The organism is Arcicella sp. GW822-FHT02H01 (assembly GCF_058802005.1).
Genome location: NZ_JBXANT010000001.1, coordinates 4078086 through 4193428 on the forward strand (window position 1 = coordinate 4078086; position 115343 = coordinate 4193428).

Annotated in this window: 91 protein-coding genes and 3 tRNA genes (2 of these 94 cut by a window edge); 54 read left to right on the plus strand and 40 right to left on the minus strand. The window is 34.5% G+C overall.

From position 1 onward, the window contains the following. From AC1RNE_RS17020 to AC1RNE_RS17035, 4 genes are all read left to right on the plus strand, one after another. Positions 1-971, plus strand: partial view of a TonB-dependent receptor gene (locus AC1RNE_RS17020; RefSeq protein WP_492802482.1) — the 3' portion only. Its footprint begins 2476 nt before the window's first position; 971 of the gene's 3447 nt are visible here — the last part of the coding sequence; its start codon lies off the left edge, out of view; its stop codon occupies positions 969-971. Positions 972-1043: 72 nt separating this feature from the next. Next, positions 1044-2852, plus strand: coding sequence for a RagB/SusD family nutrient uptake outer membrane protein (locus tag AC1RNE_RS17025; protein ID WP_492802484.1), 1809 nt, complete (start codon positions 1044-1046; stop codon positions 2850-2852). Positions 2853-3316: 464 nt separating this feature from the next. After that, positions 3317-4771 (plus strand): vanadium-dependent haloperoxidase, encoded by a 1455-nt coding sequence (locus AC1RNE_RS17030; protein ID WP_492802486.1) that lies wholly within the window; start codon positions 3317-3319, stop codon positions 4769-4771. A gap of 48 nt (positions 4772-4819) precedes the next feature. Continuing rightward, complete coding sequence (locus tag AC1RNE_RS17035) at positions 4820-7399, plus strand: Ig-like domain-containing protein (RefSeq protein WP_492802488.1); 2580 nt, start codon at positions 4820-4822, stop codon at positions 7397-7399. Positions 7400-7459: 60 nt separating this feature from the next. On the opposite strand, the gene AC1RNE_RS17040 is transcribed toward AC1RNE_RS17035, so the two are convergent. The 3 genes from AC1RNE_RS17040 to AC1RNE_RS17050 form a co-directional block, all read right to left on the minus strand. Beyond that, on the minus strand, positions 7460-8320 hold the full coding sequence (locus AC1RNE_RS17040; RefSeq protein WP_492802490.1) for a UbiA family prenyltransferase: 861 nt from the start codon (positions 8318-8320) through the stop codon (positions 7460-7462). Between the two features lie 34 nt (positions 8321-8354). Further along, positions 8355-10556 (minus strand): B12-binding domain-containing radical SAM protein, encoded by a 2202-nt coding sequence (locus AC1RNE_RS17045; protein ID WP_492802492.1) that lies wholly within the window; start codon positions 10554-10556, stop codon positions 8355-8357. Between the two features lie 192 nt (positions 10557-10748). Further along, positions 10749-12071: a DEAD/DEAH box helicase gene (locus AC1RNE_RS17050; protein ID WP_492802493.1), complete on the minus strand. Its 1323-nt coding sequence runs from the start codon at positions 12069-12071 to the stop codon at positions 10749-10751. A 245-nt stretch (positions 12072-12316) separates the two neighbouring features. Between AC1RNE_RS17050 and AC1RNE_RS17055 the strand changes: the two genes are divergently transcribed. Beyond that, on the plus strand, positions 12317-13138 hold the full coding sequence (locus AC1RNE_RS17055; RefSeq protein ID WP_492802495.1) for a glycine-rich domain-containing protein: 822 nt from the start codon (positions 12317-12319) through the stop codon (positions 13136-13138). A 42-nt stretch (positions 13139-13180) separates the two neighbouring features. Here the strand turns inward: AC1RNE_RS17055 and AC1RNE_RS17060 are convergent, their stop codons facing one another. Further along, a complete protein-coding gene (locus tag AC1RNE_RS17060) occupies positions 13181-14206 on the minus strand; it encodes an ATP-grasp domain-containing protein (protein WP_492802497.1) in 1026 nt (341 codons plus the stop codon). A gap of 270 nt (positions 14207-14476) precedes the next feature. Further along, positions 14477-15835, minus strand: coding sequence for a M24 family metallopeptidase (locus tag AC1RNE_RS17065; RefSeq protein WP_492802499.1), 1359 nt, complete (start codon positions 15833-15835; stop codon positions 14477-14479). A 126-nt stretch (positions 15836-15961) separates the two neighbouring features. On the opposite strand from AC1RNE_RS17065, the gene AC1RNE_RS17070 reads away from it, so the two are divergent. After that, positions 15962-16486: an ADP-ribosyltransferase gene (locus AC1RNE_RS17070; RefSeq protein ID WP_492802500.1), complete on the plus strand. Its 525-nt coding sequence runs from the start codon at positions 15962-15964 to the stop codon at positions 16484-16486. Position 16487: 1 nt separating this feature from the next. After that, positions 16488-16832 carry a hypothetical protein gene (locus AC1RNE_RS17075; RefSeq protein WP_492802502.1) on the plus strand — a complete coding sequence of 115 codons (345 nt, stop codon included), beginning with the start codon at positions 16488-16490 and terminating at the stop codon, positions 16830-16832. Positions 16833-16847: 15 nt separating this feature from the next. On the opposite strand, the gene AC1RNE_RS17080 is transcribed toward AC1RNE_RS17075, so the two are convergent. The 3 genes from AC1RNE_RS17080 to AC1RNE_RS17090 all read right to left on the minus strand — a co-directional run bounded on the left by AC1RNE_RS17080 (position 16848) and on the right by AC1RNE_RS17090 (position 18952). Then, entirely contained in the window at positions 16848-17360 is a 513-nt protein-coding gene (locus tag AC1RNE_RS17080; RefSeq protein WP_492802503.1) for a hypothetical protein, read from the minus strand. Positions 17361-17480: 120 nt separating this feature from the next. Then, positions 17481-17954 carry a VOC family protein gene (locus AC1RNE_RS17085; protein WP_492802505.1) on the minus strand — a complete coding sequence of 158 codons (474 nt, stop codon included), beginning with the start codon at positions 17952-17954 and terminating at the stop codon, positions 17481-17483. An 83-nt stretch (positions 17955-18037) separates the two neighbouring features. Continuing rightward, entirely contained in the window at positions 18038-18952 is a 915-nt protein-coding gene (locus AC1RNE_RS17090; RefSeq protein ID WP_492802507.1) for an SRPBCC family protein, read from the minus strand. Positions 18953-19076: 124 nt separating this feature from the next. Between AC1RNE_RS17090 and AC1RNE_RS17095 the strand changes: the two genes are divergently transcribed. The 4 genes from AC1RNE_RS17095 to AC1RNE_RS17110 all read left to right on the plus strand — a co-directional run bounded on the left by AC1RNE_RS17095 (position 19077) and on the right by AC1RNE_RS17110 (position 23937). Further along, positions 19077-20063, plus strand: a complete 987-nt coding sequence (locus AC1RNE_RS17095) for a GlxA family transcriptional regulator (RefSeq protein WP_492802509.1) — start codon at positions 19077-19079, stop codon at positions 20061-20063. A gap of 175 nt (positions 20064-20238) precedes the next feature. After that, positions 20239-21015: a LuxR C-terminal-related transcriptional regulator gene (locus tag AC1RNE_RS17100; protein WP_492802511.1), complete on the plus strand. Its 777-nt coding sequence runs from the start codon at positions 20239-20241 to the stop codon at positions 21013-21015. A gap of 300 nt (positions 21016-21315) precedes the next feature. Further along, the gene (locus AC1RNE_RS17105; RefSeq protein ID WP_492802513.1) at positions 21316-23127 is read left to right on the plus strand and encodes a hypothetical protein; all 1812 of its coding nucleotides are present in this window, start codon (positions 21316-21318) and stop codon (positions 23125-23127) included. A gap of 537 nt (positions 23128-23664) precedes the next feature. Beyond that, the gene (locus AC1RNE_RS17110) at positions 23665-23937 is read left to right on the plus strand and encodes a hypothetical protein (protein ID WP_492802515.1); all 273 of its coding nucleotides are present in this window, start codon (positions 23665-23667) and stop codon (positions 23935-23937) included. A 353-nt stretch (positions 23938-24290) separates the two neighbouring features. Here AC1RNE_RS17110 and AC1RNE_RS17115 read toward each other — a convergent pair whose 3' ends face one another. After that, positions 24291-25205, minus strand: a complete 915-nt coding sequence (locus AC1RNE_RS17115) for an SRPBCC domain-containing protein (RefSeq protein ID WP_492802517.1) — start codon at positions 25203-25205, stop codon at positions 24291-24293. Positions 25206-25329: 124 nt separating this feature from the next. Here AC1RNE_RS17115 and AC1RNE_RS17120 point away from each other — a divergent pair, with 124 nt between their 5' ends. Then, the gene (locus AC1RNE_RS17120) at positions 25330-26316 is read left to right on the plus strand and encodes a GlxA family transcriptional regulator (RefSeq protein WP_492802519.1); all 987 of its coding nucleotides are present in this window, start codon (positions 25330-25332) and stop codon (positions 26314-26316) included. 562 nt (positions 26317-26878) lie between these two features. On the opposite strand, the gene priA is transcribed toward AC1RNE_RS17120, so the two are convergent. Next, complete coding sequence (gene priA / locus AC1RNE_RS17125) at positions 26879-29389, minus strand: replication restart helicase PriA (RefSeq protein ID WP_492802520.1); 2511 nt, start codon at positions 29387-29389, stop codon at positions 26879-26881. A gap of 191 nt (positions 29390-29580) precedes the next feature. Here priA and AC1RNE_RS17130 point away from each other — a divergent pair, with 191 nt between their 5' ends. The 4 genes from AC1RNE_RS17130 (at position 29581) to AC1RNE_RS17145 (ending at position 36279) form a co-directional block, all read left to right on the plus strand. Next, positions 29581-30234: a LysE family translocator gene (locus AC1RNE_RS17130; RefSeq protein WP_492802522.1), complete on the plus strand. Its 654-nt coding sequence runs from the start codon at positions 29581-29583 to the stop codon at positions 30232-30234. 222 nt (positions 30235-30456) lie between these two features. Continuing rightward, complete coding sequence (locus AC1RNE_RS17135) at positions 30457-32322, plus strand: DUF3858 domain-containing protein (RefSeq protein WP_492802524.1); 1866 nt, start codon at positions 30457-30459, stop codon at positions 32320-32322. 48 nt (positions 32323-32370) lie between these two features. Further along, a complete protein-coding gene (locus AC1RNE_RS17140) occupies positions 32371-34368 on the plus strand; it encodes a DUF3858 domain-containing protein (RefSeq protein ID WP_492802526.1) in 1998 nt (665 codons plus the stop codon). After that, complete coding sequence (locus AC1RNE_RS17145; protein ID WP_492802528.1) at positions 34369-36279, plus strand: DUF3857 domain-containing protein; 1911 nt, start codon at positions 34369-34371, stop codon at positions 36277-36279. Between the two features lie 240 nt (positions 36280-36519). On the opposite strand, the gene AC1RNE_RS17150 is transcribed toward AC1RNE_RS17145, so the two are convergent. Continuing rightward, positions 36520-37686, minus strand: a complete 1167-nt coding sequence (locus AC1RNE_RS17150) for an outer membrane beta-barrel protein (RefSeq protein ID WP_492802530.1) — start codon at positions 37684-37686, stop codon at positions 36520-36522. 232 nt (positions 37687-37918) lie between these two features. On the opposite strand from AC1RNE_RS17150, the gene pheT reads away from it, so the two are divergent. The 4 genes from pheT to ffh all read left to right on the plus strand — a co-directional run bounded on the left by pheT (position 37919) and on the right by ffh (position 42391). Continuing rightward, positions 37919-40345 carry a phenylalanine--tRNA ligase subunit beta gene (gene pheT / locus AC1RNE_RS17155; RefSeq protein ID WP_492802532.1) on the plus strand — a complete coding sequence of 809 codons (2427 nt, stop codon included), beginning with the start codon at positions 37919-37921 and terminating at the stop codon, positions 40343-40345. 178 nt (positions 40346-40523) lie between these two features. Continuing rightward, positions 40524-40724 (plus strand): hypothetical protein, encoded by a 201-nt coding sequence (locus AC1RNE_RS17160; RefSeq protein WP_492802534.1) that lies wholly within the window; start codon positions 40524-40526, stop codon positions 40722-40724. Beyond that, entirely contained in the window at positions 40721-40987 is a 267-nt protein-coding gene (locus AC1RNE_RS17165; protein WP_492802536.1) for a type II toxin-antitoxin system RelE family toxin, read from the plus strand. Before AC1RNE_RS17160 ends, AC1RNE_RS17165 begins: the two co-directional genes overlap by 4 nt. A 69-nt stretch (positions 40988-41056) precedes the next feature. After that, the gene (gene ffh, locus AC1RNE_RS17170) at positions 41057-42391 is read left to right on the plus strand and encodes a signal recognition particle protein (RefSeq protein ID WP_492802538.1); all 1335 of its coding nucleotides are present in this window, start codon (positions 41057-41059) and stop codon (positions 42389-42391) included. Positions 42392-42540: 149 nt separating this feature from the next. Here the strand turns inward: ffh and AC1RNE_RS17175 are convergent. Then, positions 42541-42618, minus strand: a tRNA-Val gene (locus AC1RNE_RS17175). Positions 42619-42636: 18 nt separating this feature from the next. Continuing rightward, positions 42637-42714 (minus strand) — tRNA-Val (locus tag AC1RNE_RS17180). Between the two features lie 346 nt (positions 42715-43060). On the opposite strand from AC1RNE_RS17180, the gene AC1RNE_RS17185 reads away from it, so the two are divergent. Continuing rightward, positions 43061-43834, plus strand: coding sequence for a TerC family protein (locus AC1RNE_RS17185; RefSeq protein WP_492802540.1), 774 nt, complete (start codon positions 43061-43063; stop codon positions 43832-43834). 120 nt (positions 43835-43954) lie between these two features. On the opposite strand, the gene AC1RNE_RS17190 is transcribed toward AC1RNE_RS17185, so the two are convergent. From AC1RNE_RS17190 to gldG, 3 genes are all read right to left on the minus strand, one after another. Next, a complete protein-coding gene (locus tag AC1RNE_RS17190) occupies positions 43955-44410 on the minus strand; it encodes a thioredoxin family protein (RefSeq protein WP_492802542.1) in 456 nt (151 codons plus the stop codon). 180 nt (positions 44411-44590) lie between these two features. Then, positions 44591-45715 (minus strand): DNA polymerase III subunit beta, encoded by a 1125-nt coding sequence (dnaN, locus tag AC1RNE_RS17195; protein ID WP_492802544.1) that lies wholly within the window; start codon positions 45713-45715, stop codon positions 44591-44593. Positions 45716-45892: 177 nt separating this feature from the next. Further along, complete coding sequence (gene gldG, locus AC1RNE_RS17200) at positions 45893-47557, minus strand: gliding motility-associated ABC transporter substrate-binding protein GldG (protein ID WP_492802546.1); 1665 nt, start codon at positions 47555-47557, stop codon at positions 45893-45895. A 214-nt stretch (positions 47558-47771) separates the two neighbouring features. Here gldG and AC1RNE_RS17205 point away from each other — a divergent pair, with 214 nt between their 5' ends. From AC1RNE_RS17205 to AC1RNE_RS17225, 5 genes are all read left to right on the plus strand, one after another. Beyond that, positions 47772-48137: a LytR/AlgR family response regulator transcription factor gene (locus tag AC1RNE_RS17205; RefSeq protein WP_492802547.1), complete on the plus strand. Its 366-nt coding sequence runs from the start codon at positions 47772-47774 to the stop codon at positions 48135-48137. Positions 48138-48576: 439 nt separating this feature from the next. After that, positions 48577-48975, plus strand: coding sequence for a sugar 3,4-ketoisomerase (locus tag AC1RNE_RS17210; protein WP_492802549.1), 399 nt, complete (start codon positions 48577-48579; stop codon positions 48973-48975). Next, positions 48956-50044, plus strand: coding sequence for a DegT/DnrJ/EryC1/StrS family aminotransferase (locus tag AC1RNE_RS17215; RefSeq protein ID WP_492802551.1), 1089 nt, complete (start codon positions 48956-48958; stop codon positions 50042-50044). Before AC1RNE_RS17210 ends, AC1RNE_RS17215 begins: the two co-directional genes overlap by 20 nt. 13 nt (positions 50045-50057) lie before the next feature. Next, positions 50058-50960: a glycosyltransferase family 2 protein gene (locus AC1RNE_RS17220; protein ID WP_492802552.1), complete on the plus strand. Its 903-nt coding sequence runs from the start codon at positions 50058-50060 to the stop codon at positions 50958-50960. Then, positions 50950-51720 (plus strand): class I SAM-dependent DNA methyltransferase, encoded by a 771-nt coding sequence (locus AC1RNE_RS17225; RefSeq protein WP_492802554.1) that lies wholly within the window; start codon positions 50950-50952, stop codon positions 51718-51720. The genes AC1RNE_RS17220 and AC1RNE_RS17225 overlap by 11 nt, the downstream gene beginning before the upstream one ends. 117 nt (positions 51721-51837) lie before the next feature. Here AC1RNE_RS17225 and AC1RNE_RS17230 read toward each other — a convergent pair whose 3' ends face one another. Together AC1RNE_RS17230 and AC1RNE_RS17235 are read right to left on the minus strand one after the other, a co-directional pair. Further along, on the minus strand, positions 51838-52734 hold the full coding sequence (locus tag AC1RNE_RS17230) for a YitT family protein (RefSeq protein WP_492802555.1): 897 nt from the start codon (positions 52732-52734) through the stop codon (positions 51838-51840). Between the two features lie 289 nt (positions 52735-53023). Next, positions 53024-54520, minus strand: coding sequence for a glycine--tRNA ligase (locus AC1RNE_RS17235; protein ID WP_492802557.1), 1497 nt, complete (start codon positions 54518-54520; stop codon positions 53024-53026). Between the two features lie 303 nt (positions 54521-54823). Between AC1RNE_RS17235 and AC1RNE_RS17240 the strand changes: the two genes are divergently transcribed. The 7 genes from AC1RNE_RS17240 to AC1RNE_RS17270 all read left to right on the plus strand — a co-directional run bounded on the left by AC1RNE_RS17240 (position 54824) and on the right by AC1RNE_RS17270 (position 62516). Then, a complete protein-coding gene (locus AC1RNE_RS17240; RefSeq protein ID WP_492802559.1) occupies positions 54824-56716 on the plus strand; it encodes an outer membrane protein assembly factor BamB family protein in 1893 nt (630 codons plus the stop codon). A gap of 55 nt (positions 56717-56771) precedes the next feature. Continuing rightward, positions 56772-58673: a hypothetical protein gene (locus AC1RNE_RS17245; protein ID WP_492802561.1), complete on the plus strand. Its 1902-nt coding sequence runs from the start codon at positions 56772-56774 to the stop codon at positions 58671-58673. A gap of 110 nt (positions 58674-58783) precedes the next feature. Further along, on the plus strand, positions 58784-58978 hold the full coding sequence (locus AC1RNE_RS17250; RefSeq protein ID WP_492802563.1) for a type II toxin-antitoxin system VapB family antitoxin: 195 nt from the start codon (positions 58784-58786) through the stop codon (positions 58976-58978). After that, entirely contained in the window at positions 58975-59385 is a 411-nt protein-coding gene (gene vapC, locus AC1RNE_RS17255) for a type II toxin-antitoxin system VapC family toxin (protein WP_492802565.1), read from the plus strand. The genes AC1RNE_RS17250 and vapC overlap by 4 nt, the downstream gene beginning before the upstream one ends. After that, on the plus strand, positions 59382-60338 hold the full coding sequence (locus AC1RNE_RS17260; protein WP_492802567.1) for a glycosyltransferase family 9 protein: 957 nt from the start codon (positions 59382-59384) through the stop codon (positions 60336-60338). Before vapC ends, AC1RNE_RS17260 begins: the two co-directional genes overlap by 4 nt. Before the next feature lie 152 nt (positions 60339-60490). Then, on the plus strand, positions 60491-61375 hold the full coding sequence (locus tag AC1RNE_RS17265) for a carbon-nitrogen hydrolase (protein ID WP_492802568.1): 885 nt from the start codon (positions 60491-60493) through the stop codon (positions 61373-61375). Between the two features lie 163 nt (positions 61376-61538). After that, a complete protein-coding gene (locus AC1RNE_RS17270) occupies positions 61539-62516 on the plus strand; it encodes an acyl-ACP desaturase (RefSeq protein ID WP_492802569.1) in 978 nt (325 codons plus the stop codon). 366 nt (positions 62517-62882) lie between these two features. On the opposite strand, the gene AC1RNE_RS17275 is transcribed toward AC1RNE_RS17270, so the two are convergent. Further along, positions 62883-64253: a M20/M25/M40 family metallo-hydrolase gene (locus tag AC1RNE_RS17275; RefSeq protein ID WP_492802570.1), complete on the minus strand. Its 1371-nt coding sequence runs from the start codon at positions 64251-64253 to the stop codon at positions 62883-62885. A gap of 37 nt (positions 64254-64290) precedes the next feature. After that, a complete protein-coding gene (locus tag AC1RNE_RS17280) occupies positions 64291-65076 on the minus strand; it encodes a polysaccharide deacetylase family protein (protein WP_492802572.1) in 786 nt (261 codons plus the stop codon). Positions 65077-65214: 138 nt separating this feature from the next. Here AC1RNE_RS17280 and pgeF point away from each other — a divergent pair, with 138 nt between their 5' ends. Continuing rightward, positions 65215-65964, plus strand: a complete 750-nt coding sequence (pgeF, locus tag AC1RNE_RS17285; protein ID WP_492802574.1) for a peptidoglycan editing factor PgeF — start codon at positions 65215-65217, stop codon at positions 65962-65964. Between the two features lie 198 nt (positions 65965-66162). Further along, a complete protein-coding gene (locus AC1RNE_RS17290; protein WP_492802575.1) occupies positions 66163-66327 on the plus strand; it encodes a hypothetical protein in 165 nt (54 codons plus the stop codon). 104 nt (positions 66328-66431) lie between these two features. Here the strand turns inward: AC1RNE_RS17290 and AC1RNE_RS17295 are convergent, their stop codons facing one another. The 9 genes from AC1RNE_RS17295 to AC1RNE_RS17335 all read right to left on the minus strand — a co-directional run bounded on the left by AC1RNE_RS17295 (position 66432) and on the right by AC1RNE_RS17335 (position 78598). After that, on the minus strand, positions 66432-68918 hold the full coding sequence (locus tag AC1RNE_RS17295) for a TonB-dependent receptor (protein ID WP_492802576.1): 2487 nt from the start codon (positions 68916-68918) through the stop codon (positions 66432-66434). 327 nt (positions 68919-69245) lie between these two features. Further along, positions 69246-70010: a type III pantothenate kinase gene (locus AC1RNE_RS17300; protein ID WP_492802577.1), complete on the minus strand. Its 765-nt coding sequence runs from the start codon at positions 70008-70010 to the stop codon at positions 69246-69248. Between the two features lie 64 nt (positions 70011-70074). Next, positions 70075-70698: an HAD family hydrolase gene (locus tag AC1RNE_RS17305; protein WP_492802578.1), complete on the minus strand. Its 624-nt coding sequence runs from the start codon at positions 70696-70698 to the stop codon at positions 70075-70077. 55 nt (positions 70699-70753) lie between these two features. Continuing rightward, on the minus strand, positions 70754-72766 hold the full coding sequence (gene nadE / locus AC1RNE_RS17310) for an NAD(+) synthase (protein WP_492802580.1): 2013 nt from the start codon (positions 72764-72766) through the stop codon (positions 70754-70756). Positions 72767-72790: 24 nt separating this feature from the next. Continuing rightward, positions 72791-73123 (minus strand): hypothetical protein, encoded by a 333-nt coding sequence (locus AC1RNE_RS17315; RefSeq protein ID WP_492802581.1) that lies wholly within the window; start codon positions 73121-73123, stop codon positions 72791-72793. Between the two features lie 130 nt (positions 73124-73253). Next, positions 73254-73329, minus strand: a tRNA-Thr gene (locus tag AC1RNE_RS17320). Between the two features lie 204 nt (positions 73330-73533). Further along, positions 73534-75525, minus strand: coding sequence for a DUF349 domain-containing protein (locus AC1RNE_RS17325; protein WP_492802582.1), 1992 nt, complete (start codon positions 75523-75525; stop codon positions 73534-73536). Between the two features lie 310 nt (positions 75526-75835). Further along, a complete protein-coding gene (locus tag AC1RNE_RS17330) occupies positions 75836-77185 on the minus strand; it encodes a methyltransferase RsmF C-terminal domain-like protein (RefSeq protein WP_492802583.1) in 1350 nt (449 codons plus the stop codon). 93 nt (positions 77186-77278) lie between these two features. Then, positions 77279-78598, minus strand: a complete 1320-nt coding sequence (locus AC1RNE_RS17335) for a vanadium-dependent haloperoxidase (RefSeq protein WP_492802585.1) — start codon at positions 78596-78598, stop codon at positions 77279-77281. An 832-nt stretch (positions 78599-79430) separates the two neighbouring features. Between AC1RNE_RS17335 and AC1RNE_RS17340 the strand changes: the two genes are divergently transcribed. The 9 genes from AC1RNE_RS17340 to AC1RNE_RS17380 all read left to right on the plus strand — a co-directional run bounded on the left by AC1RNE_RS17340 (position 79431) and on the right by AC1RNE_RS17380 (position 89186). After that, positions 79431-80210: an alpha/beta fold hydrolase gene (locus AC1RNE_RS17340; RefSeq protein ID WP_492802586.1), complete on the plus strand. Its 780-nt coding sequence runs from the start codon at positions 79431-79433 to the stop codon at positions 80208-80210. Between the two features lie 72 nt (positions 80211-80282). Next, positions 80283-80948, plus strand: coding sequence for a CBS domain-containing protein (locus tag AC1RNE_RS17345; protein ID WP_309912013.1), 666 nt, complete (start codon positions 80283-80285; stop codon positions 80946-80948). 242 nt (positions 80949-81190) lie between these two features. Beyond that, positions 81191-82081 (plus strand): NAD kinase, encoded by an 891-nt coding sequence (locus AC1RNE_RS17350; RefSeq protein ID WP_492802588.1) that lies wholly within the window; start codon positions 81191-81193, stop codon positions 82079-82081. 190 nt (positions 82082-82271) lie between these two features. Further along, on the plus strand, positions 82272-83315 hold the full coding sequence (locus AC1RNE_RS17355; protein WP_492802589.1) for a DUF6089 family protein: 1044 nt from the start codon (positions 82272-82274) through the stop codon (positions 83313-83315). Positions 83316-83378: 63 nt separating this feature from the next. After that, the gene (gene porG, locus AC1RNE_RS17360) at positions 83379-84050 is read left to right on the plus strand and encodes a type IX secretion system protein PorG (protein WP_492802591.1); all 672 of its coding nucleotides are present in this window, start codon (positions 83379-83381) and stop codon (positions 84048-84050) included. Between the two features lie 307 nt (positions 84051-84357). After that, the gene (gene uppS / locus AC1RNE_RS17365; protein WP_492803666.1) at positions 84358-85134 is read left to right on the plus strand and encodes an undecaprenyl pyrophosphate synthase; all 777 of its coding nucleotides are present in this window, start codon (positions 84358-84360) and stop codon (positions 85132-85134) included. 46 nt (positions 85135-85180) lie between these two features. Then, the gene (gene bamA / locus AC1RNE_RS17370; RefSeq protein WP_492803668.1) at positions 85181-87793 is read left to right on the plus strand and encodes an outer membrane protein assembly factor BamA; all 2613 of its coding nucleotides are present in this window, start codon (positions 85181-85183) and stop codon (positions 87791-87793) included. A 145-nt stretch (positions 87794-87938) separates the two neighbouring features. Continuing rightward, positions 87939-88583, plus strand: coding sequence for an OmpH/Skp family outer membrane protein (locus AC1RNE_RS17375; protein ID WP_309912007.1), 645 nt, complete (start codon positions 87939-87941; stop codon positions 88581-88583). 24 nt (positions 88584-88607) lie between these two features. After that, positions 88608-89186 carry an OmpH/Skp family outer membrane protein gene (locus tag AC1RNE_RS17380; protein WP_492802593.1) on the plus strand — a complete coding sequence of 193 codons (579 nt, stop codon included), beginning with the start codon at positions 88608-88610 and terminating at the stop codon, positions 89184-89186. Positions 89187-89265: 79 nt separating this feature from the next. Here the strand turns inward: AC1RNE_RS17380 and AC1RNE_RS17385 are convergent, their stop codons facing one another. The 4 genes from AC1RNE_RS17385 to AC1RNE_RS17400 all read right to left on the minus strand — a co-directional run bounded on the left by AC1RNE_RS17385 (position 89266) and on the right by AC1RNE_RS17400 (position 95199). Further along, positions 89266-90231: an AAA family ATPase gene (locus AC1RNE_RS17385; protein WP_492802595.1), complete on the minus strand. Its 966-nt coding sequence runs from the start codon at positions 90229-90231 to the stop codon at positions 89266-89268. A 163-nt stretch (positions 90232-90394) separates the two neighbouring features. Beyond that, positions 90395-91744, minus strand: coding sequence for a peptidylprolyl isomerase (locus AC1RNE_RS17390; RefSeq protein ID WP_492802597.1), 1350 nt, complete (start codon positions 91742-91744; stop codon positions 90395-90397). Between the two features lie 209 nt (positions 91745-91953). Further along, positions 91954-94218, minus strand: coding sequence for a peptidylprolyl isomerase (locus tag AC1RNE_RS17395; protein WP_492802599.1), 2265 nt, complete (start codon positions 94216-94218; stop codon positions 91954-91956). A 252-nt stretch (positions 94219-94470) separates the two neighbouring features. Further along, positions 94471-95199 carry a hypothetical protein gene (locus AC1RNE_RS17400; RefSeq protein WP_492802601.1) on the minus strand — a complete coding sequence of 243 codons (729 nt, stop codon included), beginning with the start codon at positions 95197-95199 and terminating at the stop codon, positions 94471-94473. A gap of 292 nt (positions 95200-95491) precedes the next feature. On the opposite strand from AC1RNE_RS17400, the gene AC1RNE_RS17405 reads away from it, so the two are divergent. Continuing rightward, complete coding sequence (locus AC1RNE_RS17405) at positions 95492-96070, plus strand: DinB family protein (protein ID WP_492802603.1); 579 nt, start codon at positions 95492-95494, stop codon at positions 96068-96070. 123 nt (positions 96071-96193) lie between these two features. Here the strand turns inward: AC1RNE_RS17405 and AC1RNE_RS17410 are convergent, their stop codons facing one another. Then, complete coding sequence (locus tag AC1RNE_RS17410) at positions 96194-97957, minus strand: ABC transporter ATP-binding protein (RefSeq protein WP_492802604.1); 1764 nt, start codon at positions 97955-97957, stop codon at positions 96194-96196. Between the two features lie 317 nt (positions 97958-98274). Here AC1RNE_RS17410 and AC1RNE_RS17415 point away from each other — a divergent pair, with 317 nt between their 5' ends. The 6 genes from AC1RNE_RS17415 to AC1RNE_RS17440 all read left to right on the plus strand — a co-directional run bounded on the left by AC1RNE_RS17415 (position 98275) and on the right by AC1RNE_RS17440 (position 104354). Further along, a complete protein-coding gene (locus AC1RNE_RS17415) occupies positions 98275-98904 on the plus strand; it encodes a hypothetical protein (RefSeq protein ID WP_492802605.1) in 630 nt (209 codons plus the stop codon). Positions 98905-99607: 703 nt separating this feature from the next. Then, positions 99608-100396 carry a sensor histidine kinase gene (locus AC1RNE_RS17420; RefSeq protein ID WP_492802607.1) on the plus strand — a complete coding sequence of 263 codons (789 nt, stop codon included), beginning with the start codon at positions 99608-99610 and terminating at the stop codon, positions 100394-100396. 10 nt (positions 100397-100406) lie between these two features. Next, positions 100407-101054 carry a response regulator gene (locus AC1RNE_RS17425; RefSeq protein ID WP_492802609.1) on the plus strand — a complete coding sequence of 216 codons (648 nt, stop codon included), beginning with the start codon at positions 100407-100409 and terminating at the stop codon, positions 101052-101054. A 233-nt stretch (positions 101055-101287) separates the two neighbouring features. Then, complete coding sequence (locus AC1RNE_RS17430; protein ID WP_492802611.1) at positions 101288-102640, plus strand: MATE family efflux transporter; 1353 nt, start codon at positions 101288-101290, stop codon at positions 102638-102640. A gap of 115 nt (positions 102641-102755) precedes the next feature. Beyond that, positions 102756-103838: an aminotransferase class I/II-fold pyridoxal phosphate-dependent enzyme gene (locus tag AC1RNE_RS17435; RefSeq protein WP_492802612.1), complete on the plus strand. Its 1083-nt coding sequence runs from the start codon at positions 102756-102758 to the stop codon at positions 103836-103838. A 162-nt stretch (positions 103839-104000) separates the two neighbouring features. Then, a complete protein-coding gene (locus tag AC1RNE_RS17440) occupies positions 104001-104354 on the plus strand; it encodes a helix-turn-helix domain-containing protein (RefSeq protein ID WP_492802614.1) in 354 nt (117 codons plus the stop codon). Between the two features lie 2 nt (positions 104355-104356). On the opposite strand, the gene AC1RNE_RS17445 is transcribed toward AC1RNE_RS17440, so the two are convergent. From AC1RNE_RS17445 to AC1RNE_RS17455, 3 genes are all read right to left on the minus strand, one after another. Then, positions 104357-104884 carry a YfiT family bacillithiol transferase gene (locus AC1RNE_RS17445; protein ID WP_492802616.1) on the minus strand — a complete coding sequence of 176 codons (528 nt, stop codon included), beginning with the start codon at positions 104882-104884 and terminating at the stop codon, positions 104357-104359. A gap of 142 nt (positions 104885-105026) precedes the next feature. Next, positions 105027-107834, minus strand: coding sequence for a leucine--tRNA ligase (gene leuS, locus AC1RNE_RS17450; RefSeq protein WP_492802618.1), 2808 nt, complete (start codon positions 107832-107834; stop codon positions 105027-105029). A gap of 196 nt (positions 107835-108030) precedes the next feature. After that, the gene (locus tag AC1RNE_RS17455) at positions 108031-109059 is read right to left on the minus strand and encodes a GntR family transcriptional regulator (RefSeq protein WP_492802619.1); all 1029 of its coding nucleotides are present in this window, start codon (positions 109057-109059) and stop codon (positions 108031-108033) included. 411 nt (positions 109060-109470) lie between these two features. On the opposite strand from AC1RNE_RS17455, the gene AC1RNE_RS17460 reads away from it, so the two are divergent. After that, entirely contained in the window at positions 109471-110286 is an 816-nt protein-coding gene (locus AC1RNE_RS17460) for a hypothetical protein (protein WP_492802621.1), read from the plus strand. An 83-nt stretch (positions 110287-110369) separates the two neighbouring features. On the opposite strand, the gene AC1RNE_RS17465 is transcribed toward AC1RNE_RS17460, so the two are convergent. Next, a complete protein-coding gene (locus tag AC1RNE_RS17465; RefSeq protein WP_492802623.1) occupies positions 110370-110987 on the minus strand; it encodes a hypothetical protein in 618 nt (205 codons plus the stop codon). A gap of 70 nt (positions 110988-111057) precedes the next feature. Between AC1RNE_RS17465 and AC1RNE_RS17470 the strand changes: the two genes are divergently transcribed. Further along, positions 111058-111522, plus strand: a complete 465-nt coding sequence (locus AC1RNE_RS17470; RefSeq protein WP_492802625.1) for a GNAT family N-acetyltransferase — start codon at positions 111058-111060, stop codon at positions 111520-111522. Positions 111523-111676: 154 nt separating this feature from the next. Beyond that, positions 111677-112678 (plus strand): zinc dependent phospholipase C family protein, encoded by a 1002-nt coding sequence (locus tag AC1RNE_RS17475; protein WP_492802627.1) that lies wholly within the window; start codon positions 111677-111679, stop codon positions 112676-112678. Positions 112679-112736: 58 nt separating this feature from the next. Here the strand turns inward: AC1RNE_RS17475 and AC1RNE_RS17480 are convergent, their stop codons facing one another. Beyond that, positions 112737-115013, minus strand: a complete 2277-nt coding sequence (locus tag AC1RNE_RS17480; protein WP_492802628.1) for a tetratricopeptide repeat protein — start codon at positions 115011-115013, stop codon at positions 112737-112739. Next, a protein-coding gene (locus tag AC1RNE_RS17485) for a hypothetical protein (protein ID WP_492802630.1) crosses the window boundary here: on the minus strand, positions 114997-115343 show its 3' portion. The gene runs 1003 nt beyond the window's last position; only the last 347 of its 1350 coding nucleotides appear in the window; the start codon falls outside the window, past its right edge; its stop codon occupies positions 114997-114999. Before AC1RNE_RS17485 ends, AC1RNE_RS17480 begins: the two co-directional genes overlap by 17 nt.

Consider the following 115343-nt stretch of genomic DNA (forward strand, 5'->3'; position numbering starts at 1 on the left):
CCAATGTTGGGTTTGATATGCAATTGTTAAAAGATAAACTATCGTTTTCTGCTGATTACTTCTACAATACTCGTTCGCAAATTTTGTGGCCAAGAAATGCCTCTGTACCAACATCAACGGGACTAACATTGCCAAGCGAAAATATTGGTAAGGTAGCCAATACGGGTTTTGAGTTTGATATTAATTATCATAACAAATCAAGAGATTTCAGTTACCAGATTGGTTTTAACGGAGGGTATTCAAAAAATAAAATTGTATTCTGGGATGAAGCTCCAGGTGCGCCAGACTATCAAAAAACTACAGGATATCCTATCCCGACTGACCCAAAAAATCCTACGGCAGATTTGTATTATAATGCTATTGGTATTTTTAAAGATCAAGCATCGGTGGATGCTTACCCGCATTGGGATAATGCTAGACCGGGCGATGTGATTTTTGAAGATGTGAATAAAGATGGTAAAATTGATGGAAACGACCGTATAAGAAATACCAAAAGCAATATTCCTCGCTTTACAACAGGCTTTTCGGCTAATCTTCGCTATAAACAATTTGACTTGAGTATTTTGTTTCAAGGGGCTTTCGGGGCGGTCAATTATATCTCTACAGAATCGGGTGAAATTGGTAATTTCTTGAAAAGTTTTTATGACGAACGTTGGACGCCCGAGAATCCAAATGCTAGTGGCCCAAGAACTTTCAACCGTAGTAATGAATATTGGGTAAGTAATAGAAATACCTATTTCTTGAAAAACACTGATTATATCCGTTTGAAAAATATTCAATTTGGATATTCTCTTCCTAAAAAACTAAGTCAGAAACTAGGTTTAGAAGGAGCGAGAATTTATGTGAGTGGTCTTAATTTATGGACATATAGTCCAGACTATAAAGACTTTGACCCAGAAATGGGAAGCGGAAGCGGACAAGGGTATCCACTTCAAAAAGTGCTTAATACTGGGCTTTCGTTTACATTCTAAATTATCAAATAATTCTTGGTGAGTGCTGATTAATCAACACTCATTGCAGGAATTACATAAACATTTAATCAGATGAAAAAAACAATATATATTTTACTTACAACTGCCTTAGTGCTTCTTAACACTATTTCGTGTAAAACTGACCTTGACCTTCAACCTTTAGATCAGTTTTCAGAAGATGCCGTTTGGAAAGACCAAGCCTTGGTAACTACTTTCGTCAACAATATTTATTTAGGCATTCCGCATGGTTTCAGCAATATGATGATGGCATCATTAAGTGATGAATCAATGTATAATGCTGATTTTGGAAGTAGCAACGTTACTAAATGTTTAGTCACAGCCAGCGACTATTCTGTTTGGGATTTCTGGTCGGGCAATCGCTACAAAGGAATGATTTGGGCAAACGTTTATAAGTATATACGTGCGTGTAATCTTTTTCTTGAAAAAATAGAAAGTACTCCTTTTGATAATGCAGATACTAAGAAAAGATTGTTAGGAGAAGTGTATTTCCTGAGAGCTTATTTATATCACAACCTTGTGTCAGTATACGGTGGTGTACCTATTATTACAAAAGCCTACAAGTTGTCAGACGATTTTACCCCTGCTAGAGATAGCTATGAAAATTGTATCAAATTCATTGTTGATGATTGCGATAAAGCTTCGCAAAACTTATTATTGGCCAATACTGGAGCCGATAAAGGAAGGGCTACCAAAGGAGCTGCTTTGGCACTAAAAGCCAGAGTATTATTACATGCAGCAAGTGATTTGTACAATAAAACACCTACTTGGGCAGGAAGTTATGCACATCCAGAACTGATTGGTTATGTTGGTGGTGACCGCAATGCAAGATGGTTAGCAGCTAAGAACGCAGCGAAAGCTGTAATTGATTTAGGGGCTTATAGTATTTATAAAGGTAGTCCCGTTGCAGGTGACTCTACTGCAAAAAACTATGGAGAAATGTTTTTGGTGAAAGAAAACGTAGAAGATATTTTCGTGAGATTCTTTTTACCTAAAACGGAAGATAGTTGGGATGGGTACAACCCGGGATTATTTAACAATCCAAATGGTTATCATGGTTGGGGAAGCAATACGCCATTACAGCAATTGGTAGATGCCTACGAGATGAAAGATGGTTCGAAGTTTAGTTGGTTAAATACAACACAAGCTAAAAACCCATACAAAAATCGTGACCCACGTTTTTATGCTACTATCCTTTATGAAGGCGTGCAATGGAGAAAACGTCCGTCAGATGTAACAGCATCAGACCCTAAAGGCGTAATACAGGTAGGTTTTTGGGAAAAATGGAACGCAACGTCTAATGCGGTGGATGTAGTGGCTGGTCTGGATACGCGTAAAGGCCCTATTGAAGACTGGAATGGTACCTATTCTGGATATTATCTTCGAAAGTTTATTGATCAGACGATTGATGCTCAATATGTAAAACAAGATTTTCCTTGGCGATATATCAGATATACAGAAGTGATTTTGAATTATGTAGAAGCTTGTATCGGTTTGGGGCAAGATGCCGAAGCTCGTCAGTACCTCAATATGATTCGTAAAAGAGCAGGTATGCCTGACGTAACAGAAAGCGGACAGGCCTTATCAGAGCGTTACCGAAACGAAAGAAGGGTAGAGTTGGCTTTTGAAGACCATCGTTTCTTTGATGTTCGCCGATGGATGATAGCGCCTACCACTTTTGATAATGCCAAAGGGATAGAGATTAGGTATCCGTTAAATCCAGATAAAACAACATCAAGTAGTCCTAACTATAAAGTAATAGATGTACAAGATAGGAACTGGAAAGATAGGGCTTACTTTTTACCCATAAAGTTAGAAGAGCTGAATAAAAATAGTAGTCTAATACAAAATCCATTATACTAACATAGCAAATCCCTTTACTCAATAAGTAAGGGGATTTTTTTATTAACTGGTCTTAGTATTGAAGCTGTTTAAACTTTCCCTTTCGGGTTAAACTAAGTCTTTTAGAATAGCTTGTTCCAAAATTTACTCAACGTAGCGATGCTATGCTTCGCAAATTTTGAAAAAATCAATTCAAAAATACAATACTTTCACCTCAGAAACGGAAAGTTTAAACAGCTTCATTATAAAATTCTATCGACAGTACAAGAAATGGGTACGCCATTTTCATAATAAAACATTAAAACGAGTCATTTACTGGATTTTAATGCGAATTTCACCATAATTTGGCATGGTTTTGGTTGCTTTTTATCGATTGAAGAATAAATTCTACGTTATTTTAATAACTTTTGATGCCTTAAATGAGTTTGTATTAGCAGTTAGCTAATGCTGTTTTGCTGAAAATTCTTCTGTTAATAATTTAAAATATGATTTTTTACATAATTAATAAGCATATAAACGTTAATACTAATTCATTGTGCTTGCCTATTAAGCAAGAAAAGTTCTATAACAAAGGGCTAGCTTTTATATTTGTCTCGATTCTTTGTTTGTCTTATTGGAGTGCTCAAGGGCAAGCAATAAAAAATAAGGTGCAACCAAGCGAGCCTATCAAAAATGCTGTTTCGTCTGAGGTAGCGCTATTATGGGGAAAAATGGCTTTAAGGACGATGAAAAATACCCCTGGGGGTACGCCTACTTATGGCTCTCGGTCTTTGGGATATTTAGGATTAACCATGTATGAATGTGTAGTGGCGGGAGCAGTGAAGAAAAATTCATTAGCAGGAAAATTACAAGGATTAAATAACTTACCTAAACCTGAAAGTGGACAAACTTACAATTGGGCACTTTCATTAAATGCAGGACAAGCCTTTCTTTTAAAACAATTATATCAACAATCCGCCAAGAAAAACATTGATGCAATAGATTCTTTAGAGATTACTATTTATAACAATGAGCTTAAAACTACTGATGAAAAAGTAGCAGAACGTTCAAAAGCTTTTGGCTTATCTGTGGCTCAGGCAATTTTTGAATGGTCAAAATCAGACGGAGGACATGAAGGATATAAAAGAAATTTTGATACAGCTTATAAAGTGCCCGTAGGTAAAGGCTTATGGAAAGCACCTGTTAAAGGGCAATCAAAGGTTCCGCTTCCTTTACATCCATATTGGGGAAAAAACAGAACATTTGCACCATTGAATGGCGTATTGCCTATCCCGACAATGATTGGTTATGACTATAGACCCGAATCAAAATACTATGCTTACATGTATGAGGTTTATATGAAACGTAAGACATTGACGCAGGAAGAAAAAGAAATTGCCAATTGGTGGGGAGACGACCCTTCAGAAACATTTTCACCACCTGGGCATTCATATAACATTGCCAATTTTGCTGTAAAAGGAGCAAATCCAGATTTATTTAAAGCGGCCGAAACGTATGCTAAAGTTGGAATGGGAGTAGCAGATTCATTTATTAATTGTTGGAAAACAAAATATATTTATAATGCTCAACGGCCGTATTCTTTTATTTATTTCAACATTGATACCCTTTGGGATTTATATTGGCCTGAACCGCCCTTCCCAGCTTATTATTCGGGGCATGCTGTTCAAAGTGCATCAACTGCCACTATTTTGACAGATTTGTATGGACCAAATTTTAGTTTCGTTGATGATTCACACGTAGGAAGACCTAGAGATAAAGAGAGAAATACAGACTATAAAGTAAGAAGTTTTAATTCGTTTTGGGCTGCTGCCGAAGAATCAGCCATGTCGCGTTTATATGGAGGAATTCATACTCGACAAGATAATGAAGTCGGTTTAGCAGAGGGAAAAAAAGTAGGAAAGAATATCAATTCATTGCCTTGGAATAAAGTTCAAAAATAAGCTTAATCTAATTTGATAAATATATTACTGAAAAAATACAAATATAAAATGATGAACAATTTTAAATCATGGGTAAGTAAAGTCAATCAGGCTTTATTCAACCTTTTCTTACCGATAACCAAGGTAGGCGTATTTTTCCGACAAAACATCCATCATAATATTGTGACAAAACCTTTACTTTCTTATGAGAGAATACAACCCTCTCGTTTTCCAAAGAACATCACGCCATTTTTAATATTGTTGTGTTCCATGTTTTCTTCTTTTTATTTGAAAGCTCAGAATGCCCCTCTTGGATGCGATAAATACTACATGATTGTAAGTGAACTGCCAAATGCTACGCAAGGTAGTCGTTCGGAGATATACCCTTTTGGTGGTGCGGGAGCAGGTCCTGTGGGTTGTTCGATTAGTGGAGGTGGAGAGGGTATTGTAGTAGACCCGACTAAAAACGTAGCCTATATCGCTACCTGTTGTTTTAAATCAGAAATTTTAGTGTATGATTTAGCCAAAGGAGCTTACTTGACACCTATATCAGTGCCAGGACAAGATTTACTAGATGTGGTATTGTCTACAGATAGAAATTTTTTGTATGTAACTAGTTATCAAGGAGTAACAAAGATTAGTACAACTACTAATACCGTAATAGATATTTATAGAACTAACCGCTTAACAAATAAAGATGTTGGATTATGGGGCGTTGCTGTTAATCCTTCTAACGGAAGAGTATTTGTAGCTACAAACTATTTTTCTGGAGGTGGGGTAAGTACCATAGAATCTGTAGATTCAAGCTATGTGGGTGCTTCAACATTGTTTGCTACAGCTCCAAGTGGATACAATTACCGTGGATTAAACTTTGCCGCTGATGGTACTCTTTGGGCTGTTGCCGCTGGTACTACTGGTCCTGATAGACTATTTCATTATAATGCATCAACTGGCGTTTTAATTGGTTCATTCGATTTTATCACTCCTTCTATCACAGGAACAGTTGGCGATGTAGAGGCATACGATTTAGCTTTTGGTCCTGATGGTAATTTATACATTACTACTTATTATGGTGACTGCGTATCAAAATTTAATGTTACCACCAATACTTTTACGACTGAAATCGCTTATCAACCTGGGGAACAAGGTAAATCTATTGCCTTTGTATGTGGTAACTTAAAGTGTGCTGGCTGTGATGCACCCACTGTACTTGCAAGCGATATTAGCTTTACCCTCGGAACTTGTACAGGGTTTGTGCCTAACAACAATGGTACTGCTACGATTGCTAACCTTGTTTATAATGCATCAAAAGTTATTGAAGCTAGTATTAAAGAAGGCGAAACTTTTGGTACATCGCCAATTTTTGGTGCAGGTGCTAACCAAACGCTAGGTGCTGGACAAACATCATTCACTTTTACTGGTTTAAAGCCAGGAACTAAATATACTGTTCGTATCTGGTCAGGTAGTGATGCTTGTTATAACGACGTAACTTTTACAACATTAAATTTTAGCTCGAAGGTAATAACCTCAAGTGGGTCGATTCTGTGTAATCCTGGTATTGCTACACTGAATGCTACCTGTCCTGTAGGTTTAATCCCACAATGGTATAACTCAGCAACTTCAACCACTGTGTTGGGTACAGGAAATACCTTTATCTTTAATGCAACCTCAACCATTTCATTCTTTGTTGGTTGTAAAGCAAATGATAATCATTGTGGCGTGGCAACGGCTAATAGAACACAATTGACAATTTCTGTGAGTAGCACTCCAGCTCCTCCATTACCAGCGACGGTGGCAGGAGGATTAATATGTGGTGCTGGAAGCCTTGATTTAAAAGCTACTTGCGCACCTAGTTTTACTCCTATTTGGTATGATTCACAAAGTTCAGTAGTTATTTTAGGAGGAGGTAGTCCTTTCACAGTACCAGTAACTGCTACCAAAACATATTTTGTAGCTTGTAAAGATTTAGTGAGTGGTTGTGAATCGCCAGCAGGTAGTAGAACGCCAGTTGTGGCTACATTTAGCCCAATTCCTGACCCTGTCATATCAACTTCTACTTCACCAGTTTGTGCAGGTACAAATGTTATTCTTTCGGTTACACCAGCTACTTCTACGTATGCTTGGACGGGTCCAAATGGTTTTACTTCATCTGTTCAAAGTCCACAGCTTAATAATATTCAAGTTAGCCAAGGTGGAATTTATAGTGTAGAAGTAAGCAATGGACTATGTTCTAATACTACGATGATTAATTTAATTGTTTTTGATAGGGCACTGGGTATAACTGCCACGTCTACCAATTCAACTTGTGACCAAGACCTTGCAAAAAATGATGGTACGATAAAGCTTGCAGGATTTAGCACAAATTTGAGATATGATATTAGTGCAGGAGGAACTTATACGGGAGGAAAACTATACGCTACTTCAACGGCTATTCCAACTGACGGAGTGTTAAGGTCTGATGTACCTAATCCAACAACAGTTGTTCAGCAATATACAGTGCGTGTATTTAATGCAAATGATTGTTTTTCAGACCATACCGTGACCATCCAACAAGTAACTTGTGATTGCGGTGTTGCTAGATGTATTCCTTATACCATCAGCAAAACGAAAACCGCTGTTAAAAAAGACTTGATTCGTACAGTTGACTAATCATAAAATAATATTTTCGAAAAAGGCTAGATTCAATCATCTGAATCTAGCCTTTTTGTTTTAAACAAGTATTGTATGGGCGAGCCAAACTAAAATACCTTGCAAAAGCATGGTTCCATCTAAAATACCGTAATGATAAAAAGGAAGATTTTGGATAGACTTAATATTTAAAAAAAATATAGTACTGATTCCAGAAATAATAAAGGCAGGAAGGATAAAGTGAAAAGGAGCATTTGAATAATGAAAACAACTAATCAACAAGAATAAGACCATTAAGCAATTGGCTATTCCTAATGATTTTTTTCTACCAATAAAATTTGGAATAGTAGTTAATCCCGACTGAATATCAGCGTGCATATCTCTAATATCAAATGGAATGGTGATGGCAAAAACAAACAAAAAACGCTCGATAAGCATAATGCTAACGTGCTCTGAATCAAAATGCCTTCCTGATTGAATGATGGGCAATAATATAGTAGTTGCTGCCCAAACTATGGAAATAAGAAATATTTTTAGGAAGGGTATTTCTCTTAATCGAAAAAGATATTTTTGTTTTTTGAAGACGGGTAATGAATAAAAAAATGTAATTAAAGCAAAAGGAGCTAAGGTGATTAAAACTTCTTTTTTAGCAAGCAATACAGCGATTAAGAACCCTATTACAGAAAAAATTACTAAGACATAAAAGAGGTTTAAGTATTCTTTTAGCCACTTATGTTTATCATCATTTAAAGCCTCTTTATTGGTCAGTAGTGTAACAAGACGGTGTAAATTGTAATCAAACAAGGTAGCAAAAAAGATAATAAACAAATAAGGGTGCCACTGGGGAGCCATCCCCAATTGCAATTGGGTTTCTACCGTTAGTGCCACTGCCGCCAACGAAATGTAAATATTGGAGTTTATTAAAAAATTAAAAACCTTCAATGTTTTGAAAATTATCGGCGTTTTAAGAAAACGATTATAAAGTTAATAAACCAAAATTTTGGAGATTATTGACAGGCTTATTGAACCAAAACAATTCAAAATCTTCTAGTCCATACGTTTCGTAATGTGTTTTTACTTCTTGAAACGTATAAACTTTTGAACTTGAAGCTGAAATCAATTTAAGTATTTCAACCAGCCATTCGCCTTGCTTTTGTTCCACAGCAATATTAAAGCTTTCCTTTTTATCATGAAAGGATAGACTAGCAAGATTTAAGAGCCTACCTTTTTGGTTTTTGGTAATATACTTAACCGTTGGTTTTGTGCCTAACCAAACAATTTTGCTACTAGGCTTTAGGGAAACATCCTCCTCTTGATTGACGGCTTGCTCAATATAATTTTTGGGTATTTTTGTTTTAGGTATTTTAAAATCAAACCATTGATTCAAGTTTAAATCAAAACCAATACCATGCATAAAGTTGAATAGAGACTTTTTCAATCCGTCGCTAAATAACCCATGGTCTGTACCAGTTGGATCAATATGGAAAATGTCATTATTGGCAAAAGTGCCAATTTTAGCGCTTTCTTTTTGAACCTTAAATTGTTCAGGATACATTCCGACAGGGCTATGAGCCGTCATTGCGAATTGATGCCAAAAACCAGATTGTAAAATGCCCAATTCAAACATCTGGCGTACCATTTCTAGTGAATCAATTGTTTCCTGTGCCGTTTGGGTCGGGAAACCGTACATCAAGTACGAATGTACCATGATACCGGCTTCTGTAAAATTACGCGTTACTCTGGCTACCTGAGCTACCGTTACTCCTTTTTGAATTAATTCTAAGAGTCTATCAGATGCCACTTCCAACCCTCCAGAAACCGCAATACATCCAGAGGCTTTCAATAATAAGCATAGGTCTGCTGTAAAGCTTTTCTCAAAACGAATATTTGTCCACCAAGTAACGGTTAATTTTCGCCTGATAATCTCTAAAGCCAATGAACGCATTAGGGCAGGAGGGGCGGCTTCATCAACAAAGTGAAACCCATTTTGCCCTGTCTGAGTCATCATTTCCTCCATTCTATCACAGAGTATTTTGGCAGAGATAGGTTCATAAAGCTTGATGTAATCCAATGAAATATCGCAGAAAGTACATTTACCCCAATAGCAACCATGCGCCATCGTAAGTTTATTCCATCTGCCATCGCTCCACATTCGGTGCATAGGATTTACAATTTCTATGACAGAAATATATTTATCCAAAGGTAAATCAGCATAGTCTGGCGTACCCACAGCCGACTGTTTGTAATCATGTGTATGGCTATTATTGATGTATTTTACCTCGCCGTCTACTAACGTAAAAGTCCTTTTTAAATCTTCTTGTTTTCGCTTGCCTGCTAAATGTTCAATTAAATTATCCAAAGGTGCTTCACCGTCGTCTAAGGTAATAAAATCAAAAAACTCGAAAACTCTTTTATCAGAAAGCGAACGTAGTTCTGTATTCGGGAAACCTCCACCCATGGCAATTTTCACGGAAGGAAAATGTTTTTTAATCCATTGACCACAACGAAAAGCACTGTATAAATTACCCGGAAAAGGTACTGTGATCGCTACCAAGTTAGGATTGAAATCAACCATTTTAGTTGCTAAAATCTTGATGAGTAATTCATCTATATAAGTGTATTCTTGCGATAATGCTTCATACAGTTCATCAAAACTGTTGGCCGAGCGACCTAACCGTTCGGCATAACGGCTAAAGCCAAAATGTGCATCAACGCATTCAACAATAATATCCGAAATATCTTCAAGGTAAAGTGTAGCAAAGTGCTTGGCTTTATCTTGTGTTCCCATGGTTCCAAAAGCCCAATCTAGTTCTTCTAATTGAGTAAAGCGACTGGCTTCTGGCAAAAAATCTTCTTGACAAATTAAATGTGATAAAGTTGGGTTTTTCCCTTGTAAAAAAAGTATTACAGCATCAATCGTGTGGATATAGTGGTCTTTAAGGGCTATAATGCGTTGAGCGTTGTCTGATAATGGTAGTGCTTGACTTTCAATTTGAGCAAACAGATTCAACAGACCTTCTTTTGAAAAAAGGCTTAATATTACTTCAATTCCTAAATCAGCTTGATTAGAAATAATATGTTTCGTATTCAAAAAACCCTTTATATAGGCAGTAGCTGGATACGGTGTATTCAGTTGCGTAAAAGGAGGGGTTATTAAAAAAACTTTAGGATTGTTCAATGCCTGTTGTTTTTAATATGATAATATATAAATATGTAGGGACGTATTGCATACGTCTTGATGAATTAATAAACGTATTGTATTGCGATAATGGAATTCTATAATGCGTTTTAGGTTAATTGTGTTATTCGACGTATATACTATACTTATAAATTAATGGGAGCGTATGCAATACGCCCCTACGTTTATGTTTTATCGTGCCACTTCAATCTTATACTTCTTACCTTTCATCTTTTCATCACGAATGGTTTGTAGCAATTCTTTTACTTTTTCTTTTTTCACGGCAGCGAAAGAAGTGAAATCTTTTACCTCGATAAGTCCTAAATCACCTTTTTCTAATTTGCCTTTTTGAGAGAAAAAACCGACGATGTCAACCTTGTTGAGTTTGTTCTTCTTGCCTCCACTAATATAAATTGTCAGGAACTCAGGTGCTTGGGGCAAAGGATTATTTTCTGGCAATTCTAATTCCTCTAAAGAATCATCTACATAGCTCGGACGATGCTCATTACGAGAGAAAATTAAATAGGCCGTGCCTTCCGCATTCATACGAGCCGTTCTTCCGTTTCTATGAATAAACTCATGAGCCTGTAAAGGCAGGTGATAATGAATTACGTGTTTCATCTCAGGAATATCTAACCCTCTAGCCGCTAAGTCGGTCGTAACTAAATAACGAACACTGCCATTTCTAAATTGAATCAAAGCACGCTCACGGTCGTCTTGGTCCATTCCGCCATGATAAAAAATAGCATAAATACCCATATCTTGTAGTAGCTCGCAAGTACGTTCAGCGGCATCTCTATGATTTAAAAAAATCAAGGCAGATTCAGAATTAATTGAGCAAAGCAGATTGAACAATGCATCAATTTTATCTTTTTGTTCTGAAATAACCACTTTCATTAACAAACCCTCGGCTACTTTATCTTCTGGAATAAAATTCAATAAAGTAGGAAAAGAAACACCTGTAAATTCAGGAATTTTGATGCCTTTAGTAGCCGACACCAATACTCTTTTATTGAGTTTTCGTAAACCACCAATGATGAAAGACATTTGCTCATGAAAACCAAGGTCTAGCGATTTATCAAATTCATCTAATACCAAAGTTTTGATACCATCCAGATTAAAAGACCTACGTGTTATATGGTCGGCAATTCGCCCAGGAGTACCGATTAATACCGCTGGCGGATTACTTAAATTTTTAATTTCAGTACCAACATCATGTCCGCCATAGCAAACATTTACTTTATAGCCAGTTGACATTTTCTTCCAAACCTGTTCGATTTGTAAAGCTAATTCACGCGATGGAGTAAGAATTAAACACTGTACAGAAGGAACATCAGGCTTTAATAATTGCAAAATAGGCATTAAAAAACCAAGGGTTTTTCCAGAACCAGTAGGTGATATTAAAAGTATATTATTGTCTTCAACGATAGCTTTTTGAGCCGCTTCTTGCATCGGATTCAAAGCTTCAATCCCCAAGTTTTGAAGAATTTGTTGTGTTGTCTGATTGGTTTCCATACCACAAAGGTAAAACAAAATATCTGTTTAATTGGAGTAGAAAGAATATTGAGAATAGGGAGGTGAAAGAAGAAAACGAAAACATGAAATTTAGTATAAAATTCTTTAATGCTATTAGTTTAATAGACTTAATTATTTAAATTTATGACGACTTAATAACACCGTTATCATATAATAGAAAAAATATCAAATAGTCACTAGAACAATTACCTGTGTTAATTAAACAACAATAAATCTTCTACAAAATGACGACACAACAAGCTGAATTATGGCAAAAAATCAGAAATTTCTCACTTGATGATAACTCCGTTGTATTTAAGTTCTCTGACCGTGTTGCTCGTGAAAATGGATGGACAAAAGCTTATTCTCTTCGTGTGATTGAAGAGTATAAAAAATTTATTTTTCTTTGTTGTATTGCTGATACAGGCATAACACCTTCAGACTCTGTTGACCAAGTATGGCACCTACATCTTACGTTCACTAAATCTTATTGGGTTGATTTTTGTAGAAATACCCTAGAGAAGGAGATTCATCATAATCCTACAAAAGGAGGGGAGAAAGAAGCTTTGAAATTTAATGATTTTTATACGCATTCGCATCAATTGTATTTTGAAACATTTGGAGCAATACCACCAGAAGATATTTGGCAGGATAATCATACTCGATTCTCGGAAATAGACTTTCAAAGAGTGAACTTAAAAAAGTTCTGGTTAGTAAAGAAACCTAATATTTCGTTTATTCAAGTAATAGTCTTGCCAATTGCGGTTTTTATTTTGGGTTTGTTTGTCCAAGCATCTGGCAATATTCTCATGCCCATTATTCTAACTACCGTAATTATGACAGGCGTGCTTTATGCTGTTGTGAAAGCTGCGAATAACAATAATTTGGATAGAAAACGTTTTCCCAAAAATAACAATAATACAAATGCAGATACCACTAGTGGATGTTCTATTTCCAGTAGCTTTGATAGTGATAGTCATGAACATACTAATGATAGTGGTTGTAGCAGTGGTTGTTCTGGATGCGCAGCTTCTGGCTGTAGTGGTTGCGGAGGAGGTGGGGATTGAGGTTTTAAATTTTATTAAAAGTGATATAATATAAATATCTATTCATCCAAAATGCTTACGAGCTACTTGCCAAATAATTTTAGTTGGAACAGGCATAATTCCATTAGCTTGCTGTTGAATAGAAATATCTGCTATAATTTTCCAGTGCTTGGCTAAATCACGGTAGGCATTCCAAACTGTATTACTGGGGTCATAGATATGTCCAGGTTCTGAGCTGACACCATTTAACTCCATAATTTTGATATTTTTACCTTCGTATAAGTCTTCAATGGATTTTACTTTCATATCAAAACGGCCGTAATGAAAACCATCAATAGGTAAGGCGATTTTATCAAAAACTTGGTTGATTTTTTCATTAATCAAGAAGTTGTTATCTAAAAACTTTGTACCTCTGCAATGGTTGCCAATGGGCTCTAGTAAACGTTTTTCTCCTATAGGTATTACTTCTTTTATTTTTTCACCCAAACGTATATACATATTTTCTAATTGAAATCTGGCACGTGTATTTGCTTGCATCAATTCTTCAATGCTTGATTCTCCATCACCTATTACAGATAAAAACTCTTTACGGGTAATAGAGCTAACTTGTCCTGTTGACTGATTTGGATAGCGATAATAAAGCACCCCCAATTCAATATCAAAAGGAATAAACTCTTGAATAATGAAATCTTCTTGAACAGATTGTAGGTATTTTTCCAGAGATGTAACATCAGCAATTTTTTCTACCTGCGACCCTCTTTCTCCTATATTTGGCTTGCAAATGATGGGGAAATCAAGCTGATTTGCTATTAATTGTTGTTGAATACTGTTTAATGAAGTCCCTTTCGATACAAAGAAATAAGTTGGCAGAAATTCCGCAGGAATTTGTTTAAGAATCTCAATTTTACTTTCTCCAAAGAAACCCCCATAGTCAATACAAGGGTCGGCATTGGTAAAAAAAGTAAGTGAGCGAGTACGAGTAGCTTGATAAAGCCAATAGGGGAGTAGGGGAATATAAAACACCCACCATGTCCAATATTCAAAATTCGTAAGTTTAATGAGCCAAAGGGGTAATTGTATTTTATTCATATCACAAACTTACGCATATTGTGGAAATGGTAGATGTCGGTAATCAGACAGTTTTGGTTTTTATGCTGCTATATGCTTTATGCTGTAAGCTGTAGGCTTTTTTTGCTTTTGGACTTCGGCTTTTAGCTTTCAGTTAAAGCTTAGCTATCTATTTTTAAGAGCAATTACTAACGTCCTAATAAACAATTGGAAATAATTACTAATTCACAACTCGCTAACTAACAATTGAAAATAATCACTAATTCACAACTCGCTCAATCACTAACTAATCTACTGTCCTAAGTGTTGAATTTTATCCCTTCGAGGGATGGTCAGAATTTGTTTTTGTCGCCCGTCGATATAATGCACCTTTCCATTGATAAAAATCCCTTGTTCCTCTAGCATTACTCTTACTTCTTTACCGCCCCATTCTGGAATTTTTACTTTCGCATTTAGCTCTATCGCATAAGCCGTGTTTTCATTCAAAGGATATTCACCATTACCCGGTACGCCTCCTTGCATATCCCACATACCAATGGTTGTTCCTGCTGCATGACCGTGATAGCCTACTGGGTGCGAATATATTTGAGCCACCAGACCATCTTGTTCTGCTTTGCGGAGGGATAATGCTAAAATTTGATTGCCTGTCATGCCCACTTTAAAGAAACCCGTCATAATATCTTGTAGATGATTTCCCGCTACCAACGCCTTTCGTAAATATTCTGGAAGTTCTGCCTCTTCAGGACGTAATACATAAGCTAATTCTTGTACATCTGTATTCAACCGAAGATAAGTAATGCCAAAATCACAATGCAATAAATCACCTGGCAGTATTATATCCTCCGCTGGGCGACGGTCGTAAGGCCAATTAGTTTTGTCTGGGTCGGGTCGTTGAATATCCACCGTTGGATGAAACCAAGTATCTAGTTTTAATTCGGCTACTCTTTCACGGAGATACCAAACTACATCTTCAGTAGTAGTTACACCTGGAACAATTACTTTCTCAGAGAATGCCTCGGCTATAATTTGATGCGTAATACGGTCAAGGGTTTCGTAAAGTGCTATCTCACGAGGCGTTCTACTTTCTAGCCAACCAACAGCCAATTTTTCACTAGAGATTAGTTTCTCTTGGCTTTTCTTGGATAGACTTTGTACCAAACCCTCATGTTCAGAGTGTGATAAACCATCAGAATGTGCATATTGCTCTGAAACATCAATCGCAATTTTCTTAGGGTTTCGCTCCTCAATCAACGCAGAAAGACGTTTCCATTGATTAGGTTCTTCATCTGGTTTCCAAGCAGATTTAAAAATTGTTCCTACATTATAGCGAGCAACGGCCAAACATTCTAAGCCTTCTTTTTCACCCTTATCGTAAATCAATAAAATCGTTCTTCGACGAGCATTCAGCCAAGTAGATGGCAACATCGTTTTAATAATAGGGTCTTCGTTATATTCACGGGCAATTATTAACCACATATCAATACCTTGTTTTCGCATTAATGAAGGTAACAAGGTTTTAAAACGTTCTTCCAACAATTGGTCTTGCAAAACGGCTCTATCTTTTAATGCTAAAATTTTAGGAATATCCTGTGCATTAATGGAGTATGAGAAAATAAATAGGCTAATAAAGAGAAAGAATAGTTTGTTCATGATGAAGGAATTTGATTCTTATAAAAATAAGGGAATTTATCTAGATTCCTTCTTAAAAGTATGTATTCGTCTATGTAAATATTATTTCTGTTTTGATTATATTTGTTTTACAAACTTCGACACCCAATGACACCAGAAGAATATGCTAATGCTTATTTAGTAAATGAAATAACTGTCATTCAAAACTCATATAGAAAAAATGCTCTTTCTAAACTAAATGATTTTGAAAAGGCAATAATTTATAAATATACAGACGATGGTTTTGAAGAGGTGAATGAAAAGTTAAGATTAAATAAAGGTATAAATGATACGTATTTTGGTAAGCTTGTTTATAATAGTCTTAACAAAATAGATATTTTTATTGGGAATGTTTATAGAGGAGTTAATTTATCTACTGCTGATAGAAAACGCTATGAATTATCATTTTTAAATAATACTCCAGTTATTGAATATTCTTTTATTTCAACAAGTAGAAGTCAATTGATTGGGAATCAATTTGGTGATATTCGTTTTGAAATATTCACTACTACAGGTAGAAATATTGAAAATATCTCAAAATATCCTGATGAAAAAGAGGTTATTATTCCATGTAATGCTAAATTTAGGGTAATCAAAATTGATATTAATTTTATACAACTAATTGAAATATGATATGGGAGAGATAACAAAAGTTTCAGATAAAATTGAATTAATTCATACGCCTACTTTTTTTGAAGTAGAAGCTAGTTATTCTTTTGATGAAAAAGATGGAAAGCTAGAGTTGGAATGGATTGAAATGGAATTAGCTTTTGCCAAACAAAAATTAATTGAAGGAGCTTCAACGTTGCAGAGAAATACAATTTCACAATTGATGGATTTGATTGGAAAACTGACGCTAAAAAAAGAAAAATTAACTGAAAAACCTTTAGAATTATTCTCTAACGAATTTGATAATACAGAAGAAAATACTGCTTGGCATTTACATAAAAAAGCTCAATCTGGGTTTGAAACTAAGTAGTACCTTTCCCAAGCATTACTCACCTTGATGAATCCAAATATATTTTTTGTCATTCCAATAAATGATACCTCCAGCTAAAAATCCACTATCTTCATAAGCTTCAATTAGTATTGCTTCGTGTGATAATTTGATTTCTTTACCACCAATTATATCACCACTCTCTTTATCAAATTGTGTTTCTTTTGCCGTTTTCTCATTATAGACAGACCATTTGTCAATCCAGTTGAAATTATCTGAATCGCCTAATTTTTTACCTGCCCCAAATAAATGATACTCATTGGTTTTACCATGAATCAATAACACGCCTTTTTTCTTACTGAGTTTTTCAGTGGCAAGAACAGCAATATCCTGTGCTTTATCTGCATTAAAATCTGCTTGTAGAAATGCAGGTTTTAAAGATTGAATTATTATATATTTTTTATCTAATCCCTTTTCAATAAATGCTTTTTTAAACCAAGATGGTAATGCTTGAGCATTTGTCTTTAAAGAAGAAAGTAATATGAATAACAATAGTGAGAAATATTTCATGTTATAAAAAGAAGTTCGTTATATACGGATTTCTGTAAAAGTCTTGATATTACCAACCGATGTTGGTGAGTAATGCTGATATACAATCGTCATTTCAGTTGTTGTTTTTCAGTTTTCGTTTTAATCAATAGGTTCCCATAATTCAATTTTATTGCCTTCTGCATCAAGAATATGAACAAATTTACCATAGTCGTATGTTTCAATTTTATCAACAATGATTACCCCTTCTTTTTTCAATTCTTCAACAAGTGTTTCCAAGTTTTCAACGCGGTAATTTATCATAAAATCTTTCGTAGAAGGTTCAAAGTATTTTGTGGTTTCAGCAAAAGGCGTCCATTGGGTCTGTGCTTTCGTAGTGCTGTCTGGACTTTCATACCACTCAAAGGTTGCTCCGTATGGATTTGTCTCTAAGCCAAGGTGCTTTTTATACCATTCTGTCATTTTCTTTGGGTCTTTGCATTTGAAAAATATGCCCCCAATTCCTGTTACTTTTTTTATTTTATTACTGCTATTTGTTGTTGTGATTGTTTTAAAAGCAAAACCAAGACAAAAGGTTGTCACGAGAGTAAAAATTACAAGTATTGTTTTTTTCATAACTATCAAGTTTTTGTTTTGTTGCGATAGACTTTTATACCTATCATCAACGAAAAGTGCTTTTCTAAGCAAGATAGCCTTTATTATCCAAAAACCTTAGTCCCTTTTCCTGTAGTTATCAAACTAAATAAACTTGCTTGAACTAGCTGTTCCCAAGCCCCTGAACAAGCATCATAACACGCTATTGTCGGTATTAAACCAACGTGTGTAAAACGTACTTGTGTTTTGTTGTTTATTTCATTAATCTCAATAATTATCTTTGTACCTGTCCATTCAGATTTGTCGGTAAAAGAATTCAATTTACTATCGGTTACAAGCCAAACAATTTTTTCGTTCGGAATAAATTCTACTATTTTCTGTTTTGAAAAATGATGCTCCTTCATTCGATAATCAAACTCATCAGCCAGTTGATTGGTGTTGCCTTCAATTTCTCCTTGGCACCAGCCACGAACATTATTGATGGCACTAAATACTTCCTCTGGAGTTTGGCTTACAAAAAAGGTAGTGGTATAGTTGGATGTCGCCATTTTCTTTTCGTCTTCAGTTTGTGGGTTTTCTTGGCTGTTGGGCTGTCCAGTACCTGTTGTAATAAGGCTATACAAACTTTTTTTGATATAGGTGTTCCAAGCATTTTCACAAATATCATAACACTCATAATCAGGCACTAAGCCTACTTGTGTGAATTGTAGTTGTGTTTTGTCGTCTTTTTCGGTTATTTCAAAAACCATTGTATTGCCTTTCCATTCGTCTTTGTTTTGGGTGAAACTAAAATAGTTGTCTAGTACCTGCCAAATTACTTTTTTGTTAGGAATAAGTTCTATCGTTAGCATCTTGCAACGATGAACATCTTGATAATGATAGTTCCATTCGCTATACAGTTTGTCTGTAGTGCCTTCAATCTCTTCACTCCACCACCCACGAACATTGTTAATGGCTTTGTAAACTTCTTCCGCAGTATTATCAACTAAGATAGTTGTTGTAAAATTAGATGCTTTCATGTTTCTTTCTTTAGTATTATAATACAAATATATTGTCTAATATTTACTTTAAGGAGGTGTTAAATAGACTTTATAATGGGTTGATTTGGACAAAATAAATTGTTATTTTTACTCAAAAAAAGCAATGAAACATCTCACTATTATCGTTCCTAATGGCGAAAATAACCTTAGTAGTATTTCAGGTGCGTATGAAATATTTAATAAGGCAAATAACTATTGGAAAGAAAACTTCAAGAAAGAATTGTTTACCATTCAACTAGCTGGAATTGCTGAAAAAGTAGATTTCAATGGGGGATTATTTACAGTGAAACCACATTTGAATATTTCGGCTATTGAAAAAACAAATCTTATCGTTATCCCTTCCTTAAATCATAATTATAAACTTGCGTTGAAAGACAACGAGTTGTTAATACCATGGCTGGAAAAACAATATAAAAATGGAGCAGAAATTGCGACTATTTGTACTGGGGCGTTTATGCTTGCAGCATCTGGAATGCTTAACGGAAGAAGTTGTTCCACCCATTGGTCGGTTACTGAAAACTTTAGAATGATGTTTCCAAAAGTTAACTTGCAAATTGATAAATTAATTACTGATGAAAACGGCATTTATACCAATGGCGGAGCGTATTCATTTCTTAATTTAATGCTATACCTGATTGAAAAATATTATGACAGGCAAACGGCTATTTATTGTTCAAAAGTGTTTCAGATAGAAATGGATAGAAATACGCAGTCTGAATTTGTCATTTTCACAGGGCAAAAAAAACATGATGACGAAGTGGTTCTTCAAGCACAGGAATACATTGAAAAGAATATCGCCGAAAAAATCACTATTGAAGATTTATCTACCAAGTATAATATTAGTAGAAGAAATTTTGACCGAAGGTTTATTAAAGCAACGGGTAATACTCCTATTGAATATTCGCAAAGAGTGAAAATTGAGACCGCAAAAAGATCATTTGAAACCAACCGTAAAACGATTAATGAGGTAATGTATGAAGTAGGTTACACTGATGTAAAAGCATTTCGAGAAGTCTTTAGAAAAATTACAGGTATGTCTCCGTTGGAATATAAAGGGAAATATTACAAAGAGGCTGTATTGAATGTATAAATTTTGATAGCTACAAAGTCGTTTAGGAGCTCTGCTGACATTTTGGGCTTAGCAATGTAAGGGATGATATTCTTTAGAAAAATAGATGTTATAAACCAAAAAATATTTGGTTCATAGCATTGCTTTGTTTCTTAAAAAGTTTAATTTAGTAATTGCTATTTATTTTTATTTTATTATGTCAAATCAGCATTCACAACTTTATGTCAAAGCTAAACAAATATGGAGTACGGTAGTAAAAGAAGGCCCTGGTTATCCCTTAGAATTAAAATTACAACTGGAGATACACAAGCAACTTCTTAATCTCTTTCAGCCTGGTACTTATTACTATTATGTATTCAATATTTTTCAGGCAGATTTTGACTTTGTAAGTCCTGGAGTTACCAATCTATTAGGCTATCTGCCCGAAGAAATGGATATTCATAAATTCTTGGAAATAATACATCCTGAGGATAAACCCTACTTTATGCAATTTGAACAACGGATTGCTGAGTTTTTCAAAGATTTGCCGTTTGAGAAGATATCAAAATATAAAATGCAGTACGATTTGAGGATGCGTACAAAGGACAACCGTTATGTACGAATACTACATCAAGCATTGCAAATAGATTTTGACGAAACAAACTACTATCGTACTTTGGATGTAGACACAGATATATCACACATAAAAAAAGACGGAACACCTTCTTTTTCAATTATTGGACTTGACGGAGAACCATCATATTATAATATTACCGAGACCAATACCCTCACCTTATCAGAAGACTTGTTTACACAAAGAGAGCGGGTAATTTTAAAGATGATTGTAGAGACTAAAAGCAGTAAAGAAATAGCTAATACGCTTTTTATAAGTCCACATACGGTAAATGCTCATCGTAAAAACATATTGAAAAAAGCTAAAGTTACAACGCCTGTAGAACTAGTGTGCAAAGCATTACATGAAGGTTGGGTATAAATTATCAATTACACAGTTTAATGCTGCGAAAGCATCTATTTTCTCCGATTTCAACTGTATTATCTTGCTATTGATGAAAAAAAAATAGCTAGTACTAGCTATTTTTTTTTCATCAATAGCAAGATAATTTGCATTAGTTTTTATAAAACTGATTCACCTATAAATAATTCTTCTGAGTCTTTATACCTCTATTCTACCATGTGGTAAGCTAGAGGTGATTCAGATTTAGTTAAGCAAGTATCAAGTGGTTTCTGGAAGTCTTCATATATTATATAATCACTATAAATTAAAATTACTAAGATGAAAATTAAAGTTTTACTAATAACTTTTTTTTTAAGTGCAGTATTTGCTGACACAACATTAGGACAAGAAAAAGGCGAAATGACATATTCGCATCAATGTTTTAAACAATTGGAAATTACCGTAAAAAATTATGGTTACTTGAAGGATAATAAAGCTTATGGGTGGGGCGTCAAAATAAAAAACAATTATAAAACAGCGGTTAAATTCACCTACAAACTTTCAGTTGGCGATGAGAAGTCTGGAGGTGGTCAGCCAACGTATTATATAGAACCAGGAAAAACTTGGTCAGTTGACTGGGGAAGACTTGCTTTGTTACTTAAAAGTAGCAGTTCTGATGAATATAAAGTTGATATTTGGGGACTATGTTTTGAAGGATATGATTGTTCAGATAATAACTATTTTGATTGTGAAGGAAGACAGATAAAGGAGAAATTATTTGGTAGTAACTGGAAGAACTCAAACAGTACTGGTCAAAATGCTAATAAGAGCAATGATCAAAATAATTTTACAAATGATAATCAAAAAACAAACCAAGCTACTTCTCAAGCCAACATAATGGAGCTCATCAGTAAAAAAAATAACCTCTGTCAGGAAATGTTTAATCTAGTAAAAAAGAATGGAACTACCAACCCAGTATATGAAGAGCTATGTGCAGGTACCTCCTCTAATTATTCAATTAATGATTATGCCCGCTTAAACAATGATATTACCAGATTGGAAAATGCAATAGGTATGGTATCTAAACAAGCACAACAAGCACAAGAAAAAATAAAAGCCCAAGAAGTAGAACAACAACGAATAAGAAAAGCACAGGAAACAAAAAGAGCACAATTTGATGGCGCTATCCAAAATGGTGATAATGCCTTGAGCAGTAAACAATATGATAATGCAATGAGTTATTACAGTCTTGCAAAAAACTATGCTCAAAACTCTAATGAAAGTACTTTTGCTCAAAACAAATACAATCAAGCCTTTGAAGGGAAAAAAACAGCTGAACGCCAGGTAAGGGTTGAAAAACAGAAAGAAAAAGATAGACAAGAGAATTTAGAATATGCTGGTTTGGCAACAGGTATGGGCGGTATGATGGCTATGCTAAACGATAGCTATAGTTATAAATGGTATGCAATGAAATTTCAAGCTGGCTTAGGCTATGAGAATTTGCCAATATATAGTAATAATGCAAGCCAATATCATGTAAATAAATCGTATATAGAATCGTTTACACTTCCAACTTTTCATATGGGTTTTAAAGCTGGCTTTTTTAATAACAAAGCAGTATCTTTTGTGCTTAACCCTGGGCTGAATGTTGGGTTTAGTGCATTTAGCCCAGGGACAAGTGGTGGTTATGTTGAATATGGGTCAACAGCATCATTATATTTGAGCCATAAAGCTCACTCAAGATTTAAAGTTTTTGCTGAAGGTGGCTATTTCAAAAAAGAAGGTAATTATTCTTATGATGAAGATGCGGCTCGTGGGGGTAACTCTGCTACTGATGATGTTAGGAAAGGCACTTTAAAGTATGATATTATAAAATATGGGGGTGGATTTATGTTTCATTGGGTATCCGACGGAAAAGAAACCTATCTTCGCCCTGCTGTATTTTATGAAAAACCTTCTTTCTTTGCAAAAGATGCAAAACCCGTTTTAAGTTATAATTTTCAAGTAAATATCTTAAGCGAAATAATGTTTGATTTTAGTTATGCAACGGATTATTTCATTGGTGGAGAGGTTGCATATCCAACAACTTTGCAACCAGAAAAGATGGATTATTTCAGCATAAAAATTATTAAACAAGGTAAGTTGTTTTAGAAGCTGTTTAAACTTTCCCTTTCGGGTTAAACTAAGTCTTTTAGAATAGCTTGTTCCAAAATTTACTCAACATAGCGATGCTATGCTTCGCAAATTTTGAAAAAATCAATTCAAAAATACAATACTTTCACCTAAGAAACGGAAAGTTTAAACAGCTTCTTAAGCAAAGCATCACTTTTCTACTTTAAATTTTTAAAATAATTGGTATTTACAGTAAATTGTGTCACGTAATCACCCCACAAGTAGATTTACTGACTATATAAATAAGTAAGTTGTTTCAATTGTTTGTATTACTATTATGTTTAAAAAAAGATGCTCTTGTGGTTTTCTTATGCTCTGTAAAATAAGGTTTTTAGGATTGATTATGAAAACTTCATTACTGAAATCTCTCTTTGGAATGGCAGTAGTCTGCATAATTGTTGTTTGCTGTAAGAAAGACGAAGACCTGCTTATGGTGAATTTACTTTTGGTAGCACTACATATTCAGGAAGTTGCTATACAACGCCTTCCTCATCTTGTTCTGGTTCAACAGATGTAATGATTGTATCGACGAATAAGGTTAATTCTTATATTATTTATAATATGCCAGCCAGTAGTTCTGGCAATTTTACTATTACTAATGGTTGGAGTGGTAGCATCTCTTGTGGAGATATTTATGTATTAGCCGTAAAAGAAGCAGGAGCATTATCTGCCAGCATTAATGGAACGCTTACCAAAACAGGAGCGAAGTCGTTCACGCTGACAACAAACATGACCGATAGCCCTTCTATGTCAACTACTACTACAAGTAAGGCAAATGGTAATTATTAAGAAGCTAGAATACGGTAAAATAAGTAAACTTAAAATCGACAGTATTACAATAATATTTTATATAGTAGCTACACCTATTTTTGAAAAAACTATCTTCTCATTGATTCAAGTGTTGAGCAAAGCGTTATTGACACTAAAATCAGAAGAAGTCGCACTCAAACTTAAGTAACTAATGTGTTATATTTCAGCAAAATGTATTACTCTTATTTGTTGTAATTTTACAAGCAAAGCTAAAAGATTGAAAGTTAAAATTAAAGATATTAAATTTTCATAATAGTTAAATTTGTGTTGTTTGAGTAGGCTTTTATACCTATCATCAACGAAAAGTGCTTTTCTAAACAAGATAGCCTTTATTATCCAAAAACCTTCGTTCCTTTTCCTGTAGTAATCAAGCTGAATAAACTTGCTTGCACTAGCTGTTCCCAAGCCCCTGAACAAGCATCATAACACTCGATTGTTGGCACTAAACCAACGTGTGTAAAACGTACTTGTGTTTTGTTGTTTATTTCATTAATCTCTATAATTATTTTTGTGCCAGTCCATTCAGATTTGTCGGTAAAAGAATTCAATTTACTATCGGTTACAAGCCAAACAATTTTTTCGTTGGGAATAAATTCCACTATTTTCTGTTTTGAAAAATGATGTTCCTTCATTCGATAATCAAACTCATCATCTAGTTGATTGGTGTTGCCTTCAATTTCTCCTTGCCACCAGCCACGAACATTATTAATGGCACTAAATACTTCCTCTGGAGTTTGATTTACAAAAAAGGTAGTAGTATAGTTTGATGTCGCCATTTTCTTTTCGTCTTCAGTTTGTGGATTTTCTTTGCTGTTGGGCTGTCCAATACCTGTTGTAATAAGGCTATACAAACTTTTTTGGATGTAAGTGTTCCAAGCATTTTCACAAATATCATAACACTCATAATCGGGCACTAAGCCTACTTGAGTGAATTGTAGTTGTGTTTTGCCGTCTTTTTCGGTTATTTCAAAAACCATTGTATTGCTTTTCCATTCGTCTTTGTTTTGGGTGAAACTAAAGTAGTTGTCTAGTACCTGCCAAATTACTTTTTGGTTGGGAATTAATTCTATCGTTAGCATCTTGCAACGATGTACATCTTGATAATGATAGTTCCATTCGCAGTAAAGTTTGTCTGTAGTGCCTTCAATCTCTTCACTCCACCAACCTCGAACATTATTAATGGCTTTGTAAACTTCTTCCGCAGTATTATCAACTAAGATAATTGTTGTAAAATTAGATGCTTTCATGTTTTTTTCTTTAATATTATAATACAAATATATTGTCTAAACTTTACTTTAAGGAGGTGTTAAATAGACTTTATAATGGGTTGATTTGGACAAAATAAATTGTTACTTTTACTCAAAAAAAGCAATGAAACATCTCACTATTATCGTTCCTAATGGCGAAAATAACCTTAGCAGTATTTCAGGTGCGTATGAAATATTTAATAAGGCAAATAACTATTGGAAAGAAAACTTCAAGAAAGAATTGTTTATCATTCAACTAGCTGGAATTTCTGAAAAAGTAGATTTCAATGGGGGATTATTTACAGTGAAACCACATTTGAATATTTCGGCTATTGAAAAAACAAATCTTATCGTTATCCCTTCCTTAAATCATAATTATAAACTTACGTTGAAAGACAACGAGTTGTTAATACCATGGCTGGAAAAACAATATAAAAACGGAGCGGAAATTGCCACTATTTGCACAGGGGCGTTTATGCTTGCAGCATCTGGAATGCTTAATGGGAGAAGTTGTTCCACACATTGGTCGGTTACTGAAAACTTTAGAATGATGTTTCCAAAAGTTAATTTGCAAATTGATAAATTAATTACCGATGAAAACGGCATTTATACCAATGGCGGAGCGTATTCATTTCTTAATTTAATGCTATACCTGATTGAAAAATATTACGACAGACAAACGGCTATTTATTGTTCAAAAGTGTTTCAGATAGAAATGGACAGAAATACGCAGTCTGAATTTGCCATTTTCACAGGGCAAAAAAAACATGATGACGACGTGGTTCTTCAAGCACAGGAATACATTGAAAAGAATATCGCCGAAAAAATCACTATTGAAGATTTATCTACCAAGTATAATATTAGTAGAAGAAATTTTGACCGAAGGTTTATTAAAGCAACGGGAAATACTCCTATTGAATATTCGCAAAGAGTGAAAATTGAAACTGCAAAAAAATCATTTGAAACCAATCGTAAAACGATTAATGAGGTAATGTATGAAGTAGGTTATTCTGATGTAAAAGCATTTCGCGAAGTCTTTAGAAAAATTACAGGTATGTCTCCATTGGAATATAAAGGAAAATATTACAAAGAGGCTGGTTTGAATGTGTAACTTTTGATAGTTACAAAGGTTGTTTTAGGTTTGGAGGGAAATGTAGGTGTACTAAAGCCCCCTAATTCAAGCGTTAAGTAATGCGTTACTTGGGGTAGAATTAAATCTTTGCAGTCGGAGACTGCAATTTTATTTGTCGTTCTAAGTCGAACAAAGACTTAGAACAGCAAGAGGCACACAGAACACAATGAGATAGGCGTTCTGTGTGCCACAGACCACGGAAGAGGAAACTATTCACTCTGTATTAAAAATACTTAAACTATATAATTATTATGAAAGTCTATATGAAGTATTTACTTTGGGGGTTTGCTATTTGTGTATTTTTAAGAATTACTTTGGGATTATATTTTAATAATCCTCAAATAGATATAATCCTAAATCAATTGAGCTGGGTATATGTAATTCTTTTTTTTGTTGGAGTAGTGTCTATACGTGGATATTTTTATTTCCTTAAGAAGAAAAACATTAAATAGTTGGTTTTTTTGTGAATAATAAAGTTGTCCTTTTCCGCGGTCTGTCTGCCAAAGACCACGGAAAAGGATTGTATCTGAAGTGTATTACCCTACCCACAATCTACATCCACCACAATCCCAACTCCTTTAAAGTCTTTAGACAATTCTATATTTTGTACTTGCTCAGCAATAAATGTTTTGGCTCCTTTTAGGTTGATAGCCTTTTCTAATTTTATCAAAATCTCATACAAATACTGATTGCGTACTCTTTCAACTAATGGTTTTTCGGGGCCTAAAACTCTTTGTGTACCTAGCTTTTCGATTAGCTGTAACGCTAATGCTTTGGCTGCTTTTTCAGCATTTGGTTGGTCGATATGCTTTAATGTAATCTTGATGATGCGGGTAAAAGGGGGATATTGAAAATCTTCCCGCTCTTTGATTTCATCTTGATACAAGCCTTCATAATCATTTTCGATGATTTGTTTGAGTATCTTTTGTGTTGGGTTATTCGTCTGAATCAATACTTTTCCTTGCGTTCCTCTTCGTCCTGCTCGCCCTGCTACTTGTGTTAACATTTGGAAGGCTCTTTCAGATGAACGGAAGTCGGGGAAATGAATCATTCGGTCGGCATCAAAAACACAGACAAGACTAACCTTTTCAAAATCAAGTCCTTTAGATACCATTTGTGTACCTACCAATATATCTACTTCTCCACTTTCTACTTCATTAATTAACGTCTGGAATGCCGTTTTTGTGCGGGTCGTATCCAAATCCATGCGGGCAATCTTAGCAGTTGGAAAAAATAGTTGTAATTCCTCCTCTAGCTTTTCCGTACCATAACCTCTGGTTTTCAATTTAGCAGAACCACAAGCTTGACAAGTCTTCGATATTGGTTCGTGGTGTCCACAATAATGGCAACGTAATTCTTGATTACTGTAATGATATGTCAAGCTAACATCACAATTAGGACAAGCTACAATAGTATCACAATCTTCGCATTGAATATAAGGCGAATATCCACGACGGTTCTGGAATAATATGGTTTGTTGTTTCTTTTCAAAATTCAACCCCATCGTATCCAACATCATGTTAGAAAAATCGCCTTTCGTCAGCTTTTGCTTACGGGCTGTCTTGATGTCAATCAGTTCAATATTGGGCAACTGAGTGTTACCAAAACGCTCTTTCATTTCCACAAAACCATATCGCGCTATTTTAGCATTATAAAAACTTTCGATAGAGGGAGTAGCAGAACCCAACAACACTTTGGCTTTTTGTCGGTGAGCTATCACCACCGCCACATCTCTGGCATGATAGCGAGGGGCAGGGTCAAATTGTTTATAAGAAGTCTCATGCTCTTCATCTACGATGATAAGTCCTAAATTATCAAAAGGCAGAAACACCGCAGAACGCACACCCACAATAAATTGGAACTTCCCAGATACTACACCTTTCCAAACCTCAACACGTTCATTATCCGAAAAACGAGAATGATAAATGCCCATTTTATCGCCAAATACTTTTCTGAGGCGAACTACAATTTGGGTAGTCAAAGCAATTTCTGGTAATAAATACAATACCTGCGAACCACTTTCTAATACTTGTTCTATCAGTTTGATATAAACTTCCGTCTTGCCACTACCCGTAATACCATGCAAAAGTGTGGTGTCTTTTTCCTGAAAGCTTTGCATGATTTCAGAGAAAGCCCTGTCTTGTGCTGGTGATAAAGTAGGAGCGGAAGTTTCAACGAAATCAAGGTCTTCTTCAAAGCGACTAACGATTACTTCAAATTGTTCAAGGACACCGTTTTTCAAGAGGGTATTCAATGAACTTTCCGAAACTTTGGCTTTAGTCAAGGCACTTTTTTCTAATCCTTTTTTATTTAATGTTGGTGTGCGTAATACCGGGACATATTTTAAATAATTCAGGATGACATCCAATTGCTTTGGTGTTTTTTCCAATTCCCCAATTAGGGCGGTTAGGTAGTTAGTATCTTCATAAAAGGTATTGAGCCTGATTTTTTTTAGAATTTTAGGGGAATATTTTTCACGTACTTCTTCAAAAACAATAATTGCTTTTTTCTGAATCAAAGACTTGATGATATGGTAAACATTTTTGACTTCAGCAAAACGGGCTAGTTCATCATAATTTAAGGATTGATGTTTCTTGAGTTCCTCAATGATTTCTACTTCTCGTTCAGTTAATAATTCAGGCTTGTCAAATTCAGGATTAAACTGCACTTTCGATAAGCTAGAAATCTTTAAACCCGACGGCAAAGCGATGTTCATTACTTCCCCTACAGTACACATATAATAGTCGGCTACCCAATAAAATAGTTCTATTTGCTTCGTATTTACCAAAGGGGCGTCGTCTAATACTTCTAAAATATACTTGGCATGATATTTTTCTGGAGGTTTATTATGGATGCGCGCAATAATAGCAGTTACTACTTTGGTTTTGCCAAATTGCACAATTACTCTAAGTCCAGTAGTGATACTGGCAGCATATTCACGCGGTACACGATATGTAAAAGTATTAGGTACTGCTACGGGAACAATTACATCGGCAAAAAGGGTGATTTCTTCTGTATAGGATGATGTTTGATTATTTTCTGAGGATTGCATTTGCTTGATTGATGCCTTCTTGTTATTCAAACAGGAATAAAATGGATGCTAATATTAAGCTCGGTGTTGTCGAGATTAAATGCAATTTACGGGAAATAATGTTTTGGTAATACAGCCGACAAACCCAAAGTAAAGAAATATAGTAGTTTTGTTTAATAACATTTTATATAATCTAAACGTATTACCGTCTCATGAAAGCACTTATTATTTTCTCCGTCACTACTATCATTAGTTTTTTAGGTTCTTTTCACCCTGGCCCATTGAATATGTCGGTTATTCAAGTTACCCTTAGAAAAAGCCTAATAGCGGGTCTATGGATGACTATCGGAGGCGTACTTCCTGAAATAATTTATGGATATTTAGCCGTAGAAGGCTTAAAAGTATTTGATAAATACCCACAGGTTTTTGAAATTATGCAATGGGCTATATTACCTGTTTTGCTATTAATAGGATGGAAGTATTTGAAACCAAAGCAAATGCAGGAAGAGCTTTCTAAGTCTGAAGAAATAAATGTAGATATTGAAGTGACTTCTTATTGGGGGGACTTTATTAAAGGTTTTTTATTGTCGTTTCTCAATCCTCCGATAATGGCTTTCTGGTTAGTTATTTTGATTAATTATCAAAACTATGAATACTTAAGAGTTGAGTTTTTGTTTGATAAAATTGCTTTTGTGTTGGGAGCAAGTGCAGGTGCTTTTATATTAAATTATTTATGTGCTTTGATTGCCATCAAGAAGAAGGGAGCGATTTTTCAATATTTATCGCAGAATATGTTTGATAAGATTATGGGCTGGACTTTCTTTTTAATTGCTTTCGCTCAAGTGATAAAATTGTTGGTATTTTAATTAAAAAAAAGTTTCATAATATTTTTTGAGAGTTTTAATATTATGAGTAACTATGCTATAATTTATTAAGCCACGAACAAATTTAACTCTTACATGTCACCTATTTTTACACCTCACAAGTGTATTCTATTTATCGCTTGTGCCCTATTAAGTTTTTGTATTAATGCCCAAAGACCAACTATTCCAATAACCTTTGGGAGTATCGATTTGAAAGATCTTCAGATGAAGACTTACGAAAAAGATACATCTGCTGAAGCCGTAGTACTTTGCGACTATGGCGAATATTCCTATTATTTTGGGGATGATTTGCCCAAAGTACATTACAAAAGACATATCCGAATTAAAATCCTAAAAAAGGCTGGCTTTAGTTTTGCAAGCCAAAAAATCCCTTTTTATTTATTTTCTGATGTAAACAAATCTGAATCAGTAAGTAACCTAAAAGCTATCACTTGGAACCTTGAAAATGGTTCATTAGTGAGCTATACAATGGGTCAGGAGGATTTTTTTGAAGAAAAAGGAAGTGGTAATACTTTTTATAAAAAATTTACGTTCCCACAAGTTCGTGAAGGCTCTGTCCTAGAATTCAGTTATGAATTAGAATCTGGCTTGTGGTATAGCCTACGGCCGTGGAATTTTCAGACAAACATTCCTACTATCTGGAGTGAATTAAGGGCTGAGATTCCTGCTTATTTTGATTTTAAAATAACCTTGATGAGCCTCCTCCCCCTACAAATAAAGGAAACAAAACAAGATGTTCGCAATTTTATGCGTGGGAGCATTCGTGACCCTTATCTTGACTATAGGTTTGCATTGGCAGATGCACCAGCCCTCAAACCTGAACCTTTTATCACGACCATCGAAAATTATCGGTCTAAGCTAGAATTTGAATTAGCCTCTACTTTTTTCCCTAGTCAGGGAAAAATAGATTATTCTCAGACTTGGGAAGCCCTTAATGAAACACTTTTAACGAGTGACTATTTCGGAAAGCAAATCAAGAAATATGATGAAGCCCAGAAGATAGCTGAAGTATTAAAAAGCCAAACCAAGGATTCATTGTCGTTATTAACAGCGGCTTATCAATATATCCAAAATTCGATGCAGTGGGATGGTGACAACAGGGTGTTCACCTCAGGTACTAACCTTAATAAAGTAGCAGAGAAAAAAATAGGTAACTCCGCAGAGGTTAATTTGATGTTGGTACGGTTGCTCAGAGAATGTGGTTTTGAGGCTAATCCCGTTATTTTAAGTACACGTGAAAATGGCTTCCCTACAGATTTAGTGTTATTAGATAGGTTTGATTTTACTATCGCTCATGTCGTACTAAATGGGAAAGATTTGTTATTAGATGCTACTAGTAAACTTACCAAAGTTGGGCAATTACCCTTAAGTTGTTTGAATGAAAAAGGAAGATTAATTGTCAAGAAAAATAGTCGTTGGATACCAATTACTGCACCACAAACTAGCAGAAAAGTAGTTTTAATGACGATGGATATGCTGCCTGACCAGCAACTCAAAGGAAATGTTGATATATCGTACTTAGGGCATGAAGCTATCTATTTCAAATCGGCGGTGCTTGCAAAAGGAAAAGATGCTTATTTAGCCGATTATAAAAAAAATAAGCCTAATTATGATTTTGGTAAAATAATATTAACTGGTGTTGACTCAGCCGAAACGATGCCTGTGCTAAAACTAACAACTACCTTAAACGAAGCCTATTCAATAGCAGGTGACCGCATCTACCTGTCACCCATGCTTGGAATGGGCGAAGACACTAACCCTTTTAAAACCCCTATTAGAAATTACCCAGTAGAGTTTGGTGTGCCTCAAGAGGAAATATTTAGTGCATCGTATAAGCTTCCAGCAGATTATGCAATAGAAGAATTACCGAAATCAGAGAGTATCGCTTTGCCTAATAATGGAGGACGCTTTGACTTTAGAACGACTGTATTGGAAGAAGGCTTTAAAATAGATAGTAAAATAACCTTGAAAAAGCCCATATATTCTAGTGAAGAATATGGAGCATTAAGAGAGTTTTACAATAGAATTGTTTTTAAGCATGCTGAAAAGATTATTTTGAAGAAAAAGTAAAGGATTATTCTTACCGCTATTTAAACTACTACAAACAAATATATCCACATGATTAACCACCCCTTAAAAGTTCTCAGAAAACCACTATTTTTTTTATTGCTATTGTTGACTTTTGCTAGCTACGCACAAAATAGTCCCATCAAATATGGTAAAGTAGATATTGCAGATTTACAAATTAAAACCTACGATAAAGATACGACAGCAGAGGCTGTAGTACTTTGTGATTTTGGAACCCATGATTATACCTACCGAGGAGAAGGAGGGTTGAAAGTGTTATTTACAAGACACAGAAGAGTCAAAATCCTCAAGAAGTCAGGATACGATTGGGCGACCCATTCATTTGGACTAAGTATTTCTAAAAATAGTACTGCCAAAGAATACGCTCTTAATATCAAAGGGGCTACCTACAATCTTGTTAATGGCAAAATCGAGGTTACCAAGTTAGAGAAAGAATCTATCTTTTCAGAAAAGAAAAGTGAATATTACAGTGTTAAAAAAATTACGTTACCAAATGTAAAAGAAGGGTCTATAATAGAGTTTTCTTATATGATTGAATCTGATTTTGATACTGAAGTGCGTCCTTGGGAGTTTCAAAGAAGTATTCCTACTGTTTGGAGTGAATACCAAGTAAAGGTCCCTGAATTTTATCAATTTCAAGTAATAACGCAAGGTTATGAGCCCTTCCTTGTTGCAAGTACTACAAGGGAAACGCTAAATCTTGGTGCTGGTGTCGAAAATATCAATGCCACCTACTATAGATTTGTACAAAAGGATGTGCCTGCATTAAGAGTAGAACCTTATATCACTACTATTGACGACTATCGAACACAAGTTGAGTTTGAAATCTCTGCCTACACGCCAACTGGAGGGATAGCAAAACATTTCTCGTCAACATGGAATGACTTTTCTCGAACGTTAAATGAATATGAACGCTTCGGTAGATTATTGAATAAAGGAGGTTTTTTGAAAGATGTTGCAACTACGATAAAATTAACTGCAAAGGATAGCTTATCGAAAATACAAGCAGCATACGACTACGTTTCAAAAAATATGACATGGAACCAAAATGAAAGCTTTTTGGCTACCAGTACCTTGAAAAAAGCCTTTGAAACCAAAACAGGTAATGTAGCAGATTTGAATCTGATGCTGATAGTTTTATTAAGAGAATTAGATATTGACGCTGACCCTGTTGTGATGAGTACCAGAACTAATGGCAGGGTGTTGGACTACTATGTATTAGAACGAAAATTCAATTATGTGATTGCCGCTGTTGCTTATCAAGGAAAATGGTTATTAATAGATGCTACTGAAGCGATGATGCCTTTGGGTACTTTACCAATACGCTGTTTGAATGGACAAGGACGCTTAATTCATGAAAATACAGGAGATTGGGTGAAACTGGAAAGTAACGACAAATTATCTCAGACTTTGATTGGTAATTTTGAAATTACCCCTGAAGGACAACTACAAGGGCAACTTAGTATCAACCATATTGGATATTCAGGACATAACGAAAGGGTAAGTCTTATAAAAGATACAAAGGCAAAATACATTGATAATTTAAAGAAAGAAAATCCAGCTTGGGACATAAAATCTGTTAATATTGAAGATGAAAAAGATATTACCAAACCACTGCAAGTAAAGCTTGATCTTGCGATTACTGAAGGTGCTGGAGTAGCAGGGGAAAGAATATACATTAATCCAATGATTGGTCAAGGAGAAGATAAAAACCCTTTTACTACGCTTGAAAGGAAATACCCAGTCGATTTTGCAACTTTGATTGAAGATAGTTTTGTTGCTACTTATCAGATTCCTAAAGGGTATGTCATTGAGGAAGTTCCTAAAAGCATGAAAGTGAATTTGCCAGAAGACTCTGGAAGATTTACATTTTTAGTGGGCAAAGCCGAAGATAGAGTTTCTATTTCTAGTAAAATACAATTAAAGAAGACGATGTATTTTGCCGAAGAATATGAATTGTTGAAGAGATTCTATGACCAAATTATTGCCAAACACGCCGAACAAATTGTTTTAAAGAAAGCTCAATAAATGATGAAATCATTCATAATAAGTTCGTTACTATTCATGGCTACGCTGAGTAATTCATTTGCTCAAAATACTTGGACAGTAGCTAGTATTCCTGCTGAATTAAAGGAAAAAGCTCATGCTGTTATCAGAAATAGTGAAACAGTTTTTATCGTAAAAAACTTAGGTGAAGCGATTGAAAAACAGCATACAATTATTACAATCCTTGATGAACAAGGATTGCAGTATGCCTCTATGAATTTATTTTATAATAAACTTCAAAAAGTGAACAATTTTGAAGGGGTATTGTATGATAGTAATGGAGAGAAAGTAAAGAAACTCAAGAAAGATGACATTCAAGACGGAAGTGCGAACGGCAACGGAACACTTTTTGGCGATAATCGTTATAAACACGCTGAATTTCGATATGCTCTTTTCCCTTTTACAGTAGAGTTTATTACTGAGACACTTAACAAAAATTTGCTCTTTTATCCGATGTGGTTCCCGCAAGAAGATGAGGAAAATGTAACAGTTGAACAGTCTTCATTGAAAATACAAATGCCAACAGGTATGCCATTGCGTTATAAAAGTATTAATGGGATGGCTGAACCTACTTTGGAAAACAAGCCAGAAGGTACTACTTATTCTTGGCAAGTAAAGGGCATGAAAGTGTATGAAAATGAAACATATTCGCCTAAATGGACACGCTATGGAAAAGGAGTATTAACAGCTCCCAATGAATTTGAGGTGGAGGGCTTTAAGGGAAGTCTGAAAACTTGGAAAGACATCGGTTTGTTTGATAACACATTGAACGAAGGAAGAGATATTTTACCAGAAAATATTCAACAGGAAGTAAAACAATTGGTAGCCAATATTACAGACCCTAAGTTAAAGGTTAAAAAAATATATGAATATTTACAGTCGAAAACTAGGTATATTTCTATTCAATTGGGTATTGGTGGTTGGCAACCCTTTGAAGCTAGTTATGTAGCTGAAAAAGGTTATGGCGATTGTAAGGCACTCTCCAACTACACAAAGGCATTATTGAAAAATGTAGGAATAGAATCATTTTATGCTTCTATCAGAGGAGGCAGTAATGAAAGAGATATTCAGACAGACTTTCCTTCGCAACAATTCAATCATGTAATAGTTTGTGTACCCATGAAAACAGATACTATTTGGTTGGAGTGTACTTCCCAAGATAATGCCTTTGGCTATTTGTCTGATTTTACCAGTGATAGATACGCTTTACTGGCAACTCCAGAGGGAGGGAAATTGGTACACACACCTGTTTATAAAACAAAAGATAACCAACAAAATAGGAATATTAAAGTAGTTTTAGGGGAAGATGGCAACGCTACTGCTCAGGCAATTACCGAATATACAGGGCTGTTATCAGATGATTATGTGGAGATTAAAAATCTATCTAGTCGTGATGAACAACAAAAACACCTTTATAAAAGCATAAGCATACCAAGTTTTGAATTGAATGACTTTTCTATACAAGATAAAAAAAGCATGATACCTGTGGCAACAGTAAAGCTAGGATTGAATGTTAGAAAATGTGCTTCTAAAAGTGGGACAAGGTTGTTTTTAACCCCAAACTTAATGTCGGTTACAAATATTATTCCGCCTGCCTTAGATAAGCCACGCCAAACAGAAATAGTATTAAAAACGGCCTATACAGAAACTGATTCAGTATTATATGAATTACCTAAAAATGTAGCCCTAGAGTTTAAACCAGAAGGTGTAAAGTTTGAAAACAAATTTGGGTCTTACCAATCAGAATTTCAAATAAAAGATGGAAGCCTATTGTATATTAGGAAATTAGTCAGAAATCATGGAAAGTTCCCTCCTGAGAGCTACCCTGAATTTGTTGAATACTACAAAAAAATAAGCAAAGCAGATAGAACACAAGTAGTATTGAAGCTTTAAAACATGAGTCATCCCGAATTTTAAAATCATAAAAAAGCGGTCGAAAAACTAATTTCGACCGCTTTTTTATGATTGATGAACAACGAATTCCTACTGTTTGAGCGATAGCGAGTTTAGGAATTCTTGATTTTTTTGTTACTTTTTGCATCAAGGCAAAAAGTAAGGACGAGAATAAATTACAAAAACTCAAAAATCATCTAAAACTCACTATTTTTAGAGAAAATTTGGGATGACTCATGTTTATTTATGAAATCCTAAGCCAACTGTAATTTGAAAGGAGTTATTAATTCCTATATTACTAACTTTATCCTGAACATTATGACTTAAGTATCTTAAATCAAGATTGAGAGACATTTTTGGATTCACCTTTTTTTCTATTCCAATACCTATTCCGTAACCTATAAATGTTGTATTAAAGTGATTAATTTCAAGGTCTATTCCAACACTCTCACGCTTCTGTGTTTCTTTCAAAACTAAATCATAACCAATTGATGGACCAGCTTTCCCAAATAATTTAAAGCCATTTTTTGATAAAAAAGTATACCTTAATAAGATAGGAATATTAAAATATTGCTCATCGATTGAAAATAAATAAGAATCTAAAGGAGTACCAAAGCTAATTATAGGTACAGTCCTTTTACCATAGTATTTACTATACATCACATTGATTTCTGCAGAAAGTTTTTTACTTAAACCGAAAGAATAGAATGCTCCTAAGGAAAATATAATTTGATTGCCCACATTTCCATTGAAATTATAAAAAGGATTAGTACCCGTATCAAAAGTATAATTCCAATTTCCAATTCCAGTTCCGAGTATTATCCCATAATTAACGTTTTGAGCATTGGTTGTTTCATGAATTCGTTCATTAGGCTTTACACATTGATTGTAAGTTTTGATAACTCTCTTGAAGAAAGGTTCAGAGTAAGCATAGTTTTTCTGAATCATCTGATTTTCAAAAATTTGGCTAGAGCATTCTAACAAATTAGTACGAAGTATTGCCCAAGAAGTGTTATTTTGTGGTAATGCAACAATGCTTTTATCAGGGAGCTCTAAATAAAACTGATATAAATTGGTGGGTTTAACAAGTTTGTAAAGACTAACATATCCAATTAATACTTCTTTAAGAAAATAAGGTGCTTCAACTCCTTCAATATTTATGTTTCTTACACTCACTTTAGTTTGAAAAGAATAATAACTTTTGATTTGGTTGGCATTGATTTTTTTATTTATCTGTTCACCATCTCTTTTAAAATTAATTGAATTGTTGTTGATTTCAGATATGTCTCCTCTTAAAGTATCATTGTCTAACGTAATGATGTAGTCAGGTGATTTTTCTTGTGCGTTACTTTGAAAGGCGTAAATAAGAACAAAAATTAAAATGAATAAGTAATTGAGTGTTTTCATGTTAAAAGTGTTGAGTTTAAATAAATGTTTTGTGTATTATCACAAAAGTATAACTTTTGATACGTGATAAAAAGCACTTATCGACTACACTTTAACAAAATCTTTACCCCACAAGAAGCAAGCAATCTTGTGGGGTTTATTTATGTCTTCTATTTTTTGTTTAACTTTGCATTTCCGAGAAATTTTTAAAAGAAAACAATTCTCAATCACGAAATCTTACATTGCATTTAGAATGAAAATCTCCCTTAATTGGCTTAAACAATTTGTAGAAATAACAGAGTCGGCTCAAGAATTAGATAGTCTATTAACTGGAACGGGCTTAGAAGTAGAATCCATCGAGCGTCACGAAGCAATTTTGGGCGGTTTAGAAGGTTTTGTAGTAGGTGAAGTACTTACTTGCGAACGATTTATGGTGAAAGAAAAGCAACTAAGTTTAACCACTGTTGATGTTGGTGCTGAAACACCTTCGCAAATTGTTTGTGGGGCAGCCAATGTAGATGCTGGACAAAAAGTAATTGTAGCAACAGTTGGTACTACACTTTATGACCATGCCAAAGGAGTAGAGATTTTTAAAATCACTAGTAAAAAAACTTACGGTCATCTTTCAGAAGGGATGATTTGTGCAGAAGATGAACTAGGAATTGGTACTTCGCATGATGGTATTTTGATATTGGATACTGATTTACCAAACGGTACGCCTGCTACTCAATACTTTAATTTAGAAGCTGATTTATTAATTGAAATCGGTCTAACGCCCAACCGTGCAGATGCTGCGTCGCACTGGGGAGTAGCACGTGATATCAAAGCTAAAACGGGTCGTGCTATTACATTGCCTTCTATAGAAGCTTTCAAAGTTGACAATACTAATTTCCCGATAGAGTTAATTGTAGAAGATGCAGAGGCTTGTCCACGTTTTTGTGGTGTTACGATTGATGGCGTAAAAGTGCAGGAATCACCAGAATGGCTACGTAAATCATTGGAAACAATAGGCTTGCGTTCGATTAATAATATTGTAGATATTACCAATTATATCTGTCATGGATTAGGTCAGCCCATGCACGCTTACGATTGGAATGCTATTGCTGGTCAGAAAGTAATCGTAAAAACACTTCCAGCAGGTACTAAATTTACTACGCTTGATGAAGTAGAACGTACACTAGGCGAAACCGATTTAATGGTTTGTAATGGCGATGAACCAATGGGTATTGCAGGGGTTTTTGGTGGAACAAAGTCGGGTATTAAGCCCGAAACTACGCGTGTGTATTTAGAGGTAGCCTATTTCAACCCAGCTTCTGTGAGAAAAACTGCACAGCGTCATGCCTTGAAAACAGATGCTTCGTTCCGTTTTGAACGTGGTACTGACCCGAATGCTAAATTATATGCCCTAAAATATGCAGCGTTGTTGATTCAAGAATTGGCTGGTGGAGTAGTGGCTTCGGAAGTAAGTGATTTTTATCCAAGTCCAATTGCAGATTTTACGATTCCAGTTTTATACAAAAACGTAAACCGTTTGATTGGTAAAACGTTAGATAAAGGTTTAGTAAAAGCTATTCTTGAGGCTTTAGATATTCAGATTCAAAATGAAGATGAAAATAGTTTCACCGCAATAGTTCCTCCTTATCGAGTAGATGTTACGCGCGAAGCTGATATTATTGAGGAGGTGTTAAGAATCTACGGTTTTGAAAATGTAGAGTTGTCAGAAAATTTGGGTACTGAATTTTTATCGGGCTTCCCTCATAAAGATAGAGAACAATTACAGTTAAAAATCTCACAAATTTTGGCTGCAAATGGTTTCAACGAAATCATTACCAACTCTTTAACCAAGCCAGCTTATTCAGCGTTGATTAAGGCTGATTTGCCAAATGATGATGTTGAAATCTTGAATAAATTATCAGAAGATTTAGGCGTGATGCGTCAGACGATGGTATTTTCTGGATTAGAAGTATTAGCCCATAATATCAACCGTCGTCAGAAGGATTTGAAGGTATTTGATTTTGGTAAAACTTATCATAAAATCAATGATAAATACGTTGAGAAACGCCATTTAGCATTGTATGTGACTGGAAATACTGAAAATGAAACATGGCAATTAAAATCGCAAAAAGTAGCTTTTCATACTTTGGCAAGTGCTGTAAATAAAGTGTTGGGTAGTTTAGGTTTCAAAAATTTAGATACAAAACCTTTAGAAGGAACTGCTACTTTTGAATATGGGATAAGCTATCTATTGAATAAAAAAGAAGTAGCCAAAGTAGGATTAGTAAAACCAAGCGTAGCTAAAAAAGCTGAGGTAAAACAACATGTTTTCTTTGCTGATTTTGATTGGGATTATTTATTCAAGCAATACAATGATAAAGCTGCATTTGTAGAATTACCAAAATTCCCAGAAGTTCGTCGTGACCTTTCATTGGTGATTGACAAAACAGTTACTTTCGACCAAATACAGAAGTTAGCTCGTAATTATGAGAAAAACTTGTTGCGCCAGATTAATGTTTTTGATGTGTATCAAGGCGAAAATTTAGGAGCAGATAAAAAATCATACTCAGTAAGTTTTATCCTTCAAGATTACGAACAGACATTGACAGATAAAGTAATTGATAAAACAATGGAGAAACTAATGACAGCTTTTGAAAAAGAAATCGGAGCGGTGATTAGAAAATAGACTTAATTAGTTAATAGATTTTAATGCCACAAGGATTTATAATTCTTGTGGCATTTGGTTTAGAGAACGATTAGTTTTTATGCATTGAAACTATTGATAATTTTATTATATCAAACTCATCGACAAACGTTTATTAAGAATTTTGTACCTTTGTACTGTAACTCAAAATTGTAGGAAAATGACTTCAATGCTAATAACCCCCAAGAATAAATCTGAGATGAAATTACTTTCTGATTTATTAAAAAAAATGCAGGTTGAAACTCAATTAATTTCTGAGGAAACGAAAGAAGATTTAGGTTTGATGAAAATGATGGAGGAAGTTAATCGTTCAGAGAAAACTTCAAGAGAGAGTATTATGATGAAGCTTCGGAAAAAATGAAGATAGAATTTTTATCAAAATTTAGTAAAGACCTTGACAAAATTTTAGATATATCTGTGTTAAGTTCTGTAGAGGAATTAATTTTAGAAATAGAGTCTGCCAAAAATATTAATGAGCTACAAAATATTAAAAAATTAGTTGGGTTTAAGAATGTTTATAGAATTAAGTTAGGCAAATATAGGATTGGATTTTTTTATGAAAATGGAGTGATAGAGTTAGCGAGAATAGTACACCGTAAAGATATATATAAAGTCTTTCCTTAAATCGAACGTATATCTTTCAATGTGAAATATTAAAAATTATACAAGAAAAATTAGAAGCAATAGATAAAAATGTTTGAGAATTTAAGCAGTAAAATAACCACCGCAATGCGTACCCTGAAAGGTAAGGGACGTATCACGGATGTCAATGTAGCAAGTACTGTCAAGGAAATCCGCAAGGCTTTGATGGATGCCGACGTTAACTATAAAGTAGCTAAAGAAATCACTGACCGTATCAAGGAAGAAGCAATGGGACAAAAAATCCTTATTGCGGTTGACCCTGGACAGATGTTGGTGAAAATTGTTCATGAAGAGCTCGTTAAATTGATGGGTTCGTCGGTACAGGCTATTAATCTAAAGCCAGACCCAGCGGTTATTTTAATTGCAGGTTTACAAGGTTCTGGAAAGACTACTTTCTCCGGTAAATTAGCTCAATACCTTAAAAAGAGTGGTAGAAATGTGTTGTTAGTTGCGTGTGATATTTATCGTCCTGCGGCTATCGACCAATTGAAAGTATTAGGAGAGCAAGTAGGCGTAGATGTATATGCTGAACCTGAGAATAAAAATGCCGTTGAGATTGCCCAAAATGCCATTTCTTATGGTCGTAAAATGGGTAAAAGAGTAATCATTGTAGATACTGCTGGTCGTTTGGCGGTGGATGAGGCAATGATGAATGAAATTGCAGCGGTTAAAGATGCTATCAAGCCTGCAGAAATCCTTTTTGTCGTGGATTCGATGACTGGGCAAGATGCTGTAAATACTGCTAAAACATTCAACGAACGCCTGAATTTTGATGGTGTTGTATTGACTAAATTAGATGGTGATGCTCGTGGTGGTGCGGCGCTTTCTATTCGTCATATTGTAGATAAACCAATTAAGTTTATTTCTACAGGCGAGAAAATGGATGCCCTTGATCAATTCTATCCTGATCGTATGGCGAGCCGTATCTTGGGTATGGGTGACGTACTTTCTTTGGTTGAAAGAGCACAAAATGCTTTTGATGAAGAAGAATCAGAGCGTATCAACAAGAAAATCCGTCAGAATCAATTTAGTTTTGAAGATTTCTATTCGCAGTTACAACAAATCAAGAAAATGGGTAACCTCAAAGACTTGATGGGTATGGTTCCGGGAATGTCGCAAGCAGTGAAAGACGTAGATATCCCTGATGATGCGTTTAAATCTATCGAAGCCATCATTCAATCGATGACACCGAAGGAACGTCAGAAACCAGAGCTTTTAGATATGTCTCGTAAAAAGCGTATTGCGGCTGGTTCGGGTACGTCTGTCACTGAGATTAATAATCTAATCAAACAGTTTGATGGAATGCGTAAAATGATGCGTATGATGAACAATGTGCAAGATGGCAAAATGAAAATGCCTAACATGGCAAATATGATGCGTAAATAGTAGCACTCAGCTTTGAGTAATTAGCTTTGAGCTTTAGCAATAGAAAAGGGTTAAGAAGATTATGTCTTTTTAACCCTTTTTGTTTACTATTGCTATGAGTCAATAAAAAAGCCTTAACATGTTAAAATGTTAAGGCTTGTCTTGTTTGATGGTGGTCCCACTAGGATTCGAACCTAGGACCCCCTGCTTGTAAGGCAGGTGCTCTGAACCAGCTGAGCTATGAAACCGAGATTGTTGTTGTAATTTGGTGGTCCCACTAGGATTCGAACCTAGGACCCCCTGCTTGTAAGGCAGGTGCTCTGAACCAGCTGAGCTATGAAACCAAATCCCTTTCTTTTAAGGTGGTGCAAAATTACGCTTTATTTCCTTACTGTGCAAATCTCAACAAAGAAAAAATCAATACTTTTTTTGTAAAAAATGATAAGTGTTTTATTATCAATAAGTTAAATTATAAGAAAATTTCTATATTTTTCTGGAATTCCAATTCAAGTTTATGCTGCCTTCAAAACCATCATAAATGATGTTAAAAGTAAAGCTAGGTACATAAATCATTCATGCCATATTTGAGATAAGTTGTAAATGTTTTTAACCTTTCATAACAATTGAGGTTTTGTTTATTGACTAAACTGAATAAATTTGTGTAATCAAATTATTTAAACCAAAACTAAAATGTCAGAATTATTTACAGCAGGGGGTATTATAAGTTTACTTACACTTACTTTTTTAGAAATCGTTCTTGGAATAGATAACATCATTTTTATTTCAATTGCAGCCAATAAATTAGCCAAGAAAGACCAAGCAAAAGCTAGAAACATAGGTTTATTATTAGCAATGCTTTTTAGAATTACCTTATTATTTGGTATTTCATTTATTATTTCATTACAAGAACCTTTTACTTACATCCAATTAGGTTGGTTTAATGCTGGTATTTCTGGACAAAGCTTAATCTTATTTGTCGGAGGATTATTTTTACTATTTAAAGCTACTTCAGAGATTCATGAGAAACTTGAAGTAGGCGATGAGCATGAGGTAAAAGTGCCCAAAGGTTCGGCGGCTGATAAACTTACGGCGGTTGTTATTCAAATCGCACTGATTAACATTGTATTCTCGATAGACTCTATCCTTACTGCGATTGGTTTGACACATAATTTACCAATTATGATTATTTCGGTAGTATTGTCAATCGCTATTATGATGGGCTTTTCTGGACCAGTTGGTGATTTTGTGAACCGTCACCCTTCTATTCAAATGTTAGGTATGGCATTTTTGATTATGATTGGCTTTATGCTAATCGCTCAGGCAGCTCATGATGCTAATGTTTCTCTGTTTGGGTCAGAGGTAGGGGAAGTACCAAAAGGATATTTATACTTTGCTATTGCCTTCTCATTGTTGGTGGAAGTGCTGAATATTAAAATGAGGACAAAACAGGAAGTTGTTAAATAAATTATTTTATCCTATCGACCTATTCATCAGAATAGAGCAATAGATTTCGCTTCAGTTACCAATAAAAAAGCCGTGACTTTGTTTGATACAAAATCACGGCTTTTTATTTTCTCAAAAATATTATTTTACAAATTTTTTCGCTTGTGCTAAAATTACATTGGCAGCATTAGGAATAGGATTAGGAACACCTACCATAATCGTTTTAGGCTTTCCGTTGCTATCAATAAAGTAGATAGACGGATAAGCATCAACTGGATATTTTTGAGCAACTGCTGGGCCTTCACCATTCTCATAATCCATGGCTACACAAATATATTTTTGGTTCATGTAGTCTCCCAAAGCCTTATCAGTAAATACTTGATTTTTCAAAATTTTGCATGGTCCACACCAAGTAGTGTAGCAATCCATCATAATCATTTTGTTTTCTTTTTTGGCTTTTGCTAAAGCTTGTTGAAAAGTACCTTTGAAGAATTGAATGCCTGTAGCCGCAACTGGGTCTTTTGAAGGAATTGGTTTAGCATTTACACCGATAGCAAAAAGGATTAATAAAGCAGATAAAATTCTAGTTTTTAACATTTGATTAAGATTGATTAAGTTTGATACAAAACGTTTAAATTGGTTATAATAGTTTAACCGATGAATAATTCTTTAACTATTAATTGAATAACAAAGTTTGCTATTAACAATCATTAACATTTTAAAATCAAAAAGGCGTAAGAATAAAACTCTCACGCCTTTTGTCTATTATAATTTCAATTATGCATAAGTATTAAGCATAACTGGCATTACTAACATTAAAATATCTTCGTCAGCTTTTTTGTCAGCAGGAATAATCAAACCAGCACGGTTTGGCTGAGACATTTCTAGTGAAATCATGTTTGAAGTAAGGTTACCCAGCATTTCAATCATAAACTTAGCATTAAAGCCAATTTCCATTTCATCACCTTCATAATCACACATCAATCTTTCATTGGCTTCGTTAGAATAATCCAAATCCTCAGCTGAAATCACTAAATCGTTATTTGATAGTTTTAAACGAATTTGGTGAGTTGTTTTGTTTGAATAAATTGAAATACGTTTCAAAGAACCTAAAAACTCAGAACGGTTGATTGTCAAAACATTTGGATTATTTTTAGGAATAGCATTTTCATAATCAGGGAAACGCTCGTCAATTAAACGACAAATCATTCTAACATTATTGAAACTGAAAAAAGCATTTGAGGTACTAAAATCTGAAGTAACGGTGGTGTCATCAGAAGGCAAAGATGATTTTAATAGATTCAATGCTTTACGAGGAATAATCATCGTAGAATCATACTCAGACTTTACATCGCTTCTTTTATAGCGAATCAAACGGTGACCATCTGTTGCTACAAAATTGGTATATTCAGGTGATAGTTGTACATAAACACCTGTCATTGCTGGACGTAAGTCATCATTTGAAACAGCAAAAATAGTATTTGAAATGGCTGCACTTAGTATTTCAGCAGATATTTGTACTGACAAACTTTTTGTCACTTGTGGCACTTTAGGGAAATCGATTGGATTCTCGCCTGATAGCTTATAACGACCATTTTCAGTGATGATTTCAGTACCAAAAGTATCTTTGTCAACTTTGAAAGTAATCGGCTGATCTGGTAACCCTCTGAGCGTATCCAACAATAAACGAGCAGGAATAGCGATTGCTCCGTTGTCTGAAGATTCAATTGCTAGCGTCGTAATCATTACCGTCTGTAAATCAGAAGCAGTAACTGTCAGTTGAGTTTGATCGATTTGGAATAAGAAGTTTTCCAAAATAGGTACAATCGGATTATTAGCAATAACGCCATTAACTGTCGATAGTTGTTTCAATAAAACTGATGAGGATACGACGAATTTCATTATCTTGAGGAATATTTTTAGTTGAGAATGACTATTACATTATCAAAACGCATCGGGTTTTGATATTGAGTACTATATTTTTAAAAATTACTACAAAACTACGAATAAGCCCCGACTTTTAATTATTTTTCACCAAAATTCACTAAGAAGAAAGGTTTTTTTGTAGTTAAAAATATATTATCGTGTATATTTTCTTTGTCTCCAAAAGTTTCTGGCAAGTCCAAGAACCACTAAAATGATTACTGGAACAATTAAATTGATTGATTGCCAATAGGTTCTTTCATCTTGCAAGGCAGCTTTGTCTAAAGGTCTTAGTTTGATTTCTTTATTTCGAGCTACTATTACGCCATTATCATCCAATAAATAATCGATAGCATTTAATACAAAATCTTTGTTGGCAAATGTATTTCCAGAGTATTTATCAAAGCCAAGTGGTAGGGGAGTATTATGTTTTTGATCAAAATCATTCACAGGAATGTCTCCATCTGAACAAACGATTATTTTAGAATCCTTCCCCTCTGCCTTAAACGTAGCAAAACGAGGGTCGCTAGGTAAAATTCTATTTTTAAATAAAGATTCGAATTTACCTTCAAGCAATACCCCTACTGTTTGAACGCCGCCTTTGTATTGATTCGCATTCAAATCTTTACTAGCGAAATTATAGCTCATAATCGCTGGGGCGTGCAATAACTGTGTGTATTGGGATGTCATTAACAACGGTACTTTAGTAATGCCATCAGCACGAACGGTATCTAATGAACCTACATATTTAGTATAAATAGCATCCAGATTTCTTACAATAGGCGACTTCCCGAAAGTATTGATTAAAGGGTAATATTGCCATTGAACAAGCTGAATATTAGAACGGTCGCCAAAGTTTCCAATATCCAAAGGAATAGCAGCACTCATCTGAGCATCCTTAATTAAATTAGGGTTTAAACGGACACCATATTTAAACAATAAATCTTCTAACCCAACATTTTGAATTTGAGCCATGTTCCCTTCTCGAGCTACAGAATCTACCTTTACTGCATCAACAAAGAAAACCGCCTTGCCTCCATTCATAATAAATTGGTCAATTTTGTATTTATCATCATCGTTGAAAAGCTGGTCGGGCTTTAACACAAAAATAGCATCTAAGCCATCCAACGTTGGCGAATTTCTTAAATCAACAGGATATAATTCATAGTTGGGCTTTAAAGCACCAATTAAGTCTAGCTGATTGACCGCAGGAAGTGATGTATAATTAATAAAAAAGCCAATTTTCTTTTTTTCAGTAGCTGTTACTCTTTTAATAGCCGAAGCCAACTGATACTCAACTCCTTCGTAAGACTGGTTCAAAATATCTTGCGGAGAGGATAATTTGTTTCCTTTTAATAATAACGTAGCAATTTCTTTGCCTTTATAAGTAATAATTGCCCCCGGCAGAATCAAACTTTGCGTTTTTTTCCCATCTTCATTATTATAAACATTAGTAGGAGTGATGCCTTTTTTAGCAATAGCCGCTATTCTCTCGTTTCTTATTTTCTCGTCTCTATATTCAGCATTCAAATCAACAAAGGTGTATTTCACGTTTGAGCCACCATAAATCCTAAATTCATCTAGTGTCTCTTTAACCGCATTTTCTAAGCGCTTAAATCCAGCAGGAATCCCTTTGCCTGTTAAATATACTTTTATATATACTTCATCATCAAGGTTTTGTAATAAATTTTTGGTAGCATCAGCAATTGTATATCGTTTTTCTTGGGTTAAATCTAACCGAAAAAAGAAATGGCTAGCCAATAAATTAACGCCAATTACTGCTATAAAAATGATTATAAATTGAATGCTTTTATTTTTCATTTAATTTTTGAAAATTTTCTTTCCACTGTTTTTTGATAAGACAAGCTTACAAAATTAGTATTTATCTTTTATTAATTCATTTTAAACGAAGGTTGAAACAAAACGGTATTCATAAATAAAAAAATAACAGGTTTTGTTACCATCATAACGCCTTTCTACGACTAAACTGATAGGAACTTGAATAGTTTTTCTAACCACCAACTATAGATAGCATATGTCAGTTTTAATACCTCGCCCAAAAATACAACTAACCGTTGATTTAAAAAGAAAGATATTCATAGGAATAGATAGAATCATTATGTTGGAAGCTAGCGGAAATTATACGCTAATACATTTGAAAGACGGATCAAATCCATTGTTTGCTAAGTGTATTAATACCTTCGAGGAAGAATTGAATGCCCAAGGATTTTTAAGAGTACACAAATCATATATCATCAATCCTAAATACGTTGTGAAATATATTAGTAAAGACAATACCATCATCATGGATAATAATTTGTATGCACCTATCGCTAGGCGAAAAATGAATATGATTAAATCCTCCTCTATCAGAAAAATTGTGGGGAAATATATCAAGTAAAAAAAATCTCTAAATCTATATATTATATTTTTATTAAGCAGTAGTCCTTTTGATAGGGTTACTGCTTTCTTATTGTATGATAAAATAGTAACGGAATAAGGCATTCTATACAATAAACAGCATATATTTTTAGTTTTAACTTATTTAAGCAGACAACATCGTGACCTCTAAAAGCTAAATTGTTGTTAACAATTTCATTTTTCAATTGATGCTGGATTTTGGAAAATTAAGTTTTGAGGTTTATCTTTGAATTAACTGCTTTTAGGTATAAAAAATAAATTTTATACAAACCATGAAAACCGTTTTTAGGATATTATAAACTAAAAACAATTATCACATCACTTTTATCCAATTCAGAATATTATTAATCAAATCATCAACGCAATCGGATTTTATTCTACATAATTTCCGAGGGTTTTGGGTGGAAAACAAAATTTCAATGAGTAAATTTCTTGAATTACAATGTTTTGATTCTGAATCAGGCTCTCTAACCGTCTTTGAAAAACATCTTCCCGGCAGTATAAAAAGAGTTTTTTATATTCACTGTGGAGAAGGCAAGGTGAGGGGTGGGCATCGCCATAAGAAAACTTGGCAGGCAATTACCTGTTTGACAGGTACTTGTAGAATTTATATTAATGATGGGAAGAGTGAAAAAGAATATTTTTTAAGTTCTCCTAATCAGTGCATCATCCTTCAACCTGAGGACTGGCATATTATGGATTCTTTTTCGGAGTCATGTATTCTATTAGTTTTAGCCAACGAGCTATATGATGCTAGTGATTATATTGACGAACCTTATGAAATAACGCAAAAAGCAAATGCAAATACCTTTTCTTAATTTAAAGGCAATAAACAAGCCTTTTGAGCTAGAAATCAAAGAAGTTTTTGATGAAGTTTTAAAGAAGGGATGGTATATACTAGGAGAGAAGGGAAAGGCTTTTCAAGAAGCCTTTGCTCAATTTTGTAACGTAAAATATTGTTTGGGAGTAGCAAATGGTTTGGATGCTTTAACAATCCTCTTAAAGGCTTGTGACTTTCCTGAAAAAGCAGAAATTTTAGTTGCCTCTAATACTTATATTGCTACTATTCTAGCCATTAAACATGCTGGCTATGTTCCCGTTTTAGTGGAACCTTCTTTAGAAACATATTTAATTGACCCAGCTAATATTGAGGGAAAAATAACATCCAAAACAAGTGCTATTCTGGTTACGCATCTTTACGGAAAATGCTGTGATATGGAAGCTATTAATGTGATAGCCAAAAAGCATCATCTACGCGTATTTGAAGATGCCGCGCAGGCTCATGGAGCTAAATACAACGAAAAACTAGCAGGGAACCTGTCAGATGGGGCTGGCTTTAGTTTTTATCCTTCTAAAAACTTAGGAGCATTAGGCGATGCTGGCGCTATTACTACTAATGATGATGTGTTGGCTGAAAAAATAATCGCTTTAAGAAATTATGGCTCTAGCAAAAAATACGTATTTGATTATCAAGGTATAAATAGTAGACTCGATGAGATTCAGGCAGCAATATTAAGCTTGAAACTACAAAAATTAGAGGATGATAATCATTACAGACGAAAAATAGCTTCTTTATATTTTAGTAACATCAAAAATGATAAAATTATTTTACCCCCTAATGATACGCTTGACGATGATGTGTGGCATTTGTTTGTCATACGCACAGCACAAAGGGACGATTTTGTAAAATATATGTTATCAAAAGGAATAGGTACTGATATTCACTATCCTATCCCTCCGCATCAGCAAAAAGCTTTTGCAGAATGGAATGCAGTATCATTGCCTATCACAGAAAAAATACATAAAGAGGTTGTTAGTATTCCTCTGAACACCTCATTGACTGAAAACGAAATCACATATATCATTGAAACTATAAATATTTTCTAATCCCCATTTTTTTATGTTATTATCGGTTGTCATTCCAGTTTACAAAGGTGCAAAGACCATTGGTAAATTGATTGAAAAACTTCATGAAGAATTACATCAATATGACTTTGAAATTGTATTAGTCAACGACGGTAGCCCCGACAACTCAGAGGAAGTTTGTTTACAACTATCCAAAAAATACAGCAATATTACATTTGTATCACTCAGAAAAAACTTTGGAGAATTTAATGCAGTAATGTGTGGTTTAAATCATGTTAGAGGAGAATATGCCGTGATGATTGATGATGATTTTCAAAATCCGCCCTCAGAAATTATTAAACTACTAGAAGAAGCACAAAAAACAGGACTTGAAGTAATTTATACGTATTATTCAGACAAAAAACATAGTATTTTTAGAAACTTTGGAAGCTGGTTGGTTAATCAATTAGCAACCCATCTATTAAATAAACCCAAAGGACTTTATCTTTCAAGTTTTAAATTAATCAAGAAAGATATTGTTGATGAAATTTGTCAGTACAAAGGTCCATTTCCTTATATCGACGGCATTATTTTTAGTGTCGTTTCCCAAGTAGGTAGTGTGCATGTGGAACATTCAGAAAGAGAAGAAGGGCATTCTAATTATACCTTTAGTAAACTATCTGTACTTTTTCTGACGATAATTTTTGGTTACTCGATTCTACCAGCAAGATTTATTTTACTCTCAGGCTTTTTCCTTACCGTAGTTTCTCTATTGCTTTTTGGATTAGATATATGGGGTGTATTGTCTGAATATTCTATTACTGTTTTCATGTTTTTTGGAGGAGTACAGTTGATGTCATTGGGTATTATTGGGGAATACATGGGGAGAATGTTTTTAACACAAAACAATTATCCACAATATTCAGTAAAATATAAAGTACTAAATCATGCTAAATAGTAGTGTTGAAGAATACAAAATGATGTATGATGCCGAAGAGAAACTTTGGTGGTATAGAATCTTACATGAAAAAGTATTAGCTGAAATAATCAAAAAATATCCTAACAATGATAATATCAGTATTTTAGATATTGGTTGTGGTACGGGGGGATTAATGAGTTTTTTGATGAAAAAGGGCTTTCAAAATATTCAAGGCATAGATTATTCAGAAGCTGCTATTTTCTTTTGTAAAGAAAGAAAATTAAATGTACAGCGACTAAATATTGAGCATTTAGACGAGGTTACAGCACCCAAAAAATTTGATGTAATCGTTTGTAACGATGTATTTTATTGTCTACAAAAGAAGGTAATTCATAAGACTTTTGAAACGATTTATTCCTTATTGAATACCGACGGAATATTTATTTCAAATAATAATGCTTTTGATGTTTTTTGGGGGACGCATGATATCGCGGTAGGAGGAAAGCATAGGTTTACAATAAACGATTTTGAGGCATTGATACCTCGGAGTTTACTGTCTATTGATTACTTCTCTTATTGGACATGGCTTTTGTCTCCTTTGGTACTCCTAATAAGATTGAGCCAACGATTTGGAATAAACTTAGGATTCATTAAAACAGATAATGTAGTTTCTGATGTTGAAGTCCCTTCTGATTTTGTGAATAATTGCTGTTACCAGTTAGTGAAATTAGAAGAAAAAATATTTTATAAAGGGTTCTTTGGGAGTTCTTTATTTATGAAAATATCAAAAAGGGTTTAATCTAGTACAGATTAAACCCTTTTTGATTCACTTGATGTTATTGATTAATACATTTTTAAATTATTTTTAATTCATTTGATATTATTGATTAATGTATTTTCAAATCTTCAAATTATTTTAATGCAAAGGTAATTTTTTAATCATTCCACCTTTTACATCATTGATACTTTGCTGTATAATAAAAGCCGATTTATCGATATTGGCTACTTCATCGGTCAATTTTTGAATTTCTAATCGAGTAACTACAGTATAGATTATCTCTAAATCTTCGTTTAATTGTCCTCTCTTGCCAAACCCTCTTTTCCCATTAAAAATAGTAACCCCGCGTCCTAATTTCTCAATAATTACTTTTCTAACAGCTTCGCTTTGTTCTGTAATGATGGTTACGCCTGTAAATTCTTCAAGACCATGAATTAAGAAATCGATGGTTTTAGAAGCACCTAAATAAGTAAGCATAGCATACATGGCAGTTTCTACACTGATTAAAATAGCTGCTGCAGAGAAGATAATCACGTTGATAACAATGATAACGTCTCCTACACTCAATACTGTTTTACGGCTAATAAACAAGGCTAATACCTCTGTACCATCTAACACACAACCACCACGAATACAAAGCCCGATACCCGCACCAAGAAAGAAACCACCAAATACCGCAATCAGAAGCTTGTCGGTAGTAACAATCGGAAACGTGATAAAAGTTAAGCTTAGGGCAAGCACTCCAATGGCTAACAAGGTTTTGAAAGCAAAAATTTTAGATACTTGCGAATAGGCCAGCCATATAAAAGGAAGGTTAACTATAATAATCAATGAAGGTAGGTTGATGTCTGTTAATATATTGATTAACAGTGAAATACCCGTAACACCTCCGTCTAGGAAATCGTTTGGAAGTAAAAAGCCTTTAAGTCCAAAGCTAGCTGATAGTACACCAACTATTACAAGCAAGGCGTCTTTACCATATTGAAGGACTACATTTTTTTGTTGCGAAGTGTTTTGTAGAATTGGTTGGATCATAATGTAAAGGGGTTTAATGAGCAAATAATGCTTATGAAAAATACGAAGAAAACAACGAAAAATATTACTTCTTGCCAATTATTACTTACTATAAAGTAGAATGTTTTGTGCTAAAAGAGAAACACAAGAGATGTATTCTGGAGTTGAAGTAAGAAGAGTTTGAAATCAGTTTCTTCATGGAAAATGTACTCAGATAACGTATAGCTATGTTTTTTATTGCAGAATATCCAAATAAAAAAGGCTTCTGATTTCTCAAAAGCCTTTCAAAAAAATGATTATTAAATAATTATTATAATTGCTCAAATACTCTTTCCATGCTGATGGCATAGCCAATTTTGTCTCGTAATTCAGAAATTTTTACTCTTTCTTGTTCCATTGAATCACGATGACGAATCGTTACGGTTTCGTCTTCCATTGTTTGATAATCTACGGCGATACAATAAGGAGTACCAATTAAATCTTGACGAGTATAACGTTTTCCGATAGCACCACCATCATCATAAGTTGTGTTAAACGAACGTTTTAATGAATGGAAAATTTCTTGTGCTTTTTCAGCTAAACCATCTTTTTTCACCAAAGGTAAAACAGCTGCTTTGATAGGAGCAACCGATGGATGGAATTTTAGATAAGTACGCTGTTTTTCAGCATCGCCTTCACCAACAGTTTCTTCAGTATAAGCATTACAAAGTACAGCCAAGAACAGACGGTCGGCACCTACAGATGTTTCTACAACATAAGGAATATAGTTTCCATAAGGTTTTCCATTTTCGTCAAGTTCAGCATCAAAATACTGTTGCTTTTTCTTTGAAAGCGTTTGGTGAGCGGTCAAGTCAAAAGCAGTTCTTGAGTGTATCCCTTCCATTTCTTTGAATCCGAATGGGAATTGGTATTCAATATCCACGGCAGCATTGGCATAGTGAGCCAGCTTTTCGTGGTCGTGGAATTTTAATTTTTCAACAGGTAGACCAATTGCTTGGTGGAATTTCAGACGAGTTTCTTTCCAAGAATTATACCATTGCATTTCGGTACCAGGGCGACAGAAAAACTGCATTTCCATTTGTTCAAATTCACGCATACGGAAAATAAAGTTACGCGCAACGATTTCATTACGGAAAGCTTTTCCGATTTGGGCAATCCCAAACGGAATTTTCATACGGCCAGATTTCTGAACATTCAAGAAGTTTACAAAAATTCCTTGTGCTGTTTCTGGACGAAGATAAATCAACGAAGCATCTTCAGAGACTGCACCTACTTGGGTAGAGAACATCAAATTGAATTGGCGTACTTCTGTCCAGTTAGTTGTTCCAGATATTGGACATTTAATATTTTCATCAATAATTAATTGACGAACGCCATCCAATTCTCCAGCATCTAATAAACGTGCCATTTCCTGCAATAATGCTTTTCCTTTTTCAGGCGTTCCCTCAGCTTCATAAAGTTCAGCTTTGGCTTCTAATAATTGGTCAGCACGATAACGTTTTTTAGAATCTTTGTTATCAATCATTGGGTCGTTGAACGAATCAACGTGTCCTGAAGCCTTCCATGTAAGCGGGTGCATAAAAATGGCTGCATCAATCCCAACAACATTATCGTTGAGCATCGTCATGGCTTTCCACCACAAAGTTTTAAGATTGTTTTTCAACTCTACACCGTTCTGACCATAATCATAAACGGCTTGTAGCCCATCATAAATTTCAGAAGAAGGAAATACAAAGCCATATTCTTTGGCATGCGAAATGATTTCTTTTAGCGTGGAAGCAGTATCTTGTTGTTTTTGTTCAGCCATGATTTTAATGATCAGTTAACGATTGCTCGTCAACTGTAATTAGCATTTTACTTGTTTTTTGTAAAAATATTAACAAAGTTATCAAATTTGCCTTGAATTGTCTGTTACCAAGTTTAGAATAATCATCGCAAAGTTAAATATTGATTTTCATTTAGAATTTTTTAGGTTTTTATTTATATTTGTTTCTCAGTAGTATCTACACTTTAATATCATCTATTTGTTTAAAAACCATTAGGAGAAAATCGTGGAAAATACTACCGTATTCCCATAAATTTTTCTTAATATTTTAAACAACTACTACTAATGAAACAGTTTTTATTTGCCTTTCTACTCGTGCTATGCTCTTTTGGCACATTTGCCCAACGTACATTCGACCACATTCTTCAAACAGAAGGTAACATCCAAGATTTAGTACAAAATGAAATTACTGGTATTATCGTCATCAAAGAAGGTGCTACTTTAAAAGGAATTGATGCAGAAAGTAAAAAAATCGTATGGACTTTAACCAAAGATGATTTTGGTGCAACTTCTGTAAAAGATATTTTGACAGACCCTGAATTTGGTAAATTTTTCAAAGAGAAAAAAGAACTTACTAGTGTTGCTAATAGCCCGTATGTAGAGGCTTTTATTAATTCTAAATACATGGTTGTCAATACTGAAACTGGTAAAATAGTTTACAATTCTTCTAAAGAATCTTTCTTCGTTTTTCAATCTGATTTTATTCCTGAGTCTGACGAATATTTATTGACATTAAAAAATGGAGATAATATGTCGATTGCCTTATTGGATACTAAAGCAGGAACATTGAAATGGAATTCAGTGGTAAGTAAAGCAAAGTCTTTTTTTAGTTTTTCTTTAAAAGAATCTGTTAATACTAACATTGCTAAAATCAACGGAGAAACGATTTATTATTTGCTTTATGGCAAATTGTATTCTTTTAATAAAACAACTGGAAAATTAAACTGGACTGCTGAAGAGGAATATACTAAGTTTTTCCCTACTCAAAACGATAAAAATATCGTCGTAGTAAACAGCAAAGGGTTGATGTCTTCTAAAGAATATTTGAATGTATTGAATACTGAAACTGGAAAGAGTATTTGGGAAGAATCAATCAAAACAAAAAGAATAGTATATTTAGAAGACTGGGGTACAAAATTATTGATTGCACATAATAGTGGGTTTAACTTTTTTGATTTAAAAACAGGTGAAAAAATCTGGAAAAAAGATGCTCGTGGTGATGGTTTAAAGCGTGTTATTCCTATTGATAAAGACTTCCTTTATGTAGCTGAAAACGAAATGATGTTGATAAATAAAGAAGGAGAAAAACTTTGGAAGAGCTTTATTGAAATTGCTGATGAAAAAGAAGACCCTATTTATTACTTAGGCAAAGTTGGCGATAAAGTAATGTATTTAACAGGCACTTATGGTAACATGGTTGACTACAAAAGTGGACGTAAACTATGGAAGAGAAATATTAAATTCAATGAAAAAAGACCAGTTTTACCATATTATGATGACGCCGCCAATGCATACATCGTGTATAATGACGAAAAGCTTTATAAGTTTGACCCATCAATCGCTGATAAACCAGAACCTTTTGCTGAAGTAAATATCAAAAATGAAAAAGAGCTAAATAGTATTGAGTTGTTCCCTTGGGGCGTTGTTTTGTCAGGACCAGTAGAAGTAATGGGCGTAGGATTAGACGGTAAAGTGAAATATCACAAAGTATATAAACAACCAGGTGAAGGCAACAGACAGTTAATTAAAGGAGCTTCTATGGTAGGCAGTATGGCACTTGGTGCTAATTATGCTAAAAATGTGATAGAAGGAGGAGAAATTACGATGCAATACCGTGATGAAAATGGAATAATGCGCAGTGCAGTTGTTAGAGAAGCTGATAAAGGCAAAATGGCACAGGCAAATGCATCAGCAATTGGTGGAGCTGCTTTAAACCAATTAGCATCAAGATATGGTTCTCGTTTTAATGCGATGAAACAAAACAGAGACTTCTCGTATATTTACGCAAAAGAAGAAACTGGCGAAAAAGTATTAGTAAAAGTGAGAAAAATTGATGGTGTAGAAGTGGATAAATTGATTTTCAAAAACGATAGACCAGTTTATGAAATTGACCCAGCTACCCAAAATGTATTCTATATTTTGAATAATACGGTACAGATTTTTGATGCTAAAAAATAAACCAATAAACAGTAGAGTCCATCAAAATAAGTTTGATGGACTCTTTTTTTGTCTTATGAAAAGAACTATACTCTTTATCGTCCTTTTTTTTAGTTTTATTAGCGGATTCTCACAAGACAAAGTGAAGTTTACTAAAAAAAACTTTATTATTCCAAGCATTGTTCCTTCAGAATATAGTTGTTTGGATAATTTACTTACACAATCTACTTTTTATCAATTAGGTAATCGTTTACCTGTTTCCGAGCCAAGTTTGAAGAAAAGCTTTTTCAACATAAAAGGTTATATCAAGGAAGCAGACAATGGGCAACTTAAAATTTTTGTGACAATTCCTGTTCCTGAATATCAAAAAAGTAGAATAGATACTATATTCAATAAAAAAACACTAAAGTTTTCTTATGTTCCTTATTCAAGCTTTAAGGTGATTGCTAAAGTAGAAGTGAAGTGTCAATCTCAAACTATTTATAAAGAGGAATTCAATACGAACGAAATAGTTACATCAGATCCTTTTGCAACATTAGAAGATTTAAAAAAAGGCTTAAATAAAATTGAAGTAAACAACGAATATGGTGATGAAATAGAAAAGGCAATACATATTGCTTTGGAAAAGATTCAAGTAAAACTGAATGAAAAACTAGGCTATTATACCCAAGTAAGTAAGGAGACCTTTGTATTTTTAACTTCTGTAGAACATCCAGAGTACAAGCAAATGCTTGAATTTGAAAAGGAAATAACGGCACAATTAAAAAAAGTTACCTTAGCGTCGGGCATTGATGAACAAGCAATGCAACCCCATTTAGCCTATTTAGAAAGCCTTCTAGTAAAATATCCGCAATCAGATGAAAACACTAAAATAAGATTTATCGTCACTAACAATTTGAGTCAGTTGTATTTCTTACTTGAAAATCGTGAAAAAGCTTTGTTTTACGCTGACTTGTTAATTAAAAATGATATGCGGAAAGTATGGGGACGCGAGCTAGTTGTGAGAACCAATAATAGCTTTTTTGTTGATAAAAAGAAACGTACCCATACGCCTCGTTTTAGTGAATTAAAAAAGCTAGGATTTGAAATGCAGCAAGATGAGATAAATGAAAAAGAAGAAACGAGACTTGCATTTTTTGAAAAAATTGAGAGAGATATTGCCGACTGGGAACAAGAGAAAAATAATCGATTAGCATATTTAGAAAAGACAAAAGCTAAACGAAATAATGTGCTTGATTCGCTGGCGAGTCAAAATAATGCTAAAATTTTAGAAAAAGTAATACTAGGGTTTGGCGGAGGACAAATTATAAAAGGGATTGAAAAAGTACATACACTTTCAAAATTATCTTTTGAAGATAGCAATGTGCCTTTTTATGAAGAGAAATGGGAGAGTGCTTTTACCAATTATCTCTTAAAAAAGAAAAACCCCGATTTGTTTTATAAGGTGGTAAATCAAGCAGAAGGATGGCAGCATGATGACCGAATAAGAGGAGAAAAATGGAAAAAAATAGATACTGATGATTATTGGGAGACTTTCCTTAATCTTGACCCACTTTATTTACTTACTTCATTTCGATTAGACTTATGGGATAATTATGAGCTATCAGACGATGTAACAATAGATGAACGGTTGTGTTATCATCTAACCTATACTGAGAAAACGCTTAATTCAAAAAATCGTTCTGTTCCTAAAACAGAGTATCATTTGTATATTGACAAAGAAACATTTAGGGTGATTTCTTCTGAGAAGACAGCATTTGAAGAGGGCAAAAAGTTATCATTTGAACGAAGGATTTTTCAGGATTATCGAGAATTAATCAGTCTTAATAGTGGAGCAATACCACATCGTATTTTGTATCAGATTGAAGATTATTACGGAGAAACTTTTTACCAAGAACAAATCGAAAAGATTGAAATTAATTCAGGTTTTGCTAATAGAATTTTTGTCAAAGAGGTTTATTCAGGAGGATTTAAATAATAAATTGGGGTGTTAGGAAAACTAACATCCCAATTTTTTTGATTGAAATAAATGTTTTAAAGGCTTTGCCTTAAAAAATCGTTATTTTTGTATATAAAAAGCCGAAAATCATGAGAACAAATATTGAAATAAATGACGAAATCTTACGTGAGATTAGCCAACTTAAACCAGCTTCTTCTAAAAAAGAAATTGTCAATCTTGCTTTGAAAGAGTATTTAATGTATTTGAAACGTGTTGACTTATTAACATTAATTGATAAAGGGATTGATTGGGAAGGCAATTTAGAACAATGGAGAAGTCAATGAAACACGCTATTATTTTTGATACTTCGGTTTGGATTCAATTGATACAACACAAAACAACATCACAAGCATTATTGTTAAGAGAATATATTACTGATAACCAACCTTTATGGTTAACGCCAACAATTTTACAAGAGATTCTGCAAGGCACAAAAAGCCAACAAGAGTTTGAAAGATTGAAAGCTTCTTTGTTGAGTTTTAAATGTTTGGTATTGAATCCCATTGATATAGCGATTGAATCCGCCAACCTTTATCGTTCTCTAAGACAAAAAGGAGTAACCATTCGTAAAGCCAATGATTGCCTCATTGCGGCTTATGCCATTCATTTTAAGGTCGAGATTTGTCATCAAGATTCAGATTTCGACTTAATTGCAGAACATTCTTCTTTGAAAATCACCCAATTTGCATGACCAAATTCCTCATTCTTCGTTTTTCTTCTATTGGTGATATTATTTTAACTACTCCAGTTATTCGCTGTTTGAAAAAACAATATCCTGATGCCGAAGTACATTTTGTGACGAAGAAATCTTATAAAACATTAGTTGAAACTAATATTTACATTGATAAGTATTATTTATTGGATACTAGCCTTAATGATTTGATAAAACAACTCAAAGCAGAACGCTATGATTATGTAATAGATTTGCATAATAATTTAAGGACAAGAATTATCAAATTTAGGCTTGGCGTAAAATCATTCAGTTATGATAAATTAAATTTTCAGAAATGGCTTTTGGTAAAATTTAAGAAAAATGTCATGCCGAATGTCCATATCGTTGATAGAAATTTAAAAACAGTTGAAACTTTAGGGATTAAGAATGATAATGCTGGATTAGACTATTTTATTCCAGCAAAAGACGAATTACCAGTTGAATGGTTACCTGAAAGCTTTAGAGATTCTTATGCTATATATGCCATTGGCGGACAACATGAAACCAAAAAGCTACCATTGCCTAAGATGATAGAATTGTGTGAGAAGATAGATTTACCACTTGTGTTGATTGGGGGAAAAGAGGATGCAGACCAAGCAGAAAAATTGATGCTTGCCTTTGAAAATAAAGTAGAAAAACAAATCTTAAATACCTGTGGTAAATGTACTTTAAACCAATCTGCTTCGTTGATTAAAAGAGCAAGTATTGTATATACGCACGATACAGGAATGATGCACGTAGCGGCTGCATTGAAGAAAAAAGTTGTTTCAATCTGGGGAAATACAGTGCCTGAGTTTGGAATGTATCCGTATCAAACTAATTTTGTAGCACTTGAAGTAAAAGATTTAGCGTGTAGACCATGTTCTAAAATTGGGTATGAGAAATGCCCATTAGGACATTTTAAATGTATGAATGAATTGGAATTTCAGTAATTTTGGATGGCAAACTTTATCCTCTAGTTTTGATAAGGAATAATGGAGTAAAATTAAACGATATAATTAAAAAGAGTAATTCAATGATAATGAAAGTACAATCACTAAATCACCTATTCATTCAATCACTCAATTACCAAAGATAAGTATCAATGACCAAGAAAGTAAACATAGGACTTGTCCAAATGTCTTGTACAGAAAATGTACAAGAGAATATGCAAAAAGCAATTAAAGGCATTCGTGAAGCGGCTCAAAAGGGAGCTAATATCGTTTGTTTGCAAGAGTTATTTACCTCATTATATTTCTGTGATGTTGAAGACCATGCTAATTTTAGTTTGGCAGAACCAATTCCTGGCCCATCAACAGAAACACTTTCAGGAGTTGCCAAAGAATTGGGCGTAGTAATAATTGCCTCCTTGTTTGAGAAACGTGCAGCTGGTTTGTATCATAATACAACAGCGGTATTAGATGCTGATGGGGCTTATTTAGGAAAATATAGAAAAATGCATATTCCTGATGATCCAGGATATTACGAGAAATTTTACTTTACGCCTGGAGATGCTTCTTCGGAAGATTCAGGATATAAAGTTTTTCAAACAAAATTTGCAAAAATTGGTGTATTAATTTGTTGGGATCAGTGGTATCCTGAAGCTTCAAGAATCACGGCTTTAATGGGGGCAGAGGTCTTGTTTTACCCAACAGCGATTGGTTGGGATACAAATGAAACCGATGCTAATACTAATCGAGAGCAATATAATGCTTGGCAAACTATACAGCGTTCACATGCTGTAGCAAATGGCGTTCATGTGGTGTCTGTTAATAGAGTAGGGCGTGAGGCTGACCAACAATTTTGGGGAGGAAGTTTTGTAGCGAACCCTTTCGGGACGTTACTTTACTTAGGTTCACACGAGCAAGAAGAAGTGCATGTTCAAGAAGTAGATTTAGCTAAAACGGAATATTATCGCTCAACTTGGCCTTATTTACGGGATAGAAGAGTAGACAGCTATCATCCAATTACTAAAAGATTTATAGATTAATCTGAATAATACCAAATTATATAGGGTAATAATGATAATTATCATTCTAGCATTTATATATTATTCAGTATCTTTGTAAAATTCTATAGCGAAAATGGAACTATTTTTGTGATGATAAAAAACTTTTGACCGATACTCTTAGTCCACAAACCACAACAATTAAATGGAAAAGCGAAATGAAAGAATTGAAGTAATGAATCACCTTGCCGTTAATATGGACGACATCGTGAACAAGTACCTCATTCCTATAGATACCAACTGGCAACCTTCTGATTTTTTACCAGATGCTAGCAAAGAAACTTTTTTTGATGAAGTAAAAGAAATTCAGCAGGCTGCACGTGAACTACCTTATGATTATTGGGCAGTGCTGATTGGTGATATGATTACTGAAGAAGCTTTACCTACTTACGAATCATCAATTATGGTAGTGCAAGGTGTAGATATGGCTCATGAACCTCAAGGTTGGGCAAGGTGGACACGTGCTTGGACAGCAGAAGAGAACCGTCATGGAGATTTACTGAACAAATATGTATACCTTTCTGGACGTGTAAATATGAAAGCGGTTGAAATTTCAACGCAGTATTTAATTGCTGATGGCTTTGATATTAAAACAGATGATGATCCATATAAGACGTTTGTTTATACTTCTTTTCAAGAGTTAGCAACTAATATTTCGCACCGTCGTACGGCTTCTTTGGCTAAAAAGCATGGTAATAATTCATTGTCAAAAATGTGTGCAATGATTGCTGCCGACGAGATGCGTCACCATAAAGCTTACAAGAGTTTTATCAGTAGTATTTTTGAAATTGATCCATCAGAAATGATGATTGCTTTTGCTGATATGATGAAACAAAAAATTGTAATGCCTGCTCACTTTTTACGTGAAATGAATGGTGAAAAAAGTGGTGTGTATGGTCACTTTTCAGATGCTGCTCAACGTTTGGGTGTTTATACAGGAAAAGACTATATCGAAATTACAGAGATTTTATTGAACGATTGGAATGTATCAACAATGACTGGATTAAATGGTACTGCCGCGAAAGCACAAGACTATTTGATGCGTTTACCAGAACGTCTGACACGTTTAACCGACCGTATCAAAGTTCCTGAATTAGAATATAAATTTAGCTGGATTCAGTAATGTAATTGAGTGATTTAATAAATGAGTGATTTAGTGAGTAATGATTTCATTATCAGTAAATTAGTTATTTCAATAATGTAGTTTTAAATCATTACATAACGCTTCCTTCATATGAATAAAAAATGCCTCAATTTTTGGATTGAGGCATTTTTTATTTATATGGCTTTAAAATCTAAATTTGTCAAATATTTGATAATCAATGTTTTATGGCTAGCGAGGGACTTAAGTCCCTCGCTAGCCATAAGGCTTGAAATTTCAACTGCTTTGATCAATAATTACATCTTTTAAAGATGTGGATAATCATTAAGCTCTGAAACCTTCAATGCAAAAAAAGCTCAAAGCTCATCACTCAAAGCTAAAACCTTACTACAATTTATCTAATAAGTAAATTAAACTCGCCATCGAAGCAGCACCTAATTCTAATTCACGTTGGTTAACAGTTTCAAATGTATCATTTGAAGCATGATGATATTCAAAATAACGCTGAGCATCTGGTTTAAAACCTACTAATACCGTTCCTTGTGGAGCTAATGGACCAATATCAACACCGCCACCACCACGCTCAATTTCATGTAAGCCATAAGGTGCTAACAAAGTACGGTACGACTGAATTTTAGTTAATAATTCCGCTGAAGCACCTTGAACCCCAAAACCACGAGGTGTAAAACCTCCATTATCTGATTCTAAAGCAAAAATGTGTTTTTCATTATTTTGTTTCGCCAACTCTGCATATTTAATTCCTCCACGAGTTCCGTTTTCTTCATTCATGAATAATACGATTCGGATAGTATGCTTTGGCTTAATGTTTAAAGTTTTAAACAAACGTGCTACTTCAATTGATTGTACAATGCCTGTACCATCATCATGAGCACCCTGAGCTAAATCCCAAGAATCTAGGTGTCCGCCTACTACAATAATTTCTTCTGGATGTTCACTACCTTTAATTTCAGCAACCACATTGTGTGAAGGGGCATCTGGAAGGGTTTCACAAGATTGTTTGAAGTAAAACTTTGTCTCAGGGTTTTCCTTTAAGGTATTACTCAATAAAGTAGCGGCTTTTGTACTTAAAGCTGCCGCAGGAATCAACGGAACCCCCGTTCCATACGTCATTGAACCTGTATGTGGATAATCGTTTTCTGTACTACTCAACGAACGAATAATTACACCGATAGCCCCTAATTTTGAGGCTTCGTTAGCACCACTACGACGTTGGTCGCCTGCTTGTCCGTACGCTTCAAAAGTATTAATTTTGGTAGGGTCCATCGGGCGATTAAAGAAAACTATTTTGCCTGCGCATTTTTCTTTTCCTAATGCTCTCAATTCCTGAAAGTTTTTTACTTCAATTACCTCAGCCGTGATTCCTTTTTTAGGCGTAGCGATTGACCCTCCTAAGGCTACTAAAGGCACTGCTGTTTTTTGTTTGCCGTTTAAAATATAACCTTCTTCTTTTGCACCACGTACCCAGTGTGGCACCATTACGTCTTGTAAGAAAACACGGTCGTAACCGCCTGTTTCTAATAATGCTTTTCCCCATTGCACGGCTTTTTTAGCTCCTTCAGACCCACTTAGTCGTGGACCAACATTAGCGGTTAAATCGCGAAGCCATTCGTAAGATTTACCACGAGCTAGGGATTCATCAAAGAATTTACGGATGACAGTGGAATCATTATCTTGGGCAAAAGTGGATAATGATAATGATAAAAGGATGGTAGTGATGAAGGTAGTTTGTTTTTTCATTGAAAATTTTGTGTTAATGTAGGGTATGAGTGTTAATTCATAGACCTGAATGAAGTTCGTTCATTGTAAAATATTGAAGCTTCAATTTAGCACTTTCTGCCAAGATTTGCTCTAAAAAATGTATATTAAAGCCATATTCTTCTGGTTTATGAGTGATTATACGCAAAGGACGATGCCCAAAAAGCATCATGACACTGTTTTCCTGCTGGGCCCTTGCTAATCCCTTTTTTATATCTTCTATCGTCGTATTATTCCCCACGTCAATCAACAAGGCATTTACCTTTGGGCTATCGTCGGATTGATGATATATTTCATCCATGTTTTCAACGGCTCGTTTATAAGTAAAACCTGCTATTTTTCTTTCTTTTATGGCTACATCTCTCAAAAGTTTAAAGTGCTTTAATAGTTCTTTATCGATATACCAAATTTGAGAGCCTCCTGGATGAGCAAAAGTTTTAGGATTAAATCCTTGTCGCTTCATCGTCCTAAGGGCTTGAAAAACTTCTTTTTCCATGTATTCATTCATAGAATGTTCCCAAACATATCTGATAGAGCCTATGTGCATAGCTCCATGACAACCAATTTCATGCCCATCTGCTTGTAATTGACGTAGCATGATAATTTCTTCTTTAGAAAGACTATCGGGTTGTGTAACGTAAAATGTTACTTTTGCGTTGTATTTTTTAAAAAGTGGCCTTAATTGGTACCATTCTTTAATAAATCGGTCATCAAAAGAAAGTGCTATACCAGCAGGCTGTGTAGCTTTTTTTTCTTCTTGACAACTTATTAATAGTAAAAAGAATAGTATATAAATTAGTTTCATTGTTGATTGTAGGATTATAGGAATATTAGACTTTAGGACTTTAAGATGAAGGATTTTAGGGTATGAACTCCAGTCTAAAGTTCCTAAAATCTTTCAGTCCTAAAGTCCTCTAGTCTCCAAATCCAAAAAAACATAAAAATGTTTACCCGACCTCAGATATTTGAACAATTTACAGCATTGGTAGCTGCTGAAAGTACTCGTAAAAATGGCTTTAGCGAGGCTCCTTACAATTCCTTAAACTTAGGACTGTATTCTGGTGATTCGCTCGAAAATGTGCATAAAAATAGAGATAAATTCTATGAAGCTTTGGGTTTTTCTGCTGAAAAGGTAGCTTTTTCTTATCAAGTCCATGAAGATAAAGTATTAACAGTAACGAAGGCAGGTTCTTATGATGGTTTCGATGCCCTAATTACCAACCAAGCCGATGTATATGTAGCTGTTACTATAGCCGACTGTACGCCTATTTTAATATATGATGCTAAACAAAAAGTAGTTGCTGCCATTCATGCAGGTTGGCGAGGAACTGTTTTAGATATTGTAGGTAAAACAATTACACAAATGACCATAGCATTTGACACCAATCCGAAAGATTGTTTTGCCTATGTAGGCACTTGTATTGATGAATGTTCTTTTGAAGTAGGCGAGGAGGTAGCCCAAAATTTTGATAGCCAATTCAAAAGATTTGATCCAGAAAAAGCAAAGTATTTTGTTGATTTGAAGAAAGCTAATCAGGCACAATTGCTAGCAGTGGGAGTACCCGCTAGGCAAATAGCGTTGTCAAAATTCTCTACTGTTTTAGATAATGACAGCTATTTTTCGCACAGAAAAGAAAAAGGAAAGACAGGAAGAATGTTAGCAATAATTGGGATAAAATCGACGGATTATTAAGGGAATGTTAAATTAGTTATACTATTTCAAGAAAACGTATTTCAAAAACAATATTTTTTGCAATTTTTAAAACTATTATTTGTAACTTTGTGTCAATTAAATAATTAACTCGAGTTTAAAGATTATCACTTTTTAAGTGAACCTCCGTTTAGAGTACCAATAATCATTTAACCGTGTCACATTAAAAAACACAAATTTATGAAATCTTACCCTTTATTGGCTGAGATGGTTCTGGATGAATCAAGAAGCCCTAAGACAAATCTAAAAGCATCATCTATCAATTCTTATGATGCAGATAAAGGCTGGTTAGAGCGTTTCTTTGATTTCTTAACGCCATCTAACATTTACGTTGCGAAAAAGTAGCGAATTATACATTATTAAAAAAGGATGCCCATTACGGCATCCTTTTTTAATTTTCAATAGTCAATAGATTTCGAGTTATTTTTCACTGTAATGAAAAATCATTTTTAGTTACCACTGTTTTTTACACGTCCTTTTTCGTCTTCTAATCCAGTTCTACGTTGACGAGCAGCAGCTACTTTACTATTTCCGAAACGGTAAGAGAAATTCAAACGAATCACTCTGCTTTCCCATTTATTTGTTACTTGTACATCAATGTCGTTGAAGATGAATGAACCTCTGAATTGATTAGACCAGAACACATCATTAACATTCAATTTCAAAGTAGCTTTGTCGTTCATGAATTTTTTCTGAATACCGAATGACATGGCTCCCATTGGACGACCAGCTAATTGTCCTTCAACAAAAGGTGACTGATACCAACCGCTTAACTCTAAAGAGTATTTTTTAGGTAAAGTAAATTGGTGCGTCATATTAGCTTGATAAGTAGTAGCACGAGCATCCAAAGGCTGAAGGACAGTCGATGACGTACCATCTGAGTTAATAGTCGTTTTAGGAATATCACCTACGTAATGATTGTTATACAAATTCAAGTAAGTATTACTAAACCACCATTTTGTAATTGGTACAGGCACTGAGAACGAAATACCCATGTTTTCTACATAACCAATATTAATTTTAGTTACGTTTGTTGTTTTCAAGGCATTATTTTGTTCCAAAATTTCAGTCATTACACCATTAGTTCTACTGAAATTTAAAGTTGTTGTAATGGCATCTTTATAGGTATGCGATACTTCAAAGGCATTCGTATATTGTGGTTGCAACAATTCATTACCTCTCTGGAAAGTATAAGGATCAAGAAAGAATAAGAATGGGTTTAAATCTTCGTAGCTAGGGCGGTCTATTCTACGACTGAACGAATAACCTAATTGATGGTCTTTTGCTAATTTCTGACGGAAAAATACACTTGGAAAAACGTTGGTATAATGTCTGTTTAATAATTCTTTTCCTAATAAAGTACCCTGTCCGTTTGTATTCTCAACTCTCAAACCTAATTGCATGCTTACCTTTTTGAACTCTTTTGAGTAATTGATATAGCCAGCATTGATATTTTCTTTGTAAACAAAGTCACGAGTACGTGTTGGGTCAAGCACAGGCGTATTTAAATCACCTACTAAGAACACAAAACTCATATCATTTCCAGAGTGTACATAGCTTGATTTTAATCCTGTTTCAAACTTTGATGTTTTGTTGATAGGGTATGTTAAATCTACCTTAGCAGAATAAATATTAATTTTAGAGGCAGTCAAACCATCTTCATTTCTAGTTTGGCGTAAAATATTCTGCGTATCATATTTTGAAGTACGATACTTCATAGAATTGTTGGCATCATATCGTGCATAATCTAAGTCAGCAGTTATTTCTCTACCTGTAGAATCAATCACGTGTTTGAAGTTAATATTGGTTGAATAATTACCCCAATTGTTGTTGATTGCTCCTAATGTTCTTGATGTAGTATCTAACTGAGCAGTTGCATTTTTGATTAAAGTCTCATTGTTTAAGTCTTCTTTCCAAGTACCGTTCATTCCATTAAACAAAAATCCGATAGTATTTTTTTTGTCAAGGAAATAATCAGCACCCATTTTGTAAGAGAAAGAATTGTTTCTTCTATCATTGTCACCCACTTGGTCGAAACCAGAAATCACTTTTCCATTTTCAAAAAACTTACGGTTGATTGTTTGATATTGGAAGCTTTTTCTATCATTAGCAGAGAAGTTACCAAATACATTCACTTTACCATTTCTATAGTTTAGGTTTAAACCAGCGCTTTCTTTTGGTAAAGATTTATAAGGACCATATCCTAAACCAATATTCGCCGAACCATTTAAGCCAGTATTCTGATTTTTCTTCAAGCGGATATTAATTACCCCTGCATTACCTGCGGCATCATATTTAGCAGGAGGGTTTGTCATGATTTCAATCTTATCTAACTGAGTAGCTTGCATGTTGCGAAGCATATTAGCTAGGTCACTAGCAGACATATACGTTGGCTTTCCATCTAACATTACCATCACATTTTGCTTTCCTTTCAACGAAATGTTTCCGTCTTTGTCCACCGTAACACCTGGCGATTTCTCTAAAACTTCAATAGCAGTATTACCAGCCGACACAATTGAATTTTCAACATTCACGACTGTTTTGTCAATTTGTTGTTCGATAAATGGTTTTTTAGCCGTTACCTGTACTTCCCCTAATTGCTTAGAATCTTCTGATAATACTATTTTTGATAATTTGATATTCGAAGTCTCAGCCGAAAGAATGAATTTTGGCGTATAATATTTTTTATAGCCCAATTGCGAGATATTAATGATATAAGTACCATAATTTATTTTCTCGAATTCAAAAGTGCCATTTACATCGCCCAGAGCCCCTTTTACAAGTGATGAGTCTTTGGCATTCAATAATGTAATGGTAGCAAATTCTACAATTTTACTTTTATCGTCAGTAATTTGTCCAGAGATTTTCCCCTGAGCTTGTACCTTAATAGTAGATAAACTAAATAAGATAAGGAATGTGTAAAAAATTGTTTTCATGATGAATGAATTTTAGGTTTTTAGATTTATCGGCTAAACTTTTGCTTAAACTGAAATTATCTTGGATGATTATTGAAACAAAATTAATTTTATACCTACTACCTTGTTATGCAAACTACTTAATCGGCTTCCCTAAAGGATAAATGGTTGAAACAATATCATGACTAAAAAAAGGGAACGATAAAAGAAGTAATTTGTAACTAAGATGCAGGGTGAAAGAAAAAGGTTGCAGGTAAATTTGAAAAAAATAAAAAAGATTTTCTTAGTTAAAAAAATAGGCAACTTGATATTAAATCAAGCCGCCTATTGAGGAAAATATTTTTTAAGCTATTTTACAATCTCTGAAATGATTTTTAGTCCATTCAGCGTAAGTAGTTTATCTACCTCATCAAATTCGTCACGTAGTGGTGTTAGAATGGATGAAAGCCCTCCAGTGGCTAAAACTAGACAATCTTGACCAACTTCTTTTTTGATTTGCATAATCATCTCACGAACCATCCCTACATACCCCCACAGAATACCCGCTTGAATAGCATGAACAGTATTTTTGCCAATAGCAGATTCTGGCATAACTAATGGTACTTCGGGTAACTGAGCTGTATTAGAGAATAAAGATTTTACCGCCGTCTTTAGCCCAGGAGCAATAGAAACGCCTAATATTTTACCTTCGCCAGACACTACTGTGAAAGTAAGAGCCGTGCCGAAATCTACAATCAGACAGGCTTTTTTATAAGTATAATAAGCATAAGTAGCATTACAAACTAAATCTGTACCAATTTCATAAGGACTCAAAATCTCCATCTTCAACTGGTCATACATTTCTGGACCAATAATAATAGGGTCGATGCTTATCATTTCTTGTACCATTTCTTTCAGCGTACTTTTCAAATCAGGCACTACACAACTAATAATTGAGCGATTGATTTCACTTATTTTTAAACCATTTTCTAAGAAAAACAAGCGAAGCTTTGCTTCAAAATCAGAAGAACGACGAGATGAATCCGAAGGAATCCTAAATTGATGAATCCATGCTTGTTGATTGTGAATTCCGAAAACTACGTCGGTATTACCAATGTCTATGGCTAGTAGCATATTTTAATAATTAAACACGACGTGGTTTATCGCGAAGAGGTATTTTATATTGATTTAAAATATATTATAAGTTAATGCCTAATTTAATAAATTCTTCTGCTAAAGATTCAGGAGACTGAAAATGGATGGCCTCTAAACCTACAGCCTTTGAACCAGCAATGTTTTTGATGTTATCGTCTATAAAAACAGCTTTGGTTCTATCAATGTTATACCTAGTCAGAATGGTTTCATAAATTTCAGGATGTGGTTTCAACATAAACTCTTCTCCAGAAACTAAAATACCTTCAAACCAATTCAAAAACTCAAAACGCGCAAGTGACCTAGCAATCGGTAAAGTCTCAGCCGACCAGTTAGTAAGGGCGTATACTCGATAATTGGGTGAATCAATCGCTTTTCTCAGAATTTCAACAGTGCCATGAAAAGGGTCGCCCAACATTTTTACCCATTGTCCATAATAAGCCGAAATTTCGTGTTCCCAGTCAGGAAAAAGTGCAATTCTTTCAGCAGTAGCCTGTGCAATTGGCATTCCAGCGTCTTGTTGTTCATTCCAATGATATGGGCATACGTGTTCAAAGAAGTAGTTTCTTCTTTCTTCGTCTGGAATAACGTGGTTAAAAACATAAAGCGGATTCCAATCGATTAATACACCGCCTAAATCAAAGATTAAAGTATTTATTTGTTGTGACATGTTAAATGTTGTTATTGGATAGCTAGCTAGTTGCTGTGTTTAATCTGAGGAATTATTAAAAACCAATCTTTCCTCGTCTTTTCCCTTTCCCAGCATTATTAGCATATTCTAGCATTTCAGCGATTTCTCTTTCAAAACCACCTGATAAAATCGGAAATCTTAACCAGCTTCTAGGGTCTAAGTTGCGGTCGTCCACATGAAAACTTGGCGCATAACGCTCGCGTTTCCATTGATTTCTAGCAAATAGTTTAAAGAACCTTTCGATAGATGTAATTAGTTGCTCTCGTGTATAAATACTCTCAAATTCTACTTCCATGATTTTAAAGCAATCTGTCGGAGATTTCTTATCACGAATAGCAGAAGTTTCAATGGCATTTAATAAATCATAAGGCATTAAATCCTCTTCATCTATTTGTTTGGCTTCAAGCGGACGTAATTCAGCAGTTGGTTGCAAATTATTCATCGCATTCAAGCCATTGATGCTGAGTGTTCCACCCAAACCAGTGTTTTCTAACCAACGTAACCAGTGACGCAACCAATGCTTATCGATACCTGCAATGGGCGAAATAGACCCAGAAGTATCGCCGTCCATAGTGGCATAGCCAACAGATGCTTCCGAGCGATTTGAAGTAGATAACAACAACGCATTATTGATATTTGCTAATAGCCAAGCACTTGGGCTCCGCACCCTCGCTTGAATATTTTGGAGGGCAATATCATCCGTTTGCCAAGACAAATCTCTTCCGATAGCCCCTTGAATTAATCCTTTGTAGGTTTCTACCAAACCATTAATATCAATATCATAGAAAGTAGTATTCAAATTTTTCGCTAAAGAAGTAGCCGAATGGCGCGTATCTGAAGAGCTATTCTGTGTGCCTTGATATACGTTAATAATCAAAGCAGCCGATAATTCAGCAACAGAATGGCATGATTGAATTGCTTTAATGTATCCTAATTTTTGTTTGAAGCCATCCAAGCCTAATTCCTTTACTGATAATTCAATCGCTAAATAGCAAAGAGCGGTAATGGCAGAGGAGTCTGCACCACCAGAAAGCGAAATTACCCAGCCATTTGAACGAGATTTGCGGAGGTAATCGAACAATGCCAAAGCAATAGCTCTTGCAAATTCTTCTTCTTTTTGAAAACCATTGGCTTCCCAATGTTCCATTGCATAATGGTTTTTGAAAGGAGGGATGTCTGGATAATCAAAAAGCACTTGAATAGCATTTGAAGCCTTGAAGTGGAATAAATTCTGGCTTTGTTCTAACCGAATTTTATCTAAATCGATTACTGCCGTGGTCAAATAATAATCTTTGTACGAAAACCTTGTACCAGATACCAACATTTCACCAGCTTGGGCAATCATGGCATCGCCATCGAAAATGGCTCTACCAGCTTCATTGCCTAGTAAATTAGCATAAATATAAGCCACACCAAAAGCACGAGAACCATCTTGAACGAGGCGTTCGCGGGTTTGGGTCTTAAAGAAGGCAAAGTGCGAAGCTGTAGGGTTAAGAATGATATCACAGCCCTTTAAATAATGTTCTCTTCCGGGGCGATTGGCAATCCAAGCATCTTCACAAATTTCAAAGCCGATTTTTACACCACCTACTTCAAACAGTAAATCGCCTACAGGATAAGTAAACTCTCCAATTCTTAATTCTGTTTTCTCACCGACTGGCCAATGCTGAAACCAACGCGTTTCATAATGAATACCATTATTAGCAAGCGTCTTTTTGCACGCAAAGCCTCTGATTTGCTTATTGACAATCAAACAAGCTGCATTATAAATGTGATTATTAATACGGATAGGCAACCCTACGCATACAGCTATACTAGAAGTATGCGAAACGATGTCTTCTAATATCTCTAAAGCAGTATCACAAGTGCTTTGTGCAAAAAACATATCTTCGCAACCATAGCCAGTAATACAAAGCTCAGGTAAACACAAAAGGCTAATTTCTTGTTTTTTTGCCTCTTCAATACAAGCAATGATATTGTTTTTATTACTTTCCCATGCTAAAGGAGTTTGATTAACCACTCCAGCAGATACTTTAATTAGATTCATGTGATGTATGTTGAATAGCTAAGACTAATTCTTTTTGTCGAAATCGACTCTTTCCCCAGGAAGGGTATATTTAAATTTAGTCTTGCCCGATTTCTTATCTTTTTTACCGTTGAACTTCTTGCTTCCTTTAACAGGATTCCACGGCCAATGTTTTTTGGTCGTTGTCCAAGAGAATGCAGCACGGGGACGAAAAGTTCCCCCTTCGTGTTTATGTTCAGTGGCTACGCGACAAGTCTTTTCAGGACAGCGCCTTGCCCAAATGCATCCCGATAGTGTAAAGCATGAAAGTAAGAAAAGAAATAAATAAAATTGAGGATTATATTTCATCAGCATTGAGTTTGCACAACAAAAATACACGATTTTAAAACATATCGAAAAAAAGGAGGGAAGAGATTTAGGTACTAAAATTATACTTACTTAATTGTACCTCAGTTTTGTTAAACAAAAAACCCTTCATACGCCATGCATGAAGGGTTTTTGTAATTTTTGGAGCCTTCTATCGGGATCGAACCAATGACCTACTGATTACAAGTCAGTTGCTCTACCAGCTGAGCTAAGAAGGCTTTTCTCAACGATTAGCGAGATGTTCTTCGTTTATCGTGATGCAAAATTAGTAGGTTTTGTAATACTCTCCAAACGTTTTGAGAATAAATTTTTAACATTTTGTTAAACTTTTTGCAAGTTTCTGAATCTCAAAAGATTAAGCTTGAAAAAAAAATTAAAAAAAAACAGGGCTAATGTTGAATTTAGCCCTGTTTTAGTGATTTTCACTTTTCTGCTTCTCTGATTATCTTAATTTGATGTTTCAAATCTGATAATTCTTTTGAAGCTTTTTGAATTTTTGCTTCAACGTCTTGACGAAGCTTGTCTGCATTTTTAGATTTTGCAAAAAACTCTAAGTTATTTCTGTAAACAGCTATATCATTTTCTATCGTCTGCATTTTGCGACGGATATCGTTTTCTTTACGAATTAAATCTTTTGGCGACTCTCCATGAGATTTCACCATCTCAACTTCATTCTGTAAACTTAGTTGCTCACGTTCTCTACCAGAAAGTTTTGCCATCGCACTTACATACTTGTTGATGGCATTGATATAACGTTTTCCGATATTTTGCATCTCCTTTTTAGGAACAAAACCGATTGATGCCCATTGTGATTTGAATTCAGCTAACCTAGCTGTATCAGCTCCTTCTACGGCTTCTTTCTCTATTTGTTCACAAAGTGCCGTTTTCTTCACCAAATTAGCTTCAAACTCTTTTTCTATGCTTTGGTTTTTGGCTCTTTTAGCATTAAAGAAGGCATCACAAACAGTTTTGAATTTCGTATAGATAATGTCTTTGTCTTTTTCAGGAACATGACCAATCTCACGGAATTCTTTTTGCAAACGAATAACTGTATTGGCCGCTTCTTGAGATTCATCTTCATTAGTCAACAATGCCTCTACTTCTTCAATAATAGCATTCTTAGCTTTTAAATTTTCTTCTCTTTTGATTTCTAACAAACGGAAAAATTCTGTTTTGTTACGGAAGAACGTTTTAATATCCGACCAAAATTTATCACTCAATTCTTTGCCTTTTTCTTTAGGCATAAAACCTTTGATATTATTCCATTGGTCTTGTAAAGCTAAAAGTGCCTTTGTGCGGTCGTTCCATTCTGTAATAGAGGCTGAATTGAAGCTTGCAAAAGGTTGAATCAATTCTGCAATAGATGACTTTAAGCCAAATACTTGCTCTGCTTCTGCTTTTGAGGCTTCTAATTGTTCACGGCGTTTGCCATAAATAATATCTAAGGCATCTTTTACTCTTTGCCAGATAAGTTCGTTTTCTTCTTTCGGAGCAGGCCCTATGTGCTTGTATTCTTCAAAAGTTGCTACGGCTTCATCTAACATTTTGCCTGTAACATTTTCAGTTTTAGACGTTTCTGCAATTCTCTCAATCTTACTACACAACTCTATTTTGTGCTGTAAATTACGCTTACGGTCTAATTCTAATAATTCAAAATATATACTGCGATTGCTATAAAATCTATCAACTAATGCATGGAATGTTTGCCAAAGCGTATTATTATGAGGCGAGTTTACATTTCCAGCACTTTTCCATTCTTCCTGAATTTTCTTGAATTCATTAAATCCAGATTTAATATGAGCAGGATCGTTGCTGTCTTCACCTTCAACAAGCGTTCTAAGACGATTAATTAGTACTGTTTTCTGGCTAAAATTTTTGTCTTTTTCTTTCTCAATGTTAGCAAAATACTTAGAACGTTCCTCTTTGATGGCTTTGAAAAGCTTGTCGAACTGTTCACTTAAAGTATCAGGCTTAAATTCGAAACCATCTTCAGACCCATCATTGGCTTCTTTGAACTTGGCAAGTGCTTCGTTTTTTTCAGCACTTTTTATTTGTTCAAACAAGGGGCGAATCTCTTTCAAAGTATCTTCAGATTTCCTGAAAATGCCAATTGAAGGATTTTCTTTTACATCAGCAAGTACTTTTTCTAAAGTAGTGACAAAGTCTGATTTTTGAAAATTAGAATAATCAATTGATTGATTTTCAATTGTTTCTGGTTCTTCACTAGTTTCAAGTATCGTTGATACAAGAATAGGCTCAGGTAGTACTTCAGAGATTGTTTCAATTGGTTCAGAGGTTTCTGCAACCTCACTAATAGAGACGTCTTCCGCTTTTGGGTCTGTTGCGGATTCTGTTACTTCGATAGCTTGTGCCTCGATTTCTTCTTTAATTTCTTTTGCTTCTTCGTTAATCATGCGTTCTTTTGACAGCTCACTAAAATATACGTTTCATTAGAGTTTACTGTTACATTTGAGATAGACATTTAACAATCAGGTTTTTTACCTGCTGACAGACAGTAAATTATTGCCGGTTTAAATTTATTACTAAAAATAATGAATTAAAGATTCAATCATTAAAAGAAAATACTAAATTCTCTCCCTTAGTTTTACTTTTAACTGCTTGGTTGATACTTAATAATGAATTTGGTACAAAAATAAGTAAAATACTTACAAACAATGCTCAATAATAATCTTTTCGATTAATCCTTGTGCTTTTTTAGCCTCATTACGATTCTTTGCCTAAAATTCTTTGCTCTTTTGGGTAGTAATTGTTGATTCTGTTAGGCAAAATTTTAGCCCAGCCCAGTCCAAAGCCTTGAAAAGTCATTAATGACCAGCCTTTTACAGCTTGCTCTAGCGCAAACTCTTCTCTTTTTAAATACTTGATAGCTTCTTGCTGTGAAAGTTCTACTTTGTTTATTTTTTCTGATAAAAATAAGCTCATCGCTAATTCATGATCAGGAATTAAATCTTTACTTGAAAGTTTACCCATGCTAACTCCCACCTTTCTAAGGTTAAAATTAAGCTGAATTAAATGTATGATGTGTTCATGTAATGGATTAATCAGAAAAAAGTCGTCATTTTTTCCAAACCATGTATGGTCATCAATATTTTTTACCCAATTTCTGAAAATTTCTCGTTCAGTTCTACGATTATTATTTTTTATCGGTTTTCCCGAGCGAATAAATACTTCTTTTTCAGAACTTCTTTTTTGAAAAGCAGTAATAAAAAATCCTTCGCCCTTTACTTGGTCAGGATAAAACCGATACGAACCTTCAGAAATTACTTCATTGCCTAGTTTGCCCTCATTTTTTGCCACTAGGTGCTCTGCACCAAATTGTGTTTCTATCCAATCAACAATATCTTCGTTTTCAGCTTTTGAATATGAACTAGTAGAATAAATCATCACTCCCCCTTGTTTCAGACTGCCCCAAGCATCGGTAATAATGCTTTTTTGTCTTAATGCATGTTGTGCTACATTGCCAACCGACCATTCTCTGATAGTATTGGGGTCTTTTCTAAACAAACCAGAGCCAGAACAAGGAGCATCAATTAATAGTACGTCAAAAAAACCAGAAAGTCGCGTGAAATCTCTAGGGTCATTATTAGTAACAATAGTATTCATTGTCCCCCATTTTGTTAGATTTTCAGCCAATACATTGGCACGTACTTTCAGCACATCATTGCTTACTAATAAAGAATCGGGCGTTAATAAACTAGCTAACAAAGTACTGTTTGCGCCCGTACCAGCACATAAATCAAGGACTTTCAAATCTTGTGATAAATCAACGCTACTTTTCAATATTTGCGCTAAATACATTGAGCTTGCTTCTTGTATACAATAAGCACCTGCATGAAAAAGAGGGTCAAAAGTAACTTGATAGTTATCAGGCAAATATTTGCCATATTCCGACCAAATTACAGATTCAGCATGATTAAATGTATCGGTTTTCTTAAAAGGATTAATGCGAACTGCAATAGGCGATGCTTCATTTTCATGCGTATAAACAAATGCATTTTCATTAAACCCTTTAATGTTTTTTAATGAACTAATTAATGATTGTGGGATTTTCATAAAGTGAAATTACACAAAAAAGCCAAACTGATTAGATAGTCTGGCTTTTTGCTTTATTTTTTCATGAATTCAAAACAGTAAAGAAAAGCTTGACTAATTCGTTTTTATCTTTCCTACAATCCAATTTCCAATGGCTCGTCCTTGCACTAAACCGTTATTTAACGATGGTCTAAAGTGAATGCCACCATACAAACGGCTAATTGATGCCTCGTCAGCAGCTTGTGCAAAAGAAGTAAATTTACGCACAGGCAAGCCATAAGGAATTTCAGTTGAATCGGCAAAAGCAACGTTATCACCTAATACAGAAGATAAAGTAACAGACGCCGCACCAGATATTACAGAGTGCCCAGAAGTATATTCAGGGAAGGGAGGTGTCTGTAAAACGGGTTGCCAATCTTTGTCGATAGTTGCATTGATAATCGTTTCTGGACGAATACGAACTGTACGATATTTTTCTGTCCAACATGAAATAAATCCATCAAAAACAGCCACTGAAGTCATTAAATATGCTCGTGCAGTGGTATAAATATCTGCATTTTTATTACGACTTACCTGCGAGACGATTCCCATCCAGTGGCCGCCCGGAGATACCTTTTTAGTCGCAAACATCGCATGACCAGTAATATTCATTTTAAAAGGATTGCAATCCCAGAAATTACAAATAGCTCTTTGTTCGTCAGTTAAATTATTCACAGTATTATAGCAATCCATAACTTCCTGGTAGTATTGACTTCCTTTTGTTAAGTCAAACTTTGAGGGAGGGATTGGACGAAATTGAGCAGAAGAATCCATCGTAAATGAGCGAATCTTTGTCCAATGAGGCTCCACAGCATCCAAATAAGCAGGAGGAGTAGGCACCCAAGTGCCAGGTTTGTTCGTAACCGTAAAACGGAAACCACGTGTTTGTTTATAATTATCTTTCTTTGAATAATTCATGATAGAAGCCGCTACAGAATCGCCAAAGGCAATAGAGTTTTCAAACACTTCTTCAGGAATGCCTGTGGCCTTATAATCTGCCCAAAGTTTTTTCTCAAAACCTACATAAACATCCTGTGCGAAAGTGAGGTTTTTACCAATGGTTAAAAATGCTCGGGTGGCAGCCAATGAATAGCAATACTCTTTGGTAGGATCTGGTTTATACACTTTTTCAAAGCCATTGAATTGTCCAACCATTGATTTCAACCCTTTATTAGCAGGCACAAGTGCTTCGTAAGCTGCTAAAGAGGCATAGCTATAAATACGGCTTGAAATAGGAGGAGGAAAAATATCATGGATAATTGACTCAGTAACTTGCAATTGAGTTTTTCTTAAAAACTCAGGGTTGTCAGCAGCTTTTTTCCAGCTTCCATCATCTTTTTTACAACTAAACAGTAGAGTAATACACGATAATATTAATACAACTTTTTTGCTCATTGGTAGGGTTTTTTAAATGATATAGCAAAAATACAAAAGTTTATTTCCAAAAAAATGGAATCTCCCTTTAAAAGGACAGATTTTAGTCATTTTTTTTAATTATTTTGATAAAAATCATAAATATTCAATAATTTTTGTCTGCTATAATTACCTCAAGGTGAGCAAATCTACTATTAATGGGATAGTATACCCGTATTTTATGGTCTGTAAGCATCAATAAATATTAGTAATTAAAATAGGTTGGAATAATTTTTTGGAGGTATGAAATAACGTTAAATGTAAAGAAAAGACTATTAAGTTGATGGATTTTGTGTGCTTTTTATTAGCAATTTTAATAAATTGCTAATAAAGGCATTTTAATGGTTGTTTTGAAAAAACATAAAATCATTATGACAAAATAAAGGAAAATATAATTATTCTAATATTGAAGAATGTGCTGTTTTCCTGATAATACAAAAAAAGATGAATTATTAAATTTACATTCATCTAAACAATTGCAATAATTATATTTTAAATGTTTAAGTATAAATTATTGTAAATCAGGTATTTGATTAATTTTTTGCATAAAAATGAATTTATCTTAATCTAATTTGTTTAAACTAATAACATATAATTAATATACTTTTCAGAGATTTTTTATTATTTTGCATCACATTTAAAATCTATGTAAAATTGAATTAAACCGATAACCTATTTAAAAGAAGTATTAAATTTTTAAGGAAAATTGTATTTTATTTAGATTGGTTAAAAGGTTGGAGTACCCACAAACAACTATTTTTTTGATTAGACTGTAAAAGTTAAAATCATCATCAATTTTTAAAATTATACTGATATGAACTATCAAATTCACGAAGGAAATGGCTACAAGTACATCGACGAAGGAGAAGGAGAAATTCTTTTTTTACTTCACGGGCTTTTCGGTGCGTTAAGTAACTGGGAAGGAGTAATTGAAGGCTTCAAAAGTAAATACCGCGTTATTATTCCAATGATGCCAATTTATGAAATGCCTATTACCAAAGCTGGATGTGAAGGATTGACAGAATTCATTGAAGGGTTTGTGAATTGGAAAGGTTTTGATGAATTAACACTTTTGGGTAATTCTTTGGGTGGGCACGTTTCTTTGATATATACACTAAGAAACCCTTCAAAAGTAAAAAGATTAGTACTTACAGGTAGCTCGGGGCTTTTTGAAGACGGCATGGGTGGGTCGTATCCAAAACGAGGAAACTATCAGTATATTAAAGAAAGGGTAGAATATACTTTTTATCGCCCAGAAACAGCAACAAAAGAGCTGATTGACGAAGTGTTTGAAATAACAAACAGTGCATCTAAAGTAATTAGAATTATCTCTATTGCAAAGTCGGCACAGCGGAACAATATGGCGAAAGATGTTGTTAAAATTAAAGTACCAACACTATTGGTTTGGGGATTGAACGACACCATAACGCCGCCACAAGTAGGTCATGAATTCAATCGTTTAATTGAAAATTCTGAGTTACATTTTATAGATGAGTGTAGTCATGCACCTATGATGGAGTGTCCAGAAAGATTTAATGAAATTTTGGATGGATGGCTCGAAAAGACTCCTATTCGTGTAGTTGAGTTGGTATAATCAACTTAAAATTTGGAATTTATCAATAATTAACTATATTAGCTTAATTATAATAAATTTCATCAACACAATATGCTCGCAAACAATTTTATTAATCCAATGTTGCCAGTACTAAAATCTTCAGATACAGTAGGAGATGCGTTAAACTGGATGGAAGAATATAGAATAGGACAATTGCCATTGATTCATGAACAAGAATACCAAGGTTTGATTAGCCAAGATGTTCTGATAGATGCCGATGAAGACTTACCTCTTTTGGCCCTACAACCAGAATTTGAAGAAGTTTTTGTAAATGTTCACCAACATACTTTTGAAATTCTAAAAATTGTTCAACAATATAATTTACAAGCGATTGTAGTATTGGATGAAGAACAAAATTTTGCAGGAACAATCAGTGTACAAGAATTACTTACTCAGTTTTCTAAAAGCTTAGGTTCGCAGGAAATTGGGGCAGTGTTAGAAATAGCTGTTGAAAATAGAAGTTACTCGCTTTCAGAAATTAGTAGATTGATTGAATCTAACAATGTAAAAATCATTAGTTCATATTATACAAGTGGTGGAGGATTAGAAGATTCAAAAGATATTTTGACGTTAAAATTAAATCAGCAAGATATTTCAAGAGTAATAGCCACCCTCGAACGTTTTGAGTACGATATCGTAGGGGCTTATAATTTTGAAGAGATTACCTCGCCAGATAAAGAGCGATACAATATGTTGATGAAATATTTAGATATATAAAAAAAGCTCTTGAGATTTTCTCAAGAGCTTTTTTATGAAAATATACTTTTGCCTTTTTTAGAAGTAAGAAAAAATAGTGCTTAAACGTTTTTGTATCTCAAAATCATAAACAAATACTAATATTCAAACCTAAAAGTTTGGCAATTCCCCATCTTCTTTCTTCTTTTGTTTTTTAGATAGATAAATAAGCAGTTTTTATCAAATTGTTTAATACAGCTTTCAACCCACACAGACAATACAAGATGAAAATAGCCATTCATGGGCGAAACTTTAAGGATGAAATCAAACCTTTTGTGCAACAATTGTTTGATTTTTTGGCTCAAAAGGGAGTTGAAATTCAAATCTCTGAAGTCTATCAGCAGTTTTTAACTGAGATAGGAGTAAACCATCATGCAACCCAATTTTATACTTCTCAAGATGACCTCTTTGATGCCAATTTGGTATTAAGTTTGGGTGGAGATGGCACCTTGCTAGATGCCGTGACGCATGTTAGCAAAAGAGAAACGCCAATTCTGGGAATTAATACAGGAAGATTAGGTTTTTTAGCAACGGTTTCTCCTGATAAAATTACCGAAAGCTTGAATGAAATCTTTGCTAGCCATTATACCTTGGATCCTCGTACGTTAGTAAGTGTTGAGACACGCCTTAATAATGAACCCATTGATATTTTTAACGGCATCAATTTTGGGCTGAATGAATTGGGTATCATGAAAACCGATACTTCTTCCATGATTATGCTGAAGGCATATTTAAATGGAGAATTTTTAAATACTTACTGGGCAGATGGCTTAATTATTGCCACTGCTACAGGGTCAACGGGCTACAACCTTAGTGTGGGCGGGCCTTTGGTGATGCCAAGTTCTGATATTTTTGTGATTTCGCCTATGAGTCCTCATAATTTAAATGTACGTCCTTTAGTGGTTTCAACAGATGTAATCTTGGATTTTGAAGTAGAAAGTAGAAGTAATAGCTGTTTGATTTCTTTAGATGCACGTTCTAAAGTGATAGACAGTAATGTGAAAATTAGGATGAAAAGAGAGGCTTTTAAAGCAAATATCATTAAATTGAGTGATAGTAATTTCTTGAATACCCTTAGGAGCAAACTTAATTGGGGATTTGATGCTAGAAATTAATACTTTCCTCAAAAGTTAAATTATACTGTTTGTTTCCACGATAATATATTATTTTCGTAGCAAAATTTAAGGTTAATTCATAACAAATGAACCTGTTTTACGTTAAGAAATAGTGCAAACACAGCTTTGAAAGATATTTTACTAATAAAGATAAATTAACCACGTTGACTCCATCCATTACCAGACAAATATGAAAAAATATTCTTCAATACTTCTGATATTGATAATTTGTGCACTGAATACACAAGATTTAAAGGCACAATTTAGGTTTTCAAATCTTTTCGGAGGCAAAGATAAGCCACGTAAAAACAAATTATTTGAGCCCAACTCTAATGTCAGCTTAGGAATTGGTACATCTAGCTATTATGGAGATATATCTCCGTATAATAGATTTCTACAATCTACCGTAAATGGTATGCGTTGGAATGTCAATTTCAATTTTACCCGTCAGATTTCACCAACATTTGGCTTACGTTTTGGACTTACTTACGCAAGACTTTCTGGAGACGATAATTATCTTGAAGGAGTAAAAGGTTACGAAGCTAACTTTATCAGAAATCTACATTTTAGAAATGATATTAAAGAGCTTTCTATTGCTGGTCAATACGATTTTGTCCGTACTAGTCGTAGCTATTTACGCAGAGCAGGCATTATTCCTTATATTTTCGGTGGAGTAGCCGTTTTTGCTCATGACCCAGTAGCTAAGCCAGAAGCTTCTTTATATGGTAATGATTGGGTGCGTTTGCAACCATTACATACTGAAGGCCAAGGTTTACCCGGGTATCCAAATGCGCCTTATTCTTTAATTAGTGTTTCATTCCCTGTAGGTCTTGGAGTAAAATATAAATTAAATCGCAATTGGGATTTAGGCTTTGAAATTAGTTACCGTTATACATTAAGTGATTATTTGGATGATGTGAGTGGTAATTTCGCCAATTCAGCAGATTTACAAGCTCAAAGCCCTTTAGCAGCAGCAATGGGAAATAGATCATTAGAAAGGATTGCTGCTAACCGTGGTAAAGACCGTACACAAGGCGTTATTAATTATTTAACAGCCAAAGGTTTTTACGACCCAGCGTCGCCTTATGATCCTTTTACGTTGACGTCGATTCCTGGTTTTTCAGACAATACAGACTTAAGAGGAAACCCGAAGTATAATGATTCTTATTTATTAACTACGGTAAAATTGATTTATCATATTCCAAATAAAATTAAATGCCCAGTTGTCCGTTAATCAATCTGGAATAACATTCATGAACAGTCAGGTGTATATTTCACCTGACTTTTTTTATTAATTATGACATTATCTAAAAAGTTTTTCCTTGTAGTATTTAGCCTAACAAGCTTGAATACTTTTGCACAAAAAATTGAAATAGGAGGAGGTTTAGGAGCAATGAATTATAAAGGAGATATCTCTCCTAACTTTTACCCAGCTTTTGCTCGTTTGGGGGGGAATCTTCTGTTTAGATACAACCCTAACAAAATAGTGTCATTCAGAACTAACCTAGTATTAGGTTCTATTTATGGGGATGATAGCAAAGTAGATGATTCATTCAACCAACTCAGGGGTAAGACCTTCAAGACATCCATCAGTGAATTGAATGTGGTAACAGAATACAACTTTTTTGACTACAAATATAACCGTTATCACAAAGACTGGACTCCGTATGTTTTTGGAGGGTTAGGACTCATGAGTTTTTCACCAAGAGATGAAAAAACGAGTGATTATAAAACACTTCAAGTAGTAGCTCCTTTTGGCATAGGAATTAAATACAATGTAACAGGTCCATGGGATATTAATGTGGAATTTGGTGCTAGAAAAACATTTACAGATTATTTAGATAATTTAGGAGGAGATAACCCTTCACTTCCGAAAAACCAACAAAACGATTATAGTCGTGGAGATATGTATTACTATACCTCTCTGTCTTTGACCTACAAATTTATCAAAGTGTATTGTCCTAAATAAGAAAAATATTCAAGGTTTATTGATTGAACATCAAGTAATAATGGGACTAAAAACCTACTATTATTTTATGTTCAATTGTTTTTTATGCAGTTTTAAATCCATTCTTACTCGCAATAAGCCCTTCTTGATTTTGAATAGGATAGGGAATTCGTTAAATTTGTCATATTATTCCCAAAAAGTACTCCTAGTCCATTTTTTGACTTACAAACAAAGTTTTAAAAGCTACAAGAAGAACTAAGCACTCTAGGAAATAAAGGCTCATAACTTGCTTCTTGCGTGTTTGAAAGCCTATTATTATAAGTTTTATGTGTTAAAAAGTGTTAAATCGGTGAAAGAACAATTAGACCCTAACAATCTACCAAAACATATTGCCGTTATCATGGACGGAAACGGACGATGGGCAAAACAGCAAGGCTTCGTTGATAGAATTTTCGGACATAGAAATGCTTTAAAAGCAGTGAAAGAAGCCATTGAGGGTTGTGCTGAAATAGGTGTCAAATATTTAACACTTTATGCTTTTTCAACTGAGAACTGGAACCGTCCGAAAGCAGAAGTAGATGCTTTGATGATGCTTTTGATTAGTGCGCTAAAAGACGAACTGGAAGACATGAAAAAAAACAATGTACGATTAGATACCATAGGTGCTATTGATACATTGCCTGAAAGTTCGCAGAGAGTACTTAGAAGTGCTATTGAAGAAACAAAAGATAATACAGGCGTAGTAGTTATTTTAGCCTTGAGCTATAGCGGTAAATGGGATATTATCACTACTGCCAAAAAAATAGCACAGCAGGTGAAAAATGGAGAAATAGCCATTGACGATATTAACGAACAGCTTTTTGAACAATCTTTGGATACGAAAGGAATTCCCAATCCTGATTTAATGATTCGTACAGGAGGCGACCATCGCATTAGTAATTTTATGCTGTGGCAATTAGCTTATGCTGAATTGTATATTTTTGAAGAATTGTTCTGGCCTGATTTCAGACGTGAACACCTTTTTGAGGCAATCCTTAATTACCAAGAACGTGAACGGAGATTTGGCAAAACTTCAGAGCAAATTAAAAACCCAATTAATGCTTAAAATACAAATGTATTCTTTCTCATCTGAATTGAGAACTATTCGCACAATGAAAAAATATACTTTACTGCTTTCATGCTTATTAATTTCTTTCCTTTCACAAGCACAATTGCGTGGTGCAATGGGAGCACGTTCGCCAATTGCTGAAAAAGCGGTTGAATTGAATTATGCAGAACCAAAAGAATATGAAATTGCTGAAATTACCACGACTGGCTCTAAATTCTATGATGGCAACTCAATGATTTCGCTTTCAGGGCTTAGAGTAGGAGATAAAATCAGGGTTCCGGGTGACGCCGCTACTTCTGCCATTAAGAAATTAATGAGTCAGGGAATTTTAGAAGAAGTACAGGTAGAAGCTACTAAAATTGAAGGTGATAAAATTTGGCTGAATATTGTTATCAAAGAAAGACCTAGGTTGTATAAACTAGAATACACAGGAATTAAAAAAGGAGAACAAGAAACACTGAGTGATAAAATTAAAGCCTATAAGGGTAAAATCGTTACTGAAACAGTTAAGAAAAACGTAGAGTTAGCGATTAAGAAATTTTATCAAGATAAAGGCTATTTGAATGTAAGCATAAAAATTGCGGAAAGAACAGATTCACTGCGTGGTAATAATGCTACGATGAAGGTAGCTATCAAAAAAGGTGATAAAGTTAAAATTTCAAAAATTGAATTTGTTGGTAGAACTGAGATAAAAGAAAGTATTCTGCGTCGTAAGTTGAAAGGTACTAAACAAAAGGCGTTCTATAAAATATTTACTTCTTCAAAATATGTTCCTAAAAAGTTTGAGGAGGATAAGATAAAGTTGATAGAATTTTATAACAAAAAAGGTTATAGAGATGCTCAACTTATCTCTGATTCAGTATTCAAAGACTCTGAGAAAACAGTTAAAATCATCCTTAAATTAGATGAAGGTAAGCAGTATCATTATAGAAATATCTATTGGGAAGGAAACTACATTTATCCTGACTCAATTTTAACGGAATTGTTAGGCGTTAAAAAAGGAGATATTTATAACGTTGAGGATTTAGAAAAACGTTTGAATGGAAAGCCGGGTGAAGACGTAAGTTCTGCCTATATGGATAATGGTTATTTATTCTATCAATGCGAACCTGTTGAAACTGCAGTTGCTGGAGATTCGATGGACATGACTTTTAGAATTACAGAAGGTAAGCAAGCTACCATCAATAAAGTCATCGTAAATGGTAATACTAAAACTTCTGACCACGTAGTAATGCGTGAGATTAGAACCTTACCGGGACAAAAATTTAGTAAATCTGCCATCATTCGTACCGTTCGTGAATTATCAACGATTGGTTATTTCAACCCTGAAAAAATTACCCCGAACCCAATTCCAAAAGCTGACGGAACGGTTGATATAGAATATAACGTAGAAGAAAAACCTTCTGACCAGATAGAGCTTTCGGGTGGTTGGGGTGGTTATATTGGTTTTGTGGGTACTTTAGGGGTAACCTTCAATAACTTCTCTGCCAGAAATATCGGAAACCTAAGTGCTTGGAAACCATTGCCTTCTGGTGACGGACAAAAACTTTCTGTTCGTTTTCAAGCGAATGGTACATCTTTCCAAAACTATTCATTATCATTTACTGAACCTTGGTTAGGAGGGAAGAAACCAAATTCATTCTCAATCTCATTGAGTAGAAGTATTTCATATCCATATAAAATTCAGCAATATAATCAGTTGAGTGGCTATGGGTCGGGTTATGGAAGTAGTTTATATGGTTATGGAAGTGGCTATGGTTATGGCTACGGTACAGGATTAAATACATCAACTTCTGATAGTGCTACTGCTGCTCAAAACGATGCACACTTTAACAGTACTACTTTAGCATTTAGTTTAGGAAAGCGTTTGAAAGTTCCTGATGATTATTTCTCGTTGAGTAATTCATTATCACTTCAATTGATTGATGTTAAGAACTTACCTTATTATGGTTATCCAGAAGGGAATTCAGTAGCGGTTTCATTTGTTACTAACTTCTCTAGAAATAGTATTGATAACCCTACTTTCCCACGTTCAGGGTCTAGTTTCTCATTGACGGCCTCATTAACGCCTCCATACTCATTGTTTGGTGGGGATAATAAAAACTTGATTGAGTATCATAAATGGATGTTTGATGCCTCATGGTTTACGCCAATAACTAGTAAGTTAGTCTTCCACATGAGAACTCACATGGGTTTCTTAGGCTCATATAATTCTAGTAAAGACATTACTCGTTTTGAACGTTTTGACCTTGGGGGTTCTGGTATGCAAACAGGTTATAATGTTATTAGCCGTGATATTATTGCTTTGCGTGGATATAAGGATAGAGTATTTGGTTCGCAAGGTAGCTTGCCGAGTGGTGGGGTTGCCTACAACAAATTTGTAATGGAGGTGCGTTACCCAGTTTCGTTGAACCCATCTGCAACAATTTTCTTATTAGGTTTTGCAGAAGGTGGAAACAACTTTGCTAACTATTCAGAATACAATCCATTCAAATTATATAAGTCGGCTGGGTTTGGAGCTAGAATTTTCATGCCTGCATTCGGTATGATTGGTATTGACTATGGTTTTGCTTTTGATAAAGTGCCAGGACAAACTTCAAGCAATAGCTTTGGTCAGCAGGCATTTACTTTCTCAATAGGTCAGCAGATTCGTTAATATAAATATTAAGCTTACCACTAGTCGATTGATATAATTGGCTAGTGGTAAGCATTGTTAATGTTTTGTTAAACAATATAGAATAGCAATAAGATAGTATTCAAGGCGTTAATCAAATACATTCACTAAATTAGCCACCTTAGCCATGAAAAAGCGGATATTTTTACTAATTTTGCCATTCTTATGTTTGTGTTCAACGATTGAAGCACAAAAATTTGGCTATATTGATACCGAATATGTTACTTCTAAATTGCCAGAATACCAAAGTGCTCAGGCAGAAATAGAGAAACTAACGACTAAGTGGATTAAGGAAGTATCAACAAAAAATGATGAATTAGCTAAGTTAGAGAAAGCCTACAGGGCTGAAGAAGTATTGCTAACGGAGGAAATGAAAGTACAGCGATTAAAAGTAATTGCTGATAAAGAGAAAGAAGCGAAAGAGTTACAAAACAGAATCTTTGGTTTTGACGGAGAACTCATCAAAAAGAAGCAAGATATCATGAAGCCAGTTTTAGATGAAGTAGCTAAAGCGGTAGAAAAAGTAGCTCGATTAAAAAAGCTTGATTTTCTGTTTGATAAATCATCTGATGGATTAGCGATGTTGTACACCAACCCGATACATGATTATACCGATTATGTAATGGAAGAATTGGGAATTTCGACAGAGCAACTGAAAGAGAAACAAGAACAAGAGGCCAAGCAACAAGGAGAAGAGAACAAAGAAAGTGACAATACAACAAAAAGTAAATCAACTAGAAAAGGAGTAACTAGCAACTTCAAAAAAGAGTAATAACCAAATCAGAATCACAGAACAATGAAAAACAAATTTTTAATTGCTTTATTTGCAATTCTTGCTTTAGCTACAGCTAATGTAAATGCACAACAAAAAATCGGATATATTAGCTTAGATTACATTTTAGCTCAAATGCCAGAAGCAAAACAAGTAGAAACAGAATTGACTACTACTAAAACGCAATATGACAATATGTATCAGCAAAAAGTGAAGGATTTCCAAACTAAATTAGCTGATTATGAGAAAAATGCTGCTACTATGGCAGATGTAATTAAAGCTGATAGAGAGAAAGAATTACAAGGAATGCAGTCTAGCATTGAAGAATTCCGTCAAAACTCTTCTACTTCTTTACAAAAGAAACAAGCACAATTGTTACAACCTTTGTTGAAGAAAATTGAAGATAACATGCACGGTGTAGCAAAAGAAAATGGTTTTGCTTTCGTATTCAACTACGATGCAGGTCAAGGAACTACTCCAATCGTTTTACATGCTCCAGATGATGCAAATATCTCTGACTTAGTGTTAAAAAGAATGGGTGTTACTCCAAAACCATTTACGCCAGCGCCAGCTACTCCAGCAGCAACAGCTCCTAAAAAATAATCAAAGCATTATTTCTTTATAAAAAAAGCCTCAAGATTTTAAAATCCTGAGGCTTTTTTATGAATTAAACTTTATGGTATTATAAGAGCTTACTGATGATATTTTCAACAGTTACGCCTTCTGCTTCCGCTTTGAAATTCCTTACTATTCTATGGCGAAGCACAGCCATCGCTACGGCTTTTACATCTTCAATATCAGGAGAATAATTACCATTTAATAGCGCATTACATTTGGCCGCTAAAATCAAGTTTTGTGATGCTCTCGGTCCAGCTCCCCATTCTAAATACTTGTTAGCGATAGCATCTGCCATGGCTGTATTAGGTCTAGTTTTATGCACTAGTTTAACAGCATATTCAACTACATTATCAGCAATAGGAACTCTTCTAACTAATTGCTGATAAGCTAAAATTTCTTGTCCAGAAACTTGCTGAGTGACGTTATACTTCTTATCTGAAGTAGTATTTTTAACAATATCTAATTCTGCTTCATACGACGGATAATCAAGCGTTACCATAAACATAAAGCGGTCTAATTGAGCTTCTGGCAATGGATAAGTACCTTCTTGCTCAATTGGGTTTTGTGTCGCCAATACGAAGAATGGTTTCTCTAAAGGATATTTTTTTCCTGCTACGGTCACAGCGTACTCCTGCATGGCTTCTAAGAGCGCTGATTGAGTTTTAGGAGGAGTTCTGTTTACTTCATCCGCTAATACGATATTCGCGAATATTGGTCCTTTTACGAATCTGAAATTTCTCTCATTATCTAATGTTTCAGAACCAACAATATCAGAAGGCATTAAATCAGGAGTAAATTGTATTCTATTAAAATCTAAATCTAAAGCACCCGCAATGGTTTGAATAAGAAGTGTTTTAGCCAAACCCGGCACACCTACCAATAAGCAATGTCCCTGACAAAAAATAGCTGTAAGAAGCATTTTAACAGTTTCATCTTGACCAATTACAACTTTTCCGATTTCTGAAGTAAGTTTTTGATAGGATTCTTTTAAAGCATCTACTGCTTCAACATCTGATTTGAATTGAACCATATTTTCTATTGTGTTTGTCGATTTTGTGCTTTATAACACAAAATATTTCTTACTATTTATGAGCGATGTACTTAAAATTAAAAATGTCAGGCTAATTGTAAATTTAACCTGACACAATTTAAATTAAAACAAGATTTTTACCAAAGAATAATGAATCTTAAAATCACTGATCATTCGTTTTCATGACATTACATTCCTTGTATTCATCAACGATATAAATAAATACATCGTTTTTGGCAGTAGCAAACCATTTTTCAATAGCTGTATTTCGTTTCCTATTTAAGGCATAAGTAGACATTCGTTGGAAATCGTCTTCTAAATTTGCATAGTGAGGAGGATGTTTAGCCTTGTAATATAAAATTCTCATTGCCGAACGTCCATCTTCTGTCCTGTATGGCATTGGTGGCGTAATAGTTCCTACTGTCATTGAATCAATAGTGAAATATAAACCAGATTCCATTGTACCATCTAAAGCCATCTTGATAGAGCGCGTCTGAGGGTCAGTAATCATTCCCCCTGCATCTTGTGTAGCTTTATCTTCAGAGAAATCCTTGGCAGCACGTTCAAATTTGATACTATCTCTTTGAATCAATACTCTGATACTATCCAAGAAACGCGTTGGTTCTTCTACATCCAATCTTTGATAGTCTGGTCTTAATAAAATGTGTAGGGCGTGATATTCTTGTCCACGAACTTCCAACATTTTAATTAAGTGATAACCAAATTCAGACTCTACTACACCAGATAATTCGTTAGGCTTTAACTTTAAGGCAGCCGATTCAAAAGGGGCAACCATTTGTCCACGTTTTGCAAAACCTAAGTCTCCACCTCTTTTACCTGAACCTAAATCTTCTGAATATAATTTAGCCATTTCTTCAAACGACTCTCCGTTTTCGGCTCTTCGTTTGTAGTCATTTAATCTTTTGTATAATTCGTCCTTCTGTGCCTTCGTAGTTTTGGCTAGCCTAACGATATGACCAATCTCTACCTCTGAAGGCATATATGGAATAGAATCGGTAGGAATACTCTCAAAAAAGCGTCTTACTTCTTTAGGAGTAATCTTAACATCACTCGTAATTTTTTCTTGCATTTTACGAGTTGTCAATTGTTCTTTTATCGCCGAACGAAGTTCGTCTTTTAAAGAAGAAATGCTTTTTCCATAAGCTTCAACAATATTTTTCTGAGAGCCAAACTGTTGCTCCATTTGTTCCATTCTGGAAGAAAGTTCAGTTTCTACTCTTTTATCATCGACAGTAATAGAGTCAATTTCAGACTTTGCCAACATCATTTTACCAACTACCAAGCTTTCAAAAATCTGACAACTAGAAGGAGCACCAGCTTGTCCACTTTGTTTGTATTGTTGTACTTGTGACTCTAACTCTGATTTTAAAATATAATGGTTGTCTACTTTAGCAATAATTTTATCAATTACTACTGGCGTTTGTGCCTGTAATGCTTGACTAAAAAATAGACAGATTGCGAAAAGGAAAATAAATAATTTCGAAAATTTCATCTAAAAAATGAATTAATATGAAACGTACAGGGCTTTATGGTTTTTTAAAATGTACGTAGATTGACAAAGATAACGTTTTTTAATCTCTAATTTGATATGCCACTACCGTTAAAAAGTGTTAAGAATTTAACCAAAATGAGAAATGGGGAGATTAATATGAAAAAAAGTCAAAAGAGAAATACGTTTACTTCATCTTTTGACTTTCTTTACTAGTTTATTACTTTCTGTATTTCGTTTTCGTTTACTGTTACTGGATACTTTGCTTTTAGCTGATTTATCCAGTTTTCTAATAACTGTTTTTGGTAATCTCTGGTTATTTGACCACGGGCTTCTTTAAAAGTCTTTGTTCTAGGTTCTTCTACCTTCAAGATATTGATTGAAACAAATCTACCTTTTAGGTTTAAACTTTTTTCACCCAAAGTCCATTCAACAGCACTTAAATATTCATTTTCATCTTTCTTGAAGAAACCTTCTTCAGCACTAAGGCTATTTGGTTTCAGGGCATTAAAACGCTTAACAACATCTTCCATCGAATCAGATAAGAATCTAATACCTACTCTACTATTTTTGCTTCTATCAGTTTTCGAGATAGGCTTATACTTTCCATCATCTTTTTCGATGATTCTCATAGGCGTAATGCCATTGTTAATCAGATAGTTTACAGACTTTTTTGCTCTTTCCGCCGAAATGTTTTCTGCTTCTTCAGGGTCAGAATTACCTGTTACTTCAACTACATAATCTCTATTTTTCAATAGAATAATATTTAAATCATACAGCATCTTCTGAGCATCGCTAGAAAGCACAGACTTATCTTTTTCAAAATAAATATCAGGGAATCGGCGATTCATTGGATAAGGACCTTTTGCCAATAGCGTTTTTGCTTGTTCTAAAGTCTCCTTACGGTCGCTAGTAATTACTTTGGCTAACACTCGGTGCGTATATTGATATTGGTCGATGTGTTGATTGTAGAATTTTACCTGTGCCAATGAATCCAATGATTTTTCATAGACATTATCATTCAACATCTGTTTTTGTAGGATGCCCTCTCTATATTCCTGAATATCAGCACGGAACTCTGGGAATTTTATCTCAAGATTTGATTCTTCGTACCTAAGATTTTGATTCTCTACAAAAAGGTCGTACCAGTCTTGTGGTGTTTTTTCATCAAGGGCTTTTAGTTTGGCTAATTGGCGTTGATGTTTTGTCACAAAACTATAAAAATCTTTTACAGATGAGCTTGTCTGATTAATAGTGAAGAGTGCTTTAGCCAGATAGTCTTCCGTGCCGATTCTATCTTTATAGAAGTTTTCAATGGCTTCTTGCTTTACCGATAGTATCTCTTGAAAGTTATTATCTTTTTGCAAACGCTTTACTAAATTATTCTTGATAATGATATTACGTGAAGCATCAGCTGTTATTTTTTGACGAATGAAAGGTGACATTTCATCATATTTTGGCAAACTTTTCTTTTCAACTAACCTGAAAATATGCCAACCTAATGAAGTTTGAATAGGCTGTGTATAATCGTTCTTTTCCTTTAAGGCAAAAACCGTTTCTACAATTTTTTGGTCAATCAGTGTACCTGCATCCCAAAATCTGTTCATTACCCCACCATTATCTTTGGTACGGGTGTCTTCCGAGAAAACTCTGCACACGCCTTCAAAAGGTTCATTTCTTTTTAAGTATTCGTATGCCTCGTCTATTTTTTTCTTAGCCTTTGTTGCTTCTTCAGACGAAGCAGTGGGCGAAAGACTTACAAGAATATGGGCTAGTTTTACTTTCCCTCTGAACGAGTGTCTATCTAATACCTTAATCAAATGAAAGCCTTTGTTGGTTCTGAAAGGATTAGACATTTCGCCTTTAGGAGTATTATAAGCAGCCGTTTCAAAAGTGTAATTATTTTCTAATACCGAGAGGAAGCCTAAATCTCCGCCTTTGGCTGCTGAGTAAGTATCTTTAGAATAAGTTTTTGCTAATTGGTCAAAAGACTCTCCTTTAGTTATCCTAGCCCTTAAACTTTTCAATTCATTGTAGGCGGCCATTGTATCGGCTGGGCTAGCATTTTTGGATAAGGGAATAAAAATCTGAGCTACCCTTATTTCCTCACGCATTCTTTCATACGATTCTTGGATGAGCTTCTCTAAAATCAATTTATCTACTAAATATGGGCTAGCCAATTCTTTACGGTAGGTCTCTATTTCTTCACGAAATGCACGCGTAGTATCTTTTCCCATACGCTCGGCAGCGTATACGATTAGCTTATAATTAACATAATTATTAACAAACTCTTTTTGATTATCTTTTCTGACACTATCGCTTTGAGTAAGCTTTTGGTAAGTTTGGGAGAATTCTTTTGAATTGATAGTTCTATTCCCGATTTTAAGGGCGTAATTCTCATTTTGAGCTTCGGCAGTGGTAACCGTTATCAATATTAATGCAATTAGCCTGTATATTCTGGTTAGTGATTTATTCATTATTTTCAATCTTAATTGTTTGAAGCAATTACTTCCAAACCTTTGATACCCCTAGATTCTATTCGCTTCAACACACAAAACGTATAAGTACATGGTACCTTATGTAACTATTAAATGCTTATGTTTATTGTAAGAGAATGACAAAAATATAAATAAAAACCCAGCAAAGTATTATGTCTATTTTATTAAAAAATATACATAATTTTATAAAATGCTGTTTTTTAGGTGTTTATAGTAAATGTTTGTATTAAATCAGCGTATTTTTAACTCATAAGTGAGTTTATAGCGGAAAGTGTTCTTGAAATGTTCCCCTTCAAAGACTAAGTTGACGGGATAGGTATTTTGTGTAGTAGAAAGTGAATCTAGTTTCAATTCAAAGGTACTTTGTCCTAATAAATCATCTTGGTCAAAACGCTCGGCTACCTTCAATCCTAAGCCTGCGGCTTGCAAGCTAGCAAAGACGATGGCAAGCGGAGTTTCATATTCAGCAATGTTGATGATAGTAGCAGGTATCTTGGCTAATCCTCCAAAATTATTGATTTTATTGATGGTAGCCATTGCTTTTTCATAATCGTCAATCTCCATCAAGATGACAGAAGATAACAACTTGCCATTTTCTGGCACTACTAATTCTATCGTTTTAAATTTATCCGCCTTAACAACTTGCCCTTTCTTTAGGCTTTCAACACCCCAAGAACTATTGATAACCTTTAAGATTTTCTTGTTTTCATCTACCAACGTAAGTGCATAAGTTAAAGAAACCTCATCAGCAAAGCTGAGGTCTTCTTCCAAATCAATCGCTTCAAGTGATTTAATCGTCAGTTCTACAATTTTATCTTTCTTCACTACGGGTGCTTGAGTAGTGGTAGAACTAACAACTTTATTGCTTTTACAAGCCGTAAACGATAGACAAATAGCCAATAAGATAATAAATTTACTGTTAATGGCAATTTTGTTCTTGAGGAAGGATATTGTTATCATTTGGTAAATCATGGTTTAATAATTCAAAATAGGGCATTTCTATGCTTCTTTGCAAATTTTCTTAGCTACAATGCTTAAAGACTCCACTTTTGGATGAATCAGAGGCTGATAAATGATGTAAATACAACAAATATTTTAGGTGTTAATTTGACAAAAATGCCTAATAATCAATAAAGTTAGCGGAGTAATATAAAAAAAACTCAATTTATAAAATATTGGTATTTACCAACATTTATGATGGATAGATAACCCAAATTTGCAATATAATTTTAACCTCCAAAAGAACAATGATATGAAAGGCATAGCTAATAAGCAACTGATAGAACAATTAGAAAATAGGATAGAGCTTCATTTAAAAGAAAGCATTGAGCTTTTTCAGAACCTTCATGAGAGTGTTTTACTACACCCTGCGAGTAATGGGGGTTGGAGTATTGCTCAATGCCTTGAACACTTGAATAGTTATGGACACTATTATTTACCTGCTATTAAAAATGGATTGAATACGCAACAATCTAATCACCCAAATTTATTCTTTAAGAGTTCTATGTTAGGAGCATACTTTACACAATTGATGGAGCCAAAAGAAAAGATGATGAAAATGAAAGCTACTAAAAGTCATAGCCCAGCAACAGACTTAGATGCGTATGCCGTAGTAGCTGAGTTTATTGCACAACAAGAAGAACTTTTGAGCTTACTAAAACAAAGTATTGAAGTAGATATGAATGCCATCCGTATACCAATTTCAATTGCAAAATTTATACGATTGAGGTTAGGAGATGTATTTCAATTTTTAATTGCTCATAATCACCGCCATATTTTACAAGCTAAACGTAATTTATACATTAGTTACAATCAGCCTGTAGAAGACTAAAATTTTCAGTACCCTCTAAATCCTATTTAATATATAAGCGTGTAAATAAGTTAAAAAAGAATAAGCTCGCTATACGATGATATAACGAGCTTTTCTTTGATAAATCTATCTTTAATTTTATTATCAGGCGTTTTCTGTAATAAACTGCATTTTATGCAAGCTTGCATACCAGCCATCTTTTTCTAAAAGGGTTTCATGAGTGCCTTCTTCTTTGATTTCACCTTTATCTAAAACTAATATTTTATGGGCATTCTGAATCGTTGAAAGTCTGTGAGCAATCACGATGGCTGTTCTGCCTTTCATCAATTTAGCAATGGCATTCTGAATCATCTCTTCCGTTTCGGTGTCGACAGAAGAAGTGGCTTCATCCAGCACAATTATTTTAGGGTCGTGTACCAAAGCCCTTACAAACGAAATTAATTGTCTTTGCCCTACAGAAAGGGTAGCCCCTCTTTCCATTACATTATAGTCGTAACCATCAGGCAAACGGTCAATAAACTCATGAGCGCCTACTAGCTTGGCCGCTTCAATGATTTTTTCTCGGGTAATACTTTTGTCACCAAGCGTAATATTGTTTTCAATGGTATCTGAAAATAAAAACACATCTTGTAATACTACCCCAATCTTGCTTCTCAAACTATTCAATTCATAGTGTTGTAAATCGATATCATCTACCCATATTTTACCTTTATTGATTTCATAAAAGCGACTCAATAAATTAATGGTTGATGATTTACCCGCACCAGTTGCCCCGACCAATGCAATCGTTTCGCCTTGTTTTACTTCAAATGAAATATCTTTTAATACATATTCTTCGTCATTATACGCAAACCAAACATTTTCAAAACGAACATTACCTTTTAATTGATCCGCTTTATAAGTACCGTTATTCACTACGTATTCATCAGACTCTAAGAGCTTAATAATCCTTTCGGTGGACACAATACCCATTTGAAGCGTATTGAAACGGTCGGCTAAGAATCTAATAGGGCGAAAGAATAAGTTCATAAACATGATAAAAGCCGTAAGCGTACCCAACGTCATGTCATGAGTAAGGATTTGTTTTGAACCAAACCATACAATTAAGCCCGTGCCTGCTGCTAAAATTACATCCGCCACAGGGAAATAGACTGAATATGCCCAAATAGAACGAATATGTGCGTCACGGTGTACTTCGTTGATTGCATGGAATTTATTGTATTCTATTTTTTCGGAATTGAAAATTTGTACAATGTTCATCCCTGTGATGTGCTCTTGCACAAATGAATTTAAGTTGGCAACAGCCAGACGCACTTCATTAAAACTTTTCTTGATATATTCCTTAAACAGGTAGGTTGAAATAACCATAAATGGCACTGTACAAAGGCAGATTAAAGTCAGTCGCCAGTCTGTCCAGAACATCACGCCTGTAATTAATATCAATTGTAAAATATCACCAGCAATAGCTGCTAATCCTTCTGAAAATACATCATTGAGTGTTTCAATATCCGATACAGTACGTGTAACGAGCCGACCAATAGGAGTATCATCAAAAAACTTTAGTCGAAGGAATAAAATTTTCTCATATAATTCAACACGAATATCACGAATAACGGTTTGTCCTAACCAGCCAGCCATATAGGCACTCACAAATTGAAGAAAGCCCTGTAAGAGCAATACACCTACCATCAACAAAAGCATGTTGGTAAGCATAGGGTAATTGCCCGCAACGATATAATTATCAATGGTATGGCGAATTAATAAAGGGTTGAGTGGCACAACACAAGCAGCAACCATGATGATAAGTACCAAAGACCAGAATCGTAATCGATAAGGGGAAAGGAAACTATATATTCTTTTAAGGACTTGAATGTCAAATATTTGGCCGCTTTTTTCTTCTTTTCTCATTTAATATTTTTAAAGAATTGAGGTGGTTTTCAATACTTACTTCAAAATTAACATAAGATTTTGTGGAATGGTTTATAATGATGGAAATAAGTAGCTTTTAGCTATCAGTTTTCAGACATTGTAAAATGGGTGAAAACACTAAATAGCCTACCGTATTTTACCCGATTTTGCAGGGTATAAATACGGTATTTTTAATGAAAAAGGCTTAGTGGGTTGGTTTTGAGCGGTTTGGGTAAATGTGCCTATTGTGATACTAATGATAAAATAGTAGTTTCAAATCGTAAAATCAGTTATAAAACTTTAACTACTTAAATCACATGAAAAAATTATTAAACCCACTAGTTACTGGTATACTTGGAATGTTTGTTGGAGCAATGGTTGTGAGTGCTTATCCCAAGACTGTTTTAGGTGAAGATATTGTAGAAAATAATCTTAACTTTAAAGTATCGGAGTATAAATCAGATACAGTTATAACTATTGATGGCAAAAAAAAATTCAACGATGATTCAACTGAATATAAAGTAGCAACTAAGATGATTACTGACCTATATAAACATATGAACAAAGATTCATGCTCCACACCACAACTCTTTAGAAGAAGTTATTCTTTAAATTTTGAAGATTTCATTAAATTAGATAAAAAATATAAGTTAAGTAAATATGTAGATAGTAGTATTTACAAGCCTGGTTCGGTAAAATTTAGAATCTTTCCTGGTTTAACAGTTGATAAAATAACTAAAAAAGATGCTTTAACACTTATTTTAATGATAGAGAGAGACGGTGTTTTGTTGCGAGATAAAACAGCGAATTTAGCGGATAAACAAGTTGAAATTCAAGACCAAATGGGTCTTTGCCCTGATGTTTGTCCTCTACAAGATGATTTATTTACAGAGCAAGAATGGAAAACCATCACAGGCAAGTATTATATACCTTATTCAAAACCCTAAAAAATAATTTTAAGTAAAGTAAAGTTTTTTAAATAATAATTCTTTGAAACCGTGAATGATTTAAAGTATAACATATATATCATTATCTTGCTAGCTTCCCTTGTAGTAGGAGGGATAAAATTTAATGTACTCAATAAAACCAATAGAGTTTTTTTAGTATTAATTCTCCTTACAATCATTACAGAGTTAGCAGGAAGAGCCGTTTCTATCAAAGGAAAATCTAATTATATCATATATCATTTTTTTACGCCTATTCAATGTGTGCTAGTACTACTAGGATATTACCTTGATCTGAAAAATAAAATCATATTGTATATCATACCAAGTATGCTTTTACTTGGTATGATATTGAGTTTATGGATTCAGCCTTTGCCTCATGTCAATACTTATTTCATGAATATTGAAATCTTGTTATTTACCATTCTTACTATCAAATATTTTAGAGATTTATTATCCCTTGAGACTAATATTAAATTAAAAGATTTTTCACTATTTTGGATAAGCTGTGGACTATTAATTTTTTGTATTGCTAATATATTTCTATTAGGAGCTTTCAATTACATTATAGATAGTAAATCAAACGGAGTCACGAATAAATTTATCATGAAAATTCTTTTATATATCAGGTACTTCTCTAACTATCTCTACTATAGCTCATTTATAGTGGCGTTTTTAGTAAAGCAAAATACAATCTCTAGCCAACATGATAAATAACTACGAGCTTCTACTCACTTTTATAGTAGGTATTATCATTTTTGGTATTCTGGTTGCCTTTATTATCTCCTTTGTTTTTCTCTTTCAAAAACGACAAGCCAAACATCGTGAAGAAAAACAAGCGCTTAAAATTGCTTACGAACAAGAGATTCTAACCTCTCAATTAGAAGTACAGAATCAAACATTACAAGAGATTTCACAGGAATTGCATGATAATATTGGTCAATTGCTTTCTGTAGCCAGAATGAATTTGAATGTGATGGAGGAGGAGATGGTCGATACAGACGGTTACATCAAACAAACTAACGAAATTATTCATCAATCTATTAATGATTTGCGTGCTTTAACCAAGAGCTTAGATATAGATTTTGTACAGCAATTCGGTCTGGAAGAGAGCCTGTCGTATGAAATCGAAAGGATTCGGAAAACCAAACGCTTTGCTACTGAAATTAATATTATTGGTGAAACAATTTCGCTTGGATATGAACGAGAAATTGTTTTATTTAGAGTAGCCCAAGAAATTTTAAATAATGCCTTAAAACATTCTAGCGCTAAACATCTTACGGTATTATTAAAATATTTGCCTAACACTTTTGAGCTAAGTATTCATGATGATGGAAAGGGATTTGATATCGAAGCCATCCAACAAAATGGAATAAGCCAGTCAGGTGCTGGGCTACGAAATATTCAACGCCGTGTAAAATTAATAGGAGGTACTTGTAGCATTGCCTCTGAAATAGGAAAAGGAACTAACATGATGATTATAGTAAGCCGCTAGATTTAAAAATATGAAATATAAAATCGCCATTGTTGATGACCATACCTTGGTTGCCAATGCTTTAGCAGGCCTAGTTCAGAAGATGGAAAATTATGAAGTGATGTATGAAGCCGCTAATGGAAAAGAAATGATTCACCATTTTAAGTTGAAAATGATTCCTGATGTGGTGCTTTTAGACATTAATATGCCTGAAATGGATGGCTACGAAACATCGTTATGGTTGAAAAATAATCATCCTGATGTGAAAATAATAGCGCTCTCCATGTATGATAAAGAAGAAGCAATCGTCGGAATGTTAAGAAATGGGGTAAAAGGTTATTTACTTAAAGGCTGTAAACCCACTGAACTAAGAATGGCTTTGGAAAGTGTCATTAACAAAGGATTTTATTACACCGAATTTGTTACCGATAAATTACTGAAAAGTTTAAACCCTGAAAAAATTAAAAATCCTATCAAAGAATTAGGACTTAACGACCGTGAATTAGAATTCATCCGTTATGCTTGTTCTGAACTTACTTATCATGAAATTGCCAATAAAATGTGTTGTGCCAATAGAACAGTAGATGGATACAGAGAACAAGCTTTTTATAAAATGAATGTAAAATCTAGGGTGGGAATCGTAATACAAGCTATTCGATTAGGAATAGTGGTTTTATGAAATTAGAAAGAAATATTAATTACCCATTTTTAAAGTCCTGTTGAGAGCAATCTTAACGGGATTTTTTGTCTTATTCAATTTGAAAAACTAAAAGGTCACATATTAGGGCAGTATTAGTAAATTAATAGAAAGTATTATTAATTTATTTTATCAAAATGAAATAGAACTTTTACAGTTCAATTATGCTTTAATTTGTAGGATTATTTCTCAGCAATTCTCTTAAAACAATCTCCTTGAAAAATTTATTTAATAATTACAAAACTGACCTTATTGCTACTTTCCGTTTGTCACTACCCATTATTGCTGGTCAACTAGGTATTATGATTATGGGTTTGGTAGATACTATCCAAGTGGGCCGAATCGATAAAGGTGCCGTAGAATCATTAGCAGCAGCGGCAGATGCCAACGGTATTTTGATTAATATTTCTATTATCGGGTATATCTGTTTGCAAATTGTTTCTCCCATGGTTTCAAAAGCCAAAGCCGAGAAGGATTTTGCTAAATGCCATCTATTGCTGAAATCAAGTTTATGGGTAGCTATCCTAATGGGAATTATTTGTTCTATTGCAGTAGTGGCTTTTGGTCTTAATATGGAAATTTTAGACCAGCCTCCGCAGATTAAGACACTTACTCAAGAATACCTGTGGATTATGACTGCCTCCACCATTCCAGCCTTTCTTTTTTCAGCCATGAAGAGCTTTACAGATGGTCTTTCGCATACCAAAGTGGCCATGAATATTACGTGGACAGCCTTATTGATGAATATTATTCTAAACTATTTTTTAATCAATGGCATCTGGATTTTCCCTACGTTAGGTTTAAAGGGAGCTGGTTATGCTACTTGTATTGCCAGATTATATATGTTCATCGCTATTACTTACTATGTTTTTCGTTCAGGAAAATTTAAAGATTATTTAAGTGCTAAAATACAAGTAAATGAAATGTCGGCACTAATTAAAAATATCTTGAAAGTAGGAATCCCTAGTGGTTTCCAAGGCTTTTTTGAGATTGCCGCTTTTTATGGAGCTGTTGTAATGATGGGTTGGATAAGTATTGAGCATAAAGCGGCTCACCAAGTTGCTATTGGGTTTGTTTCGCTTACTTATATGGCATCTACGGGTATTGCAACTGCTGGAGGCATTAGGGTAGGAGCGGGAGTAGGAGAAAGAAATCGAACAGCTATTTTCAAGGCTGGTACGGCAGCGCTTTTGATGGGGATAATCTTTATGAGCATCTGCGGAATATTGATGCTTAGTTTTAATGATTTTTTTGCGAGTTACGTAAAAGATGAAGGCGTAATTGTACTAGCTGCCCAATTAATTATATGGGGTGGTATTTTTCAATTGTTTGATGGCGTTCAGGCAGTAAGTATTGGTATTTTAAGAGGAATACAGGATGTAAACGTTCCTACGCTCATTACCATTTTTGCTTACTGGGGTGTGGGCTTGCCTTTATGTTATGTGTTAGGGTTTGTCTATGATTTAAAACACATTGGTATTTGGATAGGTTTAACCCTAAGTCTGTTGGCTTCGGCAAGTTTACTAAGCTGGCGATTCTATAATAAAGTTGGTAAGATGGAATTATAATGTTGTAGCACGACTTTCCAAGTCGTGAGCTAAAGGTTAGTGAAACTTTCAATTATTTTGTAAATTAAAACGGTAAATCATACTATTTGACTTTGAAAATAAAACTAACCTTGCAATGATAGATTTAAAGTTTAATTATCCTTCTGTGCCAGCAGAGATGGATTTAATCAAGCAATATTTTACAAAAGATTTTATACATGAAAAGAAAGATTTTTTGTTATTCCCTCCCTTTCATGGAGATAAAAATACAATTGATTTAGGTGCTAAATGGTTAGGCTTATCGTCTGAACTTTTCCCAGACATCATTGATATTGTCATGTGTAATAGTGGCAATCAGGCATTACTCTGTTTATTACAGGCTTGTCGGAAACAATACAGTTCAATTATCACCGAGCCTTTTACGTATGTATCTTTTAAAAGCATTGCTTTAGAAAATAACTATCAATTAATCCCCTGTGAAGTTGATAATGATGGTATTACGATAGAAGGCTTGGATGCGATTGTAAAAAGTACCGGAAGTAAATTGTTGTATATACAACCAACCATACAGAATCCTACGTGTGTGGTCATGCCGATTGAAAGAAGACGTCAGATAGCTGAGTATGCAAAGGAACACGACCTTTTAATTATTGAAGACGATGCCTATCGGTTTATGTGTGTCAATCCTCCGCTTAGTTTTTTAGATTTATTGCCAGCCCAAACCATCCATATTTATAGCTTGTCTAAGCCCTTTAATCCGCTGATTAAAACTGCTTTTGTAACTCTTCCCCAATATTTGAAAACGAATGTGGCAGATTATATCAGGATGTCGTCTAGTGGCAATTCGTCTTTGCTAAGTGGGTTGACTAGCTATTTATTACAAACGAATGCACTTCAAACAATTATTGAGCAAAAACAAGTTTTGGCAGAAAAACTACAGCAGATGGTAAAGCCATTGTTAGAAAATCTCATTTATAGAACCGACCCAACGTGTAGCCATATCTGGATAACTCTACCAGCAACAATCAATTCGACTAAGTTAGTGAATGATATGGCTAGTCAACAAATTGTTATCACCAGTGGAAATGAATTTGCTATTGATGAAAGTGTTGACGGTGAAAGATATATTAGAATCGCATTGGGAGGGGAGAAAGATACAGAAAAGTTAACGAATGCGGTAAGAGTACTTGTGGGAATGATTAAAGAATTAAATGTGTAAAATCTTTCTATTAGGGTGCGACTTAAGTCGCACCCTAATAGAAAAGTAATATTTTGATAGGGGTAAAAATGCCAAATTTGTTATATACGCTTTATTGATACTCATAAAGAGTATGACAAAATAAAAGACATAGAAAATATTTAGTTTATAATATATTAGAAAATGGAAGCAGTAAGACCGATAAAAACAGAGGAACAATACAGGGAGGCACTAAAAAAGATTGACTCTTTGATTGATGCACAGCCAAATACTGCTGAATTTGAGCTTTTAGAAGTTCTTTCTATTTTGGCAGATGACTACGAAAATAAACATTATGCGATTGAGCCACTCGACCCAATCGAAGCTATAAAATATGAAATGCAAGAACAAGGTCTAAAACAAAAAGACCTTGTTCAGTATTTCGGTAGTAAAGAAATGGTATCACAGGTATTAAACAAAAAGAGACCTTTGACTCTTAGAATGATTAAAAACGTATATAAAAACTTTGGTATACCAGCAGACGTTTTACTTGCATAAAACTAAGCCTCTCCTAAAGCAATTCTAATATGCGCTGAATGGTGTTTACTATGCCAAAGACCTACATCCACAGCATCCATCAATGTTAAATACATTTTACGAGTAGGATGATAGTAGCCTTTCTGAAAATCCTCTTCTGTCATTTGCTCTAAAAGATATGTCCATCGCAGATGGGTGCCTTCTAATAAAGTCAAAGAATAGTCAATAGGAGCATTTTTAGCTTCTTCTAAATTAGCCCAAGCATCTACTTTACTTACCACTCCTTCAGAATTTATTTCAGTAAGAGCATGTTTAAAACGGACAAAATACAGCACATGAATATCTGCGACATGATGTATAACTTGTCTGACAGTCCAGCTTCCTTCGCGATATTGTTTTAGTAAATCTTCTTCGCTCAAACCTGCGGTAAGTTCTTTATATAGTGCTGGAATTGTTTTTAATTGGGCAATACTTTCTTGAATCTCTTCCCAAGTATGTTGTTCCTTTGGAGTCCATTTCCCAATTGGATATTGTAAAGCTTGTAAATCCATAAATATGTGTTTAGATAATGTTTGTAATTTATTAACAATAAAAAACAAAAAAGCTCTCCAAAGATAAATAAATCATTAATCTTTAGAGAGCTGATGGAAAGAAAGAATGCAATCACTTGAAGCGAGCGACTGCTATTGTTTTTTATAGCACTACATTCACAATTCTTTTTGGTACCACAATTACTTTTTTAGGAGCTTTACCGTCTAACCATTTTTGAACTACTTCGTGTGCCAAAACTCCTGCTTCAATATCCGCTGGAATCGCATCAGTTGGGAAAGAAATATTTGCTCTTACTTTTCCGTTGATAGAAATCGGATAGTCGAAATTAGCTTCTACTAACAATGACGCATTGAACTTAGGGAAAGTAGCATAAGAAATCGTTCCTGCTTCGTTACCCAACAATACCCAAAGCTCTTCGGCAATATGTGGAGTATACGAAGACATCAAAATAACTAACTCTTGCAAGATAGCTTTGTTCGTACATTTTAATGTTCCTAAATCATTCACACAAATCATCAACGTAGAAACCACAGTATTGAATGAATAACGTTCTAAATCTTCTTCTACTTTCTTGATACAAGTATGCAATACTTTCAATTCCGCAGGCGTTGGAGCTTCGTCTTTTACTTTATAGTTGCCTAAATCGTCATAGAACAAACGCCATACTTTTTTGATAAAACGGAATGAACCATCAATACCATTAGTATTCCAAGGTTTAGCTTGTTCTAATGGCCCTAAGAACATTTCGTACAAACGCAAAGTATCTGCTCCAACTTTGTCAACCAATACATCTGGGTTTACTACGTTGTATTTAGATTTCGACATTTTCTCAACCTCAACACCGCAGATGTATTTGCCATCTTCTAATATGAATTCTGCATTTTCGAAGTCAGTACGCCATTTTTTGAAAGCTTGTATATCTAGCACCTCATTCGATACAATGTTTACGTCTGTATGAATTGGCGTAGTTTCGTATTGGTCTTTCAAGCCATAAGAAACAAAAACTGGGTTTTTGCCTTCTCCAACGGATGATTTTACACGATACACAAAATTAGAACGTCCTTGAATCATCCCTTGATTAATCAATTTCTTGGCAAATTCTTCTTCTGGTACCAAGCCTAAATCTTTCAAGAATTTATTCCAGAAACGACTGTATAACAAGTGACCAGTAGCATGCTCTGACCCACCCATATATAAATCTACTGCCTTCCAGTAATTGATGGCTTCTTGCGAGGCAAATTCTTGCTCGTTCTGAGCATCCATATAACGATACCAATACCATGACGAACCTGCCCATCCTGGCATGGTCGACAATTCATATTCATACTCGCCTTTGTATTTCCAACCTTCTGCACGTCCTAGCGGAGGCTCGCCCGTTTCTGTTGGCAAGTATTTATCAATTACTGGCAATTCTAAAGGCAATTCGCTTTCTTCAATCAAATATGGCAAACCGTCTTTGAAGTAGGCAGGTACTGGCTCACCCCAATAACGTTGGCGACTAAATACTGCATTACGCAAACGGTATTGAATTTTACCTTTTCCGATGCCTCTTTCTTCCAACCATTTTGTTAAAGTAGCCGTAGCTTCTTTATAGCCCATTCCATTGATAATATCCGAATTGATATACTTGCCTTCTTTCGTATTATCAGCTTGTTCTTCAATGTTTTTCTGAGCATCCAAAATGGGCACAATTGGCAATTCAAAATGTGTAGCAAAGTTCCAGTCACGTTGGTCGCCCGAAGGTACGCCCATAACTGCACCTGTTCCGTAGCCAGCCAATACATAGTCTGCCAAGAAAATAGGCACTCTCTCTTCCGTAAACGGATTAATTACATAGCTTCCTGTAAAAGCTCCTGTAACTTTTTTGACTTCCGACATACGGTCTAACTCCGTTCTTGAAGCTACCCATTTTACATATTCATCAACGGTCTCTTTTTGTTCAGGTGTTGTCAAGAACGGTACGTACTCATGTTCTGGAGCAATTACCATAAACGACACGCCATAAATCGTATCAACACGCGTAGTGAATACTTCAATAAATGCTGGAGCATTCTCTTGAACAGTCGAAGCATCAACTTTAAACTTGACACTTGCCCCCGTACTTCTACCAATCCAGTTACGTTGTTGTTCTTTCAAAGCATCCGACCAATCTACTTCATTCAAACCGTCGATTAATCTATCAGCATACGCAGTAATACGCATTGCCCATTGCTTCATTTTTTTCTGTTCAACAGGATACCCACCACGTTCAGAAACACCGTCTTTGATTTCATCATTCGCCAAAACTGTTCCCAAACCCGGGCACCAGTTTACTACTGATTCATCTGGATAAGTCAAACGATATTTTAATAAAATAGTCTGTTGCTCTTGTTCACTCATACTATTCCACTCTTCTGCGGTGAAATTTGATGTATCTTCATCACAAACAGCATTGATGCCTTTGTTTCCAGACACAGCGAAGCGTTCAACTAAACTAGCAATAGACAAGGCTTTGTTGGCATCTTTATCGTAATAATGCTTGAACAATTGCATAAAAATCCATTGCGTCCATTTGTAATATTTAGCATCAGAAGTACGTACTTCACGCGACCAGTCATAACTAAACCCAATTTGTTTTAGCTGACGAATATAAGTAGCAATATTTTCTTCGGTAGTAATAGCTGGATGTTGACCCGTTTGGATAGCATACTGTTCAGCAGGCAAACCAAAAGAATCAAAGCCCATCGGATGCAATACGTTGAAACCTTTCAAACGTTTGTAACGAGCGATGATATCAGAAGCAATGTAACCCAGCGGATGACCAACGTGTAACCCAGCACCTGAAGGATACGGAAACATATCCAATACATAATACTTGGGTTTATCATGGTTAACCTCTGTTTTATAGGTTTGGTTTTCTTCCCAAAACTGTCTCCATTTCTGTTCTGTTTCTTTGAAATTGTATTCCATTGCTTGTGGTTTTTGTTGTAGACATTAACAATAAGTGTATGGCTACATTGACTATTTTTTTAGAATTGCAAAATTACAGGTTTTTAGCTGAAAAAGAGCCATGAAAACAAAACAACCTTGACTAAAGATAGTCAAGGTTGTAACAAGGAATAAGATTTTGAATCATCTTAGCCTATTTTTCAATTAAAAAAGTGTCTTAAAGGGATTTCCTCAATACCATTTCCATCGGAACTTGTATTTGTTGGCGTTTTCCTCCTTGGATAATGTTGGCGGCCATTCTGCCAATTTCTGTAGGTTTAGAGGATATTATTGTAATCCCCCCAGCTAATATTTCTTTATAACAGTTATCGTTTAATGAAATCAACCCAATTTCTTTCCCGAGTGTTAGGCTTTGTTGTTCTGTTGATTTTATCACGGCTACTAAATCAATGTCATCCATTGTTAAGTATGCGTTTCCTGCCATTACTTCTTCATCCTGAAAGCCATCTAATACTTGGAAATCAAAATGATTAGTTTCACAGAAATCTCTAAATCCAGTAATCAACTCCGAATCAAAATACTCGTCTTCTGTCAAAACTAAATTCAAGGTTTTGTATTTCTTGAAATGTTTAATGTTTTGTTGCATTACCTGAGCAATCTCATCACCAGAGTTACTCAAAATGCTTGAATTTAATCCATGAAGAGAAGCCAATGATTGTTCTAAAAAGATAAGGCGTTCGCCAGAAATCTTCTTTAAGCATTTAATGTTTTCTTCGCTTTCTTCAATCAAGTGAGGCATGATTACATAATAATGATAATTGCCTAAATGACTATTGATGATTTCTCTGAAATTATCACTTTTATAATTGTAAGTGAAAATATCAACAGTTACATCTTTGTTAGAGGCATTCACAAAAGCATTAAAAATGGCTTTGTTGTTCTCTGTAATTTTTCCAACTAAAAAGAAAACTTTCGTTTTCGTTTTAGCCGACTTTCCAGAAATAAAATAACCTTTTCTGAAAATAGAAGTAATTACACCTAAACGGTGAAGTTCTGAATAAGCACGTTCAACAGTATCACGAGACAAGTAGCACTCTTCACTCGCTTCATTAATGGAAGGAAGGCGTTCACCCGTTTGTAAGTTTCCGCTTTCAATATCAATCAACAGGGTGTTTACCAGTTGTTGATATTTTGGTGTTTTTGAATCTTGCTTGTTTTGAGAAAACTCTCTGAATGTCTTTATCATTTTATTTACTGGATAAAATTGGGTTGTTATATTGGTAATAGTAGGTAATACGTAAATGCCAAAGTGATTGAAATGTTGATTCGACGCTTATATATAATAGTGGTACGAATTTTTGGGAATTTCAATCTAAACTTTTTATCTGAATTGCTCCATTTGTCAAAAACAAACGAATTAATCCAATAAGTCAAATAAATTATTGAAAAAGTGCATAAATTGTTTCGTAAAGGTAGGCTCAAATTGATTTAAATGGTTAGGACATTTCTTGCAAATGTTGGGATATATATTGCAAAGTTGTAGAAATGAGCATTTGGTGTCCTGTTATGACCTGATTTTTGTTGACGGTGCAAGGCAGGATATTTAGTTGTTCGGGAATAAGTTACTTGGTATCTATAAGTTCAAACGACATTCTCATTGACAGCACAATTAGCCAATTCGCATACAAGCCTTCAATCTAAAGAACTAAAAATACTGATAGTTTTTAGTAGGCTGAACGATTTTAAACATGAAATCTACGATGGATTTATGGACAAAATCGAGGGGAAAGCTACGGTTGATTTATACATCCATCAGTTCAGCACCCAGAATGCTTTCCATTTTGAGAAGGTCATAAAAGAGAAAATTAATCAATATGATTACTTTGCTTTTATGTTGCATACGAGTTATCTCAATGAAGATTTTCTTAAAACTATCAATAGTATCCCGACCAATAAATTGATTATTCTTGAGAAAAGAAATGAATTTATCAGAGGGAAATATGCCTGTGTTTATCAAGATTTCGAGCAGGATATTTACGAAGCTTTGTTCAAAGCCAGAGAAGCTATTTTGAAATACGGTACCCTGAATTGTATTATACAAGAACATTATGCCAATGCATATTTTGTCATTGAAGGTCTGAAAAAGTTTGCCAAAGAGAACAACCTACAATACAATATCTATTCGGACATAGAGGAAAATACTATCAGAAGCAAGGAAGCTTATTTAATTCTTTCAGAAAGATATTTAGCAGAAACACTGATGTGCTGTAAGAATAAGAAGATGGTAGTAGGCGAGGATATAGGCATTGTTTCTTATAACGAAACACCTATCAAAGAAATATTATCGGGAGGAATCACAGTAGTATCTACAGACCATTTTCAATTAGGAAAAAATGCTGCCGACTTAATTTTAAGTGGTAGACAAGAACATATCAGAAACTCATTTCTATTTATCAGAAGAAACTCTCTGTGAGGGTTTAGCTGTGAGCTATGAGCCTTGAGCTTTTTGACTTAAAAACTCAATACTCATAGCTCAAGGCTCATGGCTGATAGCTATTAATTAACTCCTAATTCAGTACCAATAGAAATAATCCATTGTTCGAATAAAGTCTTTTCAATATCACAGGCAGTTTTAGCGTGCATTTCCCATTCTGGCGAAAACTCTTTTAATTGCGTAATCATCTCGGCTAAATGTCCTTCCTCTTCAACAATGATTGATTTCATGTTTACTTTAGACGACACCTCTTCAAGTAATTCTTGATATACTGGGTACAATTCATCAGCTCTTACCTCAATGGCATAGGTTACCAACAAATAGGCAGCATATTTCAAATCATTACCTGATAGCTTTAGTGTTTGTTTTAAATACCTACATACCTGAATATCCAATGTGTGTAAATAAGTATAACTAGCAAAAGGAGCGATAAGATATGGTTTTTCATACGTTGGAAAATCTGCTATTTTCCCTACCTTCTGAATTTGCTTTTTCAAGTAAAAAGCATGGCGTGCTTCTTCTGCGGCGTGCTTCAATACGATATAAGATACTTTGGATTTATCTTCAGAAGCAGATATTTTTCTTGCACCAGTGTTCTCCATTAATGAAAGGGTATTCAAGAATCGAGCGTGAAGCGAATCTGTCGCAATGATGTTTCGGAATATTTCTTGTAATTTCATGCCCAAAATTAGTAAGTGATTTTCATTCAATTTTTTTTATCCTTAATTATTTACTCACAAAGTTAAAAATATGCAATTCCATTACGTGAATTACTCGCCTGATGAATTAGATGAAGTAAGAAAAATATTCATAGAATATGCTGAGTTCTTAAAGATAGACCTTTGTTTTCAGGATTTTGAGAAAGAATTGCAAACTTTATCAAAAGTTTATGCAGCTCCTGCTGGATGTATTATACTAGCTAAAATCAACGAAGAGATTGTAGGATGTGTTGCCTTGAAACCCATTGCCGAAGGCGTGTGTGAAATGAAGCGTTTGTATGTAAAACCAAGTGCCAGAGGGCATAAAGTAGGCAAGAAATTAGTAGAAGAATTGATTACGTTTGCTAAAAATGCCAATTATCAAACCATGAAATTGGATACTTTAACTAGTCTGACAGAAGCGATTGGGCTCTATCGTTCTTTTGGCTTTCAAGCAACGTCCGCTTATGTGTACAATCCCTTGGATGAAGTGCTATATTTTGAATTAGCACTTTAAGCGTATATGGAACGCAATAATAATTAATTATTACATAAATAAGCAAGGTGATAATCTCCATCGTTTAGCCTTATCTTTACCATGATTTATTAAAGTATAGTCACTCATTCACAACTAACCCAATCAATAAAATACGTCAATTCAACTAAGATTCATGAAGAAATTATCAAAACTTAAACAAATCCTTGCTCTTTTAATCCTGTTAGGCTGTTGCTCTTGGGGTTTTTTAGGTCACAAAACCATTCATCAAATTTCAGCATACGCTTTGCCTAAAAAAATGGCAACGTTCTTTATGAAAAATGAAGACTATATGGTTTATAACTCTGTTCGTCCAGATGTGCGTAGAAATACAGATAAAACAGAAGCACCTAAACACTTTATAGATTTAGATGCCCCTATTTATGGCACTGACCCACTAAATACCATTCCTCATGATTGGGATTCAGCCGTAAAAAAATATACTGCCGATACCCTTAAAAAATATGGTACTTTACCGTGGGTAGTCGTAGAGATGCAAGAGAAATTGACGGAAGCTTTCCGCAGTAAAATGAAAGACAGTATTTTGTTTTATGCCGCAGATTTAGGTCATTATGTTTCAGATGCCCATGTGCCTTTGCATACAAGTTATAATTATGATGGACAATTAACCAATCAAAGAGGGTTACACTCGCTTTGGGAAACTGCTGTACCAGAGATAAACATTGAAAGTTATAACCTTTATACAAAACATAAAGCTAAATACATTAAAGACCCATTGGCTGAAATTTGGACAAAAATTGCAGCAACGAGTCTATTATTAGATGGCGTTTTCAAAGAAGAAATAAATGCTAGCGTAGGCTTTACTGACGAAAAAAAATTCAAGCGTTCTGAACGTTTCGGACAAATGAGAAAGAATTACACGGGCGAATTTGCCAAGGCTTACGGAGAACGTTTGGGTAATACTATCAACAATCAGATGATATTATCAAGCCAAAGTGTAGCTGATTTTTGGTATACAGCATGGGTAAATGCTGGCAAACCAGACCTTTCTGATTTAGAAACCGTCACGAAAGAAGACAAAGCAAAATTCAAAATAGCCAAAAAAGCTTGGAAAAATAACGAATTAATCAAACAAGGTTTGTTACAATCACGAAAAGCAAAACCAGAAGAGTTTTAATTTTCAACAAAAAGTCTCTTGGCTCATCAACTAAGAGACTTTTTTGTGCTGTAAAATACTAAGTACCAACTTCTAATATTTTTTTATTTAACCAATCTAACCAGCCTTTACAACTTTTAGTTTTAGGATGTTCAATACCTAATATATTTTCAAAGGTTGTATAGGCTTGTTCTAATAATGGTAAGGCTTCTTCAAAAAGTCTTAAATCTATTAATACTGTTGCTAAATTCCATTTTCTTAAAGCTGTCTTAGGATGCTCTTCTCCAAAGTTTTTCTCTGCTGAACTCAAGGCTTTTTCCAATAAAGCTTTAGCCCCTTCATAATCCCCTAAATCTTTAAGCACTAATGCCAAATTAGAGTAACTAACTGCTGTCGTAGGATGCTCTTCTCCAAAGTTTTTCTCATCTGAACTCAAGGCTTTTTCCAATAAAGCTTTAGCCCCTTCATAATCCCCTAAATCTTTAAGCACTAATGCCAAATTAGAGTAACTAACTGCTGTCGTAGGATGCTCTTCTCCAAAGTTTTTCTCATCTGAACTCAAGGCTTTTTCCAATAAAGCTTTAGCCCCTTCATAATCCCCTAAATCTTTAAGCACTAATGCCAAATTAGAGTAACTAACTGCTGTCGTAGGATGCTCTTCTCCAAAGTTTTTTTCATCTGAACTCAAGGCTTTTTCCAATAAAGCTTTAGCCCCTTCATAATCCCCTAAATCTTGAAGCACTAATGCCAAATTAGAGTAACGAACTGCTGTCGTAGGATGCTCTTCTCCAAAGTTTTTCTCATCTGAACTCAAGGCTTTTTCCAATAAAGCTTTAGCCCCTTCATAATCCCCTAAATCTTGAAGCACTAATGCCAAATTAGAGTAACGAACTGCTGTCGTAGGATGCTCTTCTCCAAAGTTTTTCTCATCTGAACTCAAGGCTTTTTCCAATAAAGCTTTAGCCCCTTCATAATCCCCTAAATCTTTAAGCACTAATGCCAAATTAGAGTAACTAACTGCTGTCGTAGGATGCTCTTCTCCAAAGTTTTTCTCTGCTGAACTCAAGGCTTTTTCCAATAAAGCTTTAGCCCCTTCATAATCCCCTAAATCTTTAAGCACTAATGCCAAATTAGAGTAACTAACTGCTGTCGTAGGATGCTCTTCTCCAAAGTTTTTCTCATCTGAACTCAAGGCTTTTTCCAATAAAGCTTTAGCCCCTTCATAATCCCCTAAATCTTGAAGCACGGTTGCCAAATTAGAGTAATGAACTGCTGTCGTAGGATGCGATGCTCCAAAGTTTTTCTCATCTGAACTCAAGGCTTTTTCCAATAAACCTTTAGCCCCTTCATAATCCCCTAAATCTTGAAGCACGGTTGCCAAATTAGAGTAATGAACTGCTGTCGTAGGATGCGATGCTCCAAAGTTTTTCTCATCTGAACTCAAAGCTTTTTCCAATAAACCTTTAGCCCCTTCATAATCCCCTAAATCTTTAAGCACTAATGCCAAATTATTTTGATATTCTGCAATAGCATATTCATTGTTAGCTTTTGTAGCTAAATCTAAAGCAAGCTTATATCTATTACGTGCTTGAGCAAAATCGCCTTTTAATTTAAAATAACGCCCATAACTATTTTGAATTTTGGCAAATTGTAATGGATTATTGATTTTTAAATGTACTTGGTCTGCTAATCGGCTTAGCTCTTCACAGAAATATAATAATTTCTCAAATAATTGTAAATGATAAGCTGTATCGGCAGCTTTTTGTAGTAATTCAAGTTTAAGGTTTATTTCAGTATTTGGTAAAGATTGAATCTTTTCCTCTAACCAATCTAATTCATCTTTTTTGGTAGCAAAGTCTAATCCTCCTAATGAGGGAATTTCTAAGGGTTTAAACGCTTCATTTTCACTAGTATTATTTAAAAATTTTACTTCAAAATTTAACAATATTGAGCGAAAAGACCACCAGTCAGGGATTAATTCTCTACATTTTTTAAGGAGGTTGTCATCATTAGGCATTAAACAAATATAGGCTATATTTTTGGCAGACAACCTATCTCGGCGTTGGTTAAACCCCTTGGCAAATACTTCGTCATTAATAAGATATTCGTAGTCTTCAATCACGACAAAACCTTCTTGAATGGCATCTGTTTTGGCTAAAAGTTGAAAATAATCAGTCTCTCGTATTTTAATAGAAAGCAAAGTTCTATCAGAGAAATTGGCTTTTAAGAATTGTATGATTTCTTTTTTTACATCAGCATGGTTATACTGAATAATGACATACCTAAATAAAGCAGGTTGGACAACCCGTTGGAGTTTTTTGAGCTGTTTATCAAAATCATCAGTCTTTACCCACATATTCTTGATAGATTGATGAGTAAGCAATAATAGGATTTACTCTCTTGTAAGTACCAGAATTATATTCCATCACTACAATTTCTTCTAATAATTTCTCAATACCATCAATAAACGGTGTAGGCTTATTTTCTTTGTTGTTTTTTCTTATTTCCTTTAAAACAGTTAATTCCTTTTCAGAAAGAAAACGAGCATCAGCAGATAAATACTTAACAGCCTCCATTAAAGCATTCATCGTTATTTGGGTATCATCATCTTCTAATTCATAGCCTGCATGTTGGAGTAACCGTAATAATTCACGAGGAGAACCCCCACTAAATTTTACGGCAGTTT

Excerpts from the sequence above, each read along its gene's own strand:
- AC1RNE_RS17025 (WP_492802484.1), top strand. The coding sequence starts at position 1,044 with ATGAAAAAAACAATATATATTTTACTTACAACTGCCTTAGTGCTTCTT.
- AC1RNE_RS17030 (WP_492802486.1), top strand. The coding sequence starts at position 3,317 with ATGATTTTTTACATAATTAATAAGCATATAAACGTTAATACTAATTCA.
- AC1RNE_RS17035 (WP_492802488.1), top strand. The coding sequence starts at position 4,820 with ATGATGAACAATTTTAAATCATGGGTAAGTAAAGTCAATCAGGCTTTA.
- AC1RNE_RS17050 (WP_492802493.1), bottom strand. The coding sequence starts at position 12,071 with ATGGAAACCAATCAGACAACACAACAAATTCTTCAAAACTTGGGGATT.
- AC1RNE_RS17055 (WP_492802495.1), top strand. The coding sequence starts at position 12,317 with ATGACGACACAACAAGCTGAATTATGGCAAAAAATCAGAAATTTCTCA.
- AC1RNE_RS17060 (WP_492802497.1), bottom strand. The coding sequence starts at position 14,206 with ATGAATAAAATACAATTACCCCTTTGGCTCATTAAACTTACGAATTTT.
- AC1RNE_RS17065 (WP_492802499.1), bottom strand. The coding sequence starts at position 15,835 with ATGAACAAACTATTCTTTCTCTTTATTAGCCTATTTATTTTCTCATAC.
- AC1RNE_RS17070 (WP_492802500.1), top strand. The coding sequence starts at position 15,962 with ATGACACCAGAAGAATATGCTAATGCTTATTTAGTAAATGAAATAACT.
- AC1RNE_RS17075 (WP_492802502.1), top strand. The coding sequence starts at position 16,488 with ATGGGAGAGATAACAAAAGTTTCAGATAAAATTGAATTAATTCATACG.
- AC1RNE_RS17080 (WP_492802503.1), bottom strand. The coding sequence starts at position 17,360 with ATGAAATATTTCTCACTATTGTTATTCATATTACTTTCTTCTTTAAAG.
- AC1RNE_RS17085 (WP_492802505.1), bottom strand. The coding sequence starts at position 17,954 with ATGAAAAAAACAATACTTGTAATTTTTACTCTCGTGACAACCTTTTGT.
- AC1RNE_RS17090 (WP_492802507.1), bottom strand. The coding sequence starts at position 18,952 with ATGAAAGCATCTAATTTTACAACAACTATCTTAGTTGATAATACTGCG.
- AC1RNE_RS17095 (WP_492802509.1), top strand. The coding sequence starts at position 19,077 with ATGAAACATCTCACTATTATCGTTCCTAATGGCGAAAATAACCTTAGT.
- AC1RNE_RS17100 (WP_492802511.1), top strand. The coding sequence starts at position 20,239 with ATGTCAAATCAGCATTCACAACTTTATGTCAAAGCTAAACAAATATGG.
- AC1RNE_RS17105 (WP_492802513.1), top strand. The coding sequence starts at position 21,316 with ATGAAAATTAAAGTTTTACTAATAACTTTTTTTTTAAGTGCAGTATTT.
- AC1RNE_RS17110 (WP_492802515.1), top strand. The coding sequence starts at position 23,665 with ATGATTGTATCGACGAATAAGGTTAATTCTTATATTATTTATAATATG.
- AC1RNE_RS17115 (WP_492802517.1), bottom strand. The coding sequence starts at position 25,205 with ATGAAAGCATCTAATTTTACAACAATTATCTTAGTTGATAATACTGCG.
- AC1RNE_RS17120 (WP_492802519.1), top strand. The coding sequence starts at position 25,330 with ATGAAACATCTCACTATTATCGTTCCTAATGGCGAAAATAACCTTAGC.
- priA (WP_492802520.1), bottom strand. The coding sequence starts at position 29,389 with ATGCAATCCTCAGAAAATAATCAAACATCATCCTATACAGAAGAAATC.
- AC1RNE_RS17130 (WP_492802522.1), top strand. The coding sequence starts at position 29,581 with ATGAAAGCACTTATTATTTTCTCCGTCACTACTATCATTAGTTTTTTA.
- AC1RNE_RS17135 (WP_492802524.1), top strand. The coding sequence starts at position 30,457 with ATGAAGACTTACGAAAAAGATACATCTGCTGAAGCCGTAGTACTTTGC.
- AC1RNE_RS17140 (WP_492802526.1), top strand. The coding sequence starts at position 32,371 with ATGATTAACCACCCCTTAAAAGTTCTCAGAAAACCACTATTTTTTTTA.
- AC1RNE_RS17145 (WP_492802528.1), top strand. The coding sequence starts at position 34,369 with ATGATGAAATCATTCATAATAAGTTCGTTACTATTCATGGCTACGCTG.
- AC1RNE_RS17150 (WP_492802530.1), bottom strand. The coding sequence starts at position 37,686 with ATGAAAACACTCAATTACTTATTCATTTTAATTTTTGTTCTTATTTAC.
- pheT (WP_492802532.1), top strand. The coding sequence starts at position 37,919 with ATGAAAATCTCCCTTAATTGGCTTAAACAATTTGTAGAAATAACAGAG.
- AC1RNE_RS17160 (WP_492802534.1), top strand. The coding sequence starts at position 40,524 with ATGACTTCAATGCTAATAACCCCCAAGAATAAATCTGAGATGAAATTA.
- AC1RNE_RS17165 (WP_492802536.1), top strand. The coding sequence starts at position 40,721 with ATGAAGATAGAATTTTTATCAAAATTTAGTAAAGACCTTGACAAAATT.
- ffh (WP_492802538.1), top strand. The coding sequence starts at position 41,057 with ATGTTTGAGAATTTAAGCAGTAAAATAACCACCGCAATGCGTACCCTG.
- AC1RNE_RS17185 (WP_492802540.1), top strand. The coding sequence starts at position 43,061 with ATGTCAGAATTATTTACAGCAGGGGGTATTATAAGTTTACTTACACTT.
- AC1RNE_RS17190 (WP_492802542.1), bottom strand. The coding sequence starts at position 44,410 with ATGTTAAAAACTAGAATTTTATCTGCTTTATTAATCCTTTTTGCTATC.
- dnaN (WP_492802544.1), bottom strand. The coding sequence starts at position 45,715 with ATGAAATTCGTCGTATCCTCATCAGTTTTATTGAAACAACTATCGACA.
- gldG (WP_492802546.1), bottom strand. The coding sequence starts at position 47,557 with ATGAAAAATAAAAGCATTCAATTTATAATCATTTTTATAGCAGTAATT.
- AC1RNE_RS17205 (WP_492802547.1), top strand. The coding sequence starts at position 47,772 with ATGTCAGTTTTAATACCTCGCCCAAAAATACAACTAACCGTTGATTTA.
- AC1RNE_RS17210 (WP_492802549.1), top strand. The coding sequence starts at position 48,577 with ATGAGTAAATTTCTTGAATTACAATGTTTTGATTCTGAATCAGGCTCT.
- AC1RNE_RS17215 (WP_492802551.1), top strand. The coding sequence starts at position 48,956 with ATGCAAATACCTTTTCTTAATTTAAAGGCAATAAACAAGCCTTTTGAG.
- AC1RNE_RS17220 (WP_492802552.1), top strand. The coding sequence starts at position 50,058 with ATGTTATTATCGGTTGTCATTCCAGTTTACAAAGGTGCAAAGACCATT.
- AC1RNE_RS17225 (WP_492802554.1), top strand. The coding sequence starts at position 50,950 with ATGCTAAATAGTAGTGTTGAAGAATACAAAATGATGTATGATGCCGAA.
- AC1RNE_RS17230 (WP_492802555.1), bottom strand. The coding sequence starts at position 52,734 with ATGATCCAACCAATTCTACAAAACACTTCGCAACAAAAAAATGTAGTC.
- AC1RNE_RS17235 (WP_492802557.1), bottom strand. The coding sequence starts at position 54,520 with ATGGCTGAACAAAAACAACAAGATACTGCTTCCACGCTAAAAGAAATC.
- AC1RNE_RS17240 (WP_492802559.1), top strand. The coding sequence starts at position 54,824 with ATGAAACAGTTTTTATTTGCCTTTCTACTCGTGCTATGCTCTTTTGGC.
- AC1RNE_RS17245 (WP_492802561.1), top strand. The coding sequence starts at position 56,772 with ATGAAAAGAACTATACTCTTTATCGTCCTTTTTTTTAGTTTTATTAGC.
- AC1RNE_RS17250 (WP_492802563.1), top strand. The coding sequence starts at position 58,784 with ATGAGAACAAATATTGAAATAAATGACGAAATCTTACGTGAGATTAGC.
- vapC (WP_492802565.1), top strand. The coding sequence starts at position 58,975 with ATGAAACACGCTATTATTTTTGATACTTCGGTTTGGATTCAATTGATA.
- AC1RNE_RS17260 (WP_492802567.1), top strand. The coding sequence starts at position 59,382 with ATGACCAAATTCCTCATTCTTCGTTTTTCTTCTATTGGTGATATTATT.
- AC1RNE_RS17265 (WP_492802568.1), top strand. The coding sequence starts at position 60,491 with ATGACCAAGAAAGTAAACATAGGACTTGTCCAAATGTCTTGTACAGAA.
- AC1RNE_RS17270 (WP_492802569.1), top strand. The coding sequence starts at position 61,539 with ATGGAAAAGCGAAATGAAAGAATTGAAGTAATGAATCACCTTGCCGTT.
- AC1RNE_RS17275 (WP_492802570.1), bottom strand. The coding sequence starts at position 64,253 with ATGAAAAAACAAACTACCTTCATCACTACCATCCTTTTATCATTATCA.
- AC1RNE_RS17280 (WP_492802572.1), bottom strand. The coding sequence starts at position 65,076 with ATGAAACTAATTTATATACTATTCTTTTTACTATTAATAAGTTGTCAA.
- pgeF (WP_492802574.1), top strand. The coding sequence starts at position 65,215 with ATGTTTACCCGACCTCAGATATTTGAACAATTTACAGCATTGGTAGCT.
- AC1RNE_RS17290 (WP_492802575.1), top strand. The coding sequence starts at position 66,163 with ATGAAATCTTACCCTTTATTGGCTGAGATGGTTCTGGATGAATCAAGA.
- AC1RNE_RS17295 (WP_492802576.1), bottom strand. The coding sequence starts at position 68,918 with ATGAAAACAATTTTTTACACATTCCTTATCTTATTTAGTTTATCTACT.
- AC1RNE_RS17300 (WP_492802577.1), bottom strand. The coding sequence starts at position 70,010 with ATGCTACTAGCCATAGACATTGGTAATACCGACGTAGTTTTCGGAATT.
- AC1RNE_RS17305 (WP_492802578.1), bottom strand. The coding sequence starts at position 70,698 with ATGTCACAACAAATAAATACTTTAATCTTTGATTTAGGCGGTGTATTA.
- nadE (WP_492802580.1), bottom strand. The coding sequence starts at position 72,766 with ATGAATCTAATTAAAGTATCTGCTGGAGTGGTTAATCAAACTCCTTTA.
- AC1RNE_RS17325 (WP_492802582.1), bottom strand. The coding sequence starts at position 75,525 with ATGATTAACGAAGAAGCAAAAGAAATTAAAGAAGAAATCGAGGCACAA.
- AC1RNE_RS17330 (WP_492802583.1), bottom strand. The coding sequence starts at position 77,185 with ATGAAAATCCCACAATCATTAATTAGTTCATTAAAAAACATTAAAGGG.
- AC1RNE_RS17335 (WP_492802585.1), bottom strand. The coding sequence starts at position 78,598 with ATGAGCAAAAAAGTTGTATTAATATTATCGTGTATTACTCTACTGTTT.
- AC1RNE_RS17340 (WP_492802586.1), top strand. The coding sequence starts at position 79,431 with ATGAACTATCAAATTCACGAAGGAAATGGCTACAAGTACATCGACGAA.
- AC1RNE_RS17345 (WP_309912013.1), top strand. The coding sequence starts at position 80,283 with ATGCTCGCAAACAATTTTATTAATCCAATGTTGCCAGTACTAAAATCT.
- AC1RNE_RS17350 (WP_492802588.1), top strand. The coding sequence starts at position 81,191 with ATGAAAATAGCCATTCATGGGCGAAACTTTAAGGATGAAATCAAACCT.
- AC1RNE_RS17355 (WP_492802589.1), top strand. The coding sequence starts at position 82,272 with ATGAAAAAATATTCTTCAATACTTCTGATATTGATAATTTGTGCACTG.
- porG (WP_492802591.1), top strand. The coding sequence starts at position 83,379 with ATGACATTATCTAAAAAGTTTTTCCTTGTAGTATTTAGCCTAACAAGC.
- bamA (WP_492803668.1), top strand. The coding sequence starts at position 85,181 with ATGAAAAAATATACTTTACTGCTTTCATGCTTATTAATTTCTTTCCTT.
- AC1RNE_RS17375 (WP_309912007.1), top strand. The coding sequence starts at position 87,939 with ATGAAAAAGCGGATATTTTTACTAATTTTGCCATTCTTATGTTTGTGT.
- AC1RNE_RS17380 (WP_492802593.1), top strand. The coding sequence starts at position 88,608 with ATGAAAAACAAATTTTTAATTGCTTTATTTGCAATTCTTGCTTTAGCT.
- AC1RNE_RS17385 (WP_492802595.1), bottom strand. The coding sequence starts at position 90,231 with ATGGTTCAATTCAAATCAGATGTTGAAGCAGTAGATGCTTTAAAAGAA.
- AC1RNE_RS17390 (WP_492802597.1), bottom strand. The coding sequence starts at position 91,744 with ATGAAATTTTCGAAATTATTTATTTTCCTTTTCGCAATCTGTCTATTT.
- AC1RNE_RS17395 (WP_492802599.1), bottom strand. The coding sequence starts at position 94,218 with ATGAATAAATCACTAACCAGAATATACAGGCTAATTGCATTAATATTG.
- AC1RNE_RS17400 (WP_492802601.1), bottom strand. The coding sequence starts at position 95,199 with ATGATAACAATATCCTTCCTCAAGAACAAAATTGCCATTAACAGTAAA.
- AC1RNE_RS17405 (WP_492802603.1), top strand. The coding sequence starts at position 95,492 with ATGAAAGGCATAGCTAATAAGCAACTGATAGAACAATTAGAAAATAGG.
- AC1RNE_RS17410 (WP_492802604.1), bottom strand. The coding sequence starts at position 97,957 with ATGAGAAAAGAAGAAAAAAGCGGCCAAATATTTGACATTCAAGTCCTT.
- AC1RNE_RS17415 (WP_492802605.1), top strand. The coding sequence starts at position 98,275 with ATGAAAAAATTATTAAACCCACTAGTTACTGGTATACTTGGAATGTTT.
- AC1RNE_RS17420 (WP_492802607.1), top strand. The coding sequence starts at position 99,608 with ATGATAAATAACTACGAGCTTCTACTCACTTTTATAGTAGGTATTATC.
- AC1RNE_RS17425 (WP_492802609.1), top strand. The coding sequence starts at position 100,407 with ATGAAATATAAAATCGCCATTGTTGATGACCATACCTTGGTTGCCAAT.
- AC1RNE_RS17435 (WP_492802612.1), top strand. The coding sequence starts at position 102,756 with ATGATAGATTTAAAGTTTAATTATCCTTCTGTGCCAGCAGAGATGGAT.
- AC1RNE_RS17440 (WP_492802614.1), top strand. The coding sequence starts at position 104,001 with ATGGAAGCAGTAAGACCGATAAAAACAGAGGAACAATACAGGGAGGCA.
- AC1RNE_RS17445 (WP_492802616.1), bottom strand. The coding sequence starts at position 104,884 with ATGGATTTACAAGCTTTACAATATCCAATTGGGAAATGGACTCCAAAG.
- leuS (WP_492802618.1), bottom strand. The coding sequence starts at position 107,834 with ATGGAATACAATTTCAAAGAAACAGAACAGAAATGGAGACAGTTTTGG.
- AC1RNE_RS17455 (WP_492802619.1), bottom strand. The coding sequence starts at position 109,059 with ATGATAAAGACATTCAGAGAGTTTTCTCAAAACAAGCAAGATTCAAAA.
- AC1RNE_RS17465 (WP_492802623.1), bottom strand. The coding sequence starts at position 110,987 with ATGAAATTACAAGAAATATTCCGAAACATCATTGCGACAGATTCGCTT.
- AC1RNE_RS17470 (WP_492802625.1), top strand. The coding sequence starts at position 111,058 with ATGCAATTCCATTACGTGAATTACTCGCCTGATGAATTAGATGAAGTA.
- AC1RNE_RS17475 (WP_492802627.1), top strand. The coding sequence starts at position 111,677 with ATGAAGAAATTATCAAAACTTAAACAAATCCTTGCTCTTTTAATCCTG.
- AC1RNE_RS17480 (WP_492802628.1), bottom strand. The coding sequence starts at position 115,013 with ATGTGGGTAAAGACTGATGATTTTGATAAACAGCTCAAAAAACTCCAA.